General features: G+C 43.9%; 100 protein-coding genes, 6 pseudogenes and 2 riboswitches (2 of these 108 only partly in view). Of the genes and pseudogenes, 22 read left to right on the top strand and 84 right to left on the bottom strand.

The window, feature by feature from the left end:
• From yesS to MKX71_RS03720, 23 genes and pseudogenes are all read right to left on the bottom strand, one after another.
• Positions 1 to 192, bottom strand: the 5' portion of a protein-coding gene (yesS, locus tag MKX71_RS03830; RefSeq protein WP_339231758.1) for a transcriptional regulator YesS. The gene continues 2,094 nt to the left of window position 1, outside the view; 192 of the gene's 2,286 nt are visible here — the first part of the coding sequence; the start codon lies at positions 190 to 192; its stop codon lies beyond the left edge, outside the window.
• Between the two features lie 22 nt (positions 193 to 214).
• Positions 215 to 1,249, bottom strand: a complete 1,035-nt coding sequence (gene yesR, locus MKX71_RS03825) for a rhamnogalacturonyl hydrolase YesR (protein WP_029317436.1) — start codon at positions 1,247 to 1,249, stop codon at positions 215 to 217.
• Positions 1,250 to 1,264: 15 nt separating this feature from the next.
• Positions 1,265 to 2,155: a carbohydrate ABC transporter permease gene (locus MKX71_RS03820; protein ID WP_015252615.1), complete on the bottom strand. Its 891-nt coding sequence runs from the start codon at positions 2,153 to 2,155 to the stop codon at positions 1,265 to 1,267.
• Between the two features lie 3 nt (positions 2,156 to 2,158).
• Positions 2,159 to 3,088, bottom strand: a complete 930-nt coding sequence (locus MKX71_RS03815; protein WP_167407953.1) for a sugar ABC transporter permease — start codon at positions 3,086 to 3,088, stop codon at positions 2,159 to 2,161.
• The gene (locus tag MKX71_RS03810; protein ID WP_339231756.1) at positions 3,085 to 4,368 is read right to left on the bottom strand and encodes an ABC transporter substrate-binding protein; all 1,284 of its coding nucleotides are present in this window, start codon (positions 4,366 to 4,368) and stop codon (positions 3,085 to 3,087) included. The genes MKX71_RS03815 and MKX71_RS03810 overlap by 4 nt, the downstream gene beginning before the upstream one ends.
• 103 nt (positions 4,369 to 4,471) lie before the next feature.
• Positions 4,472 to 5,578 (bottom strand): two-component system response regulator YesN, encoded by a 1,107-nt coding sequence (gene yesN / locus MKX71_RS03805; protein ID WP_273796307.1) that lies wholly within the window; start codon positions 5,576 to 5,578, stop codon positions 4,472 to 4,474.
• Positions 5,578 to 7,311 (bottom strand): two-component system sensor histidine kinase YesM, encoded by a 1,734-nt coding sequence (yesM, locus tag MKX71_RS03800; protein WP_339231755.1) that lies wholly within the window; start codon positions 7,309 to 7,311, stop codon positions 5,578 to 5,580. Before yesM ends, yesN begins: the two co-directional genes overlap by 1 nt.
• The gene (locus MKX71_RS03795; protein WP_144483561.1) at positions 7,308 to 7,937 is read right to left on the bottom strand and encodes a YesL family protein; all 630 of its coding nucleotides are present in this window, start codon (positions 7,935 to 7,937) and stop codon (positions 7,308 to 7,310) included. Before MKX71_RS03795 ends, yesM begins: the two co-directional genes overlap by 4 nt.
• 114 nt (positions 7,938 to 8,051) lie before the next feature.
• Positions 8,052 to 8,381, bottom strand: a pseudogene (locus tag MKX71_RS03790) (YesK-like family protein).
• Positions 8,378 to 8,920, bottom strand: a complete 543-nt coding sequence (locus tag MKX71_RS03785; RefSeq protein ID WP_041851212.1) for a GNAT family N-acetyltransferase — start codon at positions 8,918 to 8,920, stop codon at positions 8,378 to 8,380. The pseudogene MKX71_RS03790 and the gene MKX71_RS03785 overlap by 4 nt, the downstream one beginning before the upstream one ends.
• A 124-nt stretch (positions 8,921 to 9,044) precedes the next feature.
• Positions 9,045 to 9,614: a spore coat protein CotJC gene (cotJC, locus tag MKX71_RS03780; protein WP_003233850.1), complete on the bottom strand. Its 570-nt coding sequence runs from the start codon at positions 9,612 to 9,614 to the stop codon at positions 9,045 to 9,047.
• A gap of 14 nt (positions 9,615 to 9,628) precedes the next feature.
• The gene (gene cotJB, locus MKX71_RS03775; RefSeq protein WP_003219491.1) at positions 9,629 to 9,892 is read right to left on the bottom strand and encodes a spore coat protein CotJB; all 264 of its coding nucleotides are present in this window, start codon (positions 9,890 to 9,892) and stop codon (positions 9,629 to 9,631) included.
• A complete protein-coding gene (cotJA, locus tag MKX71_RS03770; protein WP_003219489.1) occupies positions 9,876 to 10,124 on the bottom strand; it encodes a spore coat-associated protein CotJA in 249 nt (82 codons plus the stop codon). The genes cotJB and cotJA overlap by 17 nt, the downstream gene beginning before the upstream one ends.
• 129 nt (positions 10,125 to 10,253) lie before the next feature.
• Positions 10,254 to 11,119 (bottom strand): annotated as a pseudogene (locus MKX71_RS03765) (NAD-dependent epimerase/dehydratase family protein); the annotation flags it as partial.
• Positions 11,116 to 11,559, bottom strand: coding sequence for a nuclear transport factor 2 family protein (locus MKX71_RS03760; protein ID WP_038427500.1), 444 nt, complete (start codon positions 11,557 to 11,559; stop codon positions 11,116 to 11,118). The pseudogene MKX71_RS03765 and the gene MKX71_RS03760, both read right to left, overlap by 4 nt.
• Positions 11,560 to 11,637: 78 nt before the next feature.
• A complete protein-coding gene (locus MKX71_RS03755; protein ID WP_015715467.1) occupies positions 11,638 to 12,222 on the bottom strand; it encodes a TetR/AcrR family transcriptional regulator in 585 nt (194 codons plus the stop codon).
• A 114-nt stretch (positions 12,223 to 12,336) separates the two neighbouring features.
• Positions 12,337 to 12,774: a spore coat protein YeeK gene (gene yeeK, locus MKX71_RS03750; protein ID WP_042978011.1), complete on the bottom strand. Its 438-nt coding sequence runs from the start codon at positions 12,772 to 12,774 to the stop codon at positions 12,337 to 12,339.
• 133 nt (positions 12,775 to 12,907) lie between these two features.
• Positions 12,908 to 13,627, bottom strand: a complete 720-nt coding sequence (locus MKX71_RS03745) for a YebC/PmpR family DNA-binding transcriptional regulator (protein WP_003242611.1) — start codon at positions 13,625 to 13,627, stop codon at positions 12,908 to 12,910.
• 159 nt (positions 13,628 to 13,786) lie between these two features.
• Positions 13,787 to 13,960: a phosphatase RapH inhibitor gene (locus tag MKX71_RS03740; RefSeq protein WP_181216868.1), complete on the bottom strand. Its 174-nt coding sequence runs from the start codon at positions 13,958 to 13,960 to the stop codon at positions 13,787 to 13,789.
• Entirely contained in the window at positions 13,950 to 15,080 is a 1,131-nt protein-coding gene (gene rapH, locus MKX71_RS03735; RefSeq protein WP_181216867.1) for a response regulator aspartate phosphatase RapH, read from the bottom strand. The genes MKX71_RS03740 and rapH overlap by 11 nt, the downstream gene beginning before the upstream one ends.
• Before the next feature lie 147 nt (positions 15,081 to 15,227).
• On the bottom strand, positions 15,228 to 16,388 hold the full coding sequence (locus tag MKX71_RS03730) for a lysozyme inhibitor LprI family protein (protein WP_339231753.1): 1,161 nt from the start codon (positions 16,386 to 16,388) through the stop codon (positions 15,228 to 15,230).
• Between the two features lie 195 nt (positions 16,389 to 16,583).
• On the bottom strand, positions 16,584 to 17,021 hold the full coding sequence (locus MKX71_RS03725; RefSeq protein WP_015252628.1) for a hypothetical protein: 438 nt from the start codon (positions 17,019 to 17,021) through the stop codon (positions 16,584 to 16,586).
• 212 nt (positions 17,022 to 17,233) lie between these two features.
• Positions 17,234 to 18,241: a hypothetical protein gene (locus MKX71_RS03720; protein ID WP_044052609.1), complete on the bottom strand. Its 1,008-nt coding sequence runs from the start codon at positions 18,239 to 18,241 to the stop codon at positions 17,234 to 17,236.
• Between the two features lie 210 nt (positions 18,242 to 18,451).
• Between MKX71_RS03720 and yeeF the strand changes: the two genes are divergently transcribed.
• From yeeF to MKX71_RS03705, 3 genes and pseudogenes are all read left to right on the top strand, one after another.
• Positions 18,452 to 20,461: an LXG family T7SS effector deoxyribonuclease toxin YeeF gene (gene yeeF / locus MKX71_RS03715; RefSeq protein WP_339231752.1), complete on the top strand. Its 2,010-nt coding sequence runs from the start codon at positions 18,452 to 18,454 to the stop codon at positions 20,459 to 20,461.
• Positions 20,462 to 20,465: 4 nt separating this feature from the next.
• Positions 20,466 to 20,951: an antitoxin YezG family protein gene (locus MKX71_RS03710; RefSeq protein WP_038428543.1), complete on the top strand. Its 486-nt coding sequence runs from the start codon at positions 20,466 to 20,468 to the stop codon at positions 20,949 to 20,951.
• Between the two features lie 79 nt (positions 20,952 to 21,030).
• Positions 21,031 to 21,422, top strand: a pseudogene (locus MKX71_RS03705) (immunity protein YezG family protein).
• Between the two features lie 81 nt (positions 21,423 to 21,503).
• Here MKX71_RS03705 and MKX71_RS03700 read toward each other — a convergent pair.
• The 7 genes from MKX71_RS03700 to srfP form a co-directional block, all read right to left on the bottom strand.
• Positions 21,504 to 22,142, bottom strand: a complete 639-nt coding sequence (locus tag MKX71_RS03700; protein ID WP_015252633.1) for a DUF1643 domain-containing protein — start codon at positions 22,140 to 22,142, stop codon at positions 21,504 to 21,506.
• A 90-nt stretch (positions 22,143 to 22,232) separates the two neighbouring features.
• Positions 22,233 to 25,223, bottom strand: coding sequence for a type I restriction endonuclease (locus MKX71_RS03695; RefSeq protein ID WP_038428541.1), 2,991 nt, complete (start codon positions 25,221 to 25,223; stop codon positions 22,233 to 22,235).
• 15 nt (positions 25,224 to 25,238) lie between these two features.
• Positions 25,239 to 26,585 carry a restriction endonuclease subunit S gene (locus MKX71_RS03690; protein WP_051047173.1) on the bottom strand — a complete coding sequence of 449 codons (1,347 nt, stop codon included), beginning with the start codon at positions 26,583 to 26,585 and terminating at the stop codon, positions 25,239 to 25,241.
• The gene (locus MKX71_RS03685) at positions 26,582 to 28,594 is read right to left on the bottom strand and encodes a class I SAM-dependent DNA methyltransferase (RefSeq protein WP_038428539.1); all 2,013 of its coding nucleotides are present in this window, start codon (positions 28,592 to 28,594) and stop codon (positions 26,582 to 26,584) included. Before MKX71_RS03685 ends, MKX71_RS03690 begins: the two co-directional genes overlap by 4 nt.
• A 988-nt stretch (positions 28,595 to 29,582) precedes the next feature.
• Positions 29,583 to 30,962 carry a 23S rRNA (uracil(1939)-C(5))-methyltransferase RlmD gene (gene rlmD, locus MKX71_RS03680; protein ID WP_339231750.1) on the bottom strand — a complete coding sequence of 460 codons (1,380 nt, stop codon included), beginning with the start codon at positions 30,960 to 30,962 and terminating at the stop codon, positions 29,583 to 29,585.
• A gap of 309 nt (positions 30,963 to 31,271) precedes the next feature.
• Positions 31,272 to 32,183, bottom strand: coding sequence for a diacylglycerol kinase (locus MKX71_RS03675; protein ID WP_003233894.1), 912 nt, complete (start codon positions 32,181 to 32,183; stop codon positions 31,272 to 31,274).
• 323 nt (positions 32,184 to 32,506) lie between these two features.
• Positions 32,507 to 35,665 (bottom strand): surfactin resistance protein SrfP, encoded by a 3,159-nt coding sequence (srfP, locus tag MKX71_RS03670; protein ID WP_014479080.1) that lies wholly within the window; start codon positions 35,663 to 35,665, stop codon positions 32,507 to 32,509.
• A 131-nt stretch (positions 35,666 to 35,796) separates the two neighbouring features.
• Between srfP and MKX71_RS03665 the strand changes: the two are divergent.
• Positions 35,797 to 36,667: pseudogene (locus MKX71_RS03665) on the top strand (TetR/AcrR family transcriptional regulator).
• A gap of 14 nt (positions 36,668 to 36,681) precedes the next feature.
• Here the strand turns inward: MKX71_RS03665 and gatB are convergent.
• From gatB to gatC, 3 genes are read right to left on the bottom strand one after another with little or no spacing between them, the layout of a single operon-like run.
• Entirely contained in the window at positions 36,682 to 38,112 is a 1,431-nt protein-coding gene (gene gatB, locus MKX71_RS03660) for an Asp-tRNA(Asn)/Glu-tRNA(Gln) amidotransferase subunit GatB (protein ID WP_003219444.1), read from the bottom strand.
• Between the two features lie 13 nt (positions 38,113 to 38,125).
• Positions 38,126 to 39,583, bottom strand: coding sequence for an Asp-tRNA(Asn)/Glu-tRNA(Gln) amidotransferase subunit GatA (gatA, locus tag MKX71_RS03655; protein WP_003233901.1), 1,458 nt, complete (start codon positions 39,581 to 39,583; stop codon positions 38,126 to 38,128).
• Positions 39,584 to 39,598: 15 nt separating this feature from the next.
• Complete coding sequence (gene gatC / locus MKX71_RS03650; protein WP_003219442.1) at positions 39,599 to 39,889, bottom strand: Asp-tRNA(Asn)/Glu-tRNA(Gln) amidotransferase subunit GatC; 291 nt, start codon at positions 39,887 to 39,889, stop codon at positions 39,599 to 39,601.
• Between the two features lie 413 nt (positions 39,890 to 40,302).
• Here gatC and opuE point away from each other — a divergent pair, with 413 nt between their 5' ends.
• Entirely contained in the window at positions 40,303 to 41,781 is a 1,479-nt protein-coding gene (gene opuE, locus MKX71_RS03645) for a proline transporter OpuE (RefSeq protein ID WP_049140799.1), read from the top strand.
• Between the two features lie 106 nt (positions 41,782 to 41,887).
• Complete coding sequence (locus MKX71_RS03640; RefSeq protein ID WP_010886431.1) at positions 41,888 to 42,586, top strand: MgtC/SapB family protein; 699 nt, start codon at positions 41,888 to 41,890, stop codon at positions 42,584 to 42,586.
• Positions 42,587 to 42,623: 37 nt separating this feature from the next.
• On the opposite strand, the gene MKX71_RS03635 is transcribed toward MKX71_RS03640, so the two are convergent.
• The 5 genes from MKX71_RS03635 to MKX71_RS03615 form a co-directional block, all read right to left on the bottom strand.
• Positions 42,624 to 43,634 carry a phosphotransferase enzyme family protein gene (locus tag MKX71_RS03635; RefSeq protein ID WP_167407944.1) on the bottom strand — a complete coding sequence of 337 codons (1,011 nt, stop codon included), beginning with the start codon at positions 43,632 to 43,634 and terminating at the stop codon, positions 42,624 to 42,626.
• A 161-nt stretch (positions 43,635 to 43,795) separates the two neighbouring features.
• A complete protein-coding gene (locus MKX71_RS03630; RefSeq protein WP_339231749.1) occupies positions 43,796 to 44,986 on the bottom strand; it encodes a CamS family sex pheromone protein in 1,191 nt (396 codons plus the stop codon).
• 15 nt (positions 44,987 to 45,001) lie between these two features.
• On the bottom strand, positions 45,002 to 47,008 hold the full coding sequence (gene ligA / locus MKX71_RS03625; protein ID WP_029317414.1) for an NAD-dependent DNA ligase LigA: 2,007 nt from the start codon (positions 47,006 to 47,008) through the stop codon (positions 45,002 to 45,004).
• A 23-nt stretch (positions 47,009 to 47,031) separates the two neighbouring features.
• The gene (gene pcrA, locus MKX71_RS03620) at positions 47,032 to 49,251 is read right to left on the bottom strand and encodes a DNA helicase PcrA (RefSeq protein ID WP_038428532.1); all 2,220 of its coding nucleotides are present in this window, start codon (positions 49,249 to 49,251) and stop codon (positions 47,032 to 47,034) included.
• A 61-nt stretch (positions 49,252 to 49,312) separates the two neighbouring features.
• A complete protein-coding gene (locus MKX71_RS03615; protein ID WP_003233922.1) occupies positions 49,313 to 49,999 on the bottom strand; it encodes a heptaprenylglyceryl phosphate synthase in 687 nt (228 codons plus the stop codon).
• Positions 50,000 to 50,263: 264 nt separating this feature from the next.
• Here MKX71_RS03615 and MKX71_RS03610 point away from each other — a divergent pair.
• A pseudogene (locus MKX71_RS03610) lies at positions 50,264 to 51,839 on the top strand (FMN-binding glutamate synthase family protein).
• A gap of 37 nt (positions 51,840 to 51,876) precedes the next feature.
• On the opposite strand, the gene MKX71_RS03605 reads toward MKX71_RS03610, so the two are convergent.
• The 3 genes from MKX71_RS03605 to MKX71_RS03595 are packed head-to-tail and all read right to left on the bottom strand — an operon-like array spanning position 51,877 to position 54,958.
• Positions 51,877 to 52,191: a YerC/YecD family TrpR-related protein gene (locus MKX71_RS03605; RefSeq protein ID WP_003219429.1), complete on the bottom strand. Its 315-nt coding sequence runs from the start codon at positions 52,189 to 52,191 to the stop codon at positions 51,877 to 51,879.
• A 2-nt stretch (positions 52,192 to 52,193) separates the two neighbouring features.
• Entirely contained in the window at positions 52,194 to 53,189 is a 996-nt protein-coding gene (locus tag MKX71_RS03600) for a DUF3048 domain-containing protein (protein WP_032722975.1), read from the bottom strand.
• Between the two features lie 26 nt (positions 53,190 to 53,215).
• A complete protein-coding gene (locus tag MKX71_RS03595) occupies positions 53,216 to 54,958 on the bottom strand; it encodes an adenine deaminase (protein ID WP_041333590.1) in 1,743 nt (580 codons plus the stop codon).
• Between the two features lie 128 nt (positions 54,959 to 55,086).
• On the opposite strand from MKX71_RS03595, the gene MKX71_RS03590 reads away from it, so the two are divergent.
• A complete protein-coding gene (locus MKX71_RS03590) occupies positions 55,087 to 55,314 on the top strand; it encodes a DUF2892 domain-containing protein (RefSeq protein ID WP_003233931.1) in 228 nt (75 codons plus the stop codon).
• Positions 55,315 to 55,328: 14 nt separating this feature from the next.
• Here the strand turns inward: MKX71_RS03590 and MKX71_RS03585 are convergent.
• Positions 55,329 to 56,604: pseudogene (locus MKX71_RS03585) on the bottom strand (amino acid permease).
• Between the two features lie 143 nt (positions 56,605 to 56,747).
• Between MKX71_RS03585 and MKX71_RS03580 the strand changes: the two are divergent.
• Positions 56,748 to 57,167 carry an Lrp/AsnC family transcriptional regulator gene (locus tag MKX71_RS03580; RefSeq protein WP_015252648.1) on the top strand — a complete coding sequence of 140 codons (420 nt, stop codon included), beginning with the start codon at positions 56,748 to 56,750 and terminating at the stop codon, positions 57,165 to 57,167.
• Between the two features lie 39 nt (positions 57,168 to 57,206).
• On the opposite strand, the gene purD is transcribed toward MKX71_RS03580, so the two are convergent.
• The 24 genes from purD to mneS form a co-directional block, all read right to left on the bottom strand.
• A complete protein-coding gene (purD, locus tag MKX71_RS03575) occupies positions 57,207 to 58,475 on the bottom strand; it encodes a phosphoribosylamine--glycine ligase (protein ID WP_264099516.1) in 1,269 nt (422 codons plus the stop codon).
• A 15-nt stretch (positions 58,476 to 58,490) separates the two neighbouring features.
• Positions 58,491 to 60,029, bottom strand: coding sequence for a bifunctional phosphoribosylaminoimidazolecarboxamide formyltransferase/IMP cyclohydrolase (gene purH / locus MKX71_RS03570; RefSeq protein WP_339231747.1), 1,539 nt, complete (start codon positions 60,027 to 60,029; stop codon positions 58,491 to 58,493).
• Positions 60,026 to 60,613 carry a phosphoribosylglycinamide formyltransferase gene (gene purN / locus MKX71_RS03565; protein ID WP_015252651.1) on the bottom strand — a complete coding sequence of 196 codons (588 nt, stop codon included), beginning with the start codon at positions 60,611 to 60,613 and terminating at the stop codon, positions 60,026 to 60,028. The genes purH and purN overlap by 4 nt, the downstream gene beginning before the upstream one ends.
• Positions 60,610 to 61,650: a phosphoribosylformylglycinamidine cyclo-ligase gene (gene purM / locus MKX71_RS03560; protein WP_167407940.1), complete on the bottom strand. Its 1,041-nt coding sequence runs from the start codon at positions 61,648 to 61,650 to the stop codon at positions 60,610 to 60,612. The genes purN and purM overlap by 4 nt, the downstream gene beginning before the upstream one ends.
• 101 nt (positions 61,651 to 61,751) lie before the next feature.
• Positions 61,752 to 63,182, bottom strand: a complete 1,431-nt coding sequence (purF, locus tag MKX71_RS03555; protein WP_003233947.1) for an amidophosphoribosyltransferase — start codon at positions 63,180 to 63,182, stop codon at positions 61,752 to 61,754.
• Positions 63,158 to 65,386 carry a phosphoribosylformylglycinamidine synthase subunit PurL gene (gene purL, locus MKX71_RS03550; protein WP_339231745.1) on the bottom strand — a complete coding sequence of 743 codons (2,229 nt, stop codon included), beginning with the start codon at positions 65,384 to 65,386 and terminating at the stop codon, positions 63,158 to 63,160. Before purL ends, purF begins: the two co-directional genes overlap by 25 nt.
• The gene (purQ, locus tag MKX71_RS03545) at positions 65,370 to 66,053 is read right to left on the bottom strand and encodes a phosphoribosylformylglycinamidine synthase subunit PurQ (RefSeq protein ID WP_339231743.1); all 684 of its coding nucleotides are present in this window, start codon (positions 66,051 to 66,053) and stop codon (positions 65,370 to 65,372) included. The genes purL and purQ overlap by 17 nt, the downstream gene beginning before the upstream one ends.
• The gene (gene purS, locus MKX71_RS03540; RefSeq protein ID WP_003219409.1) at positions 66,050 to 66,304 is read right to left on the bottom strand and encodes a phosphoribosylformylglycinamidine synthase subunit PurS; all 255 of its coding nucleotides are present in this window, start codon (positions 66,302 to 66,304) and stop codon (positions 66,050 to 66,052) included. Before purS ends, purQ begins: the two co-directional genes overlap by 4 nt.
• Entirely contained in the window at positions 66,297 to 67,022 is a 726-nt protein-coding gene (purC, locus tag MKX71_RS03535; RefSeq protein ID WP_339231742.1) for a phosphoribosylaminoimidazolesuccinocarboxamide synthase, read from the bottom strand. Before purC ends, purS begins: the two co-directional genes overlap by 8 nt.
• Before the next feature lie 73 nt (positions 67,023 to 67,095).
• Positions 67,096 to 68,391, bottom strand: coding sequence for an adenylosuccinate lyase (gene purB, locus MKX71_RS03530; protein WP_014476028.1), 1,296 nt, complete (start codon positions 68,389 to 68,391; stop codon positions 67,096 to 67,098).
• Positions 68,388 to 69,530: a 5-(carboxyamino)imidazole ribonucleotide synthase gene (purK, locus tag MKX71_RS03525; RefSeq protein WP_339231741.1), complete on the bottom strand. Its 1,143-nt coding sequence runs from the start codon at positions 69,528 to 69,530 to the stop codon at positions 68,388 to 68,390. Before purK ends, purB begins: the two co-directional genes overlap by 4 nt.
• A complete protein-coding gene (gene purE / locus MKX71_RS03520) occupies positions 69,523 to 70,011 on the bottom strand; it encodes a 5-(carboxyamino)imidazole ribonucleotide mutase (RefSeq protein ID WP_003244134.1) in 489 nt (162 codons plus the stop codon). Before purE ends, purK begins: the two co-directional genes overlap by 8 nt.
• Positions 70,012 to 70,152: 141 nt before the next feature.
• Positions 70,153 to 70,254: riboswitch (purine riboswitch) on the bottom strand.
• 79 nt (positions 70,255 to 70,333) lie between these two features.
• Positions 70,334 to 70,531: an NETI motif-containing protein gene (locus tag MKX71_RS03515; RefSeq protein ID WP_003219403.1), complete on the bottom strand. Its 198-nt coding sequence runs from the start codon at positions 70,529 to 70,531 to the stop codon at positions 70,334 to 70,336.
• Complete coding sequence (locus tag MKX71_RS03510) at positions 70,531 to 71,085, bottom strand: DUF5698 domain-containing protein (RefSeq protein ID WP_015482896.1); 555 nt, start codon at positions 71,083 to 71,085, stop codon at positions 70,531 to 70,533. Before MKX71_RS03510 ends, MKX71_RS03515 begins: the two co-directional genes overlap by 1 nt.
• A 213-nt stretch (positions 71,086 to 71,298) precedes the next feature.
• Positions 71,299 to 71,466, bottom strand: a complete 168-nt coding sequence (locus MKX71_RS03505; protein WP_003244066.1) for a Fur-regulated basic protein FbpA — start codon at positions 71,464 to 71,466, stop codon at positions 71,299 to 71,301.
• Positions 71,467 to 71,624: 158 nt separating this feature from the next.
• Positions 71,625 to 72,428, bottom strand: a complete 804-nt coding sequence (locus MKX71_RS03500; RefSeq protein WP_339231739.1) for a hypothetical protein — start codon at positions 72,426 to 72,428, stop codon at positions 71,625 to 71,627.
• 209 nt (positions 72,429 to 72,637) lie between these two features.
• Complete coding sequence (gene pbuG, locus MKX71_RS03495; RefSeq protein WP_041851234.1) at positions 72,638 to 73,960, bottom strand: hypoxanthine/guanine permease PbuG; 1,323 nt, start codon at positions 73,958 to 73,960, stop codon at positions 72,638 to 72,640.
• Between the two features lie 135 nt (positions 73,961 to 74,095).
• Positions 74,096 to 74,197: riboswitch (purine riboswitch) on the bottom strand.
• A gap of 152 nt (positions 74,198 to 74,349) precedes the next feature.
• Complete coding sequence (locus MKX71_RS03490) at positions 74,350 to 75,810, bottom strand: DUF4179 domain-containing protein (protein ID WP_339231738.1); 1,461 nt, start codon at positions 75,808 to 75,810, stop codon at positions 74,350 to 74,352.
• On the bottom strand, positions 75,792 to 76,325 hold the full coding sequence (locus MKX71_RS03485) for a sigma-70 family RNA polymerase sigma factor (RefSeq protein ID WP_167407938.1): 534 nt from the start codon (positions 76,323 to 76,325) through the stop codon (positions 75,792 to 75,794). The genes MKX71_RS03490 and MKX71_RS03485 overlap by 19 nt, the downstream gene beginning before the upstream one ends.
• Before the next feature lie 110 nt (positions 76,326 to 76,435).
• Positions 76,436 to 77,977, bottom strand: a complete 1,542-nt coding sequence (guaA, locus tag MKX71_RS03480; RefSeq protein ID WP_003233970.1) for a glutamine-hydrolyzing GMP synthase — start codon at positions 77,975 to 77,977, stop codon at positions 76,436 to 76,438.
• Positions 77,978 to 78,139: 162 nt separating this feature from the next.
• A complete protein-coding gene (locus tag MKX71_RS03475) occupies positions 78,140 to 80,353 on the bottom strand; it encodes a DUF4129 domain-containing transglutaminase family protein (RefSeq protein ID WP_339231736.1) in 2,214 nt (737 codons plus the stop codon).
• Positions 80,354 to 80,374: 21 nt separating this feature from the next.
• Entirely contained in the window at positions 80,375 to 81,571 is a 1,197-nt protein-coding gene (locus MKX71_RS03470; RefSeq protein ID WP_339231735.1) for a DUF58 domain-containing protein, read from the bottom strand.
• Complete coding sequence (locus tag MKX71_RS03465) at positions 81,571 to 82,533, bottom strand: MoxR family ATPase (RefSeq protein ID WP_003233978.1); 963 nt, start codon at positions 82,531 to 82,533, stop codon at positions 81,571 to 81,573. Before MKX71_RS03465 ends, MKX71_RS03470 begins: the two co-directional genes overlap by 1 nt.
• Positions 82,534 to 82,882: 349 nt before the next feature.
• Entirely contained in the window at positions 82,883 to 83,755 is an 873-nt protein-coding gene (mneS, locus tag MKX71_RS03460; RefSeq protein WP_015382984.1) for a manganese transporter MneS, read from the bottom strand.
• 73 nt (positions 83,756 to 83,828) lie between these two features.
• Here mneS and MKX71_RS03455 point away from each other — a divergent pair, with 73 nt between their 5' ends.
• From MKX71_RS03455 to MKX71_RS03425, 7 genes are all read left to right on the top strand, one after another.
• Positions 83,829 to 84,116 carry a hypothetical protein gene (locus MKX71_RS03455; protein ID WP_163182153.1) on the top strand — a complete coding sequence of 96 codons (288 nt, stop codon included), beginning with the start codon at positions 83,829 to 83,831 and terminating at the stop codon, positions 84,114 to 84,116.
• A gap of 37 nt (positions 84,117 to 84,153) precedes the next feature.
• Positions 84,154 to 85,563: a GABA permease gene (gabP, locus tag MKX71_RS03450; RefSeq protein WP_003233998.1), complete on the top strand. Its 1,410-nt coding sequence runs from the start codon at positions 84,154 to 84,156 to the stop codon at positions 85,561 to 85,563.
• Between the two features lie 151 nt (positions 85,564 to 85,714).
• Positions 85,715 to 87,256: an outer spore coat copper-dependent laccase CotA gene (gene cotA, locus MKX71_RS03445; RefSeq protein WP_014479048.1), complete on the top strand. Its 1,542-nt coding sequence runs from the start codon at positions 85,715 to 85,717 to the stop codon at positions 87,254 to 87,256.
• A 98-nt stretch (positions 87,257 to 87,354) separates the two neighbouring features.
• Positions 87,355 to 88,344: a DUF4003 domain-containing protein gene (locus MKX71_RS03440; RefSeq protein ID WP_277736954.1), complete on the top strand. Its 990-nt coding sequence runs from the start codon at positions 87,355 to 87,357 to the stop codon at positions 88,342 to 88,344.
• Between the two features lie 12 nt (positions 88,345 to 88,356).
• Complete coding sequence (locus MKX71_RS03435; RefSeq protein ID WP_116316326.1) at positions 88,357 to 89,172, top strand: alpha/beta hydrolase; 816 nt, start codon at positions 88,357 to 88,359, stop codon at positions 89,170 to 89,172.
• An 82-nt stretch (positions 89,173 to 89,254) separates the two neighbouring features.
• Positions 89,255 to 89,464 (top strand): cold-shock protein, encoded by a 210-nt coding sequence (locus MKX71_RS03430; protein WP_003234008.1) that lies wholly within the window; start codon positions 89,255 to 89,257, stop codon positions 89,462 to 89,464.
• A 189-nt stretch (positions 89,465 to 89,653) separates the two neighbouring features.
• Positions 89,654 to 89,812, top strand: coding sequence for a hypothetical protein (locus tag MKX71_RS03425; protein ID WP_029726582.1), 159 nt, complete (start codon positions 89,654 to 89,656; stop codon positions 89,810 to 89,812).
• Positions 89,813 to 89,845: 33 nt separating this feature from the next.
• On the opposite strand, the gene MKX71_RS03420 is transcribed toward MKX71_RS03425, so the two are convergent.
• Together MKX71_RS03420 and walM are read right to left on the bottom strand one after the other, a co-directional pair.
• Positions 89,846 to 90,892 (bottom strand): PD40 domain-containing protein, encoded by a 1,047-nt coding sequence (locus tag MKX71_RS03420; RefSeq protein WP_131227173.1) that lies wholly within the window; start codon positions 90,890 to 90,892, stop codon positions 89,846 to 89,848.
• A 65-nt stretch (positions 90,893 to 90,957) separates the two neighbouring features.
• Positions 90,958 to 91,329 carry a cell wall metabolism protein WalM gene (walM, locus tag MKX71_RS03415; RefSeq protein WP_003234013.1) on the bottom strand — a complete coding sequence of 124 codons (372 nt, stop codon included), beginning with the start codon at positions 91,327 to 91,329 and terminating at the stop codon, positions 90,958 to 90,960.
• A gap of 436 nt (positions 91,330 to 91,765) precedes the next feature.
• On the opposite strand from walM, the gene bdhA reads away from it, so the two are divergent.
• Positions 91,766 to 92,806, top strand: coding sequence for a (R,R)-butanediol dehydrogenase (gene bdhA / locus MKX71_RS03410; protein ID WP_219144802.1), 1,041 nt, complete (start codon positions 91,766 to 91,768; stop codon positions 92,804 to 92,806).
• Between the two features lie 47 nt (positions 92,807 to 92,853).
• Here bdhA and iolT read toward each other — a convergent pair whose 3' ends face one another.
• Positions 92,854 to 94,275 (bottom strand): myo-inositol transporter IolT, encoded by a 1,422-nt coding sequence (gene iolT / locus MKX71_RS03405; protein WP_019712787.1) that lies wholly within the window; start codon positions 94,273 to 94,275, stop codon positions 92,854 to 92,856.
• A 584-nt stretch (positions 94,276 to 94,859) separates the two neighbouring features.
• Here iolT and MKX71_RS03400 point away from each other — a divergent pair.
• The gene (locus MKX71_RS03400; RefSeq protein ID WP_003234030.1) at positions 94,860 to 95,885 is read left to right on the top strand and encodes a potassium channel family protein; all 1,026 of its coding nucleotides are present in this window, start codon (positions 94,860 to 94,862) and stop codon (positions 95,883 to 95,885) included.
• A gap of 46 nt (positions 95,886 to 95,931) precedes the next feature.
• Here the strand turns inward: MKX71_RS03400 and MKX71_RS03395 are convergent, their stop codons facing one another.
• The 7 genes from MKX71_RS03395 to gutB all read right to left on the bottom strand — a co-directional run bounded on the left by MKX71_RS03395 (position 95,932) and on the right by gutB (position 103,251).
• A complete protein-coding gene (locus tag MKX71_RS03395) occupies positions 95,932 to 96,903 on the bottom strand; it encodes an SPFH domain-containing protein (protein ID WP_003234032.1) in 972 nt (323 codons plus the stop codon).
• A 30-nt stretch (positions 96,904 to 96,933) separates the two neighbouring features.
• Positions 96,934 to 97,698 (bottom strand): YgcG family protein, encoded by a 765-nt coding sequence (locus MKX71_RS03390; protein WP_015252670.1) that lies wholly within the window; start codon positions 97,696 to 97,698, stop codon positions 96,934 to 96,936.
• Positions 97,698 to 98,723 carry a TFIIB-type zinc ribbon-containing protein gene (locus MKX71_RS03385; RefSeq protein WP_015252671.1) on the bottom strand — a complete coding sequence of 342 codons (1,026 nt, stop codon included), beginning with the start codon at positions 98,721 to 98,723 and terminating at the stop codon, positions 97,698 to 97,700. Before MKX71_RS03385 ends, MKX71_RS03390 begins: the two co-directional genes overlap by 1 nt.
• 65 nt (positions 98,724 to 98,788) lie before the next feature.
• Positions 98,789 to 99,472 carry a PspA/IM30 family protein gene (locus MKX71_RS03380; protein WP_015715426.1) on the bottom strand — a complete coding sequence of 228 codons (684 nt, stop codon included), beginning with the start codon at positions 99,470 to 99,472 and terminating at the stop codon, positions 98,789 to 98,791.
• A gap of 195 nt (positions 99,473 to 99,667) precedes the next feature.
• Positions 99,668 to 100,630, bottom strand: a complete 963-nt coding sequence (locus tag MKX71_RS03375) for a carbohydrate kinase (protein ID WP_029726586.1) — start codon at positions 100,628 to 100,630, stop codon at positions 99,668 to 99,670.
• Positions 100,631 to 100,724: 94 nt separating this feature from the next.
• Positions 100,725 to 102,116: an MFS transporter gene (locus MKX71_RS03370; RefSeq protein ID WP_029726587.1), complete on the bottom strand. Its 1,392-nt coding sequence runs from the start codon at positions 102,114 to 102,116 to the stop codon at positions 100,725 to 100,727.
• A gap of 73 nt (positions 102,117 to 102,189) precedes the next feature.
• The gene (gene gutB / locus MKX71_RS03365) at positions 102,190 to 103,251 is read right to left on the bottom strand and encodes a sorbitol dehydrogenase (protein WP_015715423.1); all 1,062 of its coding nucleotides are present in this window, start codon (positions 103,249 to 103,251) and stop codon (positions 102,190 to 102,192) included.
• A gap of 201 nt (positions 103,252 to 103,452) precedes the next feature.
• Here gutB and gutR point away from each other — a divergent pair, with 201 nt between their 5' ends.
• Positions 103,453 to 105,948: a glucitol operon transcriptional regulator GutR gene (gene gutR, locus MKX71_RS03360; RefSeq protein WP_339231733.1), complete on the top strand. Its 2,496-nt coding sequence runs from the start codon at positions 103,453 to 103,455 to the stop codon at positions 105,946 to 105,948.
• 327 nt (positions 105,949 to 106,275) lie between these two features.
• Here gutR and MKX71_RS03355 read toward each other — a convergent pair whose 3' ends face one another.
• The 4 genes from MKX71_RS03355 to groES all read right to left on the bottom strand — a co-directional run bounded on the left by MKX71_RS03355 (position 106,276) and on the right by groES (position 111,172).
• Positions 106,276 to 107,334 (bottom strand): DNA sulfur modification protein DndB, encoded by a 1,059-nt coding sequence (locus MKX71_RS03355; protein ID WP_144483648.1) that lies wholly within the window; start codon positions 107,332 to 107,334, stop codon positions 106,276 to 106,278.
• A 1-nt stretch (position 107,335) separates the two neighbouring features.
• Positions 107,336 to 108,406, bottom strand: coding sequence for a DNA sulfur modification protein DndB (locus MKX71_RS03350; protein WP_186437255.1), 1,071 nt, complete (start codon positions 108,404 to 108,406; stop codon positions 107,336 to 107,338).
• An 803-nt stretch (positions 108,407 to 109,209) separates the two neighbouring features.
• Positions 109,210 to 110,841: a chaperonin GroEL gene (gene groL / locus MKX71_RS03345; protein WP_024572999.1), complete on the bottom strand. Its 1,632-nt coding sequence runs from the start codon at positions 110,839 to 110,841 to the stop codon at positions 109,210 to 109,212.
• A gap of 46 nt (positions 110,842 to 110,887) precedes the next feature.
• Complete coding sequence (gene groES, locus MKX71_RS03340) at positions 110,888 to 111,172, bottom strand: co-chaperone GroES (protein WP_003155970.1); 285 nt, start codon at positions 111,170 to 111,172, stop codon at positions 110,888 to 110,890.
• Between the two features lie 238 nt (positions 111,173 to 111,410).
• On the opposite strand from groES, the gene MKX71_RS03335 reads away from it, so the two are divergent.
• Together MKX71_RS03335 and MKX71_RS03330 are read left to right on the top strand one after the other, a co-directional pair.
• The gene (locus MKX71_RS03335; RefSeq protein ID WP_285300193.1) at positions 111,411 to 112,145 is read left to right on the top strand and encodes a type II CAAX endopeptidase family protein; all 735 of its coding nucleotides are present in this window, start codon (positions 111,411 to 111,413) and stop codon (positions 112,143 to 112,145) included.
• Complete coding sequence (locus MKX71_RS03330) at positions 112,142 to 112,333, top strand: YdiK family protein (protein WP_003225680.1); 192 nt, start codon at positions 112,142 to 112,144, stop codon at positions 112,331 to 112,333. The genes MKX71_RS03335 and MKX71_RS03330 overlap by 4 nt, the downstream gene beginning before the upstream one ends.
• 232 nt (positions 112,334 to 112,565) lie before the next feature.
• On the opposite strand, the gene tatC is transcribed toward MKX71_RS03330, so the two are convergent.
• From tatC to moaC, 4 genes are read right to left on the bottom strand one after another with little or no spacing between them, the layout of a single operon-like run.
• Positions 112,566 to 113,330, bottom strand: coding sequence for a twin-arginine translocase subunit TatC (gene tatC / locus MKX71_RS03325; RefSeq protein WP_015252680.1), 765 nt, complete (start codon positions 113,328 to 113,330; stop codon positions 112,566 to 112,568).
• Between the two features lie 6 nt (positions 113,331 to 113,336).
• Complete coding sequence (gene tatAY, locus MKX71_RS03320; RefSeq protein WP_003234072.1) at positions 113,337 to 113,510, bottom strand: sec-independent protein translocase protein TatAY; 174 nt, start codon at positions 113,508 to 113,510, stop codon at positions 113,337 to 113,339.
• Positions 113,511 to 113,531: 21 nt separating this feature from the next.
• Positions 113,532 to 114,179 (bottom strand): redox-sensing transcriptional repressor Rex, encoded by a 648-nt coding sequence (locus tag MKX71_RS03315; protein WP_003234073.1) that lies wholly within the window; start codon positions 114,177 to 114,179, stop codon positions 113,532 to 113,534.
• Complete coding sequence (gene moaC, locus MKX71_RS03310; protein WP_047182181.1) at positions 114,176 to 114,688, bottom strand: cyclic pyranopterin monophosphate synthase MoaC; 513 nt, start codon at positions 114,686 to 114,688, stop codon at positions 114,176 to 114,178. The genes MKX71_RS03315 and moaC overlap by 4 nt, the downstream gene beginning before the upstream one ends.
• 125 nt (positions 114,689 to 114,813) lie before the next feature.
• On the opposite strand from moaC, the gene MKX71_RS03305 reads away from it, so the two are divergent.
• Positions 114,814 to 115,343 carry the 5' portion of an ABC-F family ATP-binding cassette domain-containing protein gene (locus tag MKX71_RS03305; protein WP_339231731.1) on the top strand. It continues 1,399 nt past the right edge of the window, so the window shows 530 of its 1,929 coding nt (coding positions 1-530); it begins with the start codon at positions 114,814 to 114,816; its stop codon lies off the right edge, out of view.

Raw genomic sequence — 115,343 nt, 5'->3', positions numbered from 1 at the left:
CTCACGCGCCACCTGTGTTTCATGCGATCTCTGCAGCTCTTTCTCCACCTTGTCGATCGAAAGAAAGTAGATTGCGCCGCCAGTCAGCAATCCGGGAATACAGGCAATCAGCAAAATGAAGACAAAGTTTCTTTTAAAATACGTTCCCTTCCAGCGAGAAACCCGTTCCTTCTGTTGAGGCTGTTTTTTCATCCCTTTCCCCCCGCCGCTGTCTTTACTGATACACGCGTTTTTTCGTTTTCAAAACATCAGCAAGAAACGTCAGCGCAAGTCCCTGCCCCCATCCTTGTATTCGTTTGTAAGGCACCTGTTTGTATCCTTCGGCATTTTTCATGACGGCTGTCCCGGCTGATACCTTGCTGACCCGTCCGTCCTCTTCCACCGCATCCAAAATGGCGGCAAGCGATTTCTGCACATATTTTGTATACAGCTTTCCGCTCGACATCAGAGCAGAAGCAATACCCGCTGATGCCGAAACCTCCAGATAAGAATCCGGATCATCCAAAATCGTATGCCACAGCCCTGATTCATCCTGAAGCCGGACAAGCGCGCTCAGCTGGTCTCTGAGCGATCCGTCGATGATCATAAAGGAAGGATGTGTCACCTCAATAAGCGGGAGCGCCTTTGCCATCGTGAGTGCCGCCCAGCCGTTCGCCCTGCCCCAATAAATCCCCGACAGATGATTTTGCGCTTTGTTGTCCCAGGCGTGGTAGTACAAATTCGTGACAGGGTCCTGAAGCACATCCTCATGTCCGTGAAACTGGCGCAGGCCGTCTTCAAAATAATCCTCACGCTCCATGACCCGCCCAATTCTCAGCATAAACAGCCCAGCCATCATCAGCGTATCCGCCCATGCCTGCTCAGGAAACACATATTCTGCCGCATTCACCGTATGCTGAAGGATACCCTCGCCAAAGCGCGGCGCCTTATGCAGCACATATTCCGCCATCTCGGCCGCTGTTTCCAAATACACGTCATCACCCGTCACCTTGTGGAGGAACAAAAGCGTATGCCCGATGGAAACTCCGTTGATTGATAGCGGCGGCAGCCCATCCTCCAGCTGTTCATCCACCCACGTTTTTAACAGATTGATATATTCCTCGTTTTCCGTCGCTTCATAGGCCTCCGCCACGCCGTAAAACGCGACGCCGCCCGGCCAATCCCACGCAAAATCCATCTGAAATGTCCGTTTCACGATCCGGTCAATAACCGACGTCACCTTTTCTTCATCAAAGATAAGCTGTGCCATCTGCAACACTCCTTTTTATTTTAATCCGGTCGTACTGATGCCCTGAACGATATATTTCTGAAACAAAAAGAAAACAAGAATCACAGGCAATAACGAGACGGCCGACATGGCAAACATCGCGCCCCAGTTCGAAGCCGACTCTGTATCGAGAAAAAGCTTCAGCGCAAGTGAAACAGGGTAAAGCTCCGGCTTATTCAAATACAAGAGCGGCTGAATCAGCTCCTCCCACTTCCAATAGAAGGAGAAAATCGCAGACGTCGCAAGCGCGGGAGCAATCAGCGGGAGAATGATCCGCCAAAAGCAGGCAAAGCGTCCGCATCCGTCGATTCGCGCGGCTTCATCCAGCTCCTCGGGAATCGTCCGGATAAACTGGATCATCAGAAAGATAAAAAACGCATGCCCGAAAAATTGCGGAACGACAATTGGTTTAAAGGAATTCAGCCAGTCTAATTTCGCAAACATAATATACTGCGGAATCATCAACACTTCATGAGGCAGCATTAACGTCCCCATCATGCACGCAAACCAAAATTTTTTTCCCTTAAACGGAATACGCGCAAATCCGTACGCAATGACAGCCGATGACAGGACGGCACCGATTGTTGACAGTCCGACAATAATCGCCGAGTTTTTAATAAACGTCAGAAACGGCTGTCCCGCAATGCCCTTCCACCCTTCAGCATAGTTACTGAGAATAAAAGGGTCTGGAATGAGAGAATGTGAGGTTGTAAAAATACTGGCGCTTTCTTTAAACGAGCTGACAAACAGCCAAATGACCGGGTACAGCAGTAACACCGCCAGCGTTGCCGTAAAAACATGGAACAGTATGCGTTTGGGACTGACGCGCCCGGCTTTTTTTCTTTCTAAAACCGGGGCTTTTCTGACAGGCTCGTTGACCGGCTCCATCCGTCATTCCTCCTTTGACTCGTAATGAACCCAATATGACGATGTTTTAAACAATATGAGCGTAATCAGCCCGACAATGACAAGCATGACCCACGCCATCGCCGATGCGTAGCCCATTTGAAAATAGTTAAACGCACGCTGGAACAAATAGAGCGAATAGAGAAGTGTCCCGTCAAGCGGCCCGCCCTCGCCCTTCGAAATGATATAGGCAGGTGTAAATGTCATAAAAGCAGAAATCGTCTGCATCACTAGGTTAAAGAAAATAATCGGTGTAAGGATCGGAAGCGTGATCTTGAAGAAACGCTGCACCCGATTTGCCCCATCCACACTTGCCGCTTCCAAATACGAAGACGGAATGTTTTTCAGCCCGGCCAGAAAAATCAGCATTGACGACCCGAACTGCCAGACGGACAGCAGAATCAATGTCCACAGCGCACTTGTCGGATTCTGGTACCAAAGAATTTTTTGATCAATCCCGACAAAAAACAGCAGCGCATTGATGACCCCGTCATTGCCAAAAATATTGCGCCACATAATCGCCACGGCGACGCTCCCGCCGATGATCGAAGGCAGATAAAAGAGCGTTCTGTAAATGGCCGTTCCTTTTGCTGCATTGTTTAAAATGACAGCGATAAAAAGCGCGAAGCCGAGGCGGAGCGGAACCCCGGCAAGCACATACGTAAACGTCACCTTCAGAGACTGCCAATACTTTTCGTCACCCGTAAACATTTCCTTAAAGTTGTCGAGCCCGATCCATTTCGGCGCCGTAAACAAGTCATAGCTCGTGAAGGACAGAAACAGGGACGCCCCCATCGGGATCACCGTAAAGCATAGGAACCCGATGATAAACGGAGAAATAAAAGCATATCCCGCCAGATTGTCTTTTCTTATACTCCGGCTTTGTTTCATTGCGTCAGCCCCATTTCCCGTCAATTATTCCTCTCTAATATCTCATTGGCCTTTTTCCGGAACGTTTTGGCGGCTTTTTCCGGGGATATCTTCTGATACAGAATCTGATCAGACGTGTCCTTCAGCAGCTTGATGACCTCTGCGCTTCCCACAGGCTCTGGCGGATCGGCTTTGCTGATGTTTTTTGACGCGGTTTCTACATACTCCACGATGTTGGCTTCTTCCTCATTCAGCTTCGGTTTAATCGCATCCGCCACCTTGTCGGAGACTGGAACGCCTCGCTCGCCTTTAATCATCTGGTTCGCTTCCTCATTATTCACGAAGAAATTAATAAATTTCGCTGCCTCTTTTTTATGCTCAGAGCTTTTCGGAATGGAAAACAGCATACTCGGCTTCAGTGTCAGCGCCTTTTCCTTCATTTGCTCCGGCGGCAGATAGAGAGACAGCGGCGAGTCTGTCAGCCGGGCAAAGCCCAAATATTGATTGGAGTAGTTCCATGTAATCGCTGACTTGCCTTTGACGATAAAATCGTCTTCCATCCCTTTAATCTGTGCGCTTTCATCAGGTGTTGAGGACGTTTTCGCTTTCACCAGCCTCAGCTGCCGTTCAAAGTAATCGACAAACAGCTGATCATCTTGATACGCGAGGCCAGTGCCGTCTTCTTTATAAAAGCGCTCACCCTTTGTGCGCAAATAATAAGGGAAGAAAATATCAGGCGGATGCATTCCGTTGGAACCGTAGACACCGGCTTTTTCCTGAAGATCATACGCCAGCTTCTCGTAATCCTCCCACGTCCAGTTTTCCTGATTGATAGACACACCGGCTTTTTTCAGCAAATCTTCATTGGCAATCACAGACAGCACGTTGACACCTAGCGTAAATCCATATAGCTTATTGTCGATTTTTCCGCCCGACAGCATATTCTCGTCGATTGAACTGACGTCAATCGTTCCATCCTTTGTATACGGCGTTAAATCCTCCAGCTGGTTCTTCTTTCCGTATTGGGCTAAGTAAGCGGTATCCATTTGAATGACATCAGGAAGCTGGCCGGCGGCAGACATGGGCGCGAGCTTTTTCCAGTAGTCATCCCAGTTCGCAAATTCCGCTTCAATATGGACGTGCGGATTCTTTTTCTCGTATAGTTCAATTACCTTAGTTGTATAATCATGCCTTGGCTGCCCGCCCCACCACGCGATTCTGAGTGTAACATCTTCTTTTTTTCCCGAGGCCTCTTCACCCGCTGAACATCCGCTGAACAAAAAGACGCAGACAAGGGATAACAGCACGTAACAAATCTTCTTCAAACCAATCCCCCCTTTAATGTAAGTGCTTACATTTTATTTTAAAGCGTTCGGATAGGGCGAAACACTCAAAAAACAGTGGCGAAAGTCAAAAAAACAGAGATGGCTATCCTGCGGAAGCGCCTCCCTGTTTTCTTCTGAATTCTGACGGTGTCAGACCGGTATATTTTTTAAAAACAAGACTGAAATACTTCGGATTATCGCCAAACCCGATTTCTTCAGCAATTTCTGAAACGCTCACGTCCCTCCTTATTTTCATCTGCTTCATCGCATGCTCAAGACGCACCCGTGTAACATATTGGGAAAATTTCTCGCCTGTTTCCTGCTTAAATAACTTCCCGAGATAATCAGGATTCATAAACAGCATATCCTTCGCCGCCCATTTTAAGGACAGATTCGGATTTCCGAGCTCGTCGGCAATAAGCCTGATCATTTTTGAAATCACTGCGCTCCCATGCAGGTCACCAGACGCTTCAGCTGTGTCACGAAACAGCTGCCCCGCGTGCCGGAGTTCTCCCGCCTGACTGATGGCCATCTTGCGGGTTGCAAAAACCTCCGCCACCTTTTCAGCGGCGTTCTCCTCTACGGCGAGTACGGTCCATTCTCCGCTGCTGCAAACCGCTGTCAGTGCCGATCCGAGTGCCTCTCTGGCTGCGGCATCAATAGATTGTTCCCCTTTTAAGATCAAGAGGCGGATCTTTTTTCCGGCAAGTGATGGCGGCGGAGACAGCTGGGCCACACCGGCGATCAAGCCTTCCAAGTATTGATCGGCTGCAAAGGAACGGATATGGTCCAGCTCGTGTTTCAGATGGGCTGTTTTCTTTTTGTGCACATCTTGCCGCTTCAGCTCAGCAATGATTTCCTCCAGCGAGCTGATAATCTGCTGTTCATTGCAGGGTTTCAGCAAATAATGCTTCACCCCATATTTCATGGCTTCCTTTGCGTATTCAAACTCTCCAAACCCGGACAGGACGATAAATTGCACCGACGGGCTGACGGCTGACACCTTTTTGATCAGCTCAAGCCCGCCCATGCCGGGCATTTTGACGTCTGTGATGACAATATGCGGCTGCTTATGTACAATCTTTTCATATGCTTCATGTCCGTTCTGCGCTTTTCCGATCAATGAGGCGCCAAGCGACTCCCACTCAATGATTCCAGCCATTCCATCAAGGATAATCCTCTCATCATCAGCCAGCAGTATTTTATACATCACACCACCTCATTTCGGCACGGTATTGTGATCACAATCCTCGTCCCCTTTTCATGCTCACTATGAATCCGCAATCCGTATGGCTCTCCGAATGTCAGGCTGATGCGCTCGCGAATATTCCAAAGTCCGATTCCTCTTCCACCCGTTGATTCAAGAATCCGTCCATCCATGCCAGGGCCGTTATCTTCGACCGTAATACAGACACATTCCTTTGCCTTTTTCGCCTGAATCCGGATGGCGCACGGCCTTGTAAAGGGTTCAAGCGCGTATTGAATCGCATTTTCCGCAAGCGGCTGGAGCGTCAGTTTCGGAATGAGGCAATGCTTCACCTCATCGTCAATATCCAACGTGAAGTTCAGACGCTCTTCAAATCGAAATCGCTGAATGGTCATATAGTGACGTACAATGTCCGCCTCCTCCTGAATGGTCACGATATCCTTTTTCATATGTATGCTGTTTCGCAGAAGAAAACCGAGCGATTCCACCATTTTTGAGATTTGCTTTTGCTGATTCGCCTTAGCCAGCCAATTGATGGACTCGAGCGTGTTATATAAAAAATGCGGATTGATCTGGGCTTGCAGTGCTTTCAATTCGGTTTCTTTAATAATGAGCTGTTTTTCCACATTTTCTTCCATCAGCTCATTAATCCGTTTCATCATGACAGTAAAATGGCGGTTCAGCATGCCGGCCTCATCCTGTGTATGTTCCGGCAGAGAAAGCGACACACCTGCTTCAATGCCGCCGTGCTGCACCGATTTCATCGCGGTCACAAGCTGTTCAATCGGCTCCGTGATGCTGTTGGCGATTTTCCTTCCGAAAAGCAAAACCACACAGAAAAAGAGAAGAAAGCATGTGCCGATCACTGTTTTCATAAAGGAAATTTTTGCGAACATCTGATCAAAGGGGATAACGTTATAGTAGCTCCAATTTTGGTAGGATGATTGAAGGTAAGAAATAAAGTAACGTTTGCCATTCTTTTTTATCAAGTCATAACCGGGGTGCTTCAGCGTCTCTTTTGCTGCCTCAGGAACATGCGCTGATGCATGTGCCGTATACACCAAATTACCGCCTTGGTCAGCAATCATAATGTCTCCGACTGAATCGCCCCAATCCTTCGGCACATCACGAATCATCTGTTTTACATTGACCTGGATCAGCACCATGCCCAAGCCGTTCAGACTCAGCTGGTGATAGGACCTGATCTGCCGTGCTGAAATCAGGACGGGATCTGACCCGCCGAGCGTCATCCAAAGATTTCTTCCACTTTTCGCTTTCGCTCGCTTAAATACCTCTTCCTGCTCCTGCTGCAAAAGATCTGAAGAACTGCTTCCGGCTGAATACTCTGAGCCGCGGGCATCAATCACATGAATGGAATCGATGTACTTTTCATCGCTGGCATATCCCGCAAGCTGATCCCACAGCTCCTGCTTCATTTGATATTGATCATACGTATCATCCCGATTTTGCATGCTCAGGATGCGCTGAATCTGTTCGTCTGTAATGATTTCATATGACACATCCTCTATCTTCTTCAGCTCGTCTTCGATCCTTTCAGAAGACATCCGAAGCACCTCCGAGGACTTGCGGTAAATCTGCTCATCATACACATGAAAGGCATACTGGACCCCGCTGTATACAAACAGAAAGGATACGGCCATAATCAACGATAGAAACACAAACAGCTTATCCTTAATCTTCATCCGCCTGTACCAGCCAGCAACTCTTTTCTTCATGCCGCCTTTTCTTTCTCCTGCCGCTGATCCATTGACCGAAACGCTTTAAAGGACAGCTTCGTTAAGATCAGGCTGAGTAAACTCCCGCTGAAAAACAATAGAAACGTGACATGCAGCAGAACTAGACAAAGCACACCGACAGCGCCCGCCGCCATCAAAAGCGTTACCGCAGGACGGCTGAAAGCAATGAAAAAGCTGATGCTCAGCACCTCTCTGATTTTTACGTCAAAATGAGAAAATACCGGGAACACATACAGCACAACAAACGCGAAAATCAAACTAATGCTCAGGAATACATTGACGAGCACAGGCTGGTCCATCTGAGCCGCTATCCGCATATCCGCAAACAGAAACAGGGCAGCCGTCACAACGATAAGCCCGAGGATCTGTGATGCCCGCCATTCCTTTTTAAACGTCCGAAAAAAGACAGAAAACACCGGGGCATCTGTATTCCCCTTCGCCCATTCTCTCGCCACTGTAAACATCGCGGCAGTAGCGGGCATCAGCCCAAACACAACCAGGCCTGCAAGAGAAAACAAAATCCAAAGCACATTCAAATAGGCCAATCTCATCACCCACGTACAAAAACGATTCAGCCCATTTGTCACACTGTGTATCATCAACATCACCTTCCCGCTTTGGAAAACGCTTTCATTTTAAAGTAATATGTATTTCTCCTTTCGAAAGAAAATTCCTGCCGGTCTGTGAAAATTTCGACATGATGAGAGACGGCAGCAGCCTTATCTTTTCCTGTAACGCCGGATGGCCTTATCGATCAAATATCCGGCAATGGCTCCGAAAATGACATTGAATCCAAGCATTCCGAGCGCAGCCCCTTCCCAGCCGCGTACATACACGAGGCTCTACCAGATCAGAAACACACCAAGGACGATCAGCCCGGCCAACATCCATTCCGGCCGACTTTTGTCAGGAAATCTCATCCGCATCAAAACGGATACGCCAGCAAACAGACATGCCGTCACGATCCCTGTCACAAATAATATTGCCCACACATCGCCTGCCCTCCCTTTTAGAAAAAGACAAAAAAGCCCCCTGCAAAGGACGCTTATTCTGCCGTAATCTCTTTCTCAAACAAATGATATCCGGACGCATCAGCACCCATGAATTCATATCCCATACGCCGATAAAAGGAATGCAGGGCGTCACTATCAGCGACACAGTCAAGCCGGATCCGCGTTTTTTCCGGAAAGTGTATGCCCGTCTCCGCCCACTGAAGGACGCGGGCTCCAAGCCCCTGTCCCGCAAACCGGCGGCTTACTGCGAGGCGGTGTAAATAAATGGACTCCTCATGCCCATCGTCTCCCCAAAGCGTCCGGTCCCACTCGCTCGGTTCAGGCAGCAGCATCACGACAGCCGCAAGCTCATCATCTTTTTTAAACACAAACACATGTCCCTTTTCAATTGACCCCGTAATATCATGTATATCTTGCCCTTTCAGAAGTCCGCTCCATTGGTTAGAACCCCGATCCCGGAGCCATTCAGCTGTTCGGACGAGCAACCCGGTAATCGATTCTGCATCCTCATAGACGGCCGGACACGCGTAAAATCCATCTGCAATCGTTTCGTTCTCAATCTTAAAAGCTGACATAAAGGCCTCCCAATCAAAAAGTAAGCTTGCACACACACCTTGATTATAATGCAGACCAAACTGCAAAAACAGACCATTTTCTCTGTATGTAAAAGGGTGTATGAAAGAGAGGCCAATCTGCCTATTAGAAAATCTTCTTTTTATCCCGTTCTTCTTTTAAAATTTCAACCGCTTCTCTGAAGCGCATAGAGTGTACGATTTCACGCTCACGCAAAAAACGCAGAGAATCGTTTAAATCAGGATCATCCGAAATATCAATCAGCCATTGATACGTCGCCCGCGCCTTTTCTTCTGCGGCAATATCTTCGTATAAATCGGCAATCGGATCGCCCTTCGCTTGGATATAGCTCGCGGTAAACGGCACGCCCGCCGCATTATGATAAAAAAGCGCGCTGTCGTGATTGACGTAATGATCGCCAAGCCCGGCTTCACGCAGCTGCTCCGGTGTGGCGTCTTTCGTTAACTTATAGACCATGGTCGCAATCATTTCCAAATGGGCAAACTCCTCCGTGCCGATATCTGTTAAAAGGCCGATGACCTTATCAGGAATCGTATAACGCTGGTTCAAATACCGGAGAGCCGCGGCCAGCTCGCCGTCCGCTCCGCCATACTGTTCAATCAAATACTTCGCCAGCGTCGGGTTGCACGTACTGACCTTGACAGGGTATTGCAGCTTCTTTTCATACACCCACATTCAGGCATTCCTCCTTATACTTGCCACGGCCATGGCCCTTTTCCCCAATCCCAATCCTTGCCCGCGGGGCTGTTGCCGAACTGCAGAAGCGGTCCGTAAGAGGATTCGAACTGTCTTTTTAAGTGCCTTGAATAGCCGGAATATTGATTGAATTGCTTCAACGCATCTTCATCATGAGGATGTGTATTTAAATAAAGACTCAGCTCAACAAGCACAAAATCAGCAGCCTGTATTTGCTCTAGCTGACGATAATATTCGGCGTCAACCTTTTTTGCCATGTGCGTCTCCCCCTCGATAAGGGTTTTCATAAAAATCATAGAGATCCTTCCAAAGGGTGCCTTTCCTCAAAGCCTCCATCGGCGAAAACTGCTCCATATGCTCAGGCTGAAAGGTCATATAAAGGTTAGGGGGCGTTCTGTAATATTTCTTCCCTATGGGCGGACAGGGATCAAAACGGCTGTGAAAGGGCGTATATGATTTGACAGGCGTAAACGGCTGCATATCCTTCATTCCGGCTCCTCCTTTCTCAAAAACAATGACCTTAATAGGTATGAGGCAGGAGGCATGATTATGACTAAAACACGACTTAGCTTTTTCAATAAGAAGACCTTCGGAAGCGCCGAAGGTCTTTCTAGACTATTCAGTCCAAAATGAGGTCAGTGTTTCCAATATGCAGCATGAGCAGCCGCAAACTCTGACAGCGAACGAGGTTCTTTTCCCGTCACATGCTTCACTGTATCCGTTACCCGATGTTCCGCACCATGGCTGATTGCCTCATCAAGCTTCGCCATAAAATGGGCATAATCCGCGGGCAAACCTCCTGCCTCCATTTTATGCTGCAGCTCGGAACGAGAAATGCTGACATGCTCCACCCGGCGTCCCGCCGCAGCTCCAATGATCTCCGCCGCTTCGGCATAGCTCAGCGCCTCGGGACCTGTCAGAATATGATGTGTTTGATGAGGAACATCATCAATCAAAGCCCTGACGGCTGTTTCTGCGATGTCATCAGCGTCAATAAACCCAAGTTTTCCTTCACCCGAAGCCGTTGTGATGCGCCCCTCCGTTTGAATAGACATGCGGTGCTGGACATTGATGAAATTTTGCATAAAGTATGAGGGCCGCAGCACCGTCCATTCTGGAAACTCGCGCACTGCCTGGTGAAGCGCGCCAAACACGGGACCGTTCTCGGAGACAACAGACGCACTTTGCATCACTACCCGCTTTGCGCCGAGACGCTTTGCTTCCTTTAAAAAGGGAAGCACATAGGGAGCCGGATCAAGTACACCAACCGGAGCAACAAGATAGATGTCTTTTACCTGTTCTAGAGCAGGCGTAAAACTGGAGGCATCCTTCCAATCAAAATACACATACTCCGCGCTTGCAAGCGCGCCCTTTTTTCGGCTTGCAATACGCACTCTGTATCCCAGCTTTATTAAACGGCTGGCGATTCGGCTGCCGACTGTGCCAGTCCCGCCCGTGATTAAAATCGGATTCTGTTTCATCATTTCCCACTCTCCTCTGTTTGCAAAAATGATCCTCCAAAGGCCTCTTTTACAACAAGCGGATTCCAATAATCCCTATAACGCACAATGCGGCCGTCTCTCGTTTCGATGACACTGATATAGCTTTGGCGATAAGGCAGTCCAGTCTCAATCACATGGCCGTCACATTGAAACTCCGCAATCACCGTATTCGAGTCTGCTGAACGGTACACTGTCGGAGTGGTAAATGAAGAAAGATGGATCTGCTTAGGATAATCCTTAATATAATCGTAAATGGCCGCTTTTCCTTCTATTCTTTTTGGTGATCCCTCCGGCGCATAAGGGAACTCAAATACAGCATTCTCATCCCAAAGCTCCGTCCAGCTCTTCATGTCCTTCTCAAGCATATAAGCCATAAACTTTCTCAATGTTTCACATGCTTTTTCAAATTCATTCATCAACATTCATCATCACCTCATTTTTATTTCTAGACTATTCAGTCCGAAAAATACATACATGGGCAAAGAATCCTTTACCACATGTTAATCAAGCACTGATAAACTCACGTCAACATGGTCCTGAAGCCGATCCATATCAGCCGTCACTTTCGCAACAAATGTCAGAGACAGCCTGCTTTGATTCAGGTACCGGGCAAGCGCAGATATATCAGTATCTTCGCCATTCAATTCTCCTTGGTCCTTCGCTCTTAAAAGCGCCTGATAAAAAGCGTCCTCAAGCTGCTTGGATTGTCTTTCAAAATACAGGGCAAGCTCAGGGTCATGCGGAATCTGTTCAATCGCGCTGTTAATGATATAGCACGCCTTCGCCCGTTCAGGGTCCCTCAGAGCATTGACACCTTCTTGAAAAATATCACGAATGGCTTCCTTTACAGATCCTGGCGCTTCAAGCCTTTCCATAACGGCAGTGTTTTTCCCTTCAAGATACGTTTTCACAGCGGACAAAAACAAATCACGCTTCGTGCCATACGTATCATACAAGCTCTGGCGCGCAATGCCTAAATGAGAGAGCAGATCCTGAAGAGACGTTCCTTCGTAGCCATACTCTCCGAAGACCTCTATCGCCCTGTGAAGAACAAGCGCCGTATCAAATTCTTTATTCCTCCCCAAAAAACGATCACCTCCTGAAACAAAGGTTACCAGTTTCCAGACTGAACAGTCAAGAAAAAAGCTAAAAAAACACTCTTGATCTGCAAGAGTGTCCTCTTTATACCATCATCTTCTTTATTTATAACCGTCTTTTCCCCAGTGGCCCATATGGTGGTGATGGTGGCCATAATGACCATCATGATGATGGTGATGATTATCCTTTCCAACATGGTGATGATGGTGATGAAGATTATCTTTTCCATCATGATGATGGTGATAATAGTGGTGATGGCCATCATTTTCATGGTGCATGTTCGGATAACTTACAGTTCCCGGAGAGCCTCCATAGCCGCCGCTTGGGTAACCGCCGTACCCACCATATCCCGGATAGCCGCCGACTCCTCCATGTATGCCGTGATCTGGGTAGCCTTGCATGCCATAGCCCGGGTGGCCTCCATACATGCCATAGCCCGGATAGCCTGTGCTTTGCATGCCATAGCCCGGGTGGCCAATACCAAAGCCCTGATAATGACCAAAACCAGGTCCGCCATACATATGTCTTGTATCAGTCATATTCACTCTCTCCTTCACATAGGTTACAGTCCAGAGTATGAGAATATCTTATAGATCGTATAGGCGGCCGCCTACATACAGCTAAAACAATTTCCGGGACAAAAAAAGCAGGCCATAACAGCCTGCTCACTCCTTACTCACCTAAATCAACGTTATGATATACCTGCTGAACATCTTCCAAATCTTCTAATGCATCAATCAATTTTTCAAACTGTTCCTTTGCATCATCCGGAAGCGTTACTTCACTTTGCGCAAGCATTGTCAGCTCCGCTACTGTAAATTCCTCGACACCCGCGTTTTTAAACGCCTCTTGCACCGCATGGAATTGATCAGGCTCGGCATACACGATCGCGCTGTCATCCTCTTCTAAAATGTCACGTACATCAACATCCGCTTCCATCAGGATTTCAAGCGCTTCGTCAGCAGTTTTGCCTTCCACACCGATTACAGCCGTCGCGTCAAACATGTAAGCAACAGATCCGCTCACACCCATGTTTCCGCCGTTTTTCCCGAACGCCGCACGCACTTCCGGCGCCGTACGGTTTACATTATTCGTCAGCGCATCAACGATAATCATTGATCCGTTCGGCCCGAAGCCCTCATAACGAAGCTCATCGTAATTCTCTTCCGCTCCGCCCTTCGCCTTCTCGATCGCACGTTCAATGATGTTTTTCGGCACGCTGTAAGTCTTCGCACGCTCAAGCACAACCTTCAGCGCCTGGTTGGATTCCGGATCAGGCTCGCCCTGTTTCGCCGCCACATAAATCTCACGGCCAAACTTCGCATAAATCCGACTCGTATTTGCGTCCTTAGACGCCTTCTTCTCTTTAATATTGTTCCACTTACGGCCCATGATGTTCCACTCTCTTTCATATATATCAATCTAAATACTGTTATTCACTTTATCCATTATACCTCAAATGGTTTGGTTGTTTCGAGTGTCTTGCGTTAGAAATAGAAGGAATGCCGCGATGTGGAAAATGGAACGTCTTCCGTAAAGCAAGAAAAAGCCCTAGCTAAGGGCTTTCTTCTGATCACTAAGTTTGTAAGGGGAATGATCGATATACGTCGTATTTCGATCTGTTGATTCCTTAAATCCGCCGGAGTTTGCCAGGAATGGAAACGACATGCTTCCCAAAACTAGAGTAACAGCCAGGGACATCATCACTTTTTTCTTAATAGGCATATAAACACTCTCCTTTTAGAATATCTTCTTGGGCTTTCAGCACTTTCCGATAAAACGCAGCGGCTTGTTCAAAGTGACAGCTGCTTTCAAAAACAGCGGCAGCACTCCGGGCACATGCTTCAATGTACGCGTGCAGGTTCTTTTTTTCGAAGTAGCTTAAAAGATCATGAATTTTTCGTTCATCAACAGTCTCCTTGTACACGGCCTGCAAGAACAGAAACAATTCTTTATAAAATTTGTGAGAACGTGCTGTGATATGGTCTAATCCTTCCTCTATGAACTGAAACGCCTTCTGTGTTTGGCCCGCTTTACATAATGTCCAGCATAATCCAAACAAGACTTTCGGAAGCAGATCAGGCACTTTCTCTCTGCTTACTTTCGCCGCTTTTTGGAAATGTTCTACAGCCATCTGATCGTCTCCTGATCTGTCATAGCTGTTCGCGATGTTCAATAGAGAAATGGCGATAAACCTGTCATTTTGAATGTCCATTGCCAATTCCAGCGCCGTCTCTAAATGCGGGAGCGCTTTATCATAATGTTTGAAATCATCATAGTTGCCGGCGATCACAAACAAGCTTTGTATCGTTCTAATGCTGTATAGGGGATTTTTTTGATAAATGTCTAAGGCTTGAAGAATATGATGCATCGACACATGGGTTTGCTTCATGTGATAATACGCTTCGGCCACTTTAAAATGGAATTCCGCTTTCTCAATTTCATCTGACACAAACGGCAGTTCTTTCTCCGCCTCGCGATAATACCCGATCGCTTCCACATATTCTTTTTGGTCAAATTCATACATGCCGCGGAAAAACAAAGAGTAGTATTTCAAAAGGCCTGTGAGTTTTTTCTGAGGGGTCTCAATCGTTTCAAGAAGCTCTGTCACTGTAGGGCGATTCCCGTATGTTTGTCCCGGCTCCAAATAATCCAGCATCAGCTGGTGACGAAAACACATCAGAGAATAATAGATCAGTAAATCCTGGTCTTCTTCCATCTGCTGAATGTCCTGCTCAACCTCCGCTTTCAGAACCTCAGCATCCGGAACACTGAACTGGCGAATCATTTTATACCATTCATTAATCTTAACACCAACACGTGAAGACGGTATGGCTTGACTCAACGGCTTCCCTCCTTCTCTATGAGATATGTCATATTCTATCAATCCCAAATTTTGAAAACAATACAGAAGGAAGAAATTGTTTTTTCATCCTGTCAATTTGTTTTTCTTCGTAAAAAAGAACCCTTTATGCAAGGGTCCATGTCAATCTTATTTCATATACGTATCCACCAGCTCGTAACAGCGCTCTTTCGTCTGTTTGGCAAGCTCTTCTGTTTGGACGACTCGGGATAATGAACCGCCGCCCTCCTCATCATATCGTTTCTGGGCCGCAGCATCCCTATCCTTTATCCATTGGCGCTGTTTCACTTTTAATGCCGCCATGTCTGGGGCAGAAAGCTGCTTTTGCAGCACGCCGTATATCTCGTTCAGCAATCCGTCCCACATTTGATAATTGTAACCGTAATCCTCAATCATCTGATAATCACTTTGATAGTCATTGTGCTTTTCTTTCTGTTCTGTCGCTGACAATTTGGCAGCATAATCTGCTTTTGTGTTTCCCTTTTCCTGCTCACTGCTCTGTGTATCCGCGTTATCTGATGACTCGGTTTCCTCAGCCGTTTGAACTTTTTCTTGCTCCGGAGCCTCAGTCTCGTCTTCATTATCACTCACTATACTGGTATCCTTTGAGCTGATCGCCGCCTGTCTTTCCCCATTTGGACTTTTCACATTGAAAAGATAAGCTGTTCCGCCGTCAGCCTTCGATTCATAGGACTTCACAAATTCCGCCGTTTCACCGTTTCTAGACAGAATTGTTTTCGCTTCTTCTTTTGTCAGCTTGATATCATCCCCTTGAAGCGACTTGCTGTCCCATTTGTTGATCTTCCAATCGCCATCTTCCTTCACCAATTCAAACGTCCATAACGTGCCCATGTTGTTTAATTCTGTTGCCGGATCTATTGATGAAGCCTCTATCTTATTCTTGTTCTGTTCATAGGTAAAACGCACATCAAAATCAGTGCCGGGTTGAAAAGGAGCATCACACTCACAATAGTACTCTCCAGCCAAATTCTTTAAAGTCTGATCTGCAAACGTCTCCGTTGCATAAGGCAGCACACTAGGCCGCAACTTGCTGAAATCAGCCTTATTCGCTGTGCTCCAGCCGTTTTCTGTTCCCGCTTTATCAAATGCGTTGAAGATCGAATCAATATCGTTTTTCAAAGCTGATTTTACTTCCTGCTCTGTCAGCTTCGCAACGCTCGCTTTCTTCACAGCTTGCTTTTCCTGATCCTTATCAGAAGCTCCGCTATTAGAACACGCCGATAATAGGAATAGTATCAATAAAAGCATCGCACCTAATTTATAACTCATTGTCTCTCTCACCCTTCTGCTCTCTCATGGTAGCTTTCTTATTTCATAGTTTTTGTAGGTTTGCAAATCTAAAATCAAATACCTAGACTATAGAACAATATATTTAAATAAACCTTAGCAGAGAATCAAAATGGTAACTAAGGAATCATAATATAACAAAAAAAGCTCTCCTTCTTAAAAAGGAGAGCTTTTTCTTCATCTAGTCCATTTACTAGAATATACTGTTTGCATATAGTCTGAATGATCCCAATTATTATAAAGTTTTAGTTTCACTCTAGTCGATGCAGATTTTTTTGCAATATTTGTGAATGTAACATTTAGTTTTTTACCGTATGATGCATTTCCAGAAGCTGTATCAATTGTTTTCCAAGAACCATTTGTATAACGTTGCAAATATAATTTGCAATAAGCAGCACTTTCCCAAGTTCCTGTTCTCCCCATTTCAACTGTAGTATAAACATTCTTATAGTTTTCTGATGTGTGAATATAAGATTTTGATTCTACAGTTGCATGAAAAGTAAAACTCGTAGTTTTACTAACAGCCTTAGCCGATTGACCTGATCCAATGAATACTAGTCCAAATGCCATTACACCTGCAAGAACTAGTGTCATCAAGTGGTTTACTCTTTTCATTATCAAATACCTCCATCAATTAAAATTGTAAAATACAGGACTTACATACATTATAAACCATAAAAACTAGAATTAAAATATATTTTCAAATTATATTCCTAGTAAATGCTTTCAATCTGAAGTTTTAATAAATTCTATTATTAAGCAAAAGGACATTTGTAATTTACTCACCTCGTTACATATGAGTTGATTCAAGATTATAGCTATGAAGTCTAATCAACCACAACAAAATCCTGCACCTTCACCTGTTCCTCAGGCAAATCAAACTGATAAAGCATCTTCTTAGAATGGATATCAAACACACCCACATACCCGCCGATGCCCTTTTTATGCTCTTCCTGGGCGACAATATACAATAGATTCGCCTTAAACTCCGCTTCCATATAAGGGAAATTCAAACTATATGTATGAAAGGAAAATTCCTTCCCATACTTCAGCAAGTTCGCCTCACCCTCTTTGTCCTCGTACGTCACATAAAAACTGCCGCTTTCTTTGTCATAATACACAGTATCTGCATATTCAAGATCTTCAGGATACGCAATATATGTCGTCTTCCATGTCCCTTTTTCAATCACAGTCAATTCATGCTCCGAGCTCGCAACAATAAATTCCTCCGATTCTACGAATTGATCAGCGTACGAGGCTAAACTCAGGGTCTCAATCATTTCCTCTGTTTTTCTATCAATCACGTAAATAGACATGCTTTGAATGATATAAATATAGTTCTCATCACTGGCCCCCATCGTGACAAGCGAAGGCAAGGTAAGGGTATATTCCTTTTTCGTTTTTCTGTCGTTTATGTGGATCTCATTTCCCGTCGTATCAACATTATAGGCCTTAACAGAGACATCCTTCCCCTCATGCCAAAACGCAAATGGATCTGAAAGCGGATGCTCTTTGATCGCATCCTTCTCCAGCGTGTAGTAAAAAGGCTCGTGTTCCGCCAATAATACAAGGTCTGTTGATGCATAAGATTTCGTTTGAATATAAGGAACATCCGCCACCTTAAACGTACGCCTGTTAAACCGTTCGCCTGTTGAGGTTGAAAGCAGCACGCTTTCTTTTATGAAAGGATTGGAGTAGATAAAAAAGATCCGGTCTTCTTCGGAGTGAATGGAGGAAGATTGGACAGGAATACTATCTTTATTGAGTAACTGAACAAACAGTATGACGCATACCATTAACCCTAATAAACCAAATGTAAACCGTTTTTTCTTCATCAACATGCTCCTTAAATAACAATATAGAATACAAACTTCCAAAAAATGTGTAGCGACAATACACTTCGAGGATGTTTCCGCCAATCCCTCCACGAATAAAGACACATGCCTAATGACTCATTTTTCCACCAAAACACGTTCTCACCCCCACCCTTATCCCGCCCCGTGGTAAAATTTTGATATTGAGTGAACAAAAGAAGGGAAATGGTCATGAAAGTATTTGAAGCGAAAACACTGCTTTCGGAAGCGACAGACCGTGCAAAAGAGTACAAAGAACTAAGAACGCAAATGGTCAACTTGAGAAAAGCGTTAAAAGGAGTCGCTGATCTCAGTGACAGTGAATTCTCAGGAAAAGGCGCCAGCAACATCAAGGCATTCTATCACGACCACGTCGGCGTCGCCGACCAGTGGATCGACTACATCGACATGAAAATCGCATTTTTCAACAGCATCGCCGGAGCCGCCGAAGACAAAGGCCTCTCAGACGCATACATCGAAGAATCCTTCCTGGAGCACGAACTGGCAAATGCCAATAAAAAATCAAAATCCATCATGTCCGAACAGAAAAAAGCGATGAAAGACATCCTAAACGATATCGACGACATCCTCCCGCTCGACCTGTTTTCAACAGAAACCTTCAAAGACGAGCTGGCCGATGCCAACGACAAACGCAAAAAAACACTGGAAAAATTGGACGCCTTGGACGAAGACCTGAAAACAGAATACGCCCTGTCTGAACCAAACGAACAATTCATCAAATCCGACTTCCAAAAGCTCCAAGAAGCAACGGGTAAAGGCAAAAACGCCACACCCATCCACTACAACGCCAAGGCGTACCGTGAGAGTGACATACATAAGAAAAAAGGCGACATTGAAAAGCGGACTGAGGCTTACTTGAAGATTAAGAAAGAGGAAGCGAAGGAACGCGAGATTGAAAAATTAAAAGAAAGACTGAAAAACTACGATTATGCGGATGCCGATGAATTCTACGAAATGGCAAAAACGATCGGCTATAAAAATCTGACAGCGGAACAGCAAAGATACTTCACCCAAATTGAAAACACGCGTGAGCTTGAAGCAGGCTTCAAAGGGGTCGCCGTCGGCCTTTATGATTCCGGGAAAGACGCGGTCGTAGGCCTGTGGGATATGGTCACAGATCCGGGCGGAACCGTTGAAGCCATTACAGGAGCTGTGGCTCACCCGATCAAAACGTATGAAGCCATTTCAGCGGCAATCGAAGAATCGTACCAAAAAGACATGGTGAATGGTAACACCTACTCACGAGCAAGATGGGTGTCATATGCGGTTGGCACTGTTGTCACATCAATTGTCGGCACAAAAGGTGTTGGCGCCGTCTCTAAAACAGGCACAGCAGCCAAAGTGACGGCCAAAGTCAAAACAACAGCAAGCAAATCTGCAACAGCCCAAAAAGCCATAACAGTCTCAAAACAAACCGTTGATCACATCAAACAAAAAGTAAACACAGGCATTGAAGTATCAAAAAAACACGTCAAAACCAAGTTAAATCAAATCGGAGATCTCACACTTGCGGATATTCTCCCCTATCATCCCCGTCACGATTTAGTGCCGGCAGGCGTTCCTTACAACGCAGTCAACGGGGTCACACTTAAAGAGGGACTGCAAAAATTCGCCAAGGTCATCCTTCCGAAACCATACGGAACGTCATCAAGCGGAAGACGAACTCCAGCGCCACATGTACCGCCGGTAACCGTCAAATACGGCGAGCATTTCGCAAGATGGAGCAGAAAGAAAGTGCTGAAGCCCAATATCATCTACAAAACAAAAGAAGGCTACACATACACGACTGACAACTATGGTAGAATTACAAGTGTCAAAGCAGACTTGCAGCTGGGAGAAGCAAAACGAAACCAATATGCACAGACGAATGCTGGAAAGCCTCAGGACCGAAAGCCTGACGATGACGGAGGCCATTTAATCGCCACCCAATTCAAAGGCTCAGGCCAGTTCGACAATATCGTGCCGATGAATTCTCAGATTAATAGGAGCGGTGGCAGATGGTATGAAATGGAGCAAGAATGGGCAAAGGCTCTTAAAGAAGAACCACCGCAAAAAGTTAACGTTAATATAAAAGCCATATATAAAGGTGATTCACTAAGACCAGACAAATTCATCGTTAAGTACAGAATTGGAGATGCTGATTTCGAAAAAGTAACATTAAAGAATCAATCCGGAGGTTGAGATCATGGAAACACCAAAAATGGGTGACTTATATCAAAGAATAGCAAATCAGATAAATGAAATCATTCCCTCTGAATGGGATAACGTATATCTTTACGCTGAAATATTAGACGACTCTTCGGAAGTGTATTTTTATTTTAATATACCGGGCGAGAATGAATTCTTATACTCACATAACATTCCAGAATATTTTAATGTAAGCGAAGATATTTATGATGATTTATTAATCGAACTTCAAGAATCATTCGAAGAATTACGCGAAGAATACAAGGAAAATAATCCAGAAACTTGGACGAACTTGACTTTGAAACTAGATAGGACAGGCCAGTTTTCTATAGATTATAATTATGAAGATGTAATTGCTTCAGAGCTAAATGGATCTCAAAGAAAGGCTGTTTGGGTGTATAAAAATCTAGGTTTAATGCCAAAAAGGAAAACGGTAAGAGACTTTTTAGAGGATTATATCAAGACTAACGAAGGAAAAATTTAAATTAATTTCTGATATGGGACAGTTATATCAACAAATAGCAGAACAACTTAATGAAATGATTCCATCTTGATGGACAAAAATCATTCTTTATGCGGAAATATTAGATAATTCATCAGAAGTTTACTTTTTCTTCAATACACCGCAAAGTGAAGAGTATATCTATTCTCATGATATACCGAAACAATTCGATGTTAGTAAAAAAAAATATACGTGAGTTTATTAATTGAACTTCAAGAGATATTCGAGGAGTTAAGAGAAGAATTTAAAGCATACAACCAAGATACTTGGACCAATTTAACGATTAAACTAGAGAATACCGGTAAATTCTCAATAGACTATGATTACACCGATGTCATCGCCTCAGACTTTAACGGAACACAACGGCAAGTCGTATGGGAATATAAGAATTTAGGTATCTTGCCTGAAGATAAGAAAGACAAAGATTTTGTAATAAACTACTTCAGTCTATAAATCAAAAATGGCTCAGCTCTTTACTGCTGGGCTATTTTCGATATTGAAATTTTTTCAATTGTATTCGTAAATTCCCATATTTCACGCTAACTCCAATAATTCATTACTATTTATTTTGATTAAATCAATTAAAGTTGCTGACCGTCCAGCATGTCTCGGGTCGCCATGTTCTGTTAAGAATGTGTTTGTATTTCCCATATTAAATACAAAAATATCTTTATCAGTATTCGAAATTACCTCTATGATTTTATATACTTGAGAATAGTAATAAAGGTTGTGTACAGTTTTCACATTTGGTTTCCCCCATGCAAGGACAACTATATCTGAATCATTTATCATTGAACTAACTATATTAATATTATTCTTTTGAACATGATTTAATAGATTTGCACCGTGAATATTTTTCAATTTTGCTGAGGTGTCTGCTGGATTTGGAGCATAGATAGGTATAACATTTCCTACGTAAAGTTTTTTTACTTGAATTTTCTCATGGGTATAACAGTAGAAAAAATCAATTAATTTATTTACAGTTCTATCTGAAATATTTGATTCAGCTTCCGATGGATTCATTAATATTACTGTAACAGTAATACCTTCCATTCGATTTTTAAAAGGAATTGATAAGCTATATCTTAAATTTACACCCGGTATAATATTTTGCCTATCATCAATAATAATAGACGAAATATCTACTTTATTAGAATCGTAATAATGCGTCAATATAAAACTTCCTTTCTGTAAATAATATATGTAACGGAGCCAAGACTAACCTTAAAAGATTAATATCATAACTCCGTCCAAACTAAAGAGCTAACTATTCACTTCTCCATAAACTTCATTCATCATATCTTCCATAATATAAGCCTTAAACTCGTCGTTCTCTAAAATCTTCATAAAGAACTCTTGATTGCTGCTCATACGGTCAATAACGAAGTCCATAAAGGATTTTTCAAAGGCGAATTTGAAGTTTTCTTTTGTGTTGTTTTTTGCTTTTTGACAAATATCTTCGTCATTTAACATATCCTCTTTCACTTGCTCGCGAGAAAGGAAATCTGTTTCTGTGAATTGCGTGCCAAAGCGCTCATTTAACTTTTCTAACACGCTCGATAAACGAACCTTCTCATCTTCAGCTGCACCACCAGCACCATGTTCCTGAGGATCTAAGTCGTAGCCGCCCGTTTTCTCAAGCTCAATGCTACCTTCGAATACTTTTTGATTACGGTAGTATTCAAGTGCTACATCATCCGCCAAGTAAACGTCCTTATCTACTCGACCACGGGGCAATTTACGTAACAAGTACGTCAGGTAAATATATTGCTTGTGTAGATCTAAATCGATAAATGTTACTACTTGTAGTACAAAGCCATACGTACGTATAAATTTCGTAGCCACTTGTTTAAATGCGAATTGTTCTTCTCCCGAAAGTTTTTTAAAACGCTCCACACCTTTATCGAGAAGCGCATTTAACTCGGCTTGAGCCTTCGTAGACTTCTTCACACCACCCGTTACTTCAAGCTCATTTACCTTTTGCACCTCTTCCTCAGTAAATACTTGATAGGGCTCTAGCTCGGCCTGCATATCATATAGGATATTCGGATCAGAAATTTTTGATAGACCTGTCGATTCATAATAAGGCTGGAAAGACGCTTTTATGTCTTCTGGATCATTTACAAAATCCAAAACAAATGTATCGTCCTTACCAGGGCATGTGCGATTTAAACGAGATAGTGTTTGCACTGCCTTAATACCGCTTAATGGCTTATCTACATACATTGTGTGCAACAGTGGTTCATCAAATCCAGTTTGATATTTCTCTGCAACAAGTAGCACTTTGTATTCATCAGAATTAAACTTTTCAGGTAACTCTTTTTCAGAGAACTGATTCATTTCTGACTCAGTATAATGAATCTCACCATCTTTCACAGTACCGGAGAAAGCAACTACTGTTTTTAAATCATCGTAGCCCATTTCATTAATATACTTATCGAAAGCCATTTTGTAACGTACTGCGTGTAAACGGCTTGCTGTAACAACCATTGCCTTTGCACGGCCGCCAATTTTGCGCTGTACGAAATTGCGATAATGCTCGATAATAATTTCTGTTTTTTGTGCGATGCTATGTGGATGTAGTGACACGTATTGTGCTAGCTTTTTAGTAGCTTGTTTTTTTGATACCTCTGGATCATCTTCAACTGTCTTTGCAATTTTCCAGAACGTTTTATAGGTCGTATAATTTTCAAGTACGTCTAAAATAAAGCCTTCTTCAATCGCTTGGCGCATTGTGTATTGATGGAATGCAGCTGGCTTGCCATCTATGCCAATTGTACCGAACTTCTCTAATGTCTTTGGCTTTGGTGTCGCCGTAAACGCAAAGAAAGATACGTTATCTTGTTTACCACTTTTCATGATGGCTTCAACGATCTTTTCGTCCACATCACCTAAGTTTTCTTCCGCAATACGATCTTCCTCATAAGCTGCTTCTAACGTTTTATCTGATAACACATTCGTTAATGCAGTTGAAGCTTTACCACCCTGGGATGAATGCGCCTCATCAATAATGACCGCATACTTTTTACGCTCTAAGCCCGCTACTTTTTCTAAAATAAACGGGAACTTTTGGAGCGTCGTAATAATAATACGAGTCTCATTATTAATGGCACGTGCCAATTGCTCTGAATCTTTATCAATCGGCTCTACCATTCCTGCTTTATGCTCCAGCTGATACACTGCATCTTGCAATTGCTTATCTAAGACTCGGCGATCGGTAATTACGATTATACTACTAAAAATTGATTCATTGTCCTCGTTATGTAGCTTCGCTAAACGGTGTGCAAGCCACGAAATCGAGTTCGTCTTGCCCGATCCCGCAGAGTGCTGAATTAAATAATTATGACCGACAAGCTTTTGTGCAACATCTGCTTCTAACTTACGTACAACATCAAGCTGATGGAAACGGGGGAAAATGAGCATTTGACGCTCACCAATCGTTTCACCGTTTGAATCTTTAATGTCGTCTTTCTTAATAAAGATAAAGCGATATAAAATATCGAGCAAGCTATCTGGAGCTAAAATTTCTTCCCATAAATAATGAGTACGATAATTGTCACCATAAGTTAATGGATTACCTTTACCACCATTATTGCCTTTGTTAAATGGTAGGAAGTAGGTTTTGCCTTTATCAAGCTTTGTTGTCATAAATACTTCATCTGGGTCAACTGCAAAGTAGACAGCTACACGCTCATTAAATTTGAACAGCTGCTCACGTGGATCACGGTCCGTCTTTAATTGCTTCATCGCTTCTTCAACTGTTTGATTTGTTAATGGATTTTTCAGCTCCATCACAATAAGCGGCAAACCATTTAAAAACAGGACCATATCTAAGCTATTATTATGCTTATCACTGTAATACACTTGGCGAGCAACATTAAAGCGGTTTTTCGCATACTGTTCATTTAACATCTTGTTCATATCTGTAGGTGGCTTATTATACGCAAGCTGTAATGTCACACCTCGGTCTTTGATACCTTTACGTAAACATTCGACTAAACCTTGTTTATGCAGCTGGGCTTTAATACGTTTTAACACTTCTTCTTTATAAGAAGGACCATACGATTTCTCTAAGGTACGCATACGTTTTTCCTGCGTATCCTCTAAAAAAGCAAATAGCTCTTCTACGTCGATTGCATGCTGCTTGAAAGAAGCACTCGTCTCACCTTCAAGCACACGCTTTTTATATCCATTCGCAATTAATGCTGCTTCTATATTCGTTTCAAAGCCTTTTTCTGAAGTATCCAACGCCATCACAACTCACCTCACTTAATCAAGTTTCATATCACGTACATCGATTTTACCTGTTACTGCTTCGTAGATAAGGGCTTGGCGGTATTCTTTTAGGTTTTCGATTTCATTTTCTACAATTCTTTTTAAATTATCTACTTCGGAAATTTTAACTTTTAGGAATTTTACTATTTCATTTTGTTCAAATAATGGAGGGACAAAAATAAAAAATTCTTTGACTTTATCAAGATGTAAATTAATAATAGTACTCTTTTTACTTCCAAATGCAATTTGTTCGTCAACCAATTGACTTTCAAAGTAGAAACTAGCGAAATAAGTATTTAGTTTTTCATTATTCATTTTAATTAAACATAAACTAACAAAAATACTAAATTCCCAATCCCAATCAATAACTTTAGGAATTCCTATAGTTCCATTTTTCGACACTAAAAGATCCCCATTTTCAGGTCTACAGCGTTTAATTAATTCATTGTGTTCTCTTTGAGAAATATATTTTACATCAGATAAATTAATATCCTTGCCTTTAGATTGAGTTATATCAGTAACCCTTAAAAAAGGGACACCTTCATCTTGATAATCAGGTGTATGATGTGTTCCATCAATAATCTGCCTTGTTAAGTATTTAAGTTTAGATTTTCCCCAATGCTGAGGAATCTCACCAATCCACTTAACACCTGAATCTTTCATTTTCACATTCGGATTTAAACCTTTTGTAACAGCTTCTGTAATGATTGATTGGCGTTGTTGATTCAATAAATCAATTAAGAAATTTTTTGAATCTATCAATTGATTTAATTGTGTGTTCTTCTTTCTAATATATTTTAAAATAACCTTTTGTTCTTCTATAGATGGAAGAACTAATTTAAGATTTTTTATGATACTGGAATTTAAACCAGACATAATTGAGCCTTTACTATATAAGTCGATTTGTACTTTGATATAATACGAATCCTGTATCAAGTATGCTGCAAATTCTGGTAAAATTAGATTTTCATTAAATCGAATTCGAATAAGGTGAGAATCCATAATTCCTTTTTCAATATTTGGCGGAACAACTTTACATTTACCTATAGTACCCATCATTGAAATTAAGACATCGTTCTCAGAAATCTCATAAACCTCTAACTCTTTAAATTTTTCTTCACTTATAAATCTATGACCTAAAGTAAAATCATCTTTTATTAAGTTTTCTTGACCGTAAACTTTATATCCTTCTTCAATTAACATCTCTGATTTTAATGCGCTTCCGAATGGACCTATCTTTATTCCTTCACTCCCTGGAAGTAAACAAAATTTCAATTCTTTAATCTCCCAATGTGATGGAATAGCACCTATTCCTTTGATATTTGATTCTTTAAACCTCATCCCATCACCTTCTTCAACTGTACAGCAATCTCTGCTTCTAACGCACGAATTTCTTCCATAATTTCTGCTGAGCTGCGTAATGCTGTGTATTTGTAGAAATGGCGAGTGAATGGAATTTCGTAGCCAATTTTTGTTTTTGATTCATCAATCCATGCATCTGGTACATGTGGTAATACTTCACGTGCAAAGTAGTCATGAATGTTTTCTTTTAACGGTACGTTTTCAGTATCACGTAAATCTGTATCTGGTTCGATATCAGTTTTATTTTTCATACATACGTCAGCTGTTTCATCTTTTTCAGATAGACCAGCTAAAATTGCTTTTAATACAGGTGCTCCGATAGTAATACCCGCTTGCTTCAATGCATCTTTTAGTACTTTCGTGAACTCGTCACGATTTTTATATAATGTATCGCTTTCTAACGTGCGTAAAACATATAAAATTTGCGTTTGCAGCTTCTTACCTTCTTCAATTTCAAAGTGACCTGCATCGCCTTTTTTCTTTGAGGTTGCTAAGTTTGCAAAACCTTTTCCCTCTGCAACACGAGCAAGACGCTCTTCATTGACTTGGAAGTTTAAACGTAATGGACGTTCTACTGTAATTTTTGCGTAGCCGAAGTCCTCATTATCAAAAATCTTCACGTACTCATTTGGCTGTGCATCACCGTATAAACGAACAATCTCATTAATTTGCTCTTCTGTAATTTCGTTACGCTTGCTCCCCATCGACTTTTTCATTTTTTTCGAAAAGTCTACAGCATTGACTAACCGTACTTTCCCTTTATAAAGAGGTGCTTTATTGTTCGTTAAAATCCAAATGTACGTTGCAATGCCTGTGTTGTAGAAAAGATCGTTCGGCAATGCCACAATACCTTCTACTAAATCGTTTTCAAGCACATACTTACGAATTTCGCTTTCACCAGAACCTGCATCACCTGTAAATAACGGCGAACCATTCATAATAATGGCTAAACGAGAGCCTTGTGGATTTTCTACTGTGACTGGCTTCATTTTTGACAGTAAGTGCATTAAGAATAGTAGCTGTCCATCACTCGTTCTTGGTGTACCTGGACCAAAACGACCGTTAAACCCTTGTTTCTCATGTTCTTCTTTAATTGGCTTCTCATACGATTTCCAGTCTACTCCGTATGGCGGATTTGAAATTAAGTAATCGAATTTATCACGTGGGAATTGGTCTTTTGATAACGTATTCCCCAAACGAATGTTACGCGCGTCTTCCCCCTTAATCAGCAAGTCTGCTTTACAAATCGCATATGATTCAGGATTAATTTCTTGGCCGAAAAACTCTAAGTGTGCTGTTGGGTTTTGACTTAGTAAATACTCTTGTGCTACAGAACCCATCCCACCGGTACCAGCTGCACAGTCATACAAGGTTTGTGTTAAACCTGGCTTCGTTAAAATGCTGGCATCGTCATGTAAGAATAATAAGTGCGTCATAAGGCGAATTACTTCACGTGGCGTATAGTGATCCCCTGCTTCTGCATTTTCATTGAAACGACGAATTAATTCCTCAAATACATAGCCCATCTCAATATTTGACACTGTTTCTGGATGTAAGTCGATTTCACTAAAGCGTTTAATCGTTAAGTACAACAAGTTATTTTGTTCGAGCTTATCAATTTGGCGATCAAAGTCAAATTGATCCATAATATCACGAGCCACTTTTGAAAAACCATTTATATAATCACGTAAGTTATCCGCAATGTTATCTGAATCTGTTAATAGCTTGTTGAAATCATATTTGCTAGTGTTATGGAAGTTTTGCTTTGAGACACGATTTAAAATCTGCTCACGAGCATCTTCATTCATTGCTGCAAACTGCTCTGCCTTAGCTAATACTTCCTCTTTTGTGCTCTCTAATACGCAATCAAAACGACGTAATACTGCTAATGGTAAAATGATTTTACCGTAGTCTTCTGGTTTATAAGGTCCACGTAAAATCTCAGCAATTGACCAAATGAAGTTTACTTTATCTTGGAAGTTAATCATGTTATATACCTCATTTAAAAATTTTTTTCGAATCTAATTCCATGTAGCTAGATTGAGATAATTTGAGCAAGATTTAAGGATGCTTATCTATTGTAATAACTGAGCATTTTTTCGCTCATATCACCTACTGACACCCTATTCACTGATTCATCAAAATAGATATCATTACCTATTATTATAAGAGTTTGTACAACAAAAAGTAATACCATATAAAAATCTCCCTCTACATTTGCTACTACATGTTTCTTTTTTTAGTAAGCATCCAAATTTTATGGAGTGTCCCTATAAAGTAAAGAGGGGGGCACAAAACTCCAATATTCGATGAGAGGTCAAACGCTACAAATATTCAGACTCTTTTAAAAACCCACTTATATAAGGGGCTTTTATACTAATTATTTAGATTATTAAAGAATAATAAAGGAAAATTTATGTATTCAAATTGTGTTACTACATTTCTAAATAAAATTGTCGATCTATTGACACATTGTTTCATCAATCCTGAGCGAAATAGTGTCTATTTCTACTCTTAATTATTAATATTAGAAATCAGCTGTGATCACTACAATTCATTCTCAATAGTTTAAAACATCTAGCATCGATTTGGACAAAATTTTCATATCAATGTAAGCAATCTATTCAACAGAAAAAGAATTCAGTAAAGCAAATTAGAATCTTTGAGAAGGAATTAGAACGGCTCAAACAAAAGAAAAAGAAGTCACTCAATTTGTTTATTGACGAAAAAATATCCAAAGCAGATTATGATGGAGTGTCAGCGATATCAATGACCAGACGGACATTATCAATTCTAAAACCGAGCAATTGAAGTCTTCTCTTGCAACCAATATCAATGATATTAAACAACAGTTAGATGCTTTTATGGAATTTCAAGAATTAACTCAAGAAATGCTTCATCGCTTTCTTGAGACAATTGAAATAAAAGCAGATGAAGTCCGAGAATTTTTTATCGATTCTCGAACCCACCTGCTTCTTATTTAATTAATTTTAGCACAACCACACACTCCACATGATTCGTATGCGGAAACATATCCACAGGCTGCACTTCGCGCGTCGCATACCCGCCATCCTCAAGCACCCGCAAATCTCTCGCAAGCGTTCCAGGATTACACGACACGTACACAACCCGCTTCGGCTTCATCTCCACAATTGTCCGCAGGAGGGCTTCGTCGCAGCCTTTTCTTGGCGGGTCGACGACTAGCGTGTCGGCCGTAATGCCTTCTTCATACCATTTTGGAATCACAGTTTCCGCTTCCCCGACCGCGAACTCAGCGTTTGTGATGCCGTTGATCTCGGCGTTTCGTTTGGCATCCTCAATTGCCTCCGGTACAATTTCTACGCCGTACACTTTTTTCGCCTGCTTTGCCAGGAAGAGAGAAATCGTTCCGATGCCGCAGTAAGCGTCAATGACGGTTTCTTCACCTTGAAGCTCCGCATATTCAAGCGCTTTGTCGTAGAGCACTTTTGTTTGCTCCGGGTTGACCTGATAAAACGATCTGGCGGAGATGGCGAATTTGACGTCTCCGATGAGGTCGTAGATGTATTCTTCGCCCCAGATGACGTTTGTTTCATTCCCGAAGATGACGTTTGTTTTGTTTGGGTTGATGTTTTGCACGATGGATTTGACGTGCGGGAATTGCGCTGTGATGTCTTCGATGATCTTCGCTTTGTGCGGGAAATCGTTTGTTCTTGTGATGAAAACGATCATCATTTCGCCCGTAACAACGCCGTATCTGACCATGATGTGGCGGAGCCAGCCTTTGTGGCGTTCTTCGTTGTACGCTTTGACACCGTATTTGGCGCAAATGTCTTTGACGGCTTGAACGGCTTCGTCGTTTTTGGATTGCTGGATCAGGCAGGCGCTCATGTCGATGATGTCATGGCTTCTTTGCTGATAAAATCCCGCGACGAGTCCGCCTTCCCGTTCTCCTACCGGGACCTGTGCTTTGTTTCTGTAGTTCCAAGGGTCTTTCATGCCGAGTGTCGGGTGCACGGTGACGTTTGAAAGGTCCAGCTTGCCGATGCGTTCTAAGACGTCTTTGACTTGTTTCTGTTTAAACAAGAGCTGGCCTTCATAGGTCATGTGCTGCAACTGGCAGCCGCCGCATTGCTTGTAAATTGGACACGGGGCGTCGGTTCTATGCGGGCTTTCTTCCTTCAGCTCAATCAGGCGGCCGAAGGCGAACCCTTTTTTGACACGAGTGACTTTGATTTGGGCTTTTTCCTCCGGCAGGGCGTTCGGCACGAAGATCGGAAAGCCTTGGACCTTTGCGACGCCCGCTCCTTCATGCGTCAAATCCTCAAATGTCACGTCATAGTATTCGTTTTTTTCTACTGGGGGTTTCATTTTCATCTATAATCACCTCTAGTTTTAAGCGAAAGAAAAACTTGGCCTATTCAAGCCAAGTTTCAGCGTGTAGGCAAACCTTCGCATTCGTTGTCAGTCCTGTGCTTCGGTGCTCACGTAAAAAGACCAGCGGCTAAAAACTAGAGCGTCCTGCTCAAACGCCGCTGTCACCGCATCCTGCGGAAGTACGCTCCAATGCTCGTCCTTCCTAGACTTCAAAGGTTTTCAATCACGCTGAAAAGATGACAAAATCCTAAAACGAAAACTGTTTTAGGATTTTGTCAACATTCTGAGCTTGGCTTACAAAGCCAAGTTTTAGTCATCCAGCTGTTCCGCTTTCTCCTTCGGCATGACGACGTGAATGTGTCGATACAGATTCACGAATTCGCCCGGCAGCATGCCGCCGTACTCGCCGTCCAGGTTCAGCTGCATCTTTTCTGATACATTGACTTTCACGCGGTTCGCTTTTGTATAAATAATGTGCTGGTCGTTGATGTGTTCGCCGCGAAGCGCCATCGTTGCGACCCTGATAAATTCAGCAAGGTTTGCTTTCTTTAGTATCATCAAATCAAACATGCCGTCATTCAGGCTGGAATCCGGCGCGAGTTTTTCGAACCCGCCGACGGAGTTTGTCAGCGTGACCAAAAACAGCATGATTTCACCCTGAAACAGCTTGCCGTCATATTCAATCTCGACTTCTGTCGGACGAAGTGAAGGCAGCATTTCCATTCCTTTTAAATAATAAGCAAGCTGGCCTAGCATTGTTTTGAGTTTGCTTGGCACGTCGTACGTCAGCTCCGTCAGACGGCCTCCTCCGGCGATATTGATAAAATACTGGCCGTTGACCTGTCCGATATCAATCGGGCGGGCAACGCCGTTAATGACAGTATCTGCCGCTTTTAAAATATCCTCGCGCGGAATGCCGAGCGCTCTGGCGAAGTCGTTCGTTGTGCCGACAGGAATCACGCCGAGTGTCGGACGGTTATCTAAAGGCGCAAGCCCGTTGACGACCTCGTTGATCGTTCCGTCTCCGCCTGCCGCAATGATCAGGTCAAACTCACGCAATGCCGCTTCCTTGGCAGCGTGTGTAGCGTCTCCTGCGCATGTCGTTGCATGGGTGGAGGTTTCATAGCCGGCTTGTTCAAATTTTTGCAGGACCTGGGCAAGATGCTTTTTAAAGATCTCCCGTCCTGAAGTCGGATTGTATATTATGCGTGCACGTTTCATTATCTCATCATCCTACTTAAGAGTATCCGATCCATTTTTACACTAACAACCTTTAATTATACTATGAGTTAAAAAAATCGCAACAAAATGTACATAATCTTACAGGTGAAAACGCACAAAAGCTCAAAACTGATTCTTGTTTTGAGCTTTTGTCATCCTTAACATTCTTTCAGCTTGATTGAAAACCCTTGTAGTCTAGGAAGGGGGAGCATTGGAGCGGAGCGAATGTAAAATTCGTGAGCACCGACGCGCAGACCTGACAACGAATGCGAGGGTTTTTCAACAAGCTGAAAGCCTCAGCAGAGCTGAGGCTTTTTGTTTTTTTACTCTTCTTCCGTTCCCGGTTTTTTCTTGCGGAACTTCGCCAATACTTCATATACGATTGGCACGATCAGGAGTGTCAGAAGCGTTGAACTGATCAAACCGCCGATAACCGTGACGCCGAGTCCTTTTGAAATGACCTGGCTTCCGCCTTCGAAGCCGAGGGCTAATGGAATCAAGGCACCGATTGTCGCAATGGCTGTCATCAGGATCGGACGGAGTCGTGTAGAGCCGGCTTCCAAGAGCGCTTCTCTCGTAGACAGGCCTTCCGCTTCCTTATGAATCACGCGGTCAATTAAGACAATCGCATTCGTGACAACGATACCGATCAGCATGAGCATACCGATCATGGCGTTCAGACTGATCGTTTCACCTGATACGTAAAGTCCGACCAGGGCACCGATGACTGTGAACGGCAATGAGAACAGAATCGCAAATGGCGCTAGTGCTCCGCCGAAGGTAATCACGAGCACAAGGTAAACGATCGCTATTGCTGCCAGCATCGCTAAACCGAGCTTCGTGAAGGAATCAGCGATATCCGCTGATACGCCGCCTGTGTCAATCGATACGTTATCAGGGTGGTCTAGCTTATCAATTTTCTTCTGGATAGCAGCTGATACGGCTGTGACGTTGTCAGAGGTAACCTCACCTGTGACATCTGCATAGACTTTTCCGTCACGTTTTGACACGGTATCTGATGTTGATCCTTCCTTCACTTTTGCCACATCGCCGATTTTGACTTCCTGGCCAGTCGCGGAAGTGATCTTTTTATTCTCTAAATCTTTCACACTCTTATACTCGTCTTTTTCTGTCTTAATGTTCACATCAAGCTCTTTGCCGTCTTTTTTCACTGTTGTGAGCGGTTCTTGTGATGTTTGTGACATTAAGGCCTGAGAAATTTGAGACGCAGTTAAACCGAGTTTGCTTAGTTTTTCTTGGTCAGCGACAAATGTGTACTCATCATATGTGCTGGAAAGGCCTGAGTTTACGTTTTTCAGATCCTTTTCATCTTTCATGATTTTTTCAATGTCTTTGACCGTGTCTTTAATATCGTTTTCAGAATCGCCATACACATAGTATGTTAATTCGTTGTTATTGCCTGAAGAGCTGAAGTCCTGTGACTTCCATTCTCCGCGGTCAGATTGCTTTTGGATTTCCTTCAGAACGTTATCTTTTTCTTTATCAAAGTCAGGTGTGTCGCTTTCATATTTGATATAGAATAACGCACCGTTAGAATCTCCTCCGGCAAGCGGGCTGCCAGAGCCTAATGAATACTGAACCGTATCGACATGCTTGCGGTCAAGCAGGATTTTTTCCGCTTTTTCAGCTTCATTTTCGGCTTCTTTTTTCGTTTCACCCGGCTCTGGGCTGTATGTGAGCTGCATCGTTTTTTCTTCCTCGGACGGCAGGTAGCTGGCACCGATTAGCGGTACAAGGAACAAGCTTCCAAGGAGCATCAGAACAGCGATGATAGACGTGATCCATTTGTGGCTCAGCGCCCAGTTCAATACTTTTTTATAGATGTTTGCAAGTCTGCCAGGTTTGTGTTCTTTCGCTTTAATCGGCGCGCCCGTTAATGATTTTTTGAACAGGCTGTGTGCGAGCATCGGCACAAGCGTGATTGAAATCACCAGGGATGCGGCAAGCGCAAAAACAATCGTTAAAGCAAACGGAATAAACAACTCACCGATTTGTCCGCCTACAAGTGCGAGCGGCAGGAATACCGCAATTGTCACAATCGTTGATGACATGATCGGTTTAAACATTTCCTTCGTCGCTTCACGAACCAATGCTTTTCCGCGGAGCGGCTCATCTTTGAGTCTCATGCGGCGATAAATGTTCTCGATCACAACGATGGAGTCATCGACTACACGTCCAATAGCAACGGTCATTGCGCCGAGCGTCATAATATTCAATGTGATATCAAGCTGCTGCAGCACAAGGAGTGCGATCAGCAATGATAATGGAATTGAAACAACAGAAATTAATGTTGATTTGATATCTCTTAGGAATAAGAGAATAATCACAATCGCAAAAATAGCACCGAAGATGGCTTTGCTTAACATCGTGTCAACTGACTGTGTGATCGGCTCCGCCATGTCGAGAGTTGCGCTGTAATTGAAGCCTTTATGGTCTTCTTTGAACTTCTTCAGCTCAGCTTTGACATTGTCGGCAACCTCTACCGTATTCGCATCATTTGCTTTGACGATGTTGATGCCGATGCTGTCTTTGCCATTTGTGCGTGAAACAGATTCAGCTTTTTTCACATCTTTAATTGTGGCAATGTCAGAAAGCTTGACCGTCGGCACTGCTGTGCTTGCGCTTTGCTGCGCCTGTGCTGCCGCTTGTGCGCTTTGGGCTGCTTGAGCACTCTGCGCACCCGCTTGAGATGCTGCGCTGCTGCCTGCACTTGAAGCAGATGCCGTCGGGATTCTCATATTCTTCAAATCTTTAATTGTTTCAATATCGCCGCTGACGACGACAGATTTTTCTTCATTTCCGAATGTGTACAATCCAAGCGGAGTTGTCACATCTGAACCTTGAATCACTTGCTTGACTGTATCTTCATCAAGGCCGTATTCCTTCAGTTTGTCTTCTTTGAAAGAGAATTCAACCTCTTCCACCTGCTGGCCTGATACTTGGACGGACGCAACGCCTTCTATGCCTTCAAGTTTAGAAACGAGGCTGTCCTCCACTTGTTTCGTCAGCTCTTGCAGATTATCTTTATCACTGGACACGCTCAGCGTCAGAATCGGGAATGAGTTCAAGCTGTAGCGTGAAATCTCCGGATCTTTCGCGTCATCAGGCAGGTTGACGTTTTCTAACGCTTCAGCTGCTTCTGTTTTCGCTTTGTCCATATCTTTCTCATAATCATATTCAATCATGACCGACGATGCGTTTTCATAGGACGTCGACGTCACAACGCTGACACCGTCCAAGTTCTGTACGGCTTGTTCAACCGGTTTGGTCACTTCATCAGCCACTTGGCTTGGTGTTGCACCCGGATATGTCGTGCTGATCGTCAAGTAAGGCATGTTCACGTCAGGAATAGACTCTTGCTTCATATTCATACCCGCATACAAGCCGGCTGCCGTTACAATAATCGTCATCAGCCATACGGCGAATTTGTTTTTCAGAACGAAATTAATAACGTGGTTCATCATATCCTCCATTACATTTTTTATTGACTGACTGGTCATTCTATATAATACTAAACGTTATAACGCAACAACGTCAACTCATATACCAGAAAATTTTACTAAATTTTTCAAGGATTAAGGGGAAGCACGTCATGAATGAAAAAAAAGAGAGAATCATAAAAACCAGCATTCGTTTATTTGCGAAAAAAGGATTCGCAGCTACGACGATCCAAGAAATCGCCAGTGAATGCGGCATTTCGAAGGGCGCTTTTTATTTGCACTTCAAATCGAAAGAAGCGCTGCTGTTATCTGCCTGTGAATATTATATCGGTATGTCTATGAACAAAATGAAAAATATAGAAGAAGATCTCGCCGGAAAGCCCCCTAAGGAAGTGTTAAAAAAGCAAATTGGCGCTCAATTTGAGGATTTTCGCGATCATAAAGATTTTATCGTTCTTTTGCTTACCGAAAATATCATTCCGGAAAATCAAGAAATCAAGCAATACTTTTACAAAGTAACCATGGAGACGGATAAGCTGTACCGGAACGCCTTGCTGGTATCCTATGGCGAAGGAATCGAGCGGTATGTCGCAGATCTGTCCATCATGGCAAGAGGCATTGTGCATTCCTATATGAACGTGATGGTATTTAACGGTGAGCTTAATATCGATGCAGAAGAAATCTCAGCCTTTATTATTGAGAGACTGGATGATCTTGTACAGGGGCTGAGCCGTTCTGCACTCAATCCGATTGTATCAAAAGACATTTTCAACCCGATGCCTGCGGGAAAAGACCAGCTGCTTGAGGACATTCAGAAAGTGAAAGAAAACAGCACGCTGCCCGAGGATATCACCGTGTCACTTGATGTTATCGAGGAAGAATTGACTCAGGATAAACCGCGCAAGCCGATTATTAAAGGCATGCTGTCCAATTTGACCGGAACCAGCGACAAAGAAGTTGAAAGGCTTCGGGCCCTCATCTCTGTCTTTATCTCAATTTGACCATAAAAAAAGCAGCCTCTAAGGGCTGCTTTTTTATTAGCGTTTTTTAATTTCTTCAAGCAGAATTTTGTTGACCATCGGCGGGTTGGCTTGTCCTTTGGACGCTTTCATAATCTGTCCGACTAGGAAGCCGATCGCGCGGTCTTTTCCGTTTTTAAAGTCTTCGATTGATTGAGGATTGTTGTCAAGCGCCTCAGTGACAAGCTTCAGAAGCACGCCTTCGTCAGAAATCTGAACAAGGCCTTTCTCTTTCACAATCTTCTCAGCGTCGCCGCCTTTTTCAATCAATTCTTTAAACACTTTCTTCGCGATCTTAGAAGAAATGGTTCCTTTTTCAATCAATTTGATCATGCCGGCAAGGCCTTCAGGTGTCAGGGCAACATCGGCAAGCTCTTTTTGCTCAGCGTTTAGGTAAGCTGACACTTCACCCATCAGCCAGTTAGACGCTTGTTTGGCTTCAGCGCCTTTTTGAACTGTTTCTTCGAAGAAATCAGCCATTTCTTTTGTCAGCGTCAGAACCATCGCGTCATATGCAGGCAAGCCAAGCTCTTCGATATAACGCTTGCGGCGCTCATCCGGAAGCTCAGGAATGCTTGCTTTTACGCGTTCCTTCCATTCATCATCAATGTAGAGCTCGACTAGATCCGGCTCTGGGAAGTAACGGTAGTCGTCAGATCCCTCTTTGACACGCATAAGAATGGTTTTCTTCGTTGCTTCATCATAACGGCGAGTTTCTTGCTGGATGACGCCGCCGGAAAGAAGAACCTGCTCCTGGCGTTTTTCTTCATGCTCAAGGCCTTTTTGAACAAACGCAAAGGAGTTCAAGTTTTTCAATTCTGTTTTTGTGCCGAATTCCTCTTGGCCGATCGGACGAAGAGAGATATTGGCGTCACAGCGAAGTGAGCCTTCTTCCATTTTACAGTCAGAAACGCCTGTATACTGGATGATGGATTTCAGCTTTTCAAGATACGCGTACGCTTCTTCCGGCGTGCGGATATCCGGCTCTGATACGATCTCAACAAGCGGCGTTCCTTGGCGGTTGAAGTCAACAAGAGAATAGCCGTCGCCTGTGTGTGTCAGTTTTCCGGCATCTTCTTCAAGGTGAAGGCGCGTGATGCCGATGCGTTTTGTTTTGCCGCCGACTTCAATTTCGATCCAGCCGTTTTCGCCGATTGGCTTATCAAATTGAGAAATCTGATACGCTTTCGGGTTGTCAGGATAGAAATAGTTTTTGCGGTCAAACTTCGTATCCGTTGCGATCTCACAGTTGAGCGCCATAGCGGCTTTCATTGCGAATTCAACGGCTTCTTTGTTCAGAACAGGCAGGACGCCCGGATATCCGAGGTCAATAACGCTTGTCTGCGTATTCGCCTCCGCGCCGAATGGCGTTGGAGAGCTTGAGAAAATTTTTGATTTTGTTTTTAACTCAACGTGGACTTCAAGTCCGATTACCGTTTCAAAGTTCAATTCTTTTCACCCCTTACAGTTCAGGTTTTGCTTTATGATGGTCTGTCGCTTGTTCAAATGCATGAGCAACGCGGTATACAGTGCTTTCATCAAAGTGTTTTCCGATGATTTGCAGGCCGAGCGGAAGTCCGTCTGCTAATCCGCATGGCACGCTGATTCCCGGTACGCCGGCAAGGTTGACCGGAATCGTTAAGATATCGTTTGCGTACATTGTGAGCGGATCCTTCGTGTTTTCACCGATTTTAAACGCAGGTGTCGGTGTAGTCGGTCCAACAATAACATCATATTTTTCAAATACGTCCTCGAAATCCTTCTTAATCAACGTACGCACTTTTTGCGCTTTTTTGTAGTACGCATCGTAGTAGCCTGAGCTTAAAGCAAACGTTCCGAGCATGATGCGGCGTTTGACTTCATTTCCGAAACCTTCAGCGCGCGTTTGCTTGTAAAGGTCGATCAGGTTATCCGCGTTGTCTGTGCGGTAGCCGTAACGGATGCCGTCAAAGCGTGCAAGGTTCGCTGACGCTTCAGAAGATGACAGCAGGTAATATGTCGCAAGCGCGTATTTACTGTGCGGAAGAGACACTTCTTCCCATGTAGCGCCGAGACCTTCAAGGACTTTCAGCGCTGCCAGGACAGATTCTCTCGCTTCTTTGCCGACACCTTCACCAAGGTATTCTTTCGGAACGGCGATTTTCAGTCCTTTGATGTCGCCAGTTAATGAAGAAAGAAAATCAGGCACGTCCACATTTGCACTCGTGGAGTCCATTTTGTCTACGCCGGAAATCGCTTGAAGTAAAAACGCGTTATCCTCAACCGTACGTGTAATCGGCCCGATTTGGTCTAATGAAGACGCAAATGCGACCAGACCGTAACGAGATACACGTCCGTATGTAGGTTTTAATCCGACAACGCCGCAGAAAGATGCCGGCTGACGGATGGAGCCGCCTGTGTCAGATCCAAGAGAAAACGGAACTTCTCCCGCAGCAACCGCAGCCGCAGATCCGCCGCTTGAACCGCCGGGAACTGTTTCTAAGTTCCAAGGGTTTTTCGTCAGCTTGTAAGCTGAGTTTTCGGTAGATGATCCCATGGCGAATTCGTCCATGTTCAGTTTTCCGATTGTGACCGCTTCAGCGTCTTGAAGGCGCTGAACGACAGTAGCGTCATAGATCGGATCAAAGTTTTCGAGAATTTTGCTGGAGCATGTTGTGCGCAGCCCTTTTGTTACGATATTATCTTTTACGCCGATCGGCATACCGAAAAGAAGACCGTGCTCAGAACGCCCGTCAACCGCCTCATCAAGCTCCTTCGCGTATGCGCGCGCTCTTTCTTCATCTAATGCCAAAAAGGCTTGTACCTTATCATCAACCGCTTGGATGCGTTTATAAGATTCATCAACCAGATCAGAAATCTTAATCTCTTTTTTATGTATGAGCTGTTTTAATTCTGTGATTTTATGATCAAATAATGACATTCTTGTGTCCCTCCTTTAGTCCAGAATTGATGGCACACGAATATAGCCGTCTTTATGGTCAGGCGCATTTTTCATGACATCCTCAACCGGAAGACCTTTACCCGCTTCATCTTCTCTCATGACATTTTTCATTTTCAGCACGTGAGTTGTAGGCTCCACATTGTCTGTGTTAACCTCATTAAGCTCCTCAGCAAATGAAATGATACTGTCGAGCTGTTCAGTGAACATTTTTGCTTCTTCTTCAGTAATCGCAAGTCTTGCAAGGTGCGCAACGTGCTTTACTTCTTCTATTGAAATTCGTGACATATGATCCACCTCCACATACTTCTCCGTTAAGTCATATAATACTGATCATATCAAAAACAAGCCCTTTAAAGCAACAAAACGCCTTAAGACAGGCCTGTGTTTTCGAAACAATACCCTATATATTTTATACTAAAATGAGGCGAAGGAGAAACGAAATATTTTTCTGAATATTTTTACTTTAATTATTTTTTGAAAGCGTTTTATTCTTTATTCCCTTCTAGGTTTGCAACGGTATTTCTCGCTCATGATCAAGGTTTCATCGCTTGAATGGCCGGGAATACTTTGTTAGGTTAAGTTACCAAGTGCACCCGCAAAAGAATTTCTTTTGCTTTGCACTTACGCCAGGCTGCTTAACTGGCACCATCAATTTGAGAGGTGATGCAACATTATTAGAAATGAAGAGAGGGTAAAACGTGAGTATTGAAATTATTATATCTTTAGGAATTTACTTTATTGCCATGCTGTTAATCGGCTGGTATGCATTCAAGAAAACCACTGACATCAATGATTACATGCTTGGAGGAAGAGGCCTCGGACCATTCGTTACTGCTTTGTCTGCCGGTGCGGCCGATATGAGCGGATGGATGCTGATGGGTGTTCCCGGCGCGATGTTTGCGACAGGGCTGTCCACCTTATGGCTTGCTTTAGGTCTTACAATCGGGGCGTACTCAAATTACTTGCTGCTGGCTCCAAGGCTGCGTGCTTATACAGAAGCGGCAGATGATGCGATTACAATTCCTGATTTCTTTGATAAACGATTCCAGCATTCTTCATCACTGCTGAAAATCGTATCTGCATTGATCATCATGATCTTTTTCACATTGTATACCTCTTCCGGTATGGTATCTGGCGGACGGCTGTTTGAATCTGCTTTTGGTGCGGATTACAAATTAGGCTTGTTTCTGACCACCGCAGTTGTAGTATTATATACACTGTTTGGCGGTTTCCTTGCTGTCAGTCTGACTGACTTCGTGCAGGGTGCGATCATGTTTGCAGCACTAGTGCTTGTGCCGATCGTTGCTTTTACCCATGTGGGCGGCGTTGCTCCGACTTTCCATGAAATCGGCGCTGTTAATCCACATTTATTGGATATTTTTAAAGGCGCGAGCGTCATTAGCATTATTTCCTATTTAGCCTGGGGGTTGGGCTACTACGGCCAGCCTCATATCATCGTCCGATTTATGGCCATTAAAGACATTAAAGATTTAAAACCTGCACGCCGAATCGGTATGAGCTGGATGATCATTACAGTTCTAGGTTCCGTGCTGACGGGTTTAATCGGTGTTGCATACGCCCATAAATTCGGAGTTGCTGTAAAAGATCCGGAGATGATTTTCATTATTTTCTCTAAAATCTTGTTCCACCCATTAATTACAGGGTTCTTATTGTCAGCTATTTTGGCTGCCATCATGAGTTCCATCTCCTCGCAGCTCTTGGTCACAGCAAGTGCAGTGACAGAGGATTTATACCGGTCATTTTTCAGACGAAAAGCTTCTGATAAAGAATTGGTCATGATCGGGCGATTGTCCGTCTTAGTCATTGCCGTTATCGCGGTACTCTTGTCATTGAACCCGAACAGCACCATTCTGGATTTGGTCGGATACGCTTGGGCCGGCTTCGGTTCAGCTTTCGGGCCTGCGATTCTGCTCAGTCTATATTGGAAGCGAATGAACGAATGGGGCGCGCTTGCTGCCATGATTGTCGGGGCTGCGACCGTGTTGATCTGGATTACAACCGGCCTGGCAAAATCAACCGGTGTGTACGAAATCATCCCTGGGTTTATTCTCAGTATGATTGCCGGCATCATTGTCAGCATGATCACAAAACGTCCTGCAAAAGCCTCTTACCGATTATTCGGTGTCATGGAAAAGCTGTTAAAACGCAAAAAGTAAGCAATAAGCCATCAAGCGCAGCTTGGTGGCTTTTGTGCTCTTGTTTTGCTATAAATACTGTGAGAAAATCATATTTATTTAAAAACACCATAGAGAAGGGGGAAGTTTGCTGTTGAGCTGGTATATTGATCCTGATATTTTATTGAAATTGGGCATTGCCACATTGATTGGCATGGTCATCGGGCTTGAACGCGAATTAAAAAATAAGCCGCTCGGATTAAAAACCTGTATCGTCATCGCAGTCAGCTCATGCATGCTGACGATCGTCAGTATTAATGCGGCATATCATTTCCCTAAATACTACCGCATCATGATGGATCCGCTTCGTCTGCCGGCACAAATCATCTCCGGCGTCGGGTTTATCGGAGCCGGTGTCATCCTGCGAAAAAGCAATGATGTCATTTCCGGCCTGACGACATCGGCCATGATCTGGGGGGCAGCGGGGCTCGGGCTTGCTACGGGAGCCGGTTTTTATAAAGAAGCGTTTGCCAGTCTTCTTTTCATCCTGATCAGCGTGGAATTTCTCCCATGGGTGGTCAGAAAAATCGGCCCCGACCGCCTGCAGGAAAAAGACATCCGCATCAGAATGTCACTTTCTGATAAAGACAAAATGACAGAGATTTTAAAAGAAATGAAAAGAAGAGATATCAAAGCACACTCCGTTCGGATCGACGACCTAGGCGAAAAGGATTTTCCAATTATGGAAGTGAAGGTCCGCGTCCATAAAAACAGATACACGACCGATGTCTACTATGACATTAAAGCCATTGAAGGCGTAGTCGGCGTGAAGTGTGATACATTATAAAAGCCAATGGGACTGGAATCCCATTGGCTTTTTCTATCTACACCAGTGCTGAAAAATCAAATGCTGTAATCGGCGTGCCATTCTCTATATCTCTTCTGAAACCGGCCAGCATTTCTTTTTCCTCTTCTCCTATTGTGTTAAGGTCAAACATCTGATGCAGCAATCCGTAAATCAGCATATGGCGAAGGCGGAGGAAATCAGGTATTATCATCAGCCATGCAGGGTCAAGCTCATTTTCCTCCCAGTACCCTTTCATAAAGTGCGTCATAAATTCTTTTGTAAACACAGTTTTATCATCATATGGCACAACAGGATACCACAGGACATTGTAGAGAAGAATGCTAATATCGTTAACAAACCAATTGTAGCCGATATCATCAAAATCAAATGCCGTGATTTTGCCATGATCCCAGTTAAAATTGCCATGGTGCAGATCCGCATGCACCAAGCCGTAGCTGTCCTGGCTTTTCGGGAGCCTCCGCAGTTCATTCATCAAAGAATCGGCTTGCTGAAACACCTTTATCTGATCTTCAGGCACATATTTTCTCAGCTTTAATTGCTCCTCTTCATCCCATTCCTGTCTTTTGAAAGCGGGATTGCTCAATTTGTAGCTTTTTGTCAGGCTGTGCATGCTGCCTGTGTATCTGCCAAGCTCATAAAATAGCGTTTCATTCCAGTCCGATTCATCCACTTTTTGCCCTGGCGCTTTCTCATACACTCTCAATAAAAATGACCCGCCGTTTCCGTCCGGCACTGCTTCTACGTCTTTTCCGTTCAGCGACGGGAGCGGTTTGGCTACTGAAATTCCCCCTATTGCAAGGTGACGGAGCCATTCCATCTCTCCCATTATATAATCAGAAGATCTCCGAATCGTATGGGTAATCTTTAAAATATAAGGTTGATTGTCTTTCATGCATTCATATACATAGTTTTCCGCATCAGCCAGAAAACGCACCTGATCTTTTGAGAAACCGTATCTCGCTGCAGCTTCTGCCAAAACCTGCTCTTCATGAAATATTTTTTTGATATCTTTATGCACGTCTAACATCCTTTCATTGCTATAGATTTGATAATGATTGTTTTCACACGATTTCCAGCATCAACATACCTCCCCTTGATTTGTGTTTCGGCAGAAGTGAAAATAATTTCCCTTTTCCTGTTAATTGTAACATAAAAACCCTTGTGCCAATATGGCACAAGGGTTTTCTATCAGTCATAAATGTGAACAGTCGGCTCTTTATCTCCGGCATTGCGGATAATGACCGCTTCCTGTCCGTCTGAGGACGTGATATTGACTTCGACATCAACTGAGCCTTTAGAGTAGTAGTCAATCACTTCACCCGTTAAAAACTGGGTAAACGCGACAACTTCACTTTTTCCGTAGAATTGCATTGGTATGTCAATCTTCATTTTCTTCATTTCATCATTATCATACAGCGCTGTACCGACAACGCCTGTATAGTTCGGGAAATATTCTTCAATTGAATTTTTGAACCGCTTAAAGACCTCGGTGTCATCCGGGTACTTTTCTGCTGTGGTTGTATCCGCCGGATAGAATACATATTTTTCATTAATATCATCCCAATTTGAGATATCAGTAGAGCCTGCTTTGACCTCTGTTTTGGCGATGAAGTTCCCCGGCACAATCGATGTTTTTGACGCCTGCTTGTAGAGTGCGACAGTAATCGGCACATTCTTCAAGTTATCTTTTTTACGGAGGCGGTTAATAACCTCCTGTGCAATTTTTTCTCCCTGCTGGCGGAGCGTGCTGTCCTTAATCTCCACTTCTTTTTGCGGGTCGCCAGTTTTTTCACGATAGTAATACACGGAGTTTAACGCCAGTCCGATCATGACGCCGCCAAGCTGGATAGAATTCTTGTCTTTTCTGACTAAATAATCGTGCTCAAGCATGGATGCTAAATAAATCGGGCTGCTTTCGTTCTTTTCTTCTGTTGAACCAGAACTCGGGAGCGCCGGGTTCAAGCCTTCATTTTTGAAGTTCTTATCTTCTTTTTCGGCTTTTTTCAAATCAGAGCCCGTTTTTTTCCGTGCCAGCCAGCTTAATACTGTATCCTCATCTAAATATTGTCCTTCTTGGAACAGATAATCGTCAGTTGAGAAAGAATCTTGGGCAAGGCGCATCAGCCCTGTTTCAAATTCGTCAATGTCCAGCCTTGTATTCAGCTGTTCCGTTGTTAAGCCGCGCGCTTTGCCTGCCTTAAACGGCAGCACCATTTTGTAATAGGAGTCAGAGATATTATATTTCGGGACAATCGCTTTTTCTGACGATTTCGCCGTCTTTTGCGTAATCTCTTCCTCCTTCTCCCCCCCGAAACCTGACGAGCAGGCAGACAGCATTAATACTGCCGCCGTTGCCGCCAATGCCAACGTCTTTTTCAATAGAAAACACTCCTCTTATTTCTTTAGCTCTCCCATTAACTGTTCTTCATTCCACACTTCAATGTTCAGCTCTTGTGCTTTTGTCAGCTTGCTTCCCGCCGCTTCTCCGGCGATGACTAAGTCTGTGTTTTTGCTGACGCTTCCAGTCAGCTTTCCGCCCAGCGCTTCGATTTGCGCTTTGGCTTCGTTTCTTGACAGCTCTTCCAGCTTTCCTGTCAGAACAATTGTTTTACCAGCAAAGTAAGAGTCGCTGTCCTCTGCTTTTACTTTTTTCGGGCCTTTGTAGAGCGTGTTTACGCCCAGCTCCTGAAGTTCATTCAAGAGTTCAAGCATTTCTTCTTTATGAAAATAGGTGATCACAGCATCAGCCATTTTTTCACCGATTTCATCTACCGCGAGAAGTTCCTCTTTAGAGGCTTTTTTCAGGTTTTCCAAGCTTTCAAAATGCATGGCAAGCGTCTTTGCGGCCTTTGATCCGATAAAACGGATGCCAAGCCCAAACAGCAGGCGCTCTAACGAATTTTCTTTTGATTTTTGGATGGAGCTGATCAGGTTTTCAGTGGACTTTTCACCCATGCGCTCGAGCTGGATGACTCGTTCCTTCGTCAGCTTATATAAATCTGCTACATTGCGGACAAGGTTTTCCTCAAACAGCTGTGTGATCACTCGTTCGCCGAGCCCGTCAATGTTCATGGCATTGCGGGAAACGAAATGGATCAGCCCTTCCCGGATTTGCGCCGGACATTCAGGATTAATGCAGCGAAGCGCCACTTCTCCTTCGATCCGGACGAGCTCACTGCCGCATTCAGGACATTCCGTCGGCATGCTGAATTCCTTTTCTTCTCCTGTGCGCTGTTCAACGAGGACATTCACAACTTCCGGGATGATATCGCCCGCTTTTTTGACGACAACCTTATCCAAAATCCGAATGTCCTTCTCTTTAATTAAATCTTCGTTATGAAGGGATGCTCTTGAGACCGTTGTGCCGGCAACTTTTACCGGCTCAAGAATCGCAGTCGGCGTAATCACACCCGTTCTGCCGACATTTAATTCGATATCGAGAAGCTTCGTCACGACCTCTTCAGCAGGAAACTTATACGCGATGGCCCAGCGCGGGCTTTTCGCCGTAAAACCGAGCTCCTCCTGTTGATCGAGAGAATCGACTTTAATGACAATGCCGTCTATTTCGTACGGCAGGTCCGCGCGCTTCGCCTGAAGCTCATCGATCAGCGTAATGACTTCTTCTATGCTGCCGCATTTTTTTCGTTCCTGATTCGTTTTAAATCCGAGTTCGTCGAGAAAATCAAGCCCTTGGCTTTGCGTCTCTACACCCATCTCGTCAAGCTCCGCTATACTGTAGACGAAGATATCGAGGTTTCGTTTCGCTGCAATTTTCGGATCGAGCTGTCTGAGAGATCCCGCCGCGGCATTTCGCGGATTGGCGAACGGTTCTTCCTCATTTTTAATCCGTTCCTCATTGAGTGCTTCAAACGAACGTTTCGGCATATACGCCTCTCCGCGCACTTCGATTGACAGCTCACGGTTCATTTTAAGGGGGATATTGCGGATCGTCTTCAGGTTCTCCGTAATATCCTCTCCAGTCGTTCCGTCACCTCTTGTGGCCCCTCTGACAAAATAGCCGTCTTCATAACGGAGAGAAACAGCAAGACCGTCTATTTTCAGCTCCACATTATACGCGACATCGTCGCCGACGGCTTGGCGCACACGGCGGTCGAAATCACGAAGATCATCAGCATTAAAGGCGTTGCCCAGACTGAGCATCGGTGTGCCGTGGGTGACTTTCTGAAACGCTTCAAGCACGGCTCCGCCGACGCGCTGCGTAGGAGAGTCAGGCGTTCTGAGGTCTGGGTGCTCCTCCTCGATCGCGATCAGCTCCTGCATCAATCTGTCGTATTCGGCATCTGGGACGCTCGGTTCATCTAAGGTGTAATATTCATAGCTATACTTGTTGATGGTGCGGCGCAGTTCTTCTGCCCGCTGCTTCGCTGTTTCTTTGTCCATCTGCTTCTTCCTTTCCTCTTCAATTACTGCTTTTCAATAGGAGCAAATGCTGCTAACAGGCGTTTCACGCCGACAGGGCTCGGGAAGGCAATATCGAGCTCCGTCCCTTCTCCTTCTCCTTTCACGCTGACAACAGTTCCTGTTCCCCATTTTTTATGGCCCGCCTTATCTCCGACTGCCCAGTTCAAGGTGTCGCCGCCTGTTTTGCTGGCGTAGGATACCGGGCGTGAAACAGGGCCGCGTCTCGGCTGCATTTTTCTCGCAGACGTCGCTCTCGTTTCTTTTTTCTCATTTAGGTTTTCCAATAAATCATCCGGTATTTCAGCAATGAAGCGAGATTCCGGGTTCATATTTGTCCGGCCAAACAAGGTGCGCATTTTAGCATTGGTCAGATAAAGCTCCTGTTCCGCCCTTGTAATCCCAACGTACGCAAGGCGGCGTTCTTCTTCCATTTCCGCTTCCTCCATGAGAGAACGGCTGTGCGGGAAGACGCCTTCTTCAAGCCCCATCAAGAAAACAACCGGGAACTCCAGTCCTTTCGCGGCGTGCAGTGTCATCAGGGTGATCGCATCCTTGCCGCCTGACTCTTCCTCCTGCTGATCGAGCTGATCAATATCTGCGATCAATGCCAAGTCTGTCAGGAACGCAACGAGTGTCTTGTCTTCACTTTTCTGTTCAAAGTTTTTCGTAACAGACAGGAACTCGTCGATATTTTCTAAACGGCTTTGGGCTTCGATCGATTTCTCAGCCTTCAGCATTTCTCTGTATTCCGTCTTATCAAGAATTTCTTCTGTCAGCTCTGTAATGGATAAGTAATCCTGCATATTGGTCAGATTCTCAATCATCTGTCTAAAGCTGTCAAGCGCGTTTGCCGCTTTGGCACTGACGCCGATAAAATCAACCTGCTGAATCGCTTGGAAAAATGACAAGCCGTTTATGGCCGCATACGAAGCGATTTTTTCAAGTGATGTCGCGCCGACTCCGCGCTTCGGCACATTGACAATGCGCGTGAAACTGATATCGTCATCCGGATTGGATACGAGGCGCAGGTACGCAAGAATGTCTTTAATTTCTTTTCTGTCATAGAACTTTGTGCCGCCGACAATGTTATAGTTCAAGCCCGCTTTGAGAAGCGTTTCCTCAATCACACGGGACTGCGCGTTTGTCCGGTATAATATGGCGATATCAGACAGCTTCCGCTTGCCTGAGCTGTGAAGCTGATGAATTTTACCGGCCACAAACTGTCCTTCTCCGAATTCATTATCACCGCGATAATAGGAAATTTTGATGCCTTCATCGTTTTCCGTCCACAAATTTTTCGGTTTGCGGTTAGAGTTGTTTTTGATGACCTCGTTAGCCGCACGCAAAATCCGTTTCGTTGAACGATAGTTTTGTTCTAGCAAAATCACGCTTGCATTCGGATAATCTTTTTCAAATGAAAGGATGTTGGTGATATCCGCGCCGCGCCATCTGTAGATTGACTGATCAGAATCCCCCACAACGCAAAGGTTCTGGAAACGCTCGGCAAGCTGCTTAACAAGCATGTATTGCGCCCTGTTCGTATCCTGATACTCATCAACATGGATGTATTGGAATTTGCGCTGATAAAATTCAAGTACTTCCGGCACTCGGTCAAACAGTTTAATCGTCGTCATAATCAAATCGTCGAAATCGAGCGACTGGTTTTTCAATAGCTTCTTCTGATAATCAGCATATACATCGCTGACCACCTGATCGTAGTAGCCGCCGGCAACCTTAGAGAATTCCTCCGGTTCGGTCAATTCGTTTTTCGCACTGCTGATCGTGCCGAGGATGCTTCTCGGGTCAAACTTCTTCGGATCAAGATTGCGCTCCTTCAAAATCCCCTTGATCACTGAAAGCTGGTCAGCCGTATCAAGGATGGAGAAATTTCGGTTGATCCCAATCCGGTCGATATCTCTGCGCAAGATCCGCACGCACATGCTATGGAATGTGGAAATCCAGATATCGTCCGCGCCGGGTCCAAGGATGCTTTCCACACGTTCTTTCATTTCGCGTGCCGCTTTATTTGTAAATGTGATCGCCAGAATGTTCCACGGCGCCACATGCTTTTCTGCCATTAAATAAGCAATTCTGTGTGTCAGGACACGCGTCTTTCCGCTTCCCGCTCCCGCCATCAGCAAAAGAGGCCCGTCCGTTGTTTTGACTGCTTCCTGCTGAACGGGGTTTAAACCGCTTAGTAATTGATTGCTAATATAATTCAAAATTTGTTCACCCGCCTATACAAAACATATGTTCTATCATAAACCAAATCCGTACAATTTACTACTCGCCTTTCACAGCCGCTACTGTTTTCAAAGCCCTGTCAAAATCTTCATACACAGCATTGCCTACAACGATCACGTCCGCATGCTCTGCGTACTGCTTGGCCGTTTCCGCATCCTTGATGCCGCCGCCGTAAAACAAGGTGGACGTTTCCAATACAGCCTTCGTTTTCTTGACAGCTTCTATGTCTCCAAGCACGCCGCTGTATTCTAAATAAAAAATCGGCAGTTGCAGCAGCTCCGACACACGCGCATAGGCGACAATATCATCCATATTCAGATCGGCGTCCGCTTCAGTCAGTGCCGCGGCTTTGCAATCTGGATTTGCGATGCAGTAGCCCTCCGCCACGATTTCTTCCATAGACATCAGTTCTCCGTATTCCTTCATGGCTTTCTGGTGCATTCCGACAATCCAATCCGCGTTTTTGCTGTTTAATACACTCGGAATAAAATATAAGTCAAAGCCGGGAACGATCGCTTCAATCGCTGATACCTCAAGGACACACGGTACCAAAAACCGTCTTACCTTAGACATCATCCGCAGGACATTATCCTCTGTCACACCATCACTGCCTCCGATAATGACCGCATCCGTTCCTGATTCGCAAAGAATCTCCAGCTGTTCGTCAGGCAAATCTTTATTTGGATCGAGTTTAAAGACATGCTTCCACTCTGTTACATCGTACACGTCATACGTTCCTCCATTCGTTTGTTACCATTTAAACATTATAACAAATTCACATAGCGCGGAAAAACGGAAAAAGCCGTTAATCTCGTTATTCACTGAAAAAGGTGTTTTGATTCTATTTTCATAAAAAAAGAGAGCATATGGCAGTACCTACATGGTGAGTCCTGTATCGGCAGGAGCACACATTTTTCACCAGATTCCTTCTGCTATTGTTTGGAAAGTGTTCAACTGTGGAAATGGTTACATAAAAAGGGAGGCTGAGAGATGGAAACCATCATAATAGCACTCATCGCATTTATCATTGGGATCATCGCTATCCCGATCGTCTTGTTTGCCTGGATCTACATAAAGGATGAAAAACAGCAGGAGCACTCAATTCTTCGCAACTATCCCGTCATCGGAAGGTTTCGGTATATCCTTGAAAAAATCGGGCCGGAGCTCAGACAGTATTTATACAGCAATGACAATGAAGAGCAGCCATTTTCACGAAAGGAATATGAGCAAACCGTCATCTCCGGCAAATACAAAAGCAGAATGATGGGCTTTGGATCTGTAAGAGATTTTGATAAACCTGGCTATTATATCCGTAACGCTATGTTTCCAAAACAAAGGGAAGAAATGCACGTAAATCAAACGCCAAAAATTGAAACCCAAATCTATAAAATGGATGCTGACAATCTATTCAAACGCAAGGAGCATGCCGAACATATCAAGGCAGACCCGTATTTTCTCCATCCTGATGATGTACAGGTGATTGGCGAGCATACATGCGAGAAGCCATTTTATGTGAAGGGATTAGTCGGCCAGTCTGCCATGAGCTACGGTTCTCTTGGAGAACGGGCAATTACGGCGCTCTCAAAAGGGCTCCATCAGGCAGGCGGCACCTGGATGAATACAGGTGAGGGAGGATTGTCTGAGTATCACTTAAAGGCGCGCCGATATCATTTGCCAAATCGGGCCGGGCCTATTCGGCGTGCGCAAAAGAAACGGAGAATTTTCATGGGAGGAATTTAAAAGAAAAAGCAGGATTGACCAGATTAAAGCGTTTGAGCTAAAGCTGGCACAAGGAGCGAAAACCCGCGGCGGCCATGTGGACGGCGCCAAAGTATCAGAAGAAGTGGCAGATATTCGGAATGTCGAACATGGAAAGTCGATTGACAGCCCGAACCGCTTTTATGAATTCTCAAACCCTCCTGAAATGCTCGACTTTATTGAAAAACTTAGAGATGTCGGACAAAAGCCAGTCGGCATCAAACTGGTCGCAGGGCATCCTGAAGAATTGCATGAGCTTTTCTCTCATATGCAGAAAAGCGGAAAGCATCCGGATTTTATCACGATCGACGGAAGTGAAGGCGGTACCGGAGCTTCCTTTTACGAGCTCGCGGATACAGTCGGCCTTCCGATTATGACAGCGCTGCCTATTGTTGACACGCTTCTTAAACAATACGGCTTGCGCAGCCAGCTGAAAATCTTTGCTTCCGGAAAGCTCCTGACTCCTGATAAAATCGCGGTCGCCTTAGCCCTCGGCGCTGACTTTGTCAACATCGCACGCGGCATGATGTTTTCCGTTGGCTGCATCCGCGCTCTCGTCTGCCACACCAACACCTGTCCGGCAGGTGTGGCGACGACAGATCCGAAATTGCAAAAAGCATTGAGCGTTGAGGAAAAACAGCATCGTGTCTGCAACTACGTCATTTCCCTGCGCGAGGGGCTGTTTAACCTCGCAGCCGCAGCAGGGATTAATTCGCCGATTCACTTTTCCAAGGAGCATGTTGTCTATCGGAAAGAGGATGGCAGTATCATCGATATCGACAACCTGATCCATCAATTTGTTTCATAAAGAAACCGCCCTTGCCGAACGGCAGGGCGGTTGTTTATTATTTTGAAGAAGACTCAGTTTCCGTCTCTTTCACACGGTCAAGCGCCATTTCATAAGCGTCATTCCCGTAATTTAAGCAGCGTTTCACACGGGAAATCGTAGCCGTGGAAGCGCCTGTTTCTGTTTCAATCTTATGATACGTGTTTCCTTCGCGAAGCATGCGCGCCACTTCAAGGCGCTGAGCCAGCGATTGAATTTCGTTAATTGTGCATAGATCATCGAAGAATCGGTAACATTCCTCCAGGTCTTTCAGCGATAAGATCGAGTTAAATAACTGGTCCAGCTCTTTGCCGCGTAATTTATCGATTTGCATCGTTACACACCTTCTCCTTTACTAATGGAAGCCGCATCAAGATCAGGTACGATATTGATCCAAGTCTTTCCTGGCACAAACGGAAGCCACTTGCCGTCTTTTACCGGCACAATTCTGCCATTCACTTGTTTCCAGTCTGTTTCAATGACGTTTCCGTGCTGAAACAACAGACCTTTTCCCCCTGATTCCAAGTCGATGTCCCGCCTTCCATCTTGATCAATAATATGATGGCTGGCTTCAACAATGAAAATATTTTGCATTGCAACCGGCTTTCCGGTTTCCCGGTCTGTCGTTATGACACCATCAGAGCTTCTTGTATAAGATTCAGCTTTTTTATCATAGTTGTATTCGACAAGATTTGTAACGTTTTTTGTTCCATAATCTACCCGAACATTGTAAGATTCATTTGCAGGTTTTGCATCTGATGTTTGAAACAGCAGCGGATTTGTTTCCTGCTTCAGCTTATAACCCTTTTGTTCTGCCGCCTTTTTTATGTAATCATAAGACGTATAGGAATTGTGGGGCGGTTTGCTGAAATCAGCTCTCCAAAATAAGCTTCCGTCAAAATCCAATCCGTTCATATAATCGGCAGCTCCGGATTCCAGCTGCTTTTTGGCGCCGGGACTCCAGCCGTGATGGACAAATATGCTGTCAAAGCCATTGCTGAGAGTGACGAAATATTCCCGCGCGCTCCGCACAGGTCCGACAGTTTCAGGCATCTGGCTTTGGAAAATGGCCAGAAATCTTGTGATTTGCCCTTCGGCTAGCGCTTCTATGACAATGTCGGCTTTAGACAGACCCGACTGCGGCCTCGCCTTCGGGTGATTGTTCACCACAACAGCAACAGGCCGGCGTTCAGTCACCTTCTGTTCAGTCTTTAGCCCCGTTAAAGGAGCTTTCAGCTTCTTTGCAGTATCCGGGACAGCATCCTTCTGCTGGCAGGATACCAGCAGAAAAAACACGAAACACAGCGCGCAAACTGTCATCCATTTTTTCATATGTCGGCTCCCTGCTCTTTTATATTTTAACGCATTATCGATGGAAAGAGTACAGTTTTTTTCATGACGTCGAAGATTCCTCTTGGCGTAATGCGTATATACGGAAGGTGCGTACTTTGCAAAAAGAGCAGCGTATAGATAGGATCGGAAAACTCATAGCCTCTTTCAGTCAAAAGATCTCTCAGCTTTTGTTCCTTCTCAAGCACGTCTTCATACGCTTCCGAAGAGGCGCAGCCGCACAGCGCAAGCGGGATTTCATGCAAAATGTTTCCGTTCTCCGCTAAAACAATTCCTCCTCCGATTTCTTTCATCCGGGCGAAAGCGAGCAGCATATCCGCTTTATTTTTTCCAATCGCGACAATGTCGCCCGTCGTCGTAAAGGAGCTTACAAATCCCTGCACGCTTGAGGCAAACCCTTTTATCATCGTATTGACGCGCCATTTCCCGTGTCTGTCGAGCATCGTCAAATAACTTTCATCATGGTCAAACGAGAGCTGTTCCATCGAATTGTCGATCTCAATCATATATGGCTCCATAATAACCGCATTCCGCATTTTCACGCCCATCGGCATAGAAAACTGCAAGTCATCCATCGTCATATCATATGAAAGTTCAAGCGGGACAAGACCGCCTTTGTGCCAGTCCGTCTTTGTAAACGCCTTCAAATCACAGCCGTCTTCACGCAGAATGGTCCCTTTTGACAGAACAGTCACTGGATTCGGATTTAACGGATCTTCCAGTATGTTGAGCGATGCCAGTCTGCCCGGTCCGACAACTCCTAAATAATCATCCATTTGGTAATACTTTGCGATATTAAATGATGCCATATTGTAGGCGTCGATTGCAGGTACGCCTTCTTCTAACGCGATACGAATCAGCTCGTTTGTCATGCCGCCTTTATAGAAATTCGGGGTTGCGCCATCTGTCGTGTAAAAGAAGTGGTCATAATAGCGGAAGCCCTTCTCATGCAGCTCTTGCAAGATTTTTCTTACATCAGGGCGAATGGAAGAGTTCCGAAGGGAAACATAATAGCCCAGTTCCAGCCTTCTCATCACTTCATCACCTGTCATCGCTTCATGATCACAATCCGCACCGAACAGCTTCATTTTTGTAAGCGTTTTATCAGAAGCGCCGGGAAAATGCCCTTCAATGCGTTTTCGCTGTTTCTTTGTAGCTTGCATGCAGTGGAGCATTAAATCATCACCATCTACCAAGCGTGGCCATCCGGTCATTTCTCCGCCTTGAATCACATCCGGATGTTCAATCCACTGTTTTCTGACGTCAAATGGAAGGACGTGGTCCTCGTTCAGAACCTCGGTCTGGAGGTCATAGCGTGACCACCAAAAATACTGGACAGGCTGCTTTTTAAGTTCATTCAAAATCGTAAGCGCTTTCTTTTTTCCGCTTTGCAAAAGCAAAAATAAGTTATCATTCACGAATGTCGTTGTTCCGTATTGAGACACATATTCCGCCAGTGTTTGGGGATTATATATTTGAAAAGGATGTGCGTGCGGTTCAATATAACCTGGCACAATGTATTTTCCTTCACAATCAATCGTATGAATTTCTTCGGCTCTATTCGGAAGTTCATGACCCACATAAACAATGCGGTCCTGATAAATCCAAATGTTTTTTTTCAGCCATTGTTTTACATATGGATTTAAGACGAGAGCATTCCGTAAAAGGAGCGTTGGAAGCAGCTTTGAGTCTACAACATCAACCTGTGCCCTGATGTCTTTGTTTTTCCAGTTAAAGGTGCGTTCGGACATTCACATACTCTCCTTTACATGTATTAGACTCATGGTATCACATCCTTCCTCATCACGCACGATAAAAACGTTACAAATTTTTGAAGGTTCGGTTAAAAAACTTTTTTAAGTAAAAGGAGCGGATTTCCTTGAAGCCAAACATCAGTCTCATCAATGCCGTGTTCAGAATCGCCTGCGGATTGACGATTATGTCAGCCGCCAGTGCAAAGTTTACGAAAAAACCTTGGTGCAGAATGCATCTCTTTTACATCTTTATGGGGGCCATGAAAGCGGGTTCGGGAATCTTGCGCTTCTGTCCTGTGACCTACATGTTTCAACACAGTGATTCTGGAAATAACGAGCATCAAAACGGATAAATGGAAAAGCTTGATCACAAAACGTGATCAAGCTTTTTTTTTATGCCCATCCTTTGTTTTCATATAGAAATATCCTGCAGCTGCCAGCACTGCCGGATAAAGCAGTGCCCAGCCGCTGAATGAATAAATCACCGCGCACGCCACAAATGCCCCGAGCGCCATCCACCAGCCTATATCTCTCCTGCCCAGCAGTTTCAGTGCTGCCGCCATTGTACATATGTAAGATGCGATAAAAGCCGCGCTCGGCCCTTTCAACAGAGTCGTCAAATCGATTTGAAACAGACCATGCGCCGCAAGCACTAAGCCAAACACTGCGGCCATCGCTGTCAAAACGCGAATAGGCGTACGTTTTGTCGCACTGAGTTTTCCAAAAAATACGGGTATGTGCCCCTCTCTCGCCAATGCGTACACCATTCTTGAAAAACCGGCAATATTGGCATGGATGGTGGCGAATGTAATAAACAGCGCTAAGCATACCGTGACGTATACACCGCTTTCCCCTGCTCCTTTTGAGATGAGCATGGCAAGCGATGCAATTTCTCCATTCTCTCCGTATGAATGAGTTCCCACTGTTACAAATGACAGCATGATATACAGCCCTGCCACACAAGACGCTGCCAAAAACAAGCTGAGCGGGACATCTTTTTCAGGGCGATGAAATTCCTCAGCCAACGGGGTAATCATTTCCCAGCCTACAAAAGAGAAAAAAATCATGACAGAAACAGATCCCGCGGCAGACCAGCCATGCTGAAGAAACGGTTTGAATTCTGCTATCTTGACGTGTGGCAATGACACAGCAATAGAAGTGACAAGCAGAAATACGATGACACAAATAACGAGTGTACTGATGTTTGCGGATAGTTGAATGCCTCTCATATGAAGCAAAATAGATATAGCCAGCATGCAACCAGCAATCGATGTAACCTGCCAATCGGCCGCCTCTGTGACGTAACTGACGTAATGCGCGCCAGTCAAAGCGATGATGGGAACGCCAATCGGAACGGACCCTAACATGATCCAGCCCAAAATCGCTCCGGCTTTTTTTCGAAAAGCCAGCTGCACATAAGCAGTGATTCCTCCCGCGCTGGGCGCGATTTTCACAAGCCGTGCCAGCGTGCCGACGAGAAGAAAAGATAAAAAAGACATGAATACCCAGACAACTAAAGAAGCGGGGCCGGCTGCGTCAGCTGTTACAGACGGCAAAATTAATATCCCGCATCCTAAAACCGCCCCAATCGTTAACGCCGTCCCTTGTATCCAAGTAATAGAGCGCTGTAATTCTGGCAACATGATGCCTCCTCTCTGATTGATGGCTTTATTATAGAAAAAATAAGACGGCATCCATATGCTACAATGAAGGTAAGTCAACAGCATTGCCTTATGATCAAAGGAATTTTCATTCATTCGCCTAAATATGTAAAGGAGCCGGACAAATGGACGATACAGACCTTCAGATTCTCTCGCATTTGCAGCGAAACGGCAGATTAACGATGGTTGAGCTGGGAAAGCTTGTCGGACTCAGTTCGCCAAGCGCGGCGGAGCGTGTCAGGAAGCTTGAAGACAAAGGAGTGATTACCGGCTACAGCGCGAATATCTGTTACGAAAAACTAAACAAGCATGTCACCGCTTTTATTCTCATGGAGCCAAAAAGCTGTAAGCACTACGCCGCCTTTGCAACATCGCATCCTGATGTAGCAGAAAATCACCGCATCACAGGGATGTACAGCTATGTGACAAAGGTCGTGACTGAATCGGTACATACGCTTGAGGATTTTATTGACGCCTCGATGGCCCATGGAAAACCAACCACACTCGTTGTGCTTTCTTCTTCCAGCTGCCATCCCGCTTTTTGATAACAAAAAACCCGCAGCTATTCTGCGGGTTTTCCTCACTTATTTTTGGGCAGCCTTTAAAGCGCGTGCCCCAATGTCTTTTCTGAAAAAGAGTCCCGGTTTGAAAATTTCATCAACCGCTTTGTACACTCGGTCTCTAGCCGCTTCAAACGTTTCATCAAAAGCCGTCACATTGGCGACGCGCCCCCCGTTTGTAACGAACTCTCCACCTTCTGCTTTCGTTCCGGCATGGAAGACCACGACCTGCTCAGTTTCTGCTGCAAGGCTGCCGATCGGCGTGCCTTTTGCATAGCTTTCCGGATACCCTTCTGATGCAAGCACAACACTCACTGCCGCGGTATCCTTCCATCTTAAGTCAACTTCCTTATCATCTAAAAGATCAAGAAGCACCTGTACCAGATCAGATTCCATGCGCGGAAGCACGACCTGTGTTTCCGGATCGCCGAAACGGGCATTAAATTCAATGACCTTCGAGCCGTTTTCAGTAAGCATCAATCCAGCGTACAAAACGCCAGTGAAAGAACGGCCTTCTTGTACCATTGCTTTTGCGGCCGGCTTAACGATCGTTTCTACAGCATGGCGAACCGTTTCTTCCGAAATTTGCGGAACTGGAGAGTAAGCGCCCATTCCGCCCGTATTCGGGCCTTTGTCTCCGTCAAACGCACGCTTGTGATCTTGGGCAATCACCATTGGATACACCTTTTCCCCTTTGACAAAGGCCATCAGAGAAAATTCTTCACCAGAAAGATATTCTTCAATGACAACGGACGCGCTCGCATCACCGAACTTTTCATCTTCAAGAAAGTCATGCAGACACGCAATTGCTTCTTCCTCTGTCATAGCAACAGTAACGCCTTTTCCAGCTGCAAGTCCATCTGCTTTTATCACAATCGGAGCACCTTTTTCCTGCACATATGCCTTCGCCTCATCAAAGGATGTAAACGTGTCGTATTCTGCGGTCGGAATGTCGTATTTCTTCATTAAGTCCTTAGCGAACTGTTTGCTTCCTTCGATGATCGCCGCGGCTTTTGACGGGCCGAACACGCGCAGTCCCGCTTTTTTAAATTCATCCACCAGACCTTCAATTAAAGGAACCTCAGGGCCGACAATGGTCAGGCCGACCTGATTTTGTTTTGCAAATGAGACAAGCCCTGCGTGGTCGCTTTCCTCAATGTTTACAAGCTGTGCGGAAGCTGCCATGCCGTCATTTCCGGGAGCGGCAAATACATTCTCGACGAGGCTGCTTTGCGCTGCCTTCCACGCCAGCGTATGTTCTCTTCCGCCTTTACCGATAATTAATACATTCACGTCGTTTTCATCCCCTTAATGTTTGAAGTGTCTGATGCCGGTGAATACCATGGCAATGCCGTATTCATCCGCTTTTTTGATGGAATCCTCATCACGGATCGATCCGCCAGGTTGAATGATGGCCGTAACGCCCGCTTTTGCCGCTTCTTCGACAGTATCTGGCATTGGGAAATATGCATCCGAACCGAGCGCGCTGCCCTTCGCTTTTTCCCCTGCTTGCTCGATTGCGATTTTTGCCGATCCGACGCGGTTCATTTGGCCTGCTCCCACGCCGACTGTCATGTTGTCCTTCGCGAGAACAATCGCATTTGATTTCACATGCTTCACGACTTTCCAAGCAAGCTTCAAGTCTTCCCACTCTTGCTCGTTCGGCTCTCTTTTTGTCGGAATGCTAATCTCAGCATCATCGAAGCCGTGCATATCTAAATCTTGAATCAGCAGCCCGCCTTGAACGGATGTCAGCTGTTTTTCCTTTTGAACAGCAGCAGATACGTCAAGCGTCAGCAGGCGGAGATTTTTCTTCGCAGTCAGGACGTCGAGCGCTTCTTGGCTGAATGAAGGCGCAATGATGATTTCTAAGAAAATGTTATGAAGCGATTCGGCAGTTGTCTTGTCCACTTCACGGTTCAACGCGATAATGCCGCCGAAGATAGATGTTTTATCCGCTTCAAACGCTCTGTCAAACGCTTCGGCGATCGTTTTTCCTGTTCCTACACCGCACGGATTCATATGCTTTACAGCAACAGCAGCCGGATCAGTGAATTCACGAACGATTTGAACTGCCGCATCCGCGTCTTTAATGTTGTTGTAAGAAAGCTCTTTTCCGTGAAGCTGTTCTGCTTGCGCAATGGAGCCTTTGACAGGAAGAGCTGTTTGATAGAAAGTTGCTTCCTGATGCGGGTTTTCTCCATAGCGAAGCGATTGTTTTTTCTCAAATGTCACAGTGAATTGCTCTGGTTCTTTTTCACCGACAACATTTGTCAGATAGTCAGCGATCAGTGCATCATATGCCGCAGTATGACGGAATACCTTTGCCGCGAGCTCGCGTTTTTTCTGAAGAGATACGCTGCCTTCTTCTTTGATTTGATTCAGCACTGGGCTGTAATCGGCCGGATCGACGATAACCGTGACATCCTGATGGTTCTTTGATGCCGCACGCAGCATGCCAGGTCCGCCGATGTCGATATTTTCGATCGCTTCTTCATATGTGACGTCTTCCTTAGAAATCGTTTCTTTAAATGGATAGAGGTTGACGACAACGAGGTCAATCGGCTGAATCCCGTGTTCATTGATCTGCGCCATATGCTCTTCATTGCCGCGAACCGCCAGAAGGCCGCCGTGAATATTCGGGTGAAGGGTTTTTAACCGGCCGTCCATAATTTCAGGGAAGCCTGTCACTTCAGAAATTCCGATCACATCCACACCGTTTTCTTGAAGAAGCTTTTTCGTTCCGCCTGTGGAGATGACTTCAACGCCAAGCTCTGTCAGTTCTTTTACGAAAGGAACGAGATTTGTTTTATCTGAAACACTGATTAACGCACGTTTAATGGTCATGCCTTTTCACCTCTGTTATTTAATCCTAATAGCTGTTTAATCACACTCGGATACCATTTATGCTCAAGCTTGTGAATCCGCTGTTCGATTGTTTCCAATGTATCATGTTCATCAATTTCGATTGCCTTTTGAGCGATGATCGGACCTGTATCCATTCCTTCATCGACATAATGCACGGTGATTCCGGCCACCTTCACACCCGCCCGGAACGCCTGTCCGACTGCGTCGATCCCAGGAAACGCCGGAAGAAGCGACGGGTGAATGTTAATGATTTTTCCTCCATATGCTTGAAGGAGCGTATCACCAATTAGCCTCATATAGCCGGCAAGAACAATCAATTCAACCTCGTGAAGACGAAGCTGTTCAATGATGGCTTGTTCAAATGCGGCCTTGTTTTCATAAGACTTCGGCTCAAATGCAAAGGATGGAATGTGGAATGCTTCCGCCCGTTCGATGACTTTCGCCTGCGGTTTGTCGCAAACGAGGAGCGCTGCTGACGCATCCCAGTTCTCCTCCTTCAAACGCGTAACGATGGCTTCGAAGTTTGAACCGTTTCCTGATGCAAATACCGCAAACTTTTTCATGAAAGTGCCGCACCGCCGAATGTGACGCCTTCACCTTTTTTCACTCGCCCGATTAAATAGGCTTTTTCGCCATGGCTTTCAAGCGTTCCGATCACATCTGTCAGATGCTCTTCTTTGACAGCCAAAACAAAACCGATACCCATATTAAAGACGTTGAACATGTCTTCTTCCTTCAGCTTGCCGTACTCTTGCAAGAAAGAAAAAATTGGCGGGATCGGCCATGAGCCATGATCAATTTCCGCACTTAAGCCTTCCGGAAGCATACGCGGAATATTTTCAATAAATCCTCCGCCTGTCACGTGCGCCATGCCGTGGATTTTTCCGCTTTTGACCGCGGCAAGCACAGGCTTCACGTAAATCCTTGTCGGTTCAAGCAATTCCTCGCCAAGCGGGCGTTCAAACGGCTCATATGTTGTATCGAGGTCCAGCTCCGCATCATCCAGAAGCACTTTTCTGACAAGGGAAAAGCCGTTGCTGTGAAGGCCGCTGGAGCTGAGGCCGATCAACAGATGGCCCTCTTCAATGTTTTCTCCAGTCACGATTTCGTCCTTTTCTGCCACTCCGACTGAGAAACCGGCAATATCGTATTCATCAGCTGTATAGAGCCCCGGCATTTCAGCCGTTTCACCGCCGACTAAGGCTGAACCTGACTGCTCACAGCCTTCCGCCACACCTTGTACAATCTGTTCAATTTTCACTGGGTCCGCTTTGCCAACGGCTAAATAATCGAGGAAAAACAGCGGCTCTGCACCTTGTGCCAGCACGTCATTGACACACATTGCAACAGCGTCCACGCCAATCGTGTCATGCTTATCCATGGAAAAAGCGAGCTTTAATTTTGTGCCGACACCGTCCGTTCCCGAAATGAGAACTGGTTTTTGATAAGAAAGCTCAGACAGGTCAAACATGCCGCCAAAACCGCCAAGGCTGCCCATAACGCCAAGCCGTTTCGTGCGCTCCACGTGTTTTTTCATTCGTTTTACGGCTTCATATCCGGCTTCGATGTCAACTCCTGCGTTTTTATATGCTTCAGACATCCTATTCACTCCTTTAAGGCGCTTTTCAAAATATCTCCCCGAACGAGGGCAGAAAGAGAAAGGCAGCCGAACTGCGCTGCCTTTATGTCATTTTTCAAGTTTTATTTGGTTAATACTGCTTCTTTTACGTGAGGAAGCACTGTATCCTGGTAAATTTCAGTCGGATATTTTCCTGTAAAGCAAGCGAGACACTGTCCGCAATTCGAGTCATCGTATTTTCTGCCGATGCCTTTCAGCAGCCCTTCCACACTCAAAAATGAGAGGGTATCGGCTCCGATTTCCTGACGGATTTCTTCAACAGAATGCGAAGACGCGATCAGTTCTTCATGTGTGGAAGTATCAATGCCGTAAAAGCACGGATGAGCGATCGGCGGTGAACTGATTTTCACATGCACCTCTGTCGCACCCGCTTCTCTTAGCATCGTGACAATCCGGCGGCTAGTTGTTCCTCGCACGATAGAGTCATCCACCATCACGACGCGTTTGCCTTCTACAACCCCGCGCACCGCAGACAGCTTCATTCTGACGCCTTGCTCACGCAGAGCCTGGGACGGCTGAATAAACGTTCTGCCAACATAACGGTTTTTGATTAAGCCAAGCTCATACGGAATGCCTGTTGCCTCTGCATAGCCGATCGCCGCTGAAATACTGGAATCCGGAACCCCGGTTACGACGTCAGCTTCAACTGCGGATTCCTGAGCCAGCATTTTCCCAAGGTTTTTACGGGCACTGTGCACATTAATACCGTCAATATTGCTGTCTGGTCTGGAGAAATAAATGTACTCCATGCTGCAAATGGAACGATTGATATTCATGGAAAAACGCTCTGATTTCATGCCTTCATCATTGATGATCAGCATCTCACCCGGTTCTACCTCACGAAGGTACGTTGCGCCGACAACATCAAATGCGCATGTTTCCGATGCGACCACATAAGCGTCGCCCATCATGCCGATGGATAGCGGTCTCAGCCCGTTTGGATCAAGTGCGACAATCATTTCTGTTTCGGTCATGATCAGGAACGCGTAGGCGCCTTTCAGCATAGAAAGCGAGTTTTTAATTTGGTCCTTCAGCGTGAAGTGTCCGCTTCTTTTGATCAGGTGAGCCAAAACCTCTGTATCCGAAGAGGTTTGAAAGATGCTCCCTTGATTTTCGAGCTGCTGCTTTAGCTGAGTGGCGTTGACAAGATTTCCGTTATGAGCAAGCGCCAGGCTGCCATTGTTTTGGGAACGGAAGAGGAGCGGCTGAACATTTTCGTATCCGCCGCCTCCAGCCGTTGCGTACCGAACGTGCCCGATAGCGCCTTTTCCCTTTACTTTGCTGAGTTCGCCGTTTTGAAATACTTCAGTGATCAGACCTTGGCCTTTGTGAGCCGTCAGCTTTTCACCATCAGTCGCTACGATGCCCGCACCCTCCTGTCCTCGGTGCTGAAGGCTGTGAAGACCGTAATACGTGATTTGCGGGGCTTCTTCATGTCCCCAAATCCCAAAAACGCCGCATTCTTCATTTAAGCCTTTGATTTCAGCAAGCATGGGATAGCTCCTTTCCATACGCGTTCAAGCTCTTTCGTTTGCGCATGAATCATTTGTTGTCCGTCTTGGTTTTGAATCGCCAGAATTCCGTCAGCTGTTACCTCACCAATATGAACCGCATCTTTGACAGTTGCTTCAAACGCAGCTTGATGTTCTTTTTTCACTGAAACGACGAAGAGGGATTGAGATTCAGAGAATAATAACGCCGCTTCCCCTTCTACAGTCACATTAGCGCCAAGGTTTTCCGTCGTCATGACACTTTCCGCAATCGCTACGCCTAAGCCGCCTTCAGACACATCATGCGCAGATTGAACGAAGCCTTTTTTAATCGCGTCAAGCAGTGCTTTTTGACGAGACAGCTCTACATCAAGATCGATTTGCGGCGCTTTGCCGTAAATACGGCCTTCTGTCATTTTTTGCAGCTCGCTTCCGGCAAACTCTGGTTTTGTTTCGCCTATCACATATACGAGATCTCCCGCTTGTTTGAAATGCTGTGTTGTAATGTGTGCTGTATCTTCAATTAAGCCAACCATGCCGATAACTGGTGTCGGATAGATCGCCGTGCCGTTTGATTCGTTATAAAGCGATACGTTACCGCCAATAACCGGTGTGCTGAGAACATTGCATGCTTCGCTTATGCCGTCTGCCGCTTTTTCGATCTGCCAGAAGATTTCCGGCTTCTCCGGGTTTCCGAAGTTAAGGTTATCTGTGACCGCAAGCGGTTCTGCGCCTGAGCAAATGATGTTGCGCGCTGCTTCAGCGACAGCAATTTTCCCTCCGACTTCAGGATCAAGATAGAGATAACGCGCGTTACAGTCTGTCGTCATCGCCAGCGCCTTTTTCGTTCCGCGGATTCTGAGAACACCAGCATCAGACCCAGGAGCGACAACTGTATTCGTGCGCACCATGTAGTCATACTGATCATACACCCACTCTTTACTCGCAATCGTCGGCTGCTGAAGAAGGGCCTTCAGCGTTTCATTCGCATCTTCAATTTGCGGAGCCTGAACGTCCGTTTCCAAAAACTCGCGATAGTAAGCAGGCTCTTGAGAAGGCTTATGGTAAACCGGTGCTTCTTCTGCCAAGGCATCAACAGGCAGCTCGCACACAACCTCTCCTTTGTGTGTCAGGCGAAGCATTTTATCATCTGTCACATGTCCGACAGAAACCGCTTCAAGATCGTACTTGTCAAAAATATCGATGATTTCCTGCTCACGTCCGCGCTCAATAACCAAAAGCATCCGTTCTTGTGATTCAGAAAGCATCATTTCATACGCGGTCATGCCTGTTTCGCGCTGAGGAATCAGGTCAAGGTTCATTTCAATGCCAGAACCGGCTTTACTTGCCATTTCTGCACTTGAGCTTGTTAAACCGGCAGCTCCCATATCCTGAATGCCGACTAAGGCGTCGCATTGGATGACTTCCAGACATGCTTCAAGCAAAAGCTTCTCCATAAACGGATCGCCGACTTGGACAGCAGAACGCTTTTCTTCAGACGAGTCTGACATTTCTTCAGAAGCAAACGTAGCGCCGTGGATGCCGTCACGCCCAGTTTTCGCTCCTACGTACATTACTGTGTTGCCGACACCTTTTGCCTGGCCTTTTTTGATGTCTTCATGATTGATTAAACCGACGCACATGGCGTTGACGAGCGGATTTCCTTCATAGCTGCTGTCAAACTGCACTTCTCCGCCGACTGTCGGGATGCCGATACAGTTGCCGTATCCGGCAATACCCGCTACTACTTCTTCAAACAAGTACTTCACGCGGGGTGAAGTCAGTTCACCAAATCGAAGAGAGTTCAATACAGCGATTGGGCGTGCACCCATTGAGAATACATCACGGATAATTCCGCCTACGCCAGTCGCAGCGCCTTGGTAAGGCTCGAGAGCTGATGGGTGGTTATGTGATTCAATTTTGAACACAACCGCTTGGTTATCACCGATATCCACGATTCCGGCGCCTTCCCCCGGCCCCTGCAGCACACGCTCGCCGCTTGTCGGGAATTTACGCAGAATCGGCTTTGAGTTTTTATAGCTGCAATGCTCAGACCACATGACAGAAAAAATTCCGATTTCTGTGTAGTTCGGCAATCTTCCAAGAATGGATTCTATCAATGCAAACTCATCATCACTGACACCCATTTGCTGATACAGTTTCTCTTCTTTTATTTGTTCTTTACTTGGTTCAAGCAGTAGTGACATGAGTTTCCCTCCAATTTTTCACGATAGACTGGAACAATTTAAGACCGTCGGCGCTTCCAAGCAGTTCATCGACCGCGCGCTCAGGGTGAGGCATCATGCCTAATACATTGCCTTTCTCATTCACGACACCGGCAATGTCGCTGACACTTCCATTAATATTAGAGCCGTATGTGAAAGCAATTTGATTGTTTTCCTTTAATGTAGCAAGCGTCTCGTCATCACAGTAGAAATTCCCTTCACCATGGGCAACCGGGATTGTAATCGATTCTCCCTTTTCGTATGAAGCTGTGAATAAGGTTTCGTCGTTCTGAACAATCAATTCAACCGGACGGCAAATGAACTTCAGATCTTTGTTGCGTCTCATTGCGCCTGGCAGCAGCCCAAGCTCCTGTAAAATCTGGAATCCGTTACAGACGCCAAGAACAGGTTTTCCTTCAGCCGCTGCTTGTTTGACAGCTGGCATAATATTCGCAAATCGGGCGATGGCGCCGCATCTTAAGTAATCGCCGTAAGAAAACCCTCCCGGAATTAACACGCCGTCGAAGCCGTCAAGACTTGTTTGCTCATGCCAGACGTATTCCACTTCATGGCCGAGCTCATCCTTTACAGCATGATACATATCGATATCACAGTTGGAGCCGGGTAACACAATCACCGCAAATTTCACTGTGCGACTACCTCCTCAACCTCGTATCTGTAATCTTCAATCACTGTGTTCGCAAGAAGTTTTTCGCACATTTCTTTCACTAGCACGTCAAGATCACGGTCAGATTTTTCAATGGTAAGCTCCATGTATTTCCCGATGCGCACATCTTGAACTTCGTTGTAAGTCATACTGTGCAAGGCATGCTGGACAGCGCTCCCTTGTGGATCTAGTACACTTTCTTTTAAGCTGACATAAACTTTTACTTTATACATGATGAATGCCTCCCAGTCTTTTGAAAATCTCTTCGTATGCGTCGGTTAAGCTTCCCAGATTGCGTCTGAATAAATCTTTGTCCAGCTTTTCGTTCGTTTCTTTATCCCACAAGCGGCATGTGTCAGGAGAAATTTCATCCGCCAAAAGCACTTGCCCTTCTGCATCTAGACCGAATTCAAGCTTGAAATCTATTAATCTGATTTGACAATCGTCGAAAATGCTTTGAAGCTCTTCGTTTACTGTTTTTGTAATGGACTTAATGGTTTCTACCTGCTCAGGAGTCGCCGCCTTCAAAAGCCAAATATGATCTTCGGTGATGAGCGGATCACCCAGCGCGTCATCCTTGTAGTAAAACTCGATAATCGGCTGTTCAAGTTCCGTGCCTTCTGGAATGCCGAGACGTTTGGACATGCTTCCTGCCACAACATTTCTGACGACGACTTCAAGCGGCACGATCGTTACCTTTTGAATGAGCTGCTCTGTTTCCGAAATGCGCTCGATAAAATGATTGTTAATGCCCTTAGCATGAAGGTGTTTGAAAATGAGGCTTGAAATTTCATTATTTAAGCGCCCTTTTCCGCTGATTTCTGCTTTTTTCTCGCCGTTAAAGGCAGTGGCGGAGTCTTTATACACGACATACAGCGTGTTTTCGTCATCGGTTTTGTAGATCTTTTTTGCTTTTCCTTCGTATAAAAGTTCATTCTTCACAATATTCACGGAAGGCCTCCTAACCCGAATGTTGGGAATTTTCAAACTGCGGCGGCTTAGAAGAAGCCGCTAAAAGCTTCTTCTATGCTAAACCTAAACGTTCAAAGATCAGATCAACATTTTTCAGATGGTAATTGTAATCAAAGCAGTCAGCAATTTTTTCCGGAGAAAGACGTGACGTGATTTTCTCTTCCGCTTCCACAAGTTCGCGGAACGGCACTTGTTTTTCCCACGCTTCCATTGCTTTCGGCTGAACTGTATCATAGGCTTCTTCACGTGTAAGGCCTGTGTCAATCAAAGCAAGCAGCACACGCTGAGAATAGATAAGGCCGAGAGTGCGGTCCATGTTGCGCTTCATGTTTTCCGGGAAGACCGTTAAGTTCTTCACGATGTTGGAGAAGCGGTTCAGCATGTAGTTCAGCGCAATTGTCGCATCCGGAAGAATAATCCGTTCTGCTGAAGAATGAGAAATATCGCGCTCATGCCATAATGGAACATTTTCGTAAGCTGTCATCATGTAGCCGCGGATCACGCGCGCCATGCCTGTCATGTTTTCAGAGCCAATCGGATTTCGTTTATGCGGCATTGCAGATGAACCCTTTTGCCCTTTCGCGAAAAATTCCTCAACTTCACGTGTTTCACTCTTTTGCAGTCCGCGGATTTCCACAGCGAATTTCTCAATGCTTGTCGCGATCAAAGCAAGTGTTGCCATATAGTCAGCATGGCGGTCACGCTGAAGGGTTTGAGTGGAAATTGGTGCTGCTTTCAATCCGAGCTTCTCACAGACATATTGTTCAACAAATGGATCAATGTTCGCATATGTGCCGACAGCGCCAGAAATCTTTCCAACCTCGATGCCTGCTTTCGCTTGTTTGAAGCGCTCAAGATTACGTTTCATTTCTTCATGCCAAAGCGCAAGTTTTAAGCCGAAAGTTGTAGGCTCAGCGTGTACGCCGTGCGTGCGCCCCATCATGACTGTGTATTTATGTTCTTTCGCTTTTTCTTTTATAATGTCAACAAATCTCTCAAGATCCTTGAGCAAAATATCGTTTGCCTGTTTTAATAAGTAGGAAAGAGCTGTATCAACAACGTCAGTTGACGTTAATCCGTAGTGCACCCACTTTCTTTCTTCGCCCAGTGATTCGGAAACGGCGCGTGTAAAAGCGACAACGTCATGGCGCGTGTCCTGTTCGATTTCTAAAATGCGGTTGATGTCAAATGACGCGTTCTCACGCATAACCTTTACATCTTCTTTCGGAATGACGCCAAGCTCCGCCCACGCTTCACAGGCAAGAATCTCTACCTCCAGCCATGCTTGAAATCTGTTTTCATCCGTCCAAATCGCGGACATTTCAGGTCTTGAATAACGTTCGATCATTCTGCTTGTCCTCCGTCTCTATTCATCCATTTATTTGTGATCTCCTGAATCCATTCGTCTTCAGGCTGCTTCATAAATGTAATATGCCCCATTTTGCGGCCTTTTTTGATTTCATGTTTTCCGTATATATATAGCTTTGCCTCTTTTAAAAGCTCCGGGTCTTCCTCCACAAGCTTCACTTCATCGCCGAGAAGATTCACCATCATGCCCGGCTTCAGCAAATCTGTCTTCCCAAGCGGAAGCCCGCATACCGCTCTGATATGCTGCTCAAACTGGCTCGTCTCGCAAAGGTCCAGCGTATAATGCCCAGAATTGTGCGGTCTTGGCGCCAGTTCATTGACCAAAAGCTCTCCGTCCTCTGTCAGGAACATCTCAACAGCAAGCGGTCCGACAAGGTTAAGCTCATCTGCAAGCTTAACTGCGAGATCAGCAGCCTTCTGCTGAATCCCTTTCTCTACCCGTGCGGGCACGATGCTTTGGAAAAGAATATTGTTGTGGTGAATGTTTTCAGCTGTCGGAAATGTTGAAATTTCACCGTTTACCGATCTGACGACGATCACCGACAGTTCCATTTCAAAAGAAACCCAGCTTTCAAGAATGCAAGTTCCGTGTTCTAACAGACCGGCTGCCTGCTCCATTTGCGCCTCTTCTTTTATCACAAATTGGCCTTTGCCGTCGTACCCGCCGCGGCATGTCTTCAGAACTGCGGGTAACCCGAGCTCCTGTACCGCCTGTTTCAGTTCATCCTTTGTTTTGACGATGCTGTACGGTGCGACTTCACAGCCCGCGGATTGAATTGCTTTTTTCTCTGTTTCACGGTTTTGGGTAATGAGCAGCAGCTCACTTCCTTGCGGGAGATACGCATGATCTTTCAGCCAATGCAGCGCATCATAGTCGATGTTTTCAAACTCATATGTGATGATATCGCTGATTTCAGCCAATTTTCGAATCGCTTCACGGTCATTATAATGAGCGGTAATTTCGACATCCGCAACCTGCCCGCACGGCGAATCTTTCACCGGATCAACGACCGCGACTTTATACCCCATTTGTTTGGCGGACACAGCCATCATTTTCCCAAGCTGGCCGCCGCCGATAATGCCGATTACAGCTCCCGGATAGATGATTTGTTTAGACAAGCTGATCACTGCTTTCTAACACTGTCTGTTTTGTATTTTCTCTTCTCTCATCCAGCTTACGGGCAAGGTCTTCGTCAAATGCTGACAAAATTTGCGCCGCTAACAGGCCTGCGTTCACAGCACCCGCTTTGCCGATGGATGTTGTCGCAACAGGCACGCCTCCAGGCATTTGGACGATGGAAAGAAGTGAATCCATTCCGTTCAGCGCCTTGGACTGAACCGGAACTCCAATGACTGGCAGTGTTGTTTTCGCAGCCGTCATCCCTGGCAGATGCGCCGCTCCTCCGGCACCGGCAATAATCACCTTGATGCCTCTTTCTCTAGCAGTTTCAGCATATTCAAACATGAAATCAGGCGTCCGGTGAGCGGAAACGACCTTTTTTTCGTACGGAACATTGAGTTCGTCAAGTATGTCGCATGCGTGTTTCATTGTCTCCCAATCGGAAGTGCTTCCCATGATGATTCCTACTAGCGGCTGCATTCTGTTCCCCACCTTCTAATGCTTTTGTTTTCAGAAAATAAAAAATACCCGCTCTGCATTGCACTTATGAGGAAGCAATACAAACCGGGCATGGTACATGTATCGTCAGTCGTTCGCTTCTGCGATATATCCATGTCAGTTTTATCGATCACTTTCCTGCATAGTCCGGCAATTTACGGTTGCCGGGTAGAAACTTATGGGCCATATTCCCAAGATTATATGAGGTCGTGTTTTGATTTCATGTTTATCTTAACAACGGACATGGATAATGTCAACGATATTATCGAACGATACAAAAATTCATTCTACTAATGTTCGTGTTTTAGATCAATTTCCCTTCAAATACGATTTTTTTCCCGCACGGAACGATCTGAATTGACCCATTTTCCTTTTTTTCCATAAAAATAGGCTCTTCCATTCGCCTTACAGGCAGATATCCTTCTTCTTTCATTTGCTGAAGCACCGCATCAATCGTTTGTTGCTCTGTCACTTCAAACTTTTTCTTCTTCGGCTTTGCCATTATTCTTTAATTCTCCTCTTCTTCACCGCTTTGACCCAGAAGCCGCCGTGGATTGTTTTTGGTTCGTACGCAATAATAAAGGCTTTTGAATCAAGTGTTTTAATCGTATCATATAGCTGGAGTTCATATTTTCTCGGCGTCAGGATCTGAAGGGCTGTGCGGTCGCCTTCAAGCCCGCCTGCCACCCAATTTGTCACGCCGTAGCCTTTTTCACGGAGCTGCTTCGGAAGATCAAGATCGAGCTCCTTTGTAATCACATTGACCATAATATAGCCAAGCGCCAATTTTTCTTCTATTTTCATGCCGACAATTACGCCAAGACCGTAACCGAGCGCGTACGCGATCACATTTTGAATCTGGTCTAAGTTATCGAGCACCAGACTCAGCCCTGTCACATAAACCAGTATTTCAATCGTACTGATGCCGGCCGCTAAATAACGCTGTCCTTTCAGCGTTAAAATCATTCTTATCGTAAAAAATGACACATAGACAATATTAATAATGAGAATTATGAGAACCATGGCTATCCCATTTGATAAGATGGTTTGCATCATTTTATTCATCCCCCTACTCTTCAGCTTGCACAAAGCATTCATATTCTACTAGAGAAATGAGCCGTTTACAATCAGCTTCGCCCGTAAGCTTAAGCAAAATATTTCGACACGCTTTTATGTGTTGAACAGTAGTAGTTTACCCTCTTTCTCGCCTTTTCAAAATCAAAACAAAAAAGCCCGCTTTTCAGCAGACTCACCTCTTCATATCTATTGTCAGATCTCTTTTTTCATTTTCTGAAGGGACTTGTATTCTTTCTCAAGCTCACTCAGCGTGTAGTCAGCAAGCTGTTCCCCTCTTCCTTGATAAAATTCCGAGAGCAGTAATTTGGTTTTTAAAAATTGCTTCTTTTGGTTAATTGCTCGGCGAAGTACATCAGCCATGTCCATCATCCTCCTTAAACATAAAGGTTTTTGCGCTGGACGTTTTCAGCATTTTCCCCATCATACACGGGTTAATCCTACAAATCAACTATGTTTTTTAGATATATTTGTAAAAAGTGTGACATAAAAAAACCGGCTAGGATTAGCCGGTTTTTTCATTAAAGCGGAATCAGCGACGCCGTAAAATACTCAGAAATAAACGGCCAAGTCACTGCCGTAAACAGCAGCGCTATCGCAACCACTGCAAATACACAATAGATATAATCAATTGGTGCATCTTGTGTCGCCTGGTACACACGCTGTACATACAGCGCGATGATAAAAAAGATGGAAAACAAGATCAGCACCGTAAACAGTACTGTCAGCATTGGGATATTTACGATCGCAAAGATCAGCCAAAGGATTGAAACAGCAATTACCGGTACAAGCAATGAACCCAATACGGCAGCCGCTTCTCTGAACGTCACCTTATGCTTCATCATATAGCGGGAGACAGCCCATATAGCAAAGACCATTACCGCGAAAAAGATCAGCAAATACACAAGAACAACTAAAAACCCGTCATAGAAAGCATGATGGCGTTCTCCGAAACCGAGCGGCCGATTCCAGCTTGCCTTTAACTGAAACCAATTCCCAATTGAAAAAATGATACTGAATATAAGCATTGAAATCAGACCGTACTTATAATGAGAAAAACCATCCGTTACGATAGTTTTCGCCGGTGATTTTAAAATCGAGAACGCAAAACCGCAATATCTGTTGATGGCTGCCCAAACAGACGCAAGCTTGTCTTTAACAGTTGATTCACCGCGTTCCTGGCGCGGTTTCTGCTTTTGTTTTTGCTTCTGCTTGCTTTGCCGGCTCGCCTTTCTGGACATTCTCGATAGCGGTTCTTCATCTGCATCTATTCTTTCACTCTGGTTAATTTCTTCTTCAAACGTTTCTTTTCTTTCTTCCGTCATGTCAGCAACTCCTATCAAAAAAATACGCGGAATACCATTCAGCAAGAAAATAAAACACTTATATAAGGTACCGAAGCCTTCCTGAACAGTCAAGTCATTTCCATTTAAGTAAAGCATGGCGGCACATCTACATGACGGTATATCGTATGAAATGGTTTTATCTTTTGCAACAAAAAAACCAGCTGCCGGTGCAGCTGGTTTTTCATTCCTTATTTTAAGAAGATAAAGTACAGGATAAATACGATAAACAGCCCGTACATGATTGGATGAACCTCTTTGGCTTTTCCTTTGCACACCATTGTAATCGGATAGAAAATAAACCCGATGGCAATACCAGTCGCAATGCTGTACGTTAACGGCATCATGATCATGGTAAGGAAAGCAGGAACGGCCACTTCGAACTTATCCCAAGCGATTTTGCCAAGCGGCGCCACCATCAATGCACCAACAATAATAAGCGCCGGCGCTGTTACATTTGACGTAACGACTGATAGGAGCGGAGAGAAAAACGTAGCCAGTAAAAAGAGAATCCCTGTTACAATTGCGGCAAATCCTGAACGGGCACCCGCAGCGACACCTGAGCTTGATTCCACATAAGAAGTTGTTGTAGACGTACCAAGCACGGCACCGATCACAATAGAAGATGAATCAGCTAAAAGCGCACGGCCCGCACGCGGCAATTTGTTTTCCTTCATTAAACCAGCTTGTGTCGCCACAGCAACAAGTGTACCAGCTGTATCAAAAAATCCGACAAACAAGAATGTTAAAATAACGATCAGCATTTGTACAGAGAAAATATCCGGGAGGTGAATCCACGCTTGTCCGAAAGTCGGCGCAAGGCTTGGCACACTGCCGACAATTTGAGTCGGAACCGGAACCAAACCGAAAATCATGCCGGCTACCGCTGTTAATAACATCCCGATAAACACGCCTGCGTTCACGCGAAGCACCATTAAAATAACCGTGACAATCACACCGAAAATCGTTAACAGCACAGGACCGCTGTGAATGTTTCCGATCGTGACGAGCGTAGAAGGATTTGCAGTAATGATTCCTGAGCCTTGCAAACCAACGAATGTAATAAACAGGCCGATCCCCGCACCGACTGCCAATTTCAGCTCAGGCGGAATGGCGTTGATGATTTTTTCACGAAAACCTGTTAAAGAAAGAGCAACGAAAATAAGACCTGAAATAAAAACACCAGACAAAGCTGCCTGCCATGAAATACCCATACCAAGGACAACAGAAAACGCAAAAAACGCGTTCAGCCCCATACCCGGCGCGATGGCAATCGGATATCTCGCTATTAATCCCATTAAGATACAGCCTGCTGCAGACGCCAGCGCTGTCGCTGTAAAGACTGCACCCTGGTCAATTCTCAGCGCCTCCGGAAAATCTTTCACGCTCTCCAAAGCAAGCGTAATCGGATTGACGAACAAAATATATGCCATAGATAAAAAAGTCGTTAATCCGCCAATGATTTCATTGCGATAGCTGGTGCCCAGCTCATCAAACTGAAAAAACGTTTTCAAGCTATTTGACTCCCTTCACTCTTTGCTATTTATTCTGTCCTGAAAACGCCAAATAAAAAACGCCCCAATACATTTTGGGACGCTTGACTACAGACGGATTTCAGTTTGAATAAATAAACGTGTTTTATTTATATCAAACGAAAGAAATGTTTACGTAGTCAAGCCATTTACGGTAGCTTGGTAGAGACTTGCGAGCCATATTCCCGCGATTATACGAATTCATCTTATTTGATTTCTGTGTCTATTGTACCAACTTCATTTTGAATTGACAATATAAACAACGAACATTACTTATTAAAAAAATTGGTTTATTCGTCTATTGACTAAATTGGCAACAATGATAAAAACCGTATGCATGACTTCATACGGCTTTTCAACTTATGATTATTTTATCTTGAAGGCTGACTCACCTGATGCACTGGTACAGTAAACGAGAATGGCTTTAGTTGAATCAGGTCATTTAAAACGCCTTTATCAATATACAGACCGTATTCATTAAACTCAAAATGCTTTAAAGACAGCTTATCAAGATAAGCGTCATCCAGTTCAAAAGTTGATAACATTTCGGCTGTGTCCATATTCTTCACTTCAGCTTTATTCCATTTCAAATAATAACCTTCTTCATAATAAGCCATTGGATCAGACCATGATTGCATTTTTTTCATATCACCAAGGCCAATCATTTCACCTATATTCACTAAGTCATCTTTTGACATATTTGAAGTATCAACTCCAGTGAAACGGTAATGAACCAATACTTCCCTCCCCTCTTGTTTAATGTTATTGATTTCTATCCCTATGTTTTGATGCTTTGTTTCCGAAAGACGATACGGCATCTCTGCATTTAGAGGGACGATTTCACTGCCCTCAGCCTCAGATCTAATATCTGCAATTAATGTTAGCTTTTTCGCTTTTGGATTGATTGGTGATTCTAACTGTGTTTGTCCTTTTGCTCTTACCGTTCTCTCGTTTACCTTTATGCGATCTCCAAGTTCGATGTTTGATGCTGACATCTCATATGTGTTTCCTAAATCATCTTTAACTTCGTTAATTTCAACCGTATCATGCTTTGCTATGCCTTGATAATCGATTGTAAATTGAAGGACAGATCCAAGTTTCCCGTTTTCCACTTGAATATTGGAAAATTGATAACGATTATGATAAGCCGATATAATTTTTGAGCTTTCTAAATAACCCGCATTCTTTTTGGTAATAGGCAGTTTGAATCTCCAATTTCCCGGTATTTCATTGATATGAGTCATCACAAAAGGCACGGTATCCCCATTCTTTATTTCTGTCCCCTTTGTATAAAGCCTTAATTGACCAGCATATTGTTTGTTATTTAATTTTTTGAGCATTAAGGAATCGTAGTTGATTGAAAAATTATTGTTAAAACTCGCTTTACTCACATTATAACTGAGCTCTTTTTCATCAGACTGGAGGTTATCAACAGTAAAGTTATACACAAGCTGTCCGGCATCGTAATAGGAGCTGTTTACAGAAACAGTGATTCCCCTGGAGTCTGCTTTTTCATTTAAAGCTGTGACCAAATTGCTTTTAAACAATGATAGACCAACTTTATCTTGAAAATCCTTATAAATTTGTCCGACAATGGGTATGCTCCCCATCGCTTTGTTTACAGAGGGAAGAAAAAGACCAGATGATAAATACAATATACATACCACAGCAGCAATAGCCATTCCATTTGTAATAGTTCGTGCCCATTTAAAACGGCGCCTTGTGTTACTTTCATTTTCAGCACGAACGACAGCTTGATGTATTGCCTCTTTGAGTACTTTCTTTGGCACTTCAATGTTATCAAATATCTGCTTCATTTGGTGTTTGTCCATTTGTTTTGATCCTCCTTTTCCAGCTCCTGTTTCAATGCTTTTCTCGCTCTATGTAAATGGGTTTTAATTGTGCCTTCTGCCATTCCTGTTTGTTCAGCTATCATTGAAATCGAATAATCTTGAAAATAATAGAGCTGAATTGTTAACTGAACATGTTCATCAAGTGTATCCAGCGCATTGCGCAAGTCTATATATTCTTCAATATTCCTTTGGTCCGTGCCAGTGTCATGATGGCTTTCAAACGGAACTAATTCCCCCTGCTTTTTCTTCATTGCAAAAATTGAATTAATAAGAATTCGGGTGAGCCACGTTAAAAAGTACTTTGGCTCTTTTAGTTTTTCTATACCTATAAAAGCTTTATAAGCCGTTTCCTGTACAGCATCAAGTGCATCTTCTTTATTTCTTAAATAGAGATAAGCTGTTTTATATAAAGTCTCCTGATGTGCCAGCATAAGCTTTTCAAAGGCCCGTGCATTTCCTTTTCTCGCCTTTGTAATCAATCTTTCTTCCTTCACCTTATCCACCTCCTATGTTGTTAGATACAAAAATTGTCGAAACGGTTTCAAAAAGTTAACAAAAAAAACGCCCCTTTTGAAAAAGGGACGTTTTTCTCATTGTTATTTACTTATTCCCACTCAATCGTCGCAGGCGGCTTACTTGTAATATCGTACACCACGCGGTTAATGTGCTTCACTTCGTTTACGATACGTGTCGAAATGACTTCAAGCACATCCCACGGGATACGCGCCCAGTCAGATGTCATGCCGTCGATTGATGTAACGGCACGGATTCCGATTGTGTAATCATATGTTCTTGCGTCACCCATAACACCAACGCTGCGGATGTCAGGAAGAACAGTGAAGTATTGCCAGATATCACGCTCTAAGCCGTGATTTGCAATTTCTTCACGCAAGATTGCATCTGATTCACGAACGATTTCAAGTTTTTCTTCTGTTACTTCGCCAAGAACGCGGATTCCGAGTCCCGGTCCTGGGAACGGCTGACGCCATACGATTTCATCCGGAATGCCGAGCTCTGTGCCAAGCGCGCGCACTTCGTCTTTGAAGAGCGTATTTAACGGCTCGATCAGCTCAAACTGCATGTCTTCAGGAAGTCCGCCGACATTGTGGTGAGATTTGATCGTTTGCGCCGTTGCTGTACCGCTCTCGATGATATCTGTGTAAAGCGTACCTTGTGCAAGGTAGTCGATGCCTTTGAGCTTGTCCGCTTCATCATCAAACACGTAAATGAATTCATTACCGATGATTTTGCGTTTTTGCTCAGGATCAGAAACGCCTTTTAGTTTGTTTAAGAATCGATCTTTTGCGTCTACTTTAATCACATTCATGTTAAAGCCTTCGCTGAATGTTTTCATAACACCCTCAGCTTCGCCTTTACGGAGAAGACCATGGTCTACAAAGATACAAGTCAGCTGGTCGCCGATCGCTTTATGAATCAAAACAGCAACAACTGAGGAATCAACGCCGCCGCTTAGCGCGCAAAGAACCTGTTTGTCTCCGACCGTTTCACGGATTTTTTGCATTTCGATTTCGATAAAGTTCTCCATTGACCATTCGCCTTCGCATTCGCAAACACCGAATACAAAGTTTTTCAGAAGATCATTGCCGTATTCAGAGTGGCGCACTTCCGGGTGGAACTGAACGCCATACCATTTTTTGTCCGCTTTGCTCATCGCTGAGTTCGGGCAGTGATGGCTTGTCGCGTCAACAGTGAAGCCTTCAGGAACTTCTACAACCAAATCGCCGTGGCTCATCCAAACCACTTGTTCGTTTGGAAGATCTTTGAACAAATCAGGTGTGCCTTCGATGCGGATGTTTGCTTTTCCGTATTCACGCTGGCTTGCCGCTTCAACTTTACCGCCAAGGTAATGAGTCATCAGCTGCATGCCGTAGCAAATTCCCAAAACAGGAATATCAAGCTCGAAGATTTTCTCGTCACAGCGGAAAGAGTTTTCATCATACACACTGTTTGGACCGCCGGATAAAATAATTCCTTTTGGATTCATTTTTTTAATTTCTTCAGCCGTCAATGTATGTGGATGCAGCTCGCTGTAAACACCGAATTCACGGATACGGCGTGTAATCAGCTGGTTATACTGACTGCCGAAATCAAGGACAAGAATCATTTCATTCACTAACTTTGTCATGGTTGTCACCTAATCTCCTCTAAGTTTTTTGACACAGAAAAAAACGAGGACAGATATGAAGCTCGCTCCGCCCTCTTTGGCAAGGCCGTTTGCCGGAGTCAGGCCAACTCGCTCCCAGACTCCGATAATATTCACTAATTCTAACAACACGTTGATAAGCGGTCAAGACCATCTTCTTTTAATTAAATTTTCCCATAACTCTCTGGAATCATTCCAAAGCGCTGAAGAATCTTCATTTCTGTAAAGCGCCCTTTCATAGCTTAATGTCAGCTTTGACATGTCTTCTATGTCGTATTTTTCATCGATTCGTTTTGCATAATCACGCAGCGTTTCACTGCCTCGTTTCGGCAGTCCTTTTCTCTTCAGTTGTTTCAGCAGCGCGTCATATGCCTCAAAAAACGCGTGCTGATCGTTGCGCCGCTTCAATTTCCTCACGGCGAAAACAGGAATCCATAACGAGCGGAAAACATACAGCAATACAGCTGCCACCAGGAGGACTGCAAGAATCGCAAGCGCTGCATACAAGCCCGCACCGGAATTGGTATGTGAAGCGGACGGCTTTTTAGAAACAGCTGGCTCCCGCTTTTCCTTTTGTTTTTCCTCTTTTTGCGGCTGTTTTTTCTCTTCTTTCTGTTTCTCTTTTGCTTTCTTCGGCGAGCTGCTTTTATCGCTGCCGGAGTCCTTTGTGTCAGAAGAAGTAAATTCAGCCGGATTTGTAAACCCTTTAGTCGGCTCAAATGTAACCCAGCCCTGTTCCGGGAAATACACCTCTACCCAGGAATGGGCATTGTTATTTGTCACTTCGTAGATGTTGCCATTTTTGTTTCCTGCTTCTTTGTATTCGCCGGACGTATAACCCTTTACCCAGCGGGCCGGAATCCCGGCCGAGCGCAAGAGCACCACCATGGCGGAAGAAAAGTTATCACAATAACCCATTTTCGTTTCAAAGAGAAATTGATCGACATAATCTTCATCATTCTTAGGAATGGTCACGTTTTCTGTTTCATATGTGAACGCATTTGACCCTAAATAGTCCTCAACCGCTTTCACCTTATCAAACATATTGTCGTGATCCTGAGTCAGTTTGATCGCAAGGGTTCTCACCCGCTCTGGCAGTGAATCTGGAAGCTGCATGTAGCGATCGCTGAATGTGTACTCCTCACTGTTTTTTCTCACTTTTACCTTTCTCAGTTCATCCAGCTTATAGACCGGGGAATTGTACGTTACAGTATAATTCCCCATATTTCTGATTTCACCGGCTTGTTCACTGATCGGAGAAATTTGCTCCGTGTTGCCGTTCATTTCAAGTGAGACAGCCTGCTTTGGCTGAATGATTTCCGCACCAATCGGATACATCAGATGGTTATACCCGTAGTGCTTATCGACTTTTACACGGACGGTGCGGCGCTCTGTCGCAACCTTATGGTCAAACCACAGATTTTCAACTTTTCCATTGCTAAGCTGATACGACATGCCTGTGTCTGTTTCAATCCAGCCTTTCCCGGTATACGTATCCTTCGTTTCCACACGGAAATACGTACGCTCTTTTCCCTGCCATGTAAAAACAGGTGTAGCATCCTGCTGGAACGGGCCGCCGAGTGATTCATCATGATTCCCGTATCCGATTTTGCTTTCCCCTGCAGACACGCGGTCTTGATGAGTGATTTTTTTAAGAAAAGGCACCGGATCAGGCCAGGCTGGATCTGATTTTGGAGCGGCGAGTCCGTATCCCGTTGCAGCCAAAACCAATACAGATAAAGGAAGAAACCATTTCAGGACAGATGTTTTTGGCAGTGTGATTCTTTCCATCAGCTTAATGCGCTCCAAGTATAAAAGGCCCAGCATAAAGAAGCCGATCAGCACGATACGGATGACGGCAAAAGTGGCATCATATGGCGTAAAGGTATCAAGAATCGTAATATACGCTACTGTCATCATAAAGAAAAACAAAATTCTTCTCTGGTAAATCACCCAATAATGCAGGAGATAGACCAGCAGCCACAGCAGCACAAAAAACAGCAGGGTCCGAAATGAAGGAATCATGTCATTCCATTGCCCAGATTGAATCAGCGTGATATTCAGATAGACATCCTGCAAAAAAGAGCTGACCCAGCTCAAGTCGAATATAGATCCTTGATAAAACAGGATGTGTATCGAGATCAATGTAAATATGACACAAAAAGGAACGGTGACAAACCACCTCATCCTGAAAAAAGTCAGCAGAAACGTCAAACCGATAAAGACACTAAAAAAGCCTGTATGTTTCGTTTCAGTAAAACTGTCAAGCGGCCTGAGCCACTCCCACAGCAATAAAAAAGCCAGAAAATAAAATAACAGCAAGCTCAAACGGCTTCCCTTGTGATCATCGTGCGGCATGTGAACCAGTCACCTCTCTTTCTAAACAACACGCGAAACTCGCCCGCCCCTCATGACCCGAACTCTGATTTGGCGTTTCATCATGCGTTCAATCATGACATTTTCAGCTTGAGAGAGCTCAGCATCTTTCTCTTTTGCCAGTATCACCGTAATCCGGCCGCCTCCTATTTCTGCGAGGTGCAGCATATCTTCCGTTAACTGTCCCGTGACAACAACTTGATCAGCTTGGCGAACAGATGGCTTTCCCAGCTCTTCCCGTGCATATCGGCTTATCGGGTCTGCCGCATCACAATGAGCGATGGCTAAATGCCGAAGCATGTGCTTGAAATGCTGATCCCCTTCCTGAATAGGGAAAATGTTTTTTTCCTTCCCGATGGAAGCCAGACCAGCACCCGCGCCGTTTTTTAAAACAGAATGAAGAATCGAAGCTGTCACTGAAACGACCTCTTCGAATGCGTCTGAGGAAAAACGGTCCATCAGCAGAAACAGATTTTTGCTGCGAGAAGGCTCAAATTCCTTCGTCATCAGCTGGCTCCGCCGTGCAGAGGTCTTCCAATCTAACGCAGCAAACCGGTCTCCCGGCTGATAATTCCGCACACTTGCTGCGACTGAGGAATGGTGCTGATGAATAGGAGAAGAACCGCTTACACCGTCTTCCTGATGCCTCTCATTCACCTGATAGGAAAAACGCTGAAAGAATGGATAAACAAACAGGGTATCATCCAGCTCAAAAAATGCTGTTTTTTCAATCAAGCCAAGAACATCCCCGGTTCGCACCCTGACAGAATGAAAGTGATGCTCTCCGCGCGGTACCCGAGCTAATTCATAGGACATCGTCATGCTCCGTTTAAACCAAGGAAAAACGAGCCGTTTGGCCGCGGTTTCGTCTCGGTTGAAGGACTCAATTCCTTCTGGCAGGCAATCTTCAATTACCATATACATCAGGGGAAACGGCAGCTTTCTTCTCAGCGTAACCGTTACGCCCAGCCTGTCCCCCGCATGCAATTGTGTTTTATCCATTTGCCTTGAAGCCTGAAAAGAACGGAGCGGATACAAGGCCAGCAGCCCGGCATACAAGACAAAAGGGAGAAACGCGTAAAACAAAAACCAGCTGACAAAGCCGCCCTGAAACATCGCATAAGAAAAAACAGCAGCCGTCAATAAAGTTAATATAATCAGCTTCCAACCATATACGAGCCATTGCCATTTCTTATTCATCAGCGGACCGACGACCTTTGAACCGGCACCTTCACAGCTGACATGATCTCCCTTACGATCGCTTCTGCCTGAATCCCTTCAAATTTTGCCTCAGGATGAAGCATCATCCGGTGCGGCAGCGTGAAAGGAGCTAAATATTGAATATCATCCGGTATGACATAGTCGCGATGATGTAGCAGCGCGTATGCCTGTGCCGCTTTCATGAGGGCGATTGAGCCGCGCGGACTGACGCCTAATTGAACAGAAGGATGCTGTCTCGTTTTCTGCACAATTTCAACGATATATTCCTTAATGCTGTCATCAGCACGGACATTTTGCACTTCCCTCTGTAAACAGATGAAGTCTTCTTTTGCAATAACCGGCTCAAGCGTCTCAATCGGATGGCTTTTTTCCTGAAGAGATAAGACGTCAAGCTCTTCATTAAAGGACGGATAACCCATCCGAAGTTTGAATAAAAAACGGTCAAGCTGAGCTTCCGGCAAAGGATAGGTTCCTTCATATTCGACCGGGTTTTGCGTTGCCATCACAAAAAACGGATCGGCAAGCTGCATCGTATGGCCATCTACCGTGACGCTTCCCTCTTCCATCGCTTCGAGCAAAGCCGACTGTGTCTTCGGAGAGGTACGGTTGATTTCATCTGCCAGCACGATATTTCCCATAATTGGGCCGGGACGATATTCAAATTCCATCGTTTTCGCATTATAGATAGATACCCCTGTTACATCAGATGGCAGCAAATCCGGAGTGAATTGGATTCTTTTGAAATCGGCGCCGATTGACTTTGCCAGCGCGCGGACCATCATCGTTTTTCCGACTCCGGGTACATCCTCAAGCAGCACATGCCCTTTGGCAAGAAGGGCTGCTAAGCTGAGTATGGCGATGTCTCGTTTTCCAACCATTACTCTATTAATATGTTCAACTGCTTTCCCCAGCAAAGGATGCAGGTCTTCTTGATATGCCATTCTTTTCCTCCTAGTCATCTACAAAATTCATCATAATGTAACCTAACTTTACCACAAAAAGCAATCTGTATAAAAAAACGATTCAAGCAAATTGTTTCCAATAAAGCAGGGCAAATCACGCAAAAAAGCTTCCTGTGACAGGAAGCTCCAGATTGTTGACAAAATCCTAAAATGGCTTTCATTTTAGGGTTTTGTCATCTTTTCAGCGTGATCGAAAACCCTTGAAGTCTAGGAAGGACGAGCATAGGAGCGGAGCGAATGTTCTAATTCGTGAGCACCGAAGCGCAGACCTGACAACGAATGCGAGGGTTTGTCGACACGCTGAAGCTTCCTGTGACAGGAAGCTCCATTATTTGTGTTCTAAAGGCTCCATATGAACATGCGAATAATCAATCGCATGCTCCTCCTTCATTCTCCGCTCAATTTCATTGGCTATATCGTGGCTTTCCGTAATATTTAAATCTGCCGATACCTCAACCACCACATCAACATGAACCGTACTGCCCAAGTATCTTGCTTTTATGTCTTTTAAACGGCTCACACCGGAGATTTTTTCGATTGTCTGTTTATAAGCGGAAATGTCCTTTATGTCGAATCCATCTGTCAAAGAGTGAGATGACTCTTTAAAAATATCCCATGCGGTCTTGCAAATAAGCAGACCGATCACAAACGCAGTGACCGTATCAATCCAAGCAAGATGGAATTGAGCAGCCACAATGCCGATAAATGTGCCGATACTGACGAATGCGTCTGATTTATTATCAGCAGCCGCAGCAAGGAGCGCCTGGCTCTTCACCTTTTTGGCCAGCCTTTTATTGTACCGATAAACGATCAGCATCAGGACTGCCCCGCCCGCTGCCGTCCAAGCCGCAATCATATCCGGCGTCTCTTGTTTAGCAGAAAAAATAGATTCTCCGGCGCTGAACAGCACTTGCAGGCCGACAACCATCATAATAAACGATGCGATAAGCGATGCAATCGTTTCCGCTCGAAAGTGGCCGTATGGATGATCTTCGTCAGGAGGCTTTTGAGAGATGCGCAGGCCAATCAGCACAGCAACAGAAGCAATAATGTCAGTTGTATTATTTAACCCGTCTGCCGTAAGTGCTTCCGAGTGAAAAAGATAACCGATGATCAGCTTAATTGCGGAAAGAACTAGATACGCGGCAATGCTGACCAGCGCTCCGGATTCTCCCTTTTTCAGTTCATCATATCTCTCCATACAAAACCTCCTCCCCGCTCACATTTTCCTATTATTATCTTACAAAGCTGATCCGCAGTGGGTCTACAGAAACATGATTCACCCGCCACAGAAAAATAGTGACGAAGGAACACTTTTTCTCTCATCCAATTTATTTGCTCCGCCAAAAAGCCCATCAGATCCAATGACACCAGCGCTTCTCGCATTCTATCGAATTGTAAATAGTACACAAAATCACACAGCGAATAAAAAACGAAACATTTTTTCCACACATTCGCTGAAAGCGCAAACAAAACACTACAAATTTGAAATAAGCTGGTATATTTTCTTACACGAATTTTCGACAAACTGTATATTTATGATAGAGTTTCAATTATCATAATATTCAGTAATGATTGCATTTTAAAAGGAGGTAACTTATGAACCAGTCTCAATCAGGATTAAAAAAGGAATTAAAGACCCGCCATATGACAATGATTTCGATTGCCGGTGTAATCGGAGCCGGCCTATTTGTAGGCAGCGGTTCAGTGATTCACTCGACCGGTCCGGGTGCCGTTGTTTCTTACGCGTTAGCCGGATTATTGGTGATTTTTATTATGAGAATGCTCGGTGAGATGTCTGCCGTAAACCCGACGAGCGGATCGTTTTCTCAATACGCTCACGACGCCATCGGACCGTGGGCAGGATTTACAATCGGCTGGCTGTACTGGTTTTTCTGGGTGATCGTCATCGCGATCGAAGCCATTGCCGGTGCTGGCATTATTCAATACTGGTTCCATGATATTCCGCTGTGGCTGACAAGTTTGATCTTGACCATTGTGCTCACCCTGACAAACGTCTACTCCGTTAAGTCTTTCGGTGAGTTTGAATATTGGTTCTCCCTCATTAAAGTTGTGACTATCATTGCTTTTCTAATCGTTGGTTTTGCCTTTATTTTTGGCTTTGCACCGGGCAGTGAGCCAGTCGGTTTTTCGAATCTTACAGGCAAAGGCGGATTTTTCCCGGAAGGCATCAGCTCCGTATTGCTCGGCATTGTCGTTGTCATCTTCTCTTTTATGGGAACTGAAATCGTTGCCATTGCAGCAGGGGAAACATCCAACCCGATCGAATCTGTGACAAAAGCCACCAGATCCGTTGTATGGCGCATCATCGTCTTTTACGTGGGCTCAATCGCCATTGTCGTGGCGCTGTTGCCATGGAATTCAGCAAATATTTTAGAAAGCCCTTTCGTCGCTGTACTTGAGCATATAGGAGTGCCGGCAGCCGCACAGATTATGAACTTTATCGTCCTCACAGCCGTACTCTCTTGCCTGAATTCAGGTTTGTATACCACATCCAGAATGCTGTATTCACTAGCAGAAAGAAACGAAGCGCCGCGCCGTTTTATGAAATTGAGCAAAAAAGGCGTTCCCGTACAAGCCATTGTGGCCGGGACATTTTTCTCTTATATCGCGGTCGTAATGAACTATTTTTCACCGGATACCGTCTTTTTATTCTTAGTCAACTCATCAGGCGCAATCGCTTTACTCGTCTATCTTGTCATCGCTGTTTCCCAGCTGAAAATGCGAAAAAAACTCGAAAAAACAAACCCGGAAGCATTGAAGATCAAAATGTGGCTCTTCCCTTTCCTAACCTACTTGACCATCATCGCCATTTGCGGAATTTTAGTGTCCATGGCGTTTATTGATTCCATGAGAGACGAGCTGCTGCTGACAGGCGTCATCACGGGAATCGTTCTGATTTCTTACCTTGTGTTCAGAAAACGCAAGGTGAGCGAGAAAGCGGCTGCCAACCCAGTTACACAGCAGCAGCCCGATATCCTGCCTTAATGCTGATCAAATCCTAAACGGCCTGCCGTTTAGGATTTTGTTATTTTCTTCTTCGGGCGGGCTGCAGCACGAAGATTTTTTGTAACCATCACGTCCTTATTGTCATTAACTATAGTACCAATTTGGAAAATTTAGATAAGGACAGATGAAAATGACACTTGAAAAATTTGTGGATGCTCTCCCAATCCCAGATACACTAAAGCCAGTACAGCAATCAAAAGAAAAAACATACTACGAAGTCACCATGGAGGAATGCACCCATCAGCTCCATCGCGATCTCCCTCCAACCCGCCTGTGGGGCTACAACGGCTTATTTCCGGGGCCGACCATTGAGGTTAAAAGAAATGAAAACGTATATGTAAAATGGATGAATAATCTTCCTTCCACGCATTTCCTTCCGATTGATCACACCATTCATCACAGTGACAGCCAGCATGAAGAGCCCGAGGTAAAGACTGTTGTTCATTTACACGGCGGCGTCACGCCAGATGATAGTGACGGGTATCCGGAGGCTTGGTTTTCCAAAGACTTTGAACAAACAGGACCTTATTTCAAAAGAGAGGTTTATCATTATCCAAACCAGCAGCGCGGGGCTATATTGTGGTATCACGATCACGCCATGGCGCTCACCAGGCTAAATGTCTATGCCGGACTTGTCGGTGCATATATCATTCATGATCCAAAGGAAAAACGCTTAAAACTGCCTTCAGACGAATACGATGTGCCGCTTCTTATCACAGACCGCACGATCAATGAGGACGGTTCTTTGTTTTATCCGAGCGCACCGGAAAACCCTTCTCCGTCACTGCCTAATCCTTCAATCGTTCCGGCTTTTTGCGGAGAAACCATACTCGTTAACGGGAAGGTATGGCCATACTTGGAAGTCGAGCCAAGGAAATACCGATTCCGTGTCATCAACGCCTCCAATACAAGAACCTATAACCTGTCACTCGATAATGGCGGAGAGTTTATTCAGATTGGTTCAGATGGAGGGCTCCTGCCGCGATCTGTTAAACTGAATTCTTTCAGCCTTGCGCCTGCTGAACGTTATGATATCATCATTGACTTCACAGCATATGAAGGAGAATCAATCATTTTGGCAAACAGCGCGGGCTGCGGCGGTGACGTCAATCCTGAAACAGATGCGAATATCATGCAATTCAGAGTCACAAAACCATTGGCACAAAAAGACGAAAGCAGAAAGCCGAAGTACCTCGCCTCATACCCTTCGGTACAGCATGAAAGAATACAAAACATCAGAACGTTAAAACTGGCAGGCACCCAGGACGAATACGGCAGACCCGTCCTTCTGCTTAATAACAAACGCTGGCACGATCCCGTCACAGAAGCACCAAAAGTGGGCACAACTGAAATATGGTCCATTATCAACCCGACACGCGGAACACATCCGATTCACCTGCATCTAGTCTCCTTCCGTGTATTAGACCGGCGGCCGTTTGATATCGCCCGTTATCAAGAAAGCGGGGAATTGTCCTATACCGGTCCGGCTGTCCCGCCGCCGCCAAGTGAAAAGGGCTGGAAAGACACCATTCAAGCGCATGCAGGTGAAGTCCTGAGAATCGCGGCGACATTCGGTCCGTACAGCGGACGATACGTATGGCATTGCCATATTCTAGAGCATGAAGACTATGACATGATGAGACCGATGGATATAACAGATCCCCATAAATAACCAGACAAACTTGCCTCTAGCAGGCAAGTTTTTTCTTTATGAAACCTTTGGCCCTATTTATCGTATTACGTAAAAACAGCAAAAAGGAGCTGCTTTTTATGCTGACACACGACCTATATGAAAAAATAAAGCAATACATTTCCATTTATGCTGAATTAAAATCAAAATTAAAATGGAAAGTTTCACACGATCAGATATTAATGCTCATTTCTTCTGCATATATTGTGAATAAAAGAGAGTTTGATTTTCAGCGCTTTTATGATTTGAGCAGCTATATCAAATCAAACATCGGCAGCTTCTCAACACTCAATTCACACCACCGCTTTACTGTTGCATCTATTCTGGACATTCATTTTCAGCATGAGGCAAAACAAACATTTCATACTTTTATCGATGTATACAATGAAATGGTGAAGCTAGGATATAAGCGGGATATGTTCACATACCTTTCCGCTCTGATCTTGCTCACCGGAAAATCTGAAACGACAAACCAAAAAGAACAGATGAACATGGGGCTAGCAGTTTATCAGCAGATGAAGAAAAATCATTATTTCCTCACTTCAACTCAGAATGTTCCGCTTGCCATACTGCTTGGAGAAAACGGAGAAGGTTTGCAGGCGCTACAGAAGGCGGAAACATGCTATCAGCTGCTGGCAGCCAACGGCTTTAAAAAAGGACAGTACTTACATCAGGTCAGCCATATTCTGGCCTTGCAAAGTGAAAAAGAGCCCGAAATGCTGGTTTCCGCTTGCAAACAGATATATCAATCCATCACTGAATCTGTCAAAAAACCAAAGGATTATCATTATCCAGACCTTGCTCTCCTCACATTTCTGGAAGAGCCAGATATCAAAACCGTTTTGTGCATCACTGACGAATTAAACCAGGAAAAAGCTTTTAAATGGCAAAAGGAAATGAACTTTAAAATTGCTGTCAGCCTCTATCTCAGTGAGCATATGGAGAAAAATCTGCTGATGGAATCAGGACTATACACCGCTATCGAAACAGTCATTCAAGCGCAGCAGGCAGCCGTGACAGCTGCCATCATCAGCTCAACAGCAGCCAGCCATACTCATGATGGAAACTAAAGGAGGAGAAACATGCCATACATCACATTAGAAGATCAGACACGCCTTTACTATGAAACACACGGGAACGGGACGCCGATCCTGTTTATACATGGGGTGCTGATGAGCGGACAATTTTTCCACAAACAATTTTCGGCGCTTTCTGCCAATTATCAATGTATTCGTCTTGATCTTAGAGGACACGGCGAATCTGACAAAGTGCTTCACGGCCACACCATTTCCCAATATGCCCGTGACATAAGGGAATTTCTAAATGCAATGGAGCTTGACCATGTCGTTCTTGCCGGCTGGTCAATGGGCGCTTTTGTCGTATGGGATTATCTCAATCAATTTGGGAATGATAACATTCAAGCCGCTGTGATCATCGATCAATCCGCTTCCGACTATCAATGGGAGGGCTGGGAACACGGTCCATTTGATTTTGACGGCTTAAAAACAGCGATGCACGCCATTCAAACTGACCCGCTGCCTTTCTACGAAAGCTTCATCCAGAATATGTTCGCAGAACCGCCTGCCGAGACCGAAACAGAATGGATGCTGGCAGAAATTCTCAAACAGCCGGCTGCCATTTCTAGCACGATTTTATTTAACCAAACGGCCGCTGATTACCGGGGCACCCTCCAAAACATCAATGTGCCGACATTGCTGTGCTTCGGGGAAGACAAGAAATTTTTCTCTACAGCAGCTGGGGAACACTTGCGCAGCAATATTCCAAACGCGACACTCGTTACCTTTCCTAAAAGCAGCCATTGCCCGTTTTTAGAAGAGCCAGATGCTTTTAACAGCACACTCCTCTCCTTTTTAGATGGGGTTATTGGAAAGTCATAAAGAAAAAGGAATTAGGAGATTAGGGAAAAGTATGAGACAATAAGAAGTGTGCAGTAAAATACATGAGGGAAGAAGTGACTTTATGTCTTACTATAACAAACGAAATCAAGAACCGCTGCCAAAAGAAGATGTGAGTACTTGGGAATGCACAAAAGAAGACTGTAATGGCTGGACCCGAAAAAACTTCGCCAGCAGTGATACGCCATTGTGCCCTTTATGCGGAAGTAAAATGGTCGACGGCATCCGTTCATTAGTGAATCTCCAAAACAACAGCCAAACGAAAACAAGCTAGTTCTTCCCTATAACAAATGCAGTCTCCTGCAAGCAAACAAACCCCGAACGGAGACAAAATTCTATATTTCAGAATAAAAGCCTCTCATTGCAAGAGGCCAAATACGAAGAAAGAAGCCCAAAACTGTAAACGTTTAGGGCTTTTTTGTCTGTTTCAATGGTATAATATGGATATACGGGGAGTGATAACGTGATCTCAAACCAGCAGCAAAAAGACTTGAAAAAAAGAGCTGCGTTCAAAAAGCTGAATGTTGCAATGAACTCATATGTTGAACTTCTGTTTTTGTCGGTACCTCTGATTCATATCTTTAAATGGCTCGAATCATTAGCCCTGCACCTCATCCATTAAAAAAGCCACTCAGCTTATGCCGAGTGGTTTTTATTAGTTAATCACAGAAAAGCTGTTGATGATGCCGTTCGGATTTTCCCATACTTTTTTGAAGGTCTTATTTTCAAGGCTATAGGAATAAATCGTCCGCACCTTAGCTTCACGCCCTGTTTCGTCCTTCAGCTTTTTAGCCCCCTTGGCTTCGGCAAGAAAATAAATGTTCTTTCCATCCTTAGAGAACTGAGGCTGTGCGTCAATTAACAGCTTAAATGATTTTTGATTTGAGATGATGCTTTCATATTTTTTCGTATCCGCATTGAGCATTTGAATAGAAGCGGTTTGCTCCGTTCCTTTTTGCGTATATGATGTGAATAAAATACGTTTATCATCAACAGAAACAGCAATATCGCTGATAAATTGGTTCAGGCTTTTCAGCTCATTAAATTTATTTTGGCGGCCTTCCGCAAAATGAATCGTTGTCGGTTCTGGGTCGATGCCCTTTTCGTTTGCTTCATCTGTTTTCTTGTAGTCTTCTTCTACAGAATAATGAAGCAATGCAAATGAATCGTTTTTTTGGTTATAAAAGAAGCTGCTGACGGTGTTATCCTGATCATTAGCGGCAGGATAAAGATTTTTGTACTTTTTCGTTTTCAGATCAAAAGCGGCGATCCGAAAATTGCTTTCGTCCGCTTTTCCTAAGCGGAAATAGATGGTTGAACGGTCCTTGGATAAAAACAAACTGTCCGCACTCTCCGCGCCTTTATAAAGCACCGTCTTTTTATTAGACTTTAGATCCAGTTTAAAAAGCCTCATTTCATTCTGTTCATTATTGCCCGTATAATAGAGCACCTGCTGTTTTTGATCCAAGGCAAATGCCGGATAGCTGGTCAGCTTCTCCTCATGGATCACCTTGTCATTTTCATAATACTTTGTCAGCAGATCCGTATCTGTAATTGAAACCAGCAGCTCATCACCGCTTTCGGTATTGACTGAAACATCAGCAGCCTTCTCATGGCCTTTATCCTTTGCAACATAAAACGCAACTCCAGCGGCAGCTGCCGCTATTATCACTGCTAATAATAATATGATTCTTTTTTTCATCTTTTATCTCCACCAATAGAAAAAGCAAGAATGTGACTTCTTGCTTTCCAGATTATATATGTACATTAATAGCTGTAATGCCCCGCTACTTTACCTTTGCTTAATGGGTATCCAAGCGCTTTAAACGCTTTAGGGCTAACATCCAGCACTGCATTAGGCATTCTGCCAACATCATTTTTATAAACCGTAATCACCTTTTTAGGCTTCGCTTTTGCATAAGCTCTGATTTTTGTCCCGTTTCTAGGAACATCAAATCCGATTTTGGTCGCACAATCCCAATGTCCAAGTTTCTTACCTGAAGAGCCTTTTTTCCCGACTCCATTATACCAAGTAATATTTCCGTTCACATGTTTCGCACTGGCATCTGATGAAAAACTAAAAGCTCCCAAAGTACTTCCTACTAAGATAAAAGCGGCTAAAATGACTTTCTTCAACATTTCGTCCCCCTGTTTGTTAACATCTAGGAAGATTATACACGATCAACCAGCTATTTTTTATTTCAATATCCTTACAGTAATGTTACAAAGTCAAAAAGTTACCTCTGCTAAATTAAACCATGGAAGATTATCCTATTATAATAGCGGTATTAGCGTTATAATTATTGATAGAGTAGTTGTCGCATTCAATATGAACGAACCATTACCGTATTGTTCAAACCAAATTCATAGCTATGTAAACGATTGATACTCTCATATAAAGAAAAAAGAGTGTGCGAGACCCTTTTTTCTTCAAAGTTTCTTTTTTCAAAAAAACGTAGATTATATTATATAAAAATTTCATTTCTTTTTTGGTTTTAAAAATGGCGATTTTGTGAACAGTTCATATTGACCGGTGCGGAATTACTCACATCAAAAGTTATAGGAGTGGTAATCCATGAAGGCAGCAAGATGGCATAACCAAAAGGATATCCGTATTGAACATATCGAAGAGCCAAAAACGGAGCCGGGAAAAGTAAAGATCAAAGTCAAATGGTGCGGCATCTGCGGAAGTGATTTACACGAATATCTGGGCGGCCCGATCTTTATTCCGGTTGACAAACCGCACCCATTAACAAATGAAACGGCACCTGTCACAATGGGGCATGAATTCTCCGGTGAAGTTGTCGAAGTCGGAGAAGGCGTTGAAAATTATAAAGTTGGAGACCGCGTTGTAGTCGAGCCGATTTTTGCTACACACGGCCACCAAGGCGCCTACAACCTTGATGAACAAATGGGATTCCTCGGCTTAGCCGGCGGAGGCGGCGGTTTCTCTGAATACGTCTCTGTAGATGAAGAGCTTTTGTTCAAACTTCCTGATGAATTATCATATGAACAAGGCGCGCTCGTTGAACCTTCTGCAGTTGCTCTATACGCTGTCCGATCAAGCAAACTCAAAGCAGGCGACAAAGCGGCTGTATTCGGCTGCGGCCCGATCGGACTTCTTGTCATTGAAGCGCTGAAGGCTGCCGGTGCAACTGATATTTACGCTGTTGAGCTTTCTCCTGAACGCCAGCAAAAAGCTGAGGAGCTTGGCGCGATCATCGTTGATCCGTCTAAAACAGACGATGTAGTCGCTGAGATTGCAGAACGTACAGGAGGCGGTGTTGACGTAGCATTCGAAGTCACTGGTGTCCCAGTGGTGTTACGACAAGCCATCCAGTCCACTACAATTGCCGGTGAAACCGTCATCGTCAGCATTTGGGAAAAAGGTGCTGAAATCCATCCGAACGATATCGTAATCAAAGAACGTACAGTAAAAGGAATTATCGGATACCGCGACATCTTCCCGGCTGTATTGTCATTAATGAAAGAAGGCTATTTCTCAGCCGACAAACTCGTAACGAAAAAAATCGTACTAGATGATTTGATCGAGGAAGGCTTCGGGGCTCTTATTAAAGAGAAAAGCCAAGTCAAAATCCTTGTCAAACCTAACTAATTTGAAACCAAAAAGAATCCGCACTCGGGTGCGGATTCTTTTTTTAATTATCCAATCACTTCAGCCCCAGAATCCTTCTTTGCCCCGCCGTGATCATAAGCGCGGAAGTTTTCCTCCAGCTGCTCAAGCGAAAGACCTTTCGTTTCCGGTAAAAACTTCTTCACAAACAGGACAGAGCAAATTCCTAATCCAACGAAGATAAAGAACGTTGTGGACAGCCCGATAGCTGCCAGCAATATCGGAAACGTGAAACTGACTGCAAAATTCACCATCCACAGACAGAATACCGTAACACCCATTCCCAGTCCGCGAAGGCGAAGCGGGAAAATTTCAGATAGCATCAGCCAAGTCACTGGTGAAATGGCGCCCTGCTGAAAAGCAAGAAATGTGACCGTTAATGACAGGACTACATACGGAAGTGCCGGTGATCCTTCAAGTACAAGTGAGAATATCCCGATTAGCAATAATGCTGTTGTCGTACCGATCAAGCCTGTCATCAGCATCGGCCGGCGCCCCACTCTTCCCAGCAGCCAGATTCCGACGAATGTTGCCAATACCGAAATCACGCCATTCGCAATATTTCCGATTAAAGCGGCTTCCGTTTGGAAACCGGAATTTCTTAGAATTTCAGTCCCATAATACATAATCGAATTCACACCTGTAATTTGCTGTACAATCGCAATCCCTAATCCAATAAACACAATACGGCGCACCCATGGGACTGAAAGATCTTTAAACGTCGCTTTTTCAAGCTGATCTTCTTTTTTGAAAGCGAATTCAATTTCTTGCAGCTCAGCTGCTGCCCGTTTTTCATCCCTGATTTTTTTCAATACACGTAAAGCATCTTCTTTTCTTCCTTTAGAAACAAGCCAGCGGGGACTCTCGGGCATTCTGATCATGCCGAAAAACAGGAACAAGGCTGGAAGTGACGCAATGACCAGCATAAACCTCCACACATGGGAGTTGTCTCCCATTGTTGTTCCAAGGATCGCATTAAAAACAAAGGCCAAAAGCTGTCCTGATACAATCATCAATTCGTTCTGCGTCACCATCCGTCCCCTGCTTTCCACAGGAGACATCTCTGCTAAATAGGCAGGCACCGTTACGGATGCACCCCCAACCGCAATACCGAGCACAAAACGGGAAATAATCATGACCGTAACATTTGGTGCAAACGTACACCCAATCGTTGAAATAAAAAATATAACAGCGAGGAACAAAATATTTTTGCGGCGGCCGTTAAAATCAGACATCCTGCCGCCAAACACAGCACCCAGTGCCGCTCCAAAAAGAAGTGAACTGGTGACAAGGCCCTCTGTGAAGGCATTGAGATTAAGCTGATCCGGCTCTCCCATATACGGCAAAGCTCCATTGAGCACACCGGTATCATAGCCAAAAAGAAGCCCGCCGAAAGTGGAGACTAAAATAATTGTACGTAAAAATGACATTTGATTGCCTTGTTTATTCATACTGTTTCCCCCAGTCTTTTTCAAAATGCGTATGTCAAAAACTCATTCCAGGGCTGCTGCCTTCCTCACATTTCGTAAGCAGGCTTCAGAAAATAGTTGTTCATGTTTTTATCCAATAACCTCATAACCTTCCCTTCTTCTTAGCATGTCAGTCCCAATGGAAGCGATTTCATTTCTCGCTAAAAGAGCAATGGTCATTTCTTTGTGCATAACCTTGTAAATTTGGCATTTAATAGTCACTTGATAGTTCAATTGTAGTGATATGATAGTGACATTTTTGTTATATCTGATATTATCATAATTATAAAAACGTTTTCAGTCAATATAAATTTCTGAAAATTTTTTACTCTATAAAAGGAAAATCATCAATTCAAGGGGAAAATGGACGTTTTTCTTCATAAAAGTGTGTGAATCAAGTCAAAAATCCTGTGATTTTCTATTCATATCGATAAATGAGTAAGTGTTGGGTAACTTCACCTACTTTTCTCTGTAAAATCAAACATTCGTTCAATTGTTTCAGACTCAAGATAAAAGGAAATAGAAAAGAAAAATAAAAGAAGGCTGGCTTAAGGGAGGCAACCAAAATGAATGAGGGTTATATCATTGCAGGCCTTTTATTATTGACAGCGGGGATGATTGATTTTTTATGGACCACGTTATGGTTAGAGAGCGGTGCAGGCCCGATCACAAGATGCCTGTCTGCCTGGCTGTGGAAGGGCTGCCGCAAAATCAGCGGTGACCACGCAAAGGTTCTAAGTATGGCTGGTCCTCTGCTGTTATGCCTGACGTTAGTGATATGGATTAGTCTATTTTGGGGCGGGTGGGTTTTGATTTACTCAAGTGACCCTCAATCACTTATGGAAACTCAATCAAAAGAACCGGCTTCCTGGTCAGACCGAATTTATTTTTCCGGCTATGTCATGTTTACATTAGGAAATGGCGACCTCGCTCCGAACGGAGGCCTATGGAAGCTTGTCACGATTATTGAAACAGCTCAAGGACTGCTTACCATCACGTTTTCTGTCACGTATTTGATTTCCGTCTTGAGTGCGGTTAATCAAAAACGCTCCTTTGCCCAAAGTGTATTAAGTCTAGGGCATGACGGAACAGAAATCGTCCATAATGCATGGAATGGCAAAGATTTTCACGACATTGATTTTCTTCTTATCGCTGCCTCATCAGAACTGGGAAAGCTGACCGCTCAGCATAACGCCTTCCCCATCCTTCATTTTTACCACAGCACGCAGCATCAGGAATCATCCATTATAGCTGTTGCTGTATTGGATGAGGCTCTAACCATTTTCAAATACGGAATTCCTGAACAATATCAGCCGAATCAGCTTCATATCAAAGAAGCGCGCTCAAGTATCAAAAACTATCTAGATACCGTTCATACTGCCTATATCCATCCTGCAGAACAAGCGCCGCCGGAACCAGACATCTCAAAGCTTCAACAATCAGGCATACCGGCTTTATCAAAGCAAACATTTCAAATTGCCGTCAATTCAATAAAGGAACGTCGTCAATTGCTGCTGGGAATTATCCAAGCGGGGGCTCGAAAGTGGCCTGTTCAGGAGCAAGCAATAGGTAACGCTTATTCTCCTAAATAAAAAAGTCCCGAGTGCTGATCACTCCGGACTTTTCACTGTATGAGTCTTACACAAGCTTCTGGCCGCAATTCGGACAAAAATTGGCTTCGCCCGTTTTTGTTCCGCAGTTTGGACAGAAATTCGGTTTGCTTCCGCTGCCAGTTGACTGTGGGCCTGATGACTGTGCCTGCTGATTTTGATTCATTTGGTTCATCATCTGATTGGCCATATTCATTCCCATCATCATTCCAGCCATATCCGAAGCCGCTCCGCCTCCGCTCATCTTTCCGGATGCCATTCCATCCGTCATTGATATTTGCTGGTATCTGTTCACATCCCCAACCATACCGTAGGAAGCGTTCTTTGTAATCATATCTTGAACCTCTTGAGGATAATTAAAGCTCATGATTTGAAAACCAGTGACCGTCATCCCGTCGCTTATTAATTGCATATCTAAGTCCTCTTGAATTCCCTTGGCAATATCAAAAGCGTTTGCTTGAAGATTAAACATATCTTTCCCTTCTCTTGTGATCCACTTCATGAGAAGCTGATCCAGAATAGAAATGATACGGGTTTTAATATCCTCTACAAAATATTGATCTTTCACGCCAGCGATTTTATCAATCAGGCTGATATAGTCCTGCACCTTGAAATTAAATGTGCCGTTTGCGCGAATGGGCATCCCGCCTGGCATTCCCGCTGCCGGAATATTTATCGCCTGTTTTGTTCCCCATCTTACGGTAAATTCCTTCGTATTGACAAACAGCACCTCAGCTCGCATGCCGCTGTTAAAGCCAAACTTAAAGCCCTTTAACGTTGAAAGGAATGGAATAATTTCTGATTCAATATCATAATCGCCATCATCTTGAAAGACTCCTTCAACCCGCCCATTGTTCAAAAAGACAGCATCCTGTCCGGGACGAATGATTAAACGGCTCCCTTTTTTGATTTCACGATTGTTCCATTTATAAAAAATCATATCATCTCTAAATTCTTCCCACTCTACTACATTCGCTAATTGATTTCTGAAAAACGACATTACGCCTCTCCCTTTCTCTATTTCTTACATTTAAAAACTGCCCCGGCTCCCACTGTATGACGTGCCGCCTTTCGTAACACCGCCATCGCTGCCGCTGTCTTTATCTGATGGTTTTCTTTCTCTTGTTACAGTCGTTCTAATATAAGTGTCGTATTGATCAATCACATCAGACGTACGCTGATCCATATATGTATTTCCATTAACCGTTACTTTGCCGCCTGCATGATAAAGCATGATTGAAACCGCAATTCCCCCGACTGCGATGGCAGCAATCAGCTGAAACCACCATGTAAAGAATATGTTGTCAGGGTTTACTCCCGGTTTTATGCCCATATCTTTATAGGAAAGCTGAATATATGTCTCAAAAGCTTTAAAATAATTTTCATTGGATAAATCAGATGAAATCGTATTTCTGATGCTATTGAGCCTGCTGTTGTCCAAATACTGTTCGGCTTTTTTGAAGCCTGCGATAAACACTTCTCTGTTTGTCATATCAATCGTCAGAATGGCTGTACTGCCTTTTCCGTAACGATCATAAAAATCGCCGGTATAGTCTGCAATATCTTCACCGTTTGTGCTTTTGGTCGTAATAATGATGAAATCAGTGTCCCTCTTTGCACCCAGCTCTGCCGAGAGAGATTCAAGTTTTCCGATCTCCGCTTTTGACAATAGATGAGCGCGATCGTACACATGCTGCTGCGATTCAGAGGCTCTTGCCGCTTCGATACCCAGTAAAGGCATCATGATGAAAACAGCCAGCACAACAAAGATCGCTTTCCCAAAAAATCCACGCATCAAAATCCGCCTCCCATCATCAATGAGACGAGCTTCAACGCAAGAAATGTCCCGCCTGCTATTCCGCTAAACCATGCAGCCACTTTTCCTCGACTGATCGGCGGCTTTCCAACGACCTTTCCTGTTTGCCCGTTCATCGCAAAGATATGCTCCGCTCTTTCATAATCGTAACTGACCATCCAAACAGGAAGCAAAACGTAAAAGCTGTTCACGTTTTTCGTGTGAATATGTTTGTCCCTCACATTGACTGACGTATATCCGGAAAAAGTAGAATGGATGTATGAATCTATATAACTGCTGATTTTCTCTTTTGCCCTCGGAAAAAGCTCCTCATCGGTATAATTGTACTTTTCCGCAATATAACCGGCCAAATATGCCGTTTGAAAGTCCTTCAGCTCTTCGTATGAATAAGGCTCCAATTTGTCCATTAATTCGTCTTTCATTTTTTCAGAGGCATCGACAGGGATTTTCAAATAATCGAGATTGATATCACGAAACGCTTCAAAGTGCTCTGTTTCCGTGCAAATATAATCCCCTTCTTCATATTGATGGACTCTGGTACAGTTTGCTCTCACCTGTACTTCACTATTTAAATCAAACATCCAAAATGGAATATACATGCCGGTGATGCTTTTGATACGATCAGCAGACATGAAACCTCTTGGTGTCAGAAGGCCTTTTTTGCACCACTTTCGAAATGCCTGCTCCGCTTCTTGCTTGCTGATTGTAAATGGAATGACCTTCGCCGGCGCCAAATGTCCTGATAAACGATCGGCAAGTATTGCAGCACCTCCGCAGAAGCTGCACGTCGTTGCTGTCGTTTCAGCTTCCGTGATCAAAATGGCACCGCAGTTTTCACATTGATATTCTTTTGCTTCATCATCAGAAAACCGTGCCGCAATGTTTTCTTTCGGAAGGCTTTCAATATTGTCCTGTCTTCCGCAGCTGCTGCAGGATAACGAGCCGGTTTCACTGTCAAATGCCATATCACTGCCGCAGTTCGGACACTTATAAGATATTATCATTACCGTTCCCTCTCACATCTTATGATAAAATAACGCCGCAGCCGAAAGCTGCGGCCTCCTATGTATTACTTATCGAGCATCATTTTCGCTTTTAACGCCGCAAGTTCATCATCAACCTGGCTTGAACCGCCAGTGTCATACTTTGCAGTCAGATCAGCCATATCATCCTGCGGAGCGCTGTTCAGTTCAGCCATTGCATTGGCCTGATCAAGTGCCTTATTTACTTTGTCCTCCATTCGGCCGAATGCAGACATTGATTGGCTTGTACTTGAAACAGAAGCGCCTAGTTTGTTCATTCTTTCTTGCGTTTTCGCTACTGCCCACTTCGCCTTGATCATATTTTTGCGTGCTTCCAGCTCTCCAATGTCAGATACCAATTTGTCATGCATCTTTCGCATCTGTGCGGCATTGGTTGCAGCAATTTGATTCGCCGCCTGCAGCTCAGAAAGCTTTGATTCCAAAGATGTTTTTCTTTCAAGGAACTTTCTCGCATCGCCCTCATTCCCGGCTTGCAGCGCCTTCATTGCATAGCTTTCCATCTTTTCCATATCCGCCTGGCATTCGTGATATTCTCTTTTTGCTCTCTGCTCCTCGGCCATAACAGCTGCTGTTTCTGCCTTAACCTTAGCCAAATCGCTATTCATGTTTCTTAAATATTGATCTGCCATTTTCTCCGGATTTTCAGCCTTGTCCAATAAAGCATTGATATTCGCAGACATAATATCTTTAAATCTTCCAATTATACTCATCATATCGTTCCTCCTAAAGCTATTCGGTAACCCTTGTTACATATACTATTTATTATCGTTAAAAGTTTCACTTTTTTAATAAAAAATGACATTTCAAACGAAAAATATACAACTTTTTACCTGAACAAAAATGTAAGTAATAAAAAAAGATGCCCCCATAAAGTCCAAAGACTTTCAAGAGACATCTTCAATGATTTACAAAGAAACTTCAATCTCATCCATGCTTGGCAGTGCATCAATCGCTCCAATTTTAGTGCAGACAAGAGCTCCGACCTTATTGGCAAACGCCACAATCTCACGCAGTTTCACAAAATCAGCATCTACAGATTGAATCTGATCCGTATTTGCCAATTGATATAAAGCCGCACCGACAAAAGCATCTCCCGCCCCTGTTGAGTCAATTGATGTCACAGGAATGCTTGGAATGATTTCACGGTCTTTTCCATTGGAAAGAAGCGTTCCGCTTTTCCCAAGTGTCACAGCGACAATGTTGGCTCCGATCTCATGAAGGATCGCAACTCCCTTTTCATGATCCTTCACACCGCTTATAATCTCAAGCTCCTCGTCACTGACTTTCACAAAATCACTTACAGCGATCGCTTTTTTCGCAACACTTACAAACTCTGAGACTCTTCCCCTCCATAAATCTTCACGGTAGTTAGGGTCAAACGAAATAAACTGTCCATTGTCTTTCGCAATCGACATCAGCCGTAAATAGGCTGAGCAAAACGGATCCGATAACAGTGCCGTCGCAGAGCCGAAATGAAGAATTTTCGCTTCGTTTAGTTTTTCCTGGTCAATATCCTCCAGCGTAAACAAAGCGTCCGCGCCTCTATTAAAAACAAAGTCACGCTCTCCATTTTGTTTTAATGAAACAAAAGCAAGCGTTGTAGGCGCTTTCTCATCCATGACAAGCATTGAGGTATCCACCTGTACAGCGTCCAATGTTTGCTTGAGAAAATACCCAAACGGATCCTTGCCTACTTTTCCGCTGAAAGCGGCGTCTCCGCCCAGCTTGGCAATCGCTGCTGACACATTCGCCGGTGCACCCCCGGCACTTTTCAAGAAATGGCGCCCTTCCTTTAAATCAACGTCGACATCGGTACAAAAGAAATCAATTAACAATTCTCCAATACAAACTACAGAATGACTACGCATATTATCACACTCATTTATAAAGTCTAGATTACAGTCTCAGTATATTACTTTCTGCCATAAATACAACATTGAATATTAAAAATTTTACATATATTTATCTCGCAGACCTTTGCTCCAGCTCAGAGATGATGTGTTTATATCTTTTTTCCGTTAAAGGATAGAAGGCGATAAGAATAATAGAAAGCAAAATGAAAAATCCCGGAATCAAAGCATTCATATTTTTAATCGCATTCAATGACGCAACTGTCTGGTCTGTATTCGCCACATACCCGGCGATTCCTAAATAGATGGCCGAAAATGACCCGGCCAACGCCACACCCAGCTTATTGATAAAGCTCATGCTCGAAATCACCACACCATCCGCGCGAATTCCGGTTTTCCATTCCGCATAATCGACACAATCCGCAACCATTCCCCAAGCAAGCGTATTTAAAGGCGTTGTGAAAAATCCCGAAGCGAAAAGCCAAATGAAAATGAGTGGAATTGAAGAATACGGCGTAAAATGCAGGCCGGCATAAGAAATAAGCGATAGAGCTGCCGTGATGATCATGACTTGTTTTCTGCCCCACTTCTCAGAAAAGAAAGGAATAAACAAATTACTGATCAGCGCTGCCCCGAAAAATAAAACGGTGCCCATAAACACGAACTCTTTATGGTTGACGTTATACGTAAAATAATACACCATCGTGCTGAGCTTAATATTAAACCCGATCGCAAAAGCCAAAAATGATGAAATTAACATAAGCAAGGGTTTATTTCGGAATAAAACGGATAACGTCTTTTTGATCCCTTGTTTTTTTCTCTTTTTAGGCTGAATTCGCTCCCGTACAGTAAAGAAACTAAATAGATTCAAAACGATGCTGACAGCCGCATAGATGAGCGCCGTCATCTGAAATCCAAATGCCTGATCCTCTCCTCCGATAGCAGTTGCAAGCGGTGTCGCACAGGAAATGGATAAAAGAATGCCGATATACACCAAAATCATCCGGGTTGTGGTTAGAACCGTTCGTTCCTCCACCGAATTCGTCATCCGCCCCGTTAAGCTGTTCACCGGGATCGTTTGCATACTAAAGGACATCCCAAGCAGAATATAAGTGACATACGCATATACCATATTTCCGGTCTCACCGAAATGAGGCGTCGTGAAACATAAGAATGTGAATAGCGCAAAAGGAAATGCCACCCACAGCAAATAGGGCCTTGCTTTTCCCCACCTTGTATTCGTTTTATCTAAAATCAATCCCATGATCGGGTCAAAAATAGCATCCAGCACACGCACAACAAGAAACAAAGTTGCGATCACCGCAGGCTGAATGCCGCCGACGTCTGTATAATAGAATAATAAGTATGCGTTTACAAACTGAAAGATAATATTATACGACATATCGCCGAATCCATAGCCGATTCGTTCAAACCAGGACAGTCCGGTACTGGATTTTGACTGATGCTTCACTTTCATTGCCGTTACTTTTTCTGTTTCAATCATCATTTCCCACCCCAAGAATCCGTTTTCATTTCCAGTAAACAAGAGGGAGAATACGAAGATCCTCCCTGTTCACTCAGCGATTTGGATACACCATCACTTTTAAACATTCATTCTTAAATTGAAGCGCCCGCTCCATCGCATCTTGCGTCTGCTCCAGCGAATATTGGTCCGTTACTAGATGCTTCGTGTCCACAATGCCTGAAGCAAGAAATTCGATTCCCTTTGGATACGTATTGGCATAACGGAAGATCCCGTAAATATCAATCTCATTATCCGCAATAAACGGCACGTTGAGCGGAATCTCGTTCTGTGAAGGCAAACCGACAATCGCCAATTTTCCGCCCCGGCGCACAGAAGCCAGTGCGGATTGCAATGCCGCTGGATTCCCTGCTGTTTCCCAAGCAACATCAACGCCTCTATCATTCGTGATCGTTTTAATCTCTTCAAGTGCATCCTGTTCACGTATATTAATAATGTGAGTCGCTCCCATTTTTTTCGCAGCTTCTAACCGCAGCGGCTCTAAGTCGGTGACAATGATTGTGCCTGCCCCAAATGCTTTAGCTGCGGCAACAGCCATTAACCCAACAGGGCCCATCCCCATAATCGCAATCGTTGATCCGGGCTGTAGCTTCGTTCTGGCCGCCGCATGGATGCCGACAGAAAACGGCTCGATCAAAGCAGCATCTTCATAAGAAAGTGAGTCTGGGATTAAAAAAACAAAGTCCTGACGCATTTTAATATATTGGACAAACGCGCCGTCTACCGGCGGTGTAGCCAAAAACTGTACATCCGGGCAAAGATTATAGCGCCCTTCTTTGCACGCTTCACAGCGTCCGCACGTAACACCCGGCTCTACAGCGACGCGGTCTCCCACCTTGAATTGATCGACAGATGATCCGACAGCGGCAATTTCACCCGCACATTCATGCCCAAGGATAAATGGTTTTTCCACAACATAGTTGCCTATTCGGCCATTTGTATAGTAATGCAGATCAGATCCGCAAATTCCGACAGCCATCACCTTAATCAACACTTCATCATGATTGATATCAGGCACAGGCAATGTTTCAATTTTGATCTCTCTTGTGTTGTGCATAACAGCCGCTTTCATGTTTTGAGGTACTGTGTGAGTCATTTGGCAAGTTCCTTTCTTTAGAAAATAAAATGTAAGTGCATACATTTTTGTTTTCTCTGTTACTGCCCCCATTTTATCTGCTTTTCAACACGTTCAACAGCCTTTCCTGCTGTATAAAAGGACAGCGGCACTGTACTTTTATTTTTTCATATACAAAAAACGCTGGATTGATAAAATAGTACTAATAGGAGGTGCAGGCTTATGGCTGAACTTGAAAACCGAAAACAATTTGCACAACTGCTGGCACCTGGCGTCAAAACGCTAAAACTTCATCCTGATTATAAAATCAGAAGGAAAAAGAATGAAAAAACAGGACAGTCTTACATAGATAAAATCGCACTCCAGCTGGGAGTCTCCCCAAACACGATCAAAAGCTGGATCGGACAGATGGGAGCAAACTACATTCCCGGAAGAATCGACGACGGAAAACTGTTCGGAATGATCTGGATCATTCTCGAAAAGACCGACTTGGATATCGAGTGGTTGACCGACTTGCTGGAAGCCACCACTATCCCAGTCATCAAACCCGCATTGCCTGTATGGGCAGCATCCTGTTTGAAAAAAGCGAAAATACTGCGAAAAGACGGATTATTCGGGGCTCCGAGTGAAGACGAAATTGAAAATGTAGTAAAACGGCTGTTTCATGACAGACCCGGCCATGAAACGAATGCGCTTACAGAACAGCCTATCACTCATAATTTACCCTCACGCTGGTCCGGACGCTTTATCGGACGCAGCTTTGATATGGAAGCGATACGGCAATGGATGCTTTCTCCGTCACCAGTCTGTTTAATCACCGGCTGGGCTGGTATGGGTAAAACCACAATCGCTCTTGAAGCAGCCTATTCCTGTGTCGACGATACTTCAGATTGGCCGGCGTTCAACAGTATCATTTGGGTCAGCGCTGATTGGAAAGGATTGAGCTTTAGCGATTTTTTAAATACGATCGCCTATCAGCTCGGACGTACAGAACAAATCGATAAATCAATCAATGAAAAACGATTCGTCGTCCGCAATGCGTTAGCTAATTACACTAGAGAAAAACCGATCCTGCTGATCGTTGACAGCATTGATACTGCAGAACGTGACATTCATGAATTTATCACCAGCCTTCCGCAAGGCGTGAAAGTTCTCCTCACAGCGCGGGAAAACGTAAAGCAAACCTATCGGGAAAGCTTCGGAGAAATGACAGCTATTCAGCTGAGCGGCCTTGACCAAACAGATGCCTTGGATTTTTTTCAGCAAGAAGTGCACCGATGCTTACAAACATGCAACATTCAAAATAAACGGGAAAAGCTGGAGCAGCTGTTACATCTATCATCTGACCTGAAAAACGAATTCATTTCAGCGACTGCCGGAAACCCGAAAGCCATGGCACTCAGCATTGCCTATATGTCAGACGATGACATCCCCGCTCAGCAGCTGATTCATGAGCTTGGAAAAGCAGGCTACTCACTGCTGGAATTGTTTGAATTCCTCTTTGGCCGCACCTGGGACAGATGCAATGAAGATACGCGAAAGCTATGGCAGACGCTTTGCTTTTTCAGCAAGCCGCCAGATGAGAAAAGCCTGGCGGCAGCAGCCGGATTAGACGCCCGCCGTTTTCATTACGCTATGGAACAAATGCGGTCTTATGCGCTGATTCAGCCGGAACGAAGCCAAGGCAGGACACAATACTTAGCGCACCAAACCGTTGTCGCTTACGGAGAACAGCACTTGTCCGAACAGCACGAATATGAAAAAGAAGCCCGCAATCGTTGGGCGCACTATTATGTTGATTATACCGAAACCCATTTAAAGCGGGAACAGCCCAACTCTATCTATTGGAGCTACCTGCTGGGACGGAACTTAGATCAAATGAAACAAGAATGGCCAAACATCTTAAAGGTCATCCAATGGGCAAGCGACACCGATCAAAAAGAAATCCTAATCGAACTCATCACCCGCATTAGCCATTTTCTAAGCAGAATCAACCTGCCCCTGCGAATCGAATACGGACGCATAGCGGCCGACGCCGCCCATCACTTAGGCCAACACACACGAGAAGCGTACTTCCGAATCGACACAGCAGGCTGGGCTCTGATGGAAGTCAATGATTTAGACAGGGCCTTACAGCAAATTGAAGCCGGGCTGAGGATTCTGGAACAATCAGACGCTCACGATGCCTATGATCTAAAGGTTTGGGGACACGCACTCAAAGCAAGACTTTTTTTAAAAGCTGGGCAACAGGAAAAAGCAGAGACCATTTTAAACGAAATCGAAAATCAACCGATTTCCCCTACCATTCAACACAGAGTTCTATTGGTTCGCGGTGACTTAAGCTTTGCGAGAGGTCATCATGAAGAAGCCATTCAATTATACGAAGCCGCAAATGAAATCAGCTCCACGTACGGCGGCGAAAAAACGATAGAAGCCTATTTTAATCTGGGTGTCGCTTACGTGAAATGTGATCAGTTTGAAAAAGCGGAAGAAGCCTTTGAGCAAATGCTCTATGACAAACATAACGCCAATCAGGTTGAGTTGATCTATTATTTTTACGGGATGGCGCAGCTGTTGAACCGTAAAGGAGAGAAAACGAAAGCGATGGAAGCTAATCAGAGAGCGATTCGTTTGATTGATTCGTGGGAGCCTGCGATTGGGATTCGGGGTGAGGTGGAACAATTTCATAAGGTGATTGTGAGAAATGTCACGATATAAAATTGGACTCAATGCGTTTTCTTTTTCACAAAAAGAGTTTAATAATCTTTTTACTTTCTATATAAAAGAAAGACATGAGAAATCTTTTTTGACAAACTGATTTTTAATACATTTCAGACTACCTCTATTACCTTCAAGTTATAAAAGATGTTAATTACGCATGCAAACTAATCCGGGTTATAAACGCTTTTTCTTTAGATGGGAGATATAAAACTATTTAATAACTTAATGGAGTAACATAAGGTTATATTACCTTTTTGTTACTCCACTTTATCCACAATTCCTTTTTCTTTAATGAAGATTTAACAAATACTCTTCCTATAAAAATTAAGAATTTATTTCATTTTTTATTACATCAAACAATTGATTTGATTGATATTCCTCAATCGTTGAATATTCATAAGGAGTATTTTTTCTTGTCACTATTAAAAATTTCTTCCACAATGAATTCGTGACATTCCAACTAATTTGGGATAGTGCTTCAATATCTTCTTCCCAACTAGTTATCCATTCAATTTTTGTTTCATTTATAATTATTGCATCATTTATATAATATCCAAGAGCATGTTGTGTTGCATAATGCCCAAGTATATTTTCTAAAACGTTTCCTGGATTAGGTGGTAAATTCCTAAAGAGTTCTGTAAACAACTTGTCTAAAAAAACAATTATATCATCATATTGTTGTGTTAAGTTAGCAGTGTCTTTCTGGTTTGGATTCTTTTTCCCAAAAAGTATTATGCTGATTAATTCCTTAAGTCGAGAGCTAGTTGAAAAATAATCATTTCCTGGTCTAGCTAACCTACTTTTATTAAATTCAATTTTAGCAGTTTGAAGTGCATCACAAACCTCATATAGCTCTGTAACTAGTACATTTAAAACATCTCTAGTATCAAATTTAGTTATTAGAGACATTGAAACTTTTTTAACATTAGAATTAATATCAGCAAACAAATTCTTTTCGTCTTCAATTTGTAGCCCAAAGTATATCTGAACTGTAAGAAATGAATTTAATATTTTCTCCCTTCTATTTTTATCATCTGTGTTTTCTAAAAGCCGCTCCATTGCTTTTATACGATGTTGGCCGTCAATTACAATAAGTTTTTTTTCAAGTGGCAATTCTAACTCGAAATCCTTACTATAATAATTAATTGGGTTACCTCTGAACGAAAAAACCATAGCCGGAAAGAAAATACCCATTTCATTATCTTGGTTCTCAAGGTATTTAACAATTTTCGGAATTCTTCCATATGATATATCCCTATTTATATTTTTATCAATTTTATAAAGCTCTAAAATATCTCTTATTTTCATTTGAGATGAGAGCATCCCTTTTTCTTTATTTCCATTTATAATATCTATAGTTCCAAATATAGTAACTGTTGACATATTATTTCCCCCTCGAATTACAGTAAAGGGTAAACAAAAACTTAGACATTTCAACTGTTGATTTCCCTCTTGCACCAAATTTGTATTTTTTTGTTTGGGAATTGTAATTTGTAGCTAACCGATCAAAATCTTTATTTTTGTGTGACCAGTTAATTTTCCCTACAACATTTTCAAACAAATCTTCCATGGTTATATCCGGATATTCCTTAAGTGCTAAATTGACAAACTTAGCAATTCCTAGAATTACATTAGGGTAAAAAATCACATATTTATCCCTATCTAAGGCATCAATTGGGGCATACTTTCTTAGTAGTGTAAGAAATTTTTCTGTTTTGAATTTATATTGTGAAAAATTATTTTCATTTATTGTTTTACGTGAATCTCGACTAAATCCCCCATCATTCAAAGCTATTGCTACTAGGTATAGCGTAGCTGCTGTTAGTAGTTTTGATCGTGTTGCCTTTAATCTAATCTCAAAAAGATCCTCAGGTATAGTTGGATGATTATAGACAATTTCTTTAACTAGCTGTCCATAAAGATCATTTTCTTTATACATAATTAACAGGGTGTTATTTACTGGAGATGATTTTGAGTTTATATCTGTGAATAATTGACGTTCTTTATCGATAGATAAATCAACAAAAACTTGGATAGTTAGAGGAAAATCTTTTACTTTATCCAAGCTAGTCAAATCATTTTGTGATTGAAGCTGTCTTTTCAAAATTTCAAACGCCTTTATACGGTGCTGACCATCTAAAATCACCAATTTTTCGTCAGATTGCAACCTATATTGTAGTTGGTCCTCATCATAAATTCCTTGCCCTCTAGCTGAAAATATAAGAGGGGGAAAATAAATATCATTTCCTTCTAATCCATATTGAATATATTTTTTTATACTTGAAATTTTATTTTCATCTGCTTCTCTTTGAACATCTTGATCTATCTCTAAAAACTTCAAAACCTCATTTACAGTACATTGAATAGATATTACTTGGTGGTTAAATTGTTTTCCTATAACACCTTTTAAAGTTATAAAATTACTACTCCTTCTTGAAATTCCCGTTAAATCCACCCTGAAAATCCCCTTTCTTTCTAGGTTCTGTAATAATTATACACAATGATTGTCCAAAAATGTTTGATTTTACATAAAAAAGTAAACCTTCGCTTTATTTTTTTATTCAAGCTTTTTAATTAATCTTTCTCATAGTTTTGTTTGTATAATTAACATTGTTATAGTTTATATAACTTCTTCTTCAAATGTATTACTATATTTAAAATCCTTGTCTAACAGCTGCTTATGTTCCTTAAATTATAAAATCAAAAAAGAACCTGCTTATTCATTTCCAAAATTCGACCTGGCCAAGTACAAAAAAGTCCCTTCCAACACAATTTTCTTTAATTCGAGTGATTCGATAAACAATCTTTTTTAATATATCTTTCATTTTAACCGTACAATGCGCAACTGCTTCGAATCAATATCCAAATGTTCATTACCGAAAGTTTAAAACGTCCTAAAAACCAAACGCAATAGATTCAAATATATTGAGTTTTAAATCATTAAAAAAGAGAAGTGGTAGAGGTTTCGGAAGAATTGTTACAGTTTTTATGATTCCACTTTTGTAATATGGAAAAATAATATCTTGACTGATGAAGGTTCTTAATGAATTTATTTTATAATATAGAAGGAAATGAACATCATATTGTTTATTTACTTGTAACAAAAGAGAAAAAAAGAGGCTTCCCAAAAGTTCAAAGAACTCATGGAAAACCTCTACCCTTATTCAAGAAAATGTTACCCTTTTGTTACTATTCGGTTATTTTTAGAGTAGATAAGAGTCTAGAAACCCCATTTTTACTGGGTTTTAGGGGCTATGATTACATCATTCCACCCATACCGCCCATGCCGCCCATATCAGGCATTCCGCCGCCAGTGTTTTCTTCTGGCTTGTCAGCGACAACGGCTTCAGTTGTTAAGAACATTGCAGCTACAGACGCAGCGTTTTGAAGAGCTGAGCGTGTAACTTTCGTTGGGTCAACGATACCTTTTTCGATCATGTTTACCCATTCGCCAGTTGCAGCGTTGAAGCCTACGCCGATTTCTTCGTTTTTGAGGCGCTCAACGATGACAGATCCTTCAAGACCAGCGTTATGTGCGATTTGACGGATTGGCTCTTCAAGCGCGCGAAGCACGATGTTGATACCTGTTTGAGCATCGCCTTCAGCTTCAACTGCAGCGACTTTGTTATATACGTTTACAAGCGCTGTACCACCACCGGATACGATGCCTTCTTCAACAGCTGCGCGAGTTGAGTTCAAGGCGTCTTCGATGCGAAGTTTACGCTCTTTCAGTTCAGTTTCAGTCGCAGCGCCGACTTTGATGACAGCTACGCCGCCAGCAAGTTTAGCAAGACGCTCTTGTAATTTTTCTCTGTCGAATTCAGAAGTTGTTTCTTCCACTTGAGCGCGGATTTGAGTCACGCGGGCAGAAATTTTGTCTGTTTCGCCAGCGCCTTCAACGATTGTTGTGTTTTCTTTAGTAACGACAACTTTAGAAGCGCGTCCCAATTGAGCGATTTGAGTAGATTTCAGGTCAAGGCCAAGATCTTCTGTGATGACTTCTCCGCCAGTAAGGACAGCGATGTCTTCAAGCATTGCTTTACGGCGGTCACCGAAGCCAGGAGCTTTAACAGCAACTGCGTTGAATGTGCCGCGAAGTTTGTTCACAACAAGTGTTGCAAGTGCTTCGCCTTCAACGTCTTCTGCGATCAGAAGCAATGGTTTGCCTTGCTGAACAACCTGCTCAAGCACAGGAAGGATTTCTTGAATGTTTGTGATTTTTTTGTCTGTGATTAAGATGTAAGGATTGTCAAGAACCGCTTCCATCTTATCAGAGTCAGTTACCATGTAAGGAGACGCATATCCGCGGTCGAATTGCATACCTTCAACAACTTCAAGCTCAGTTGTGAAGCCTTTAGACTCTTCGATTGTGATAACGCCGTCGTTTCCTACGCGCTCCATTGCTTCAGCGATAAGGCTTCCGACTTCCTCATCAGCAGCAGAGATCGCAGCAACCTGAGCGATAGACTCTTTGCCTTCGATTGGCTTAGAAATTTCTTTTAAGTTTTCGATCGCAACCGCTACAGCTTGTTCCATACCTTTACGCACGCCTACAGGGTTAGCGCCTGCTGTTACGTTTTTAAGGCCTTCACGGATCATTGCTTGCGCAAGAACTGTCGCAGTTGTTGTACCGTCACCGGCAACGTCGTTTGTTTTGCTGGCTACTTCAGCAACAAGCTTAGCACCCATGTTTTCAAACGCGTCTTCTAGCTCGATCTCTTTAGCAATTGTTACACCGTCATTTGTGATTAACGGAGAACCGAATTTTTTCTCTAGAACCACGTTGCGTCCTTTTGGTCCTAAAGTTACTTTAACAGCATCAGCAAGTGCATCGACACCGCGAAGCATTGCGCGGCGAGCTTCTTCACTAAACTTAATTTCTTTTGCCATGTTTACAAGACCTCCTCAAATGTTTTAAGTATTGTTTATTTAAGAATTAGCCAATAACAGCTAAAATGTCGCTTTCACGTAAGATTAAGTATTCAGTACCTTCGTATTTCACTTCAGTACCTGCGTATTTTGAGAAGATAATGCGGTCGCCCTCTTTTACTTCTAAAGCAACGCGCTCTCCGCTTTCTAACACGCGACCTGAACCAGCTGCCACGATTTTGCCTTCTTGCGGTTTTTCTTTTGCAGAATCCGGCAACACAATTCCGCTGGCAGTTTTTTCTTCAGATTCTACGAGTTCAATGACAACGCGATCACCTAATGGCTTTAACAATGTAATAACCTCCTCAATAGTATGAATATGTAATTTTAGCACTCAGCACTAAAGAGTGCTAACACAATTCTTATAATAAAGAATCTCCCTTCCAATTTCAAGTGATAAGATAAAAAATTTTTCACGCTTACATGATTCTTTTCAGCTCCCGTATCCGTTAGCTTTTTCACCCCAGTTCCGATTATGTTACAATAGCTGTAGATGAACGAAACCCACTTAACAAAGGAGTACATACCATTTGAGAAAACAGTATTGGTTTATTATTTTGACATATATCATCATGCAGTTTTCCGCATTAATCGCGATTCCCTTGTTATTTAAATTCGGTTATGCCGGAGGACAGCCTACAGATGAAAATATGCTGCATGCACAAGGATTATGGTCCGTTATCAGCTTTATCGCCTGTCTCGTTGTTGTTCTGCTCATTCTGAGAACCGTTCCGAAAGAAACGCTGCGAAACGGACAGAAGGACTCAATCGGACTTTCTATCCTTTGGGCGATAGCCGGTTTTTTCATTGCCCTTTTCTCTCAAGGAATAGCAGGCTCTATTGAATATTATGTTTTTGGCATCGGAAGAGAATCAGAAAATACACAAGCGATTCTGGATGTCATTCAGGCAGTCCCGATCATGATTATCGTTTCTTCCGTCATCGGGCCTATATTAGAAGAAATCATCTTCAGAAAAATCATTTTCGGCGCGCTCTACGAAAAAACGAATTTCTTTTTCGCAGGACTGATCAGCTCGGTTATCTTCGGTATTGTTCACGCTGATTTGAAGCATCTCCTTCTATATACAGCAATGGGTTTTACCTTTGCCTTTTTATATGCGAGAACAAAACGGATATGGGTGCCGATTTTCGCCCATTTAATGATGAATACATTCGTCGTCATCATGCAGCTTGAGCCTGTTCGGAATTACCTTGAACAGCAGAGCACACAAATGCAATTGATTATTGGAGGATTATTTTTATGAGAAACCCGGTAGTTTGGGGAATGATCTACTTTGCCGTAGGGTGCATCTTTACTTATCTTGCCGCAAGCTCGCCAGGCAGCATGTGGTCATTTTACTCCATCCTGCTGATGGTGTTCGCCGCTTACAACATCAGCATTTCTTTTAAGATGTTCGCCTTTTCATTTAAAATCAAAAAGAACCAAAAATAAAGAAAATCCATTTCTAAATGAGAAATGGATTCAAATTAAATCCTAAAACGGCTTTCGTTTTAGGATTTTGTCATTTTCAGCGTGGTTGAAAACCCTTGAAGTCTAGGAAAGGCGAGCATCGGAGCGGAGCGAATGTTTTCATTCGTGAGCACCAACGCACAGGCTTGACAACGAATGCGGGGGGTTTGTCAACACGCTGAATCCATTTCTCTCATGAGAAATGGATTTTTTATTATTGCCCCGAAGACACGTCCTGATCGGCAGCACTGCTTTTCTGCGCTTTCCGATAGGCGGCCTTCGATATAAGGATACTGATTTCATATAAAATCAAAAGCGGGACTGTGACCATCATATGGGACAGAAGCTCAGGCGGTGTAATCAGGGCTGCGATCACCAGCAGCGTAAAATACGCATACTTTCTGATTTTCGCCAAGAACATCGGTGTCACAATTCCGAGCCTGGTCAAAAACATGAGGATGACCGGCATTTGGAACAGCAGTCCAAACGGAATCGTCAGCTGCAGAAGAAAATGAAAATATTCATTAATTCCGATCACCTGATTGACATTCAAGTCCTGAGAGATCCGCTTCATAAAATCAACAACAAAAGGAAATAAAATATAATATGAAAAAGATAAGCCCGCTAAAAACAGCAAAATAGAGATCGGAATGTAGCTGAGCGTTACTTTGCGCTCTTTCTCATAGAGGCCCGGGCTCACAAAAGCCCAAAGCTGATAAAGAATAACCGGCGAGGTCAGGACTATGCCGATGATAAATGCAAATTGCATAAACACATAAAGCGGGTCTGTCAGGTTAAACGCGTTAAGCGTAAGCTGCTTCGCTTCATCTGTTTCTTGCAGGTACACAATAATCGGCTTTGCTAAAAAAAATCCAGCAATAAAGAAAACGACAAACGCCAGCGCTACAATCAGCAACCGTTTTCGAAGCTCAGCAATATGCTCCAGCAGCGACATTTGATTCACTTTCATTCGTGTCATCCTAACTTACTGATCTTCTTTCTTTTTTTCCTCTTCATCACTCGTTAATCCTTTAGTAGCGTTTTTGAATTCACGAAGTGTGTCTCCCGCTGCTTTCCCCAATTCAGGCAGCTTTTTGGGACCAAAGATAATCAGAGCAACGATTGCGATAACAGCAAGGCTTCCAGGACCGATCGGCATATTTGGGCTCCTCCTTTCCCTCTATTCGATTTCCTCTAAAACTGAGTAATGCTTCAAAAAATAAACAAGTGACTGAAGCTCAACTGCTAAATCTATATGATGAATTCGAATGTGTTCCGGCACATTCAAACGGGCCGGCGTAAAATTAAGGATTCCCTTGATTCCTAATGCGACCAATCTGTCTGTAATGGATTGAGCGGCTACTGCTGGCACTGTAAGAATGGCAACTGATTCATCTTTTACGTGTTGTTCAAGGTCATCAAGGTTATAGACGGGCACGCCGCCTACCTCAGTTCCTATTTTACTCTCATTTATATCAAAAGCCATAGAAATTTTTGTGTTATTATTTTTTGTGAAATTATAGTGAAGAAATGCCGTTCCCAAGTTCCCGACACCAATCAAGATGACGTCTGTCATCTCATCCTGATCAAGCGTTTTTCGGAAAAAAGACAGCAAATAATCCACATTATATCCGTATCCTTTTTTGCCAAGAGCTCCAAAATAGGAAAAATCCCTCCGAATCGTGGCAGAATCAACCTTTACGGCATCACTGAGTTCAGCGGATGATACACGCTGTTTTCCTGACGCATGCAGATTCTTTAAAAAGCGATAGTAAAGCGGCAGCCGTTTCGCCGTCGCCTGCGGAATTTTTGATTGATCCTTATTCATTTTTGGTCCTCCAAATTATACTCGGATAGTTCTCTTTTAAAGTCACCGTTTTTCCCGCCTGTCTTCTCCAGCAAGAAAGTAGGGCCGATGACCATCCCCTTATCAAGGGCCTTGCACATATCGTAAACGGTAAGAGCGCACACCGATGCAGAAGTGAGCGCTTCCATTTCCACACCTGTACTCCCTTTCGTTTTGACCTGTGCTTTTATATGAAGTATAACTTCTGCTTCTTTTATTTTCCAGTCAAACGATATATCTATCCCGCTCAATGAAAGCGGATGGCACATCGGAATGATATTCGACGTTTGCTTTGCGGCCATAATGCCTGCCACCTGCGCGACAGCCAGTACATCTCCTTTGCCGATATCGTGACTTTGTATTTTCTCGTACACCTCATTCTTCATGTGTACGCTTGAAACAGCCGCCGCAGTACGGACAGTCGAAGATTTTTCGCTGATATCCACCATCTGGGCTCTGCCCTGTTCATTAAAATGAGAAAATCCATTCATATTAAAACGCTCCTTAAACAGATCATACACTATTTTCTTCTCTATGTCTTATATGGCCAATGTATTGTTTGCTGACTTCTGGTTCATAAGCTACACTTAACTTATTATAGCAGAGGTGAAATAATATGATGATCTTACAAGTTAATCAGCTGTCCAAATCGTTTGGTGCTGATACTATTTTAAACAATATAAAGCTGGAAGTCAGAAATCGTGATCGCATCGCCATTGTAGGAAGAAATGGCGCCGGAAAATCCACGCTCCTTAAAATTATCGCAGGCCAGCTTTCGTATGAAAAGGGCGAAATTATTAAACCGAAAGATATTACAATGGGATATCTCGCCCAGCATACTGGCTTGGATTCTAAGCTTACCATAAAAGAAGAGCTGCTGACTGTTTTTGACCACTTAAAAGCAATGGAAAAGGAAATGCGGGCTATGGAAGAAAAAATGGCGGCAGCTGACCCCGGTGAATTAGAAAGCATCATGAAAACCTACGACCGCCTTCAGCAGGAATTCAAAGATAAAGGCGGCTATCAATATGAAGCAGATGTTAGATCTGTGCTGCATGGTCTCGGCTTCAGCCATTTTGACGATTCTACACAGGTTCAAAGCCTCAGCGGAGGCCAGAAAACAAGACTGGCTTTAGGTAAGCTTCT

This window comes from Bacillus sp. FSL M8-0071 (assembly GCF_037975455.1).
Classification (GTDB): Bacteria; Bacillota; Bacilli; order Bacillales; family Bacillaceae; genus Bacillus; species Bacillus subtilis.
Note: the sequence above shows the minus strand (reverse complement) of the source record. Positions and strands in the feature narration are given on the sequence as shown.

Coding starts and splice junctions, on each gene's coding strand:
- yesR (WP_029317436.1), bottom strand. CDS start 1,249: ATGGCACAGCTTATCTTTGATGAAGAAAAGGTGACGTCGGTTATTGAC.
- MKX71_RS03820 (WP_015252615.1), bottom strand. CDS start 2,155: ATGGAGCCGGTCAACGAGCCTGTCAGAAAAGCCCCGGTTTTAGAAAGA.
- yesN (WP_273796307.1), bottom strand. CDS start 5,578: ATGTATAAAATACTGCTGGCTGATGATGAGAGGATTATCCTTGATGGA.
- yesM (WP_339231755.1), bottom strand. CDS start 7,311: ATGAAGAAAAGAGTTGCTGGCTGGTACAGGCGGATGAAGATTAAGGAT.
- MKX71_RS03795 (WP_144483561.1), bottom strand. CDS start 7,937: ATGTTGATGATACACAGTGTGACAAATGGGCTGAATCGTTTTTGTACG.
- MKX71_RS03785 (WP_041851212.1), bottom strand. CDS start 8,920: ATGTCAGCTTTTAAGATTGAGAACGAAACGATTGCAGATGGATTTTAC.
- cotJC (WP_003233850.1), bottom strand. CDS start 9,614: ATGTGGGTGTATGAAAAGAAGCTGCAATACCCTGTCAAGGTCAGTACG.
- cotJB (WP_003219491.1), bottom strand. CDS start 9,892: ATGGCAAAAAAGGTTGACGCCGAATATTATCGTCAGCTAGAGCAAATA.
- cotJA (WP_003219489.1), bottom strand. CDS start 10,124: ATGAAGGATATGCAGCCGTTTACGCCTGTCAAATCATATACGCCCTTT.
- MKX71_RS03760 (WP_038427500.1), bottom strand. CDS start 11,559: ATGTTGATGAATGAATTTGAAAAAGCATGTGAAACATTGAGAAAGTTT.
- yeeK (WP_042978011.1), bottom strand. CDS start 12,774: ATGACTGATACAAGACATATGTATGGCGGACCTGGTTTTGGTCATTAT.
- MKX71_RS03745 (WP_003242611.1), bottom strand. CDS start 13,627: ATGGGCCGTAAGTGGAACAATATTAAAGAGAAGAAGGCGTCTAAGGAC.
- MKX71_RS03740 (WP_181216868.1), bottom strand. CDS start 13,960: ATGCCTATTAAGAAAAAAGTGATGATGTCCCTGGCTGTTACTCTAGTT.
- MKX71_RS03730 (WP_339231753.1), bottom strand. CDS start 16,388: ATGAGTTATAAATTAGGTGCGATGCTTTTATTGATACTATTCCTATTA.
- MKX71_RS03725 (WP_015252628.1), bottom strand. CDS start 17,021: ATGAAAAGAGTAAACCACTTGATGACACTAGTTCTTGCAGGTGTAATG.
- MKX71_RS03720 (WP_044052609.1), bottom strand. CDS start 18,241: ATGAAGAAAAAACGGTTTACATTTGGTTTATTAGGGTTAATGGTATGC.
- yeeF (WP_339231752.1), top strand. CDS start 18,452: ATGAAAGTATTTGAAGCGAAAACACTGCTTTCGGAAGCGACAGACCGT.
- MKX71_RS03710 (WP_038428543.1), top strand. CDS start 20,466: ATGGAAACACCAAAAATGGGTGACTTATATCAAAGAATAGCAAATCAG.
- MKX71_RS03695 (WP_038428541.1), bottom strand. CDS start 25,223: ATGGCGTTGGATACTTCAGAAAAAGGCTTTGAAACGAATATAGAAGCA.
- MKX71_RS03690 (WP_051047173.1), bottom strand. CDS start 26,585: ATGAGGTTTAAAGAATCAAATATCAAAGGAATAGGTGCTATTCCATCA.
- MKX71_RS03685 (WP_038428539.1), bottom strand. CDS start 28,594: ATGATTAACTTCCAAGATAAAGTAAACTTCATTTGGTCAATTGCTGAG.
- rlmD (WP_339231750.1), bottom strand. CDS start 30,962: ATGAAAATGAAACCCCCAGTAGAAAAAAACGAATACTATGACGTGACA.
- MKX71_RS03675 (WP_003233894.1), bottom strand. CDS start 32,183: ATGAAACGTGCACGCATAATATACAATCCGACTTCAGGACGGGAGATC.
- srfP (WP_014479080.1), bottom strand. CDS start 35,665: ATGAACCACGTTATTAATTTCGTTCTGAAAAACAAATTCGCCGTATGG.
- gatA (WP_003233901.1), bottom strand. CDS start 39,583: ATGTCATTATTTGATCATAAAATCACAGAATTAAAACAGCTCATACAT.
- gatC (WP_003219442.1), bottom strand. CDS start 39,889: ATGTCACGAATTTCAATAGAAGAAGTAAAGCACGTTGCGCACCTTGCA.
- MKX71_RS03635 (WP_167407944.1), bottom strand. CDS start 43,634: ATGTTAGACGTGCATAAAGATATCAAAAAAATATTTCATGAAGAGCAG.
- ligA (WP_029317414.1), bottom strand. CDS start 47,008: ATGGACAAAGAAACAGCGAAGCAGCGGGCAGAAGAACTGCGCCGCACC.
- MKX71_RS03605 (WP_003219429.1), bottom strand. CDS start 52,191: ATGCAAATCGATAAATTACGCGGCAAAGAGCTGGACCAGTTATTTAAC.
- MKX71_RS03600 (WP_032722975.1), bottom strand. CDS start 53,189: ATGAAAAAATGGATGACAGTTTGCGCGCTGTGTTTCGTGTTTTTTCTG.
- MKX71_RS03595 (WP_041333590.1), bottom strand. CDS start 54,958: ATGTCCGAACGCACCTTTAACTGGAAAAACAAAGACATCAGGGCACAG.
- MKX71_RS03580 (WP_015252648.1), top strand. CDS start 56,748: ATGGACGATACAGACCTTCAGATTCTCTCGCATTTGCAGCGAAACGGC.
- purH (WP_339231747.1), bottom strand. CDS start 60,029: ATGACCATTAAACGTGCGTTAATCAGTGTTTCAGATAAAACAAATCTC.
- purN (WP_015252651.1), bottom strand. CDS start 60,613: ATGAAAAAGTTTGCGGTATTTGCATCAGGAAACGGTTCAAACTTCGAA.
- purM (WP_167407940.1), bottom strand. CDS start 61,650: ATGTCTGAAGCATATAAAAACGCAGGAGTTGACATCGAAGCCGGATAT.
- purF (WP_003233947.1), bottom strand. CDS start 63,182: ATGCTTGCTGAAATCAAAGGCTTAAATGAAGAATGCGGCGTTTTTGGG.
- purL (WP_339231745.1), bottom strand. CDS start 65,386: ATGTCACTACTGCTTGAACCAAGTAAAGAACAAATAAAAGAAGAGAAA.
- purS (WP_003219409.1), bottom strand. CDS start 66,304: ATGTATAAAGTAAAAGTTTATGTCAGCTTAAAAGAAAGTGTACTAGAT.
- purB (WP_014476028.1), bottom strand. CDS start 68,391: ATGATCGAACGTTATTCAAGACCTGAAATGTCCGCGATTTGGACGGAT.
- purE (WP_003244134.1), bottom strand. CDS start 70,011: ATGCAGCCGCTAGTAGGAATCATCATGGGAAGCACTTCCGATTGGGAG.
- MKX71_RS03515 (WP_003219403.1), bottom strand. CDS start 70,531: ATGGCAAAGCCGAAGAAGAAAAAGTTTGAAGTGACAGAGCAACAAACG.
- MKX71_RS03510 (WP_015482896.1), bottom strand. CDS start 71,085: ATGATGCAAACCATCTTATCAAATGGGATAGCCATGGTTCTCATAATT.
- MKX71_RS03505 (WP_003244066.1), bottom strand. CDS start 71,466: ATGGCTGATGTACTTCGCCGAGCAATTAACCAAAAGAAGCAATTTTTA.
- MKX71_RS03500 (WP_339231739.1), bottom strand. CDS start 72,428: ATGACGGAAGAAAGAAAAGAAACGTTTGAAGAAGAAATTAACCAGAGT.
- MKX71_RS03490 (WP_339231738.1), bottom strand. CDS start 75,810: ATGGACAAACACCAAATGAAGCAGATATTTGATAACATTGAAGTGCCA.
- guaA (WP_003233970.1), bottom strand. CDS start 77,977: ATGACAAAGTTAGTGAATGAAATGATTCTTGTCCTTGATTTCGGCAGT.
- MKX71_RS03475 (WP_339231736.1), bottom strand. CDS start 80,353: ATGCCGCACGATGATCACAAGGGAAGCCGTTTGAGCTTGCTGTTATTT.
- MKX71_RS03470 (WP_339231735.1), bottom strand. CDS start 81,571: ATGAATAAGAAATGGCAATGGCTCGTATATGGTTGGAAGCTGATTATA.
- MKX71_RS03465 (WP_003233978.1), bottom strand. CDS start 82,533: ATGGCATATCAAGAAGACCTGCATCCTTTGCTGGGGAAAGCAGTTGAA.
- mneS (WP_015382984.1), bottom strand. CDS start 83,755: ATGGAGAGATATGATGAACTGAAAAAGGGAGAATCCGGAGCGCTGGTC.
- MKX71_RS03455 (WP_163182153.1), top strand. CDS start 83,829: ATGATTCACCCGCCACAGAAAAATAGTGACGAAGGAACACTTTTTCTC.
- gabP (WP_003233998.1), top strand. CDS start 84,154: ATGAACCAGTCTCAATCAGGATTAAAAAAGGAATTAAAGACCCGCCAT.
- cotA (WP_014479048.1), top strand. CDS start 85,715: ATGACACTTGAAAAATTTGTGGATGCTCTCCCAATCCCAGATACACTA.
- MKX71_RS03440 (WP_277736954.1), top strand. CDS start 87,355: ATGCTGACACACGACCTATATGAAAAAATAAAGCAATACATTTCCATT.
- MKX71_RS03435 (WP_116316326.1), top strand. CDS start 88,357: ATGCCATACATCACATTAGAAGATCAGACACGCCTTTACTATGAAACA.
- MKX71_RS03430 (WP_003234008.1), top strand. CDS start 89,255: ATGTCTTACTATAACAAACGAAATCAAGAACCGCTGCCAAAAGAAGAT.
- MKX71_RS03420 (WP_131227173.1), bottom strand. CDS start 90,892: ATGAAAAAAAGAATCATATTATTATTAGCAGTGATAATAGCGGCAGCT.
- walM (WP_003234013.1), bottom strand. CDS start 91,329: ATGTTGAAGAAAGTCATTTTAGCCGCTTTTATCTTAGTAGGAAGTACT.
- bdhA (WP_219144802.1), top strand. CDS start 91,766: ATGAAGGCAGCAAGATGGCATAACCAAAAGGATATCCGTATTGAACAT.
- iolT (WP_019712787.1), bottom strand. CDS start 94,275: ATGAATAAACAAGGCAATCAAATGTCATTTTTACGTACAATTATTTTA.
- MKX71_RS03400 (WP_003234030.1), top strand. CDS start 94,860: ATGAATGAGGGTTATATCATTGCAGGCCTTTTATTATTGACAGCGGGG.
- MKX71_RS03395 (WP_003234032.1), bottom strand. CDS start 96,903: ATGTCGTTTTTCAGAAATCAATTAGCGAATGTAGTAGAGTGGGAAGAA.
- MKX71_RS03390 (WP_015252670.1), bottom strand. CDS start 97,698: ATGCGTGGATTTTTTGGGAAAGCGATCTTTGTTGTGCTGGCTGTTTTC.
- MKX71_RS03385 (WP_015252671.1), bottom strand. CDS start 98,723: ATGATAATATCTTATAAGTGTCCGAACTGCGGCAGTGATATGGCATTT.
- MKX71_RS03380 (WP_015715426.1), bottom strand. CDS start 99,472: ATGAGTATAATTGGAAGATTTAAAGATATTATGTCTGCGAATATCAAT.
- MKX71_RS03375 (WP_029726586.1), bottom strand. CDS start 100,630: ATGCGTAGTCATTCTGTAGTTTGTATTGGAGAATTGTTAATTGATTTC.
- MKX71_RS03370 (WP_029726587.1), bottom strand. CDS start 102,116: ATGATTGAAACAGAAAAAGTAACGGCAATGAAAGTGAAGCATCAGTCA.
- gutB (WP_015715423.1), bottom strand. CDS start 103,251: ATGACTCACACAGTACCTCAAAACATGAAAGCGGCTGTTATGCACAAC.
- gutR (WP_339231733.1), top strand. CDS start 103,453: ATGGCTGAACTTGAAAACCGAAAACAATTTGCACAACTGCTGGCACCT.
- MKX71_RS03355 (WP_144483648.1), bottom strand. CDS start 107,334: ATGTCAACAGTTACTATATTTGGAACTATAGATATTATAAATGGAAAT.
- groL (WP_024572999.1), bottom strand. CDS start 110,841: ATGGCAAAAGAAATTAAGTTTAGTGAAGAAGCTCGCCGCGCAATGCTT.
- MKX71_RS03330 (WP_003225680.1), top strand. CDS start 112,142: ATGAGAAACCCGGTAGTTTGGGGAATGATCTACTTTGCCGTAGGGTGC.
- tatC (WP_015252680.1), bottom strand. CDS start 113,330: ATGACACGAATGAAAGTGAATCAAATGTCGCTGCTGGAGCATATTGCT.
- tatAY (WP_003234072.1), bottom strand. CDS start 113,510: ATGCCGATCGGTCCTGGAAGCCTTGCTGTTATCGCAATCGTTGCTCTG.
- MKX71_RS03315 (WP_003234073.1), bottom strand. CDS start 114,179: ATGAATAAGGATCAATCAAAAATTCCGCAGGCGACGGCGAAACGGCTG.
- moaC (WP_047182181.1), bottom strand. CDS start 114,688: ATGAATGGATTTTCTCATTTTAATGAACAGGGCAGAGCCCAGATGGTG.